Annotated in this window: 67 protein-coding genes (1 of these 67 running past the window's edge); 29 read left to right on the forward strand and 38 right to left on the reverse strand. The window is 74.9% G+C overall.

All coding sequences use genetic code 11. The annotated features are described in order from the left end of the window. From opcA to ACF061_RS20725, 4 genes are all read left to right on the forward strand, one after another. On the forward strand, positions 1-849 hold an 849-nt coding region (gene opcA / locus ACF061_RS20710; RefSeq protein ID WP_392268374.1), incomplete at its 5' end, for a glucose-6-phosphate dehydrogenase assembly protein OpcA. Beyond that, positions 842-2,512, forward strand: a complete 1,671-nt coding sequence (pgi, locus tag ACF061_RS20715; RefSeq protein WP_392268375.1) for a glucose-6-phosphate isomerase — start codon at positions 842-844, stop codon at positions 2,510-2,512. The genes opcA and pgi, both read left to right, overlap by 8 nt. A 32-nt stretch (positions 2,513-2,544) precedes the next feature. After that, positions 2,545-3,426, forward strand: coding sequence for a phosphogluconate dehydrogenase (NAD(+)-dependent, decarboxylating) (gnd, locus tag ACF061_RS20720; protein WP_392268376.1), 882 nt, complete (start codon positions 2,545-2,547; stop codon positions 3,424-3,426). Between the two features lie 37 nt (positions 3,427-3,463). Beyond that, complete coding sequence (locus tag ACF061_RS20725; RefSeq protein WP_392268377.1) at positions 3,464-4,111, forward strand: histidine phosphatase family protein; 648 nt, start codon at positions 3,464-3,466, stop codon at positions 4,109-4,111. A 34-nt stretch (positions 4,112-4,145) separates the two neighbouring features. Here the strand turns inward: ACF061_RS20725 and ACF061_RS20730 are convergent, their stop codons facing one another. The 3 genes from ACF061_RS20730 to ACF061_RS20740 all read right to left on the reverse strand — a co-directional run bounded on the left by ACF061_RS20730 (position 4,146) and on the right by ACF061_RS20740 (position 10,053). Then, complete coding sequence (locus ACF061_RS20730; RefSeq protein WP_392268378.1) at positions 4,146-4,889, reverse strand: hypothetical protein; 744 nt, start codon at positions 4,887-4,889, stop codon at positions 4,146-4,148. A 189-nt stretch (positions 4,890-5,078) separates the two neighbouring features. After that, a complete protein-coding gene (locus tag ACF061_RS20735; protein WP_392268379.1) occupies positions 5,079-6,659 on the reverse strand; it encodes a hypothetical protein in 1,581 nt (526 codons plus the stop codon). A 100-nt stretch (positions 6,660-6,759) separates the two neighbouring features. Continuing rightward, complete coding sequence (locus ACF061_RS20740) at positions 6,760-10,053, reverse strand: hypothetical protein (protein WP_392268380.1); 3,294 nt, start codon at positions 10,051-10,053, stop codon at positions 6,760-6,762. A gap of 581 nt (positions 10,054-10,634) precedes the next feature. Here ACF061_RS20740 and ACF061_RS20745 point away from each other — a divergent pair. Next, positions 10,635-11,816, forward strand: coding sequence for a S8 family serine peptidase (locus ACF061_RS20745; protein ID WP_392268381.1), 1,182 nt, complete (start codon positions 10,635-10,637; stop codon positions 11,814-11,816). Between the two features lie 125 nt (positions 11,817-11,941). Here ACF061_RS20745 and ACF061_RS20750 read toward each other — a convergent pair whose 3' ends face one another. Beyond that, positions 11,942-12,193 carry a Smr/MutS family protein gene (locus ACF061_RS20750; RefSeq protein ID WP_392268382.1) on the reverse strand — a complete coding sequence of 84 codons (252 nt, stop codon included), beginning with the start codon at positions 12,191-12,193 and terminating at the stop codon, positions 11,942-11,944. A 1,458-nt stretch (positions 12,194-13,651) separates the two neighbouring features. After that, positions 13,652-17,650 (reverse strand): type VII secretion protein EccCa, encoded by a 3,999-nt coding sequence (gene eccCa, locus ACF061_RS20755; RefSeq protein WP_392268568.1) that lies wholly within the window; start codon positions 17,648-17,650, stop codon positions 13,652-13,654. 348 nt (positions 17,651-17,998) lie between these two features. On the opposite strand from eccCa, the gene eccD reads away from it, so the two are divergent. The 10 genes from eccD to ACF061_RS20805 all read left to right on the forward strand — a co-directional run bounded on the left by eccD (position 17,999) and on the right by ACF061_RS20805 (position 57,889). Further along, positions 17,999-19,396: a type VII secretion integral membrane protein EccD gene (gene eccD / locus ACF061_RS20760; protein WP_392268383.1), complete on the forward strand. Its 1,398-nt coding sequence runs from the start codon at positions 17,999-18,001 to the stop codon at positions 19,394-19,396. A 22-nt stretch (positions 19,397-19,418) separates the two neighbouring features. Then, complete coding sequence (gene eccB / locus ACF061_RS20765; RefSeq protein WP_392268384.1) at positions 19,419-20,912, forward strand: type VII secretion protein EccB; 1,494 nt, start codon at positions 19,419-19,421, stop codon at positions 20,910-20,912. Between the two features lie 315 nt (positions 20,913-21,227). Continuing rightward, complete coding sequence (locus tag ACF061_RS20770; RefSeq protein WP_392268385.1) at positions 21,228-21,605, forward strand: hypothetical protein; 378 nt, start codon at positions 21,228-21,230, stop codon at positions 21,603-21,605. Between the two features lie 61 nt (positions 21,606-21,666). Beyond that, positions 21,667-21,981, forward strand: coding sequence for a WXG100 family type VII secretion target (locus tag ACF061_RS20775; RefSeq protein WP_392268386.1), 315 nt, complete (start codon positions 21,667-21,669; stop codon positions 21,979-21,981). A gap of 96 nt (positions 21,982-22,077) precedes the next feature. Then, positions 22,078-22,521 carry a type VII secretion system-associated protein gene (locus ACF061_RS20780; RefSeq protein ID WP_392268387.1) on the forward strand — a complete coding sequence of 148 codons (444 nt, stop codon included), beginning with the start codon at positions 22,078-22,080 and terminating at the stop codon, positions 22,519-22,521. 5 nt (positions 22,522-22,526) lie between these two features. After that, positions 22,527-25,811 (forward strand): AAWKG family protein, encoded by a 3,285-nt coding sequence (locus ACF061_RS20785; RefSeq protein WP_392268388.1) that lies wholly within the window; start codon positions 22,527-22,529, stop codon positions 25,809-25,811. Positions 25,812-25,929: 118 nt separating this feature from the next. Beyond that, positions 25,930-26,373: a YbaB/EbfC family nucleoid-associated protein gene (locus ACF061_RS20790; protein WP_392268389.1), complete on the forward strand. Its 444-nt coding sequence runs from the start codon at positions 25,930-25,932 to the stop codon at positions 26,371-26,373. Continuing rightward, positions 26,366-26,698: a hypothetical protein gene (locus ACF061_RS20795; RefSeq protein ID WP_392268390.1), complete on the forward strand. Its 333-nt coding sequence runs from the start codon at positions 26,366-26,368 to the stop codon at positions 26,696-26,698. Before ACF061_RS20790 ends, ACF061_RS20795 begins: the two co-directional genes overlap by 8 nt. A gap of 3 nt (positions 26,699-26,701) precedes the next feature. Next, entirely contained in the window at positions 26,702-57,130 is a 30,429-nt protein-coding gene (locus ACF061_RS20800; protein ID WP_392268391.1) for a hypothetical protein, read from the forward strand. A gap of 15 nt (positions 57,131-57,145) precedes the next feature. Further along, positions 57,146-57,889: a type VII secretion system-associated protein gene (locus tag ACF061_RS20805; protein ID WP_392268392.1), complete on the forward strand. Its 744-nt coding sequence runs from the start codon at positions 57,146-57,148 to the stop codon at positions 57,887-57,889. A gap of 337 nt (positions 57,890-58,226) precedes the next feature. Here the strand turns inward: ACF061_RS20805 and ACF061_RS20810 are convergent, their stop codons facing one another. Further along, complete coding sequence (locus ACF061_RS20810) at positions 58,227-59,411, reverse strand: pyridoxal phosphate-dependent aminotransferase (RefSeq protein WP_392268393.1); 1,185 nt, start codon at positions 59,409-59,411, stop codon at positions 58,227-58,229. Between the two features lie 461 nt (positions 59,412-59,872). Further along, positions 59,873-61,249, reverse strand: coding sequence for an FAD-dependent oxidoreductase (locus ACF061_RS20815; protein ID WP_392268394.1), 1,377 nt, complete (start codon positions 61,247-61,249; stop codon positions 59,873-59,875). 71 nt (positions 61,250-61,320) lie between these two features. Between ACF061_RS20815 and ACF061_RS20820 the strand changes: the two genes are divergently transcribed. Then, positions 61,321-62,298 (forward strand): AraC family transcriptional regulator, encoded by a 978-nt coding sequence (locus ACF061_RS20820; protein ID WP_392268395.1) that lies wholly within the window; start codon positions 61,321-61,323, stop codon positions 62,296-62,298. Between the two features lie 50 nt (positions 62,299-62,348). Here the strand turns inward: ACF061_RS20820 and ACF061_RS20825 are convergent, their stop codons facing one another. Further along, positions 62,349-62,588, reverse strand: coding sequence for a hypothetical protein (locus tag ACF061_RS20825; RefSeq protein WP_392268396.1), 240 nt, complete (start codon positions 62,586-62,588; stop codon positions 62,349-62,351). 550 nt (positions 62,589-63,138) lie between these two features. Here ACF061_RS20825 and ACF061_RS20830 point away from each other — a divergent pair. Continuing rightward, entirely contained in the window at positions 63,139-63,510 is a 372-nt protein-coding gene (locus tag ACF061_RS20830) for a hypothetical protein (protein ID WP_392268397.1), read from the forward strand. 108 nt (positions 63,511-63,618) lie between these two features. On the opposite strand, the gene ACF061_RS20835 is transcribed toward ACF061_RS20830, so the two are convergent. Continuing rightward, on the reverse strand, positions 63,619-65,133 hold the full coding sequence (locus ACF061_RS20835; RefSeq protein WP_392268398.1) for an FAD-dependent monooxygenase: 1,515 nt from the start codon (positions 65,131-65,133) through the stop codon (positions 63,619-63,621). A gap of 250 nt (positions 65,134-65,383) precedes the next feature. Between ACF061_RS20835 and ACF061_RS20840 the strand changes: the two genes are divergently transcribed. The 5 genes from ACF061_RS20840 (at position 65,384) to ACF061_RS20860 (ending at position 72,856) form a co-directional block, all read left to right on the forward strand. Next, positions 65,384-66,019 (forward strand): TetR family transcriptional regulator, encoded by a 636-nt coding sequence (locus ACF061_RS20840; protein ID WP_392268399.1) that lies wholly within the window; start codon positions 65,384-65,386, stop codon positions 66,017-66,019. A gap of 1,084 nt (positions 66,020-67,103) precedes the next feature. Further along, positions 67,104-67,664, forward strand: a complete 561-nt coding sequence (locus tag ACF061_RS20845) for a sigma-70 family RNA polymerase sigma factor (protein WP_392268400.1) — start codon at positions 67,104-67,106, stop codon at positions 67,662-67,664. Positions 67,665-68,096: 432 nt separating this feature from the next. Continuing rightward, on the forward strand, positions 68,097-68,633 hold the full coding sequence (locus ACF061_RS20850) for a helix-turn-helix domain-containing protein (RefSeq protein WP_392268401.1): 537 nt from the start codon (positions 68,097-68,099) through the stop codon (positions 68,631-68,633). Positions 68,634-68,723: 90 nt separating this feature from the next. Next, positions 68,724-69,299: a TetR/AcrR family transcriptional regulator gene (locus ACF061_RS20855; protein ID WP_392268402.1), complete on the forward strand. Its 576-nt coding sequence runs from the start codon at positions 68,724-68,726 to the stop codon at positions 69,297-69,299. Between the two features lie 449 nt (positions 69,300-69,748). Then, positions 69,749-72,856 carry a BTAD domain-containing putative transcriptional regulator gene (locus ACF061_RS20860; protein WP_392268403.1) on the forward strand — a complete coding sequence of 1,036 codons (3,108 nt, stop codon included), beginning with the start codon at positions 69,749-69,751 and terminating at the stop codon, positions 72,854-72,856. Between the two features lie 258 nt (positions 72,857-73,114). Here ACF061_RS20860 and ACF061_RS20865 read toward each other — a convergent pair whose 3' ends face one another. The 10 genes from ACF061_RS20865 to ACF061_RS20910 all read right to left on the reverse strand — a co-directional run bounded on the left by ACF061_RS20865 (position 73,115) and on the right by ACF061_RS20910 (position 82,149). Next, a complete protein-coding gene (locus tag ACF061_RS20865) occupies positions 73,115-73,669 on the reverse strand; it encodes a TetR/AcrR family transcriptional regulator (RefSeq protein ID WP_392268404.1) in 555 nt (184 codons plus the stop codon). A gap of 17 nt (positions 73,670-73,686) precedes the next feature. Continuing rightward, a complete protein-coding gene (locus ACF061_RS20870; protein WP_392268405.1) occupies positions 73,687-74,850 on the reverse strand; it encodes an MFS transporter in 1,164 nt (387 codons plus the stop codon). 303 nt (positions 74,851-75,153) lie between these two features. After that, a complete protein-coding gene (locus tag ACF061_RS20875) occupies positions 75,154-75,765 on the reverse strand; it encodes a flavodoxin family protein (protein WP_392268406.1) in 612 nt (203 codons plus the stop codon). Between the two features lie 195 nt (positions 75,766-75,960). Then, positions 75,961-76,812: an aldo/keto reductase gene (locus ACF061_RS20880; RefSeq protein WP_392268407.1), complete on the reverse strand. Its 852-nt coding sequence runs from the start codon at positions 76,810-76,812 to the stop codon at positions 75,961-75,963. Positions 76,813-77,014: 202 nt separating this feature from the next. Next, entirely contained in the window at positions 77,015-77,734 is a 720-nt protein-coding gene (locus tag ACF061_RS20885; protein WP_392268408.1) for a hypothetical protein, read from the reverse strand. A gap of 118 nt (positions 77,735-77,852) precedes the next feature. After that, the gene (locus tag ACF061_RS20890) at positions 77,853-78,695 is read right to left on the reverse strand and encodes an alpha/beta fold hydrolase (protein WP_392268409.1); all 843 of its coding nucleotides are present in this window, start codon (positions 78,693-78,695) and stop codon (positions 77,853-77,855) included. A 284-nt stretch (positions 78,696-78,979) separates the two neighbouring features. Further along, on the reverse strand, positions 78,980-79,813 hold the full coding sequence (locus ACF061_RS20895; RefSeq protein ID WP_392268410.1) for an alpha/beta fold hydrolase: 834 nt from the start codon (positions 79,811-79,813) through the stop codon (positions 78,980-78,982). Between the two features lie 53 nt (positions 79,814-79,866). Then, positions 79,867-80,730 (reverse strand): MBL fold metallo-hydrolase, encoded by an 864-nt coding sequence (locus tag ACF061_RS20900; RefSeq protein ID WP_392268411.1) that lies wholly within the window; start codon positions 80,728-80,730, stop codon positions 79,867-79,869. A gap of 335 nt (positions 80,731-81,065) precedes the next feature. Next, positions 81,066-81,695 (reverse strand): cysteine hydrolase, encoded by a 630-nt coding sequence (locus tag ACF061_RS20905; protein WP_392268412.1) that lies wholly within the window; start codon positions 81,693-81,695, stop codon positions 81,066-81,068. A gap of 277 nt (positions 81,696-81,972) precedes the next feature. Next, positions 81,973-82,149 carry a hypothetical protein gene (locus ACF061_RS20910; protein WP_392268413.1) on the reverse strand — a complete coding sequence of 59 codons (177 nt, stop codon included), beginning with the start codon at positions 82,147-82,149 and terminating at the stop codon, positions 81,973-81,975. Positions 82,150-82,613: 464 nt separating this feature from the next. Here ACF061_RS20910 and ACF061_RS20915 point away from each other — a divergent pair, with 464 nt between their 5' ends. Beyond that, a complete protein-coding gene (locus ACF061_RS20915; protein WP_392268414.1) occupies positions 82,614-83,627 on the forward strand; it encodes a LysR family transcriptional regulator in 1,014 nt (337 codons plus the stop codon). A 532-nt stretch (positions 83,628-84,159) separates the two neighbouring features. Here the strand turns inward: ACF061_RS20915 and ACF061_RS20920 are convergent. Beyond that, positions 84,160-84,621 (reverse strand): SsgA family sporulation/cell division regulator, encoded by a 462-nt coding sequence (locus tag ACF061_RS20920; RefSeq protein ID WP_392268415.1) that lies wholly within the window; start codon positions 84,619-84,621, stop codon positions 84,160-84,162. Between the two features lie 176 nt (positions 84,622-84,797). Between ACF061_RS20920 and ACF061_RS20925 the strand changes: the two genes are divergently transcribed. Continuing rightward, a complete protein-coding gene (locus ACF061_RS20925; RefSeq protein WP_392268416.1) occupies positions 84,798-86,690 on the forward strand; it encodes a Na+/H+ antiporter NhaA in 1,893 nt (630 codons plus the stop codon). 57 nt (positions 86,691-86,747) lie between these two features. Here the strand turns inward: ACF061_RS20925 and ACF061_RS20930 are convergent, their stop codons facing one another. Continuing rightward, positions 86,748-87,584: an alpha/beta fold hydrolase gene (locus ACF061_RS20930; protein WP_392268417.1), complete on the reverse strand. Its 837-nt coding sequence runs from the start codon at positions 87,582-87,584 to the stop codon at positions 86,748-86,750. A gap of 287 nt (positions 87,585-87,871) precedes the next feature. Further along, positions 87,872-88,402, reverse strand: coding sequence for a GNAT family N-acetyltransferase (locus ACF061_RS20935; RefSeq protein ID WP_392268418.1), 531 nt, complete (start codon positions 88,400-88,402; stop codon positions 87,872-87,874). 699 nt (positions 88,403-89,101) lie between these two features. On the opposite strand from ACF061_RS20935, the gene ACF061_RS20940 reads away from it, so the two are divergent. Together ACF061_RS20940 and ACF061_RS20945 are read left to right on the forward strand one after the other, a co-directional pair. Then, positions 89,102-89,635, forward strand: a complete 534-nt coding sequence (locus ACF061_RS20940; protein ID WP_392268419.1) for an endonuclease domain-containing protein — start codon at positions 89,102-89,104, stop codon at positions 89,633-89,635. After that, a complete protein-coding gene (locus ACF061_RS20945) occupies positions 89,632-90,405 on the forward strand; it encodes an SDR family oxidoreductase (RefSeq protein ID WP_392268420.1) in 774 nt (257 codons plus the stop codon). The genes ACF061_RS20940 and ACF061_RS20945 overlap by 4 nt, the downstream gene beginning before the upstream one ends. Positions 90,406-90,653: 248 nt before the next feature. Here the strand turns inward: ACF061_RS20945 and ACF061_RS20950 are convergent, their stop codons facing one another. From ACF061_RS20950 to ACF061_RS20965, 4 genes are all read right to left on the reverse strand, one after another. Then, positions 90,654-91,265: a TetR/AcrR family transcriptional regulator gene (locus tag ACF061_RS20950; protein ID WP_392268421.1), complete on the reverse strand. Its 612-nt coding sequence runs from the start codon at positions 91,263-91,265 to the stop codon at positions 90,654-90,656. Positions 91,266-91,549: 284 nt separating this feature from the next. Continuing rightward, the gene (locus ACF061_RS20955; protein ID WP_392268422.1) at positions 91,550-92,392 is read right to left on the reverse strand and encodes an SDR family oxidoreductase; all 843 of its coding nucleotides are present in this window, start codon (positions 92,390-92,392) and stop codon (positions 91,550-91,552) included. Between the two features lie 140 nt (positions 92,393-92,532). After that, positions 92,533-94,263 (reverse strand): AMP-binding protein, encoded by a 1,731-nt coding sequence (locus ACF061_RS20960; protein WP_392268423.1) that lies wholly within the window; start codon positions 94,261-94,263, stop codon positions 92,533-92,535. A 30-nt stretch (positions 94,264-94,293) separates the two neighbouring features. Then, a complete protein-coding gene (locus ACF061_RS20965) occupies positions 94,294-95,208 on the reverse strand; it encodes an NAD(P)-dependent oxidoreductase (RefSeq protein WP_392268424.1) in 915 nt (304 codons plus the stop codon). Between the two features lie 396 nt (positions 95,209-95,604). On the opposite strand from ACF061_RS20965, the gene rpmG reads away from it, so the two are divergent. The 3 genes from rpmG to ACF061_RS20980 all read left to right on the forward strand — a co-directional run bounded on the left by rpmG (position 95,605) and on the right by ACF061_RS20980 (position 97,991). After that, a complete protein-coding gene (gene rpmG, locus ACF061_RS20970; protein WP_392268425.1) occupies positions 95,605-95,769 on the forward strand; it encodes a 50S ribosomal protein L33 in 165 nt (54 codons plus the stop codon). Positions 95,770-95,850: 81 nt separating this feature from the next. Next, positions 95,851-96,120 carry a type B 50S ribosomal protein L31 gene (locus ACF061_RS20975; RefSeq protein ID WP_392268426.1) on the forward strand — a complete coding sequence of 90 codons (270 nt, stop codon included), beginning with the start codon at positions 95,851-95,853 and terminating at the stop codon, positions 96,118-96,120. A gap of 290 nt (positions 96,121-96,410) precedes the next feature. Beyond that, on the forward strand, positions 96,411-97,991 hold the full coding sequence (locus tag ACF061_RS20980; protein ID WP_392268427.1) for an ABC transporter substrate-binding protein: 1,581 nt from the start codon (positions 96,411-96,413) through the stop codon (positions 97,989-97,991). Positions 97,992-98,348: 357 nt separating this feature from the next. Here the strand turns inward: ACF061_RS20980 and ACF061_RS20985 are convergent, their stop codons facing one another. The 12 genes in view from ACF061_RS20985 to ACF061_RS21040 are tightly spaced (at most 57 nt apart) and all read right to left on the reverse strand, a layout consistent with a single transcriptional unit that may run on beyond the window. Then, complete coding sequence (locus ACF061_RS20985; RefSeq protein ID WP_392268428.1) at positions 98,349-99,293, reverse strand: aldo/keto reductase family oxidoreductase; 945 nt, start codon at positions 99,291-99,293, stop codon at positions 98,349-98,351. A 57-nt stretch (positions 99,294-99,350) separates the two neighbouring features. Beyond that, the gene (locus ACF061_RS20990; protein WP_392268429.1) at positions 99,351-100,859 is read right to left on the reverse strand and encodes a GMC family oxidoreductase; all 1,509 of its coding nucleotides are present in this window, start codon (positions 100,857-100,859) and stop codon (positions 99,351-99,353) included. 34 nt (positions 100,860-100,893) lie between these two features. Beyond that, entirely contained in the window at positions 100,894-101,835 is a 942-nt protein-coding gene (locus ACF061_RS20995) for a sugar nucleotide-binding protein (protein WP_392268430.1), read from the reverse strand. Next, on the reverse strand, positions 101,832-102,866 hold the full coding sequence (locus ACF061_RS21000; protein ID WP_392268431.1) for an ROK family protein: 1,035 nt from the start codon (positions 102,864-102,866) through the stop codon (positions 101,832-101,834). Before ACF061_RS21000 ends, ACF061_RS20995 begins: the two co-directional genes overlap by 4 nt. Then, complete coding sequence (locus ACF061_RS21005) at positions 102,856-103,401, reverse strand: cupin domain-containing protein (protein WP_392268432.1); 546 nt, start codon at positions 103,399-103,401, stop codon at positions 102,856-102,858. The genes ACF061_RS21000 and ACF061_RS21005 overlap by 11 nt, the downstream gene beginning before the upstream one ends. After that, on the reverse strand, positions 103,394-104,569 hold the full coding sequence (locus ACF061_RS21010; RefSeq protein ID WP_392268433.1) for a sedoheptulose 7-phosphate cyclase: 1,176 nt from the start codon (positions 104,567-104,569) through the stop codon (positions 103,394-103,396). The genes ACF061_RS21005 and ACF061_RS21010 overlap by 8 nt, the downstream gene beginning before the upstream one ends. Before the next feature lie 19 nt (positions 104,570-104,588). After that, positions 104,589-106,691 (reverse strand): 4-alpha-glucanotransferase, encoded by a 2,103-nt coding sequence (malQ, locus tag ACF061_RS21015; protein ID WP_392268434.1) that lies wholly within the window; start codon positions 106,689-106,691, stop codon positions 104,589-104,591. After that, positions 106,688-109,927: a Cof-type HAD-IIB family hydrolase gene (locus ACF061_RS21020; protein WP_392268435.1), complete on the reverse strand. Its 3,240-nt coding sequence runs from the start codon at positions 109,925-109,927 to the stop codon at positions 106,688-106,690. The genes malQ and ACF061_RS21020 overlap by 4 nt, the downstream gene beginning before the upstream one ends. Before the next feature lie 11 nt (positions 109,928-109,938). Beyond that, positions 109,939-110,889 carry a carbohydrate kinase family protein gene (locus ACF061_RS21025; RefSeq protein ID WP_392268436.1) on the reverse strand — a complete coding sequence of 317 codons (951 nt, stop codon included), beginning with the start codon at positions 110,887-110,889 and terminating at the stop codon, positions 109,939-109,941. Next, positions 110,886-112,028 (reverse strand): sugar phosphate nucleotidyltransferase, encoded by a 1,143-nt coding sequence (locus ACF061_RS21030; protein ID WP_392268437.1) that lies wholly within the window; start codon positions 112,026-112,028, stop codon positions 110,886-110,888. The genes ACF061_RS21025 and ACF061_RS21030 overlap by 4 nt, the downstream gene beginning before the upstream one ends. Beyond that, on the reverse strand, positions 112,021-114,132 hold the full coding sequence (locus ACF061_RS21035) for a glycogen/starch synthase (protein ID WP_392268438.1): 2,112 nt from the start codon (positions 114,130-114,132) through the stop codon (positions 112,021-112,023). The genes ACF061_RS21030 and ACF061_RS21035 overlap by 8 nt, the downstream gene beginning before the upstream one ends. Then, on the reverse strand, positions 114,129-115,343 hold the 3' portion of the coding sequence (locus ACF061_RS21040; protein WP_392268439.1) for a hypothetical protein. 288 nt of this gene lie beyond the right edge of the window; 1,215 of the gene's 1,503 nt are visible here — the last part of the coding sequence; its start codon lies off the right edge, out of view; the stop codon is at positions 114,129-114,131. Before ACF061_RS21040 ends, ACF061_RS21035 begins: the two co-directional genes overlap by 4 nt.

The following is a 115,343-nucleotide window of genomic DNA, read 5'->3' on the forward strand; positions in this document are numbered from 1 at the left end:
ACCCTCGTCATCGTCACCGACGAGGAGAACGCCTACGACGCCCTCAAGGCCGCCGGCGACGCCTCCCGCGAACACCCCTCCCGCACCCTCGTCGTGATCAAGCGGACCACCCGCACACCGCACGAGCGGACCACCTCACGGATCGACGCGGAGGTCCGGCTCGGCTCCGATGCCGGCGCCGGCGAGACGGTGCTGCTGCGCACCTACGGCGAGGTCTCCGACCACGCCGACTCCGTGGTCCTGCCCCTGCTGCTCCCGGACGCGCCGGTCGTCGTCTGGTGGCCGGTGGACGCGCCGGAGACCCCGGCCAGGGACCCGCTGGGCTCCCTCGGCCGGCGCAGGATCACCGACCTGTACGCGGCCGAGCACCCGATCGAGGTCCTCCGGACCCGCGCGCGCTCCTACGCGCCCGGCGACACCGACCTCGCCTGGACCCGGCTCACCCCGTGGCGCTCGACGCTCGCCGCCGCACTGGACCAGGCCCGGACGAAGGTGACCTCGGCGGCGGTGGAGGCCGAGGCGGACAACCCGAGCGCGGAACTGCTGGCCCGCTGGCTGGAGGCCCGGCTCGGCGTCGGGGTGGACCGGGTCGTCACCGCCGGGCCGGTGGTGACCGCCGTACGGCTGGGCACCGAGGCCGGCGAGATCGTCGTCGACCGGCCCGAGGGCCCGTCGGCCACGCTGACCCTGCCGGGCCAGCCGTCGCGCACCCTGGCGCTGAAGGTCCGCCCCACCTCGGAACTGATCGCCGAGGAACTGCGCCGCCTGGACGCCGACGAGATGTACGCCGTCGCCCTGCACACCCATCCCACCCCACCTGCCGTGAAGGAGCGGGACCATCGTGTCTGACACGTCCTCCCTCCAGCACTCCCCCGCCTGGCTCGCGCTGGCCGACCACCGCGAGGAGCACGCGAACGCACACCTGCGGGAGCTGTTCGTCGAGGACCCCTCCCGCGCGGAGCGGTACACGGTGCGCGTCGGCGATCTGCGCATCGACTACTCCAAGCACCTGATCACCGACGAGACCCTGGCGCTGCTGCGGGAACTGGCCGCCGCCACCGACGTCTTCGGACTGCGCGACGCCATGTTCCGCGGCGAGAGGATCAACCTCACCGAGCGGCGGGCCGTGCTGCACACCGCGCTGCGCGCCCCCAGGGACGCGGTGGTCGAGGTCGACGGCGAGAACGTCGTGCCGAAGGTGCACGCCGTGCTGGACAAGATGGCCGGCTTCGCCGACCGGGTCCGCTCCGGACAGTGGACCGGACACACCGGCAAGCGCATCCGCAACATCGTCAACATCGGCATCGGCGGCTCCGACCTCGGCCCCGCCATGGCCTACGAGGTCCTGCGCGCCTTCACCGACCGCGACCTCACCGTCCGGTTCGTCTCCAACGTCGACGGCGCCGACCTGCACGAGGCCACCCGTGACCTCGACCCGGCCGAGACCCTGTTCATCGTCGCCTCCAAGACGTTCACCACCATCGAGACGATCACCAACGCCACCTCCGCCCGGACCTGGCTGCTGAACGGACTCGACGGCGACGACAAGGCCGTCGCCAAGCACTTCGTGGCCCTGTCCACGAACAGCGAGAAGGTCACCGCGTTCGGCATCGACGTCGACAACATGTTCGAGTTCTGGGACTGGGTCGGCGGACGCTACTCCTACGACTCCGCGATCGGCCTGTCCCTGATGATCGCCATCGGCCCGGACCGCTTCCGCGAGATGCTCGACGGCTTCCGCATCGTCGACGACCACTTCCAAAACGCCCCCGCCGAGGCCAACGCCCCCCTCCTGCTCGGCCTGCTGGGCATCTGGTACGGCAACTTCTTCGACGCCCAGACCCACGCGGTCCTGCCCTACAGCCACTACCTGTCGAAGTTCACCGCCTACCTCCAGCAGCTCGACATGGAGTCCAACGGCAAGTCCGTGCAGCGCGACGGCGAACCCGTCCACTGGCAGACCGGCCCGGTCGTCTGGGGCACCCCCGGCACCAACGGCCAGCACGCCTACTACCAGCTCATCCACCAGGGCACCAAGCTCATCCCCGCCGACCTCATCGGCTTCGCCAACCCCGTCGCCGAACTCAGTGGCGAACTCAAGGCCCAGCACGACCTGCTCATGGCCAACCTCTTCGCCCAGGGCCAGGCCCTCGCCTTCGGCAAGAGCGCCGACGAGGTACGCGCCGAGGGCGTGCCCGAGGAACAGGTCGCCCACCGCACCTTCCACGGCAACCACCCCACCACCACCATCCTGGCGACCGAGCTGACCCCCTCCGTCCTCGGCCAGCTCATCGCCCTGTACGAACACAAGGTCTTCGTCCAGGGCGCGGTGTGGAACATCGACTCCTTCGACCAGTGGGGCGTCGAACTCGGCAAGGTCCTCGCCAAACGCGTCGAACCCGCCCTCACCGAACCGTACGCATCAGCCGCTGCCGCGGCGGGGTCCGTGCCCGGCCTCGACCCGTCCACCGCCGCCCTCGTGGCCGCCTACCGCGAACTGCGCGGCCGTTGAGCCGCACACACCTGATGGAGAAGGAAACGGTCATGGAACTGGGTCTCGTCGGCCTCGGCAGGATGGGCGGCAACATGCGCGAGCGGATCCGCCGCGCGGGCCACACCGTCATCGGATACGACCGCGATCCCGACCTCGCGGACGTCGACAGCCTCAAGGAGCTCGTGGGCAGGCTCCAGGCGCCCCGGGTGGTCTGGGTGATGGTCCCGGCCGGCGCCCCGACCCAGTCGACCATCGACGAACTCGCCGGGCTGCTCGAGCCCGGCGACGTGGTCGTGGACGGCGGCAACTCCCGCTGGACGGACGACGAGAAGCACGCCGAGGAGCTGGCCGCCAAGGGCGTGGGCTTCGTCGACTGCGGCGTCTCCGGAGGCGTCTGGGGCCTGGACAACGGGTACGCGCTGATGTACGGCGGCGACGCGGAGAACGTCGCCCGGGTACAGCCGGTCTTCGACGCGCTCAAGCCGGAGGGCGACTTCGGCTCGGTGCACGCCGGCAAGGTGGGCGCGGGCCACTTCGCGAAGATGGTCCACAACGGCATCGAGTACGCGATGATGCAGGCCTACGCCGAGGGCTGGGAGCTGCTGGAGAAGGCCGACTCCGTGGAGAACGTCCGCGAGGTCTTCCGCTCCTGGCAGGAGGGCACCGTCATCCGCTCCTGGCTGCTCGACCTCGCGGTCGACGCCCTCGACGACGACGAGCACCTCCAGGGACTGAAGGGGTTCGCGCAGGACTCCGGCGAGGGCCGGTGGACGGTGGAGGCGGCCATCGACAACGCCGTGCCGCTGCCCGCGATCACCGCCTCGCTGTTCGCCCGGTTCGCCTCCCGCCAGGAGGACTCGCCGCAGATGAAGATGATCGCCGCGCTGCGCAACCAGTTCGGCGGCCACGCCGTGGAGAAGGCCGGCCGCTGACCCGTACGTCGAACACCGAAAGCGAGGCCGTCCCGTCATGGGCGAACTCCTTCTCATCCGCCATGGCGAGACCGAATGGACCCGCACCCACCGGCACACCGGGCTCACCGACCTGCCGCTGACCCCGCACGGCGAGGAACAGGCGCGCCGGGTCGCCCCGTTGCTCGCGGGGCGCCGCATCGGCAGGACACTGGTCAGCCCCGCGCGACGCGCCGTACGCACGGCGGAGCTGGCCGGGCTGCGGGGGTGGGAGACCGTCCCCGACCTGCACGAGTGGGACTACGGGGCGTACGAGGGCGTCACCACGGCCGAGATCCACCGCACCCGTCCCAGCTGGGACCTGTGGACCGACGGCGTCCCGCCGGGCCGCGACGGGCGGCGGGGCGAGAGCCCCGAGCAGGTCGCGGCCCGGGCCGACCGGGTGCTGGCGGACGTGGAACCGCTGCTGGACGATCCGGACGCCGCCGATGTGGTGCTCGTCGCGCACGGGCACTTCCTGCGGGTCCTGGCCGCCCGGCGGCTCGGTCTGCCGCCCGCGGCGGGCGCGCTGTTCGTCCTGGACACCGCCTCGCTCGCCCGGCTGGGCGCCGAGCACGGCCGCCCCGCGATCACCGCCTGGAACGTCACCGTCCCGGAAGCCGCCCCCGTCGCGCGGAAGTTCGCACCGGTGCCCGCCGCACCCTGACGCGGGACGGCGGGGCCCGGCGGCCGGGGCGGGATCAGTGCACGCGGACGTCCTCCAGCCGGACCGACCCCACCAGGGGCGCCGGGATCCGGTGACCGCTCTCGTCGCGGCCGTAGATCATCCGGGTGGTGGGGACCACCAGGCCGGAGAATTCCTGGTGACCGGAGACGTAGTGGACCGCGGGCGTGCTCCCGGTGGCCCGCACCTCGTGGTCGCGCCGGCGGACGAGGCCGTCGGAGTCGACGTACAGGATCTGTTCGGGGCCGAGTGCGGCCATGTGGGCCGGGAAGAGCACACGCAGCCGACGGAACCTCTCCCCGTTCTCCGACCAGGGGCCGATCTCCTCGGTGCGCACGCCGGGGAAGGTGAGCGAGGCCGGTTCCGCCAGGCAGGTCCACATGGCACCGGCGCAGAAGTGCACCGGTTGGCGGCGGGCCCACGGAGTCGACGGGTCCTGGCCCGCGAGAGGGGCGCGTGGACCGGTCGGTTCCCCGGTCCCGGTCCCGGTCCCGGTCCCGGTCCTGGTGCCGTCCACGACTTCCAGCGCGACCCGGCCGACGGTGACCGGCGCGCGGTGGTCGGCGTTCGGGAACGGCTTCTGGGTGACGGACCGCCGTCGCAGGTCGACCGTGACCTCGGCGTCGTTGAGGACGCCCTGTCGCCCCCTCGGCCCCCACAGGGCGCCGCCGAGGAACTGGCGCGCGGTGATGCGCCGGACTTCCCTCCAGCGGGCGCGCCCGCCGTGGGCGTCGAGGACGGTGGTGAGCAGGTCGGGCACGGTGGTTCTCCTGGTGCTGGCCTCCGGCCCGTCGGCCGCGGCCGGGTCGGCTGGTCGGCGTCCTGTGTGGCGCACGACCAGCTTCCCCGGGGCGAGTGGACACTTTGTGGTCCGGTTTGTGGACCTCTTGTTGACCCGCCGGGATGGGTCGCCGGGTGTCCGGCCGGACACCCGGCGACCCGTTGCCGCTCAGTGCTGGGTGCCCGCCGCCCACAGCACGGCGCCGCCCGGGGAGAGGATGGTGACGTTGCCGTCGGCCTGGACCACCAGTCGCGCGCCCGGGTTCCCGGCCGTCCCGGACGACCACGCGGTCCGGTCGTCCCTGGTGTAGACGACGAAGTGGCCGTCGTCCTGGAAGACGGCCCGGTAGCCCCGGCCCTGGGTGTGCGAGGACCAGCGGACCGTGCCGTTCTCGTCGGTGATCACCAGGTCGCCGTCCGTGCGCATGGTGATGGTCATGCGGTCGGACGCCCAGTGCTCGCCGGGGCCGAGAACGCTGGTGGCGGTGACCACCCGGGTGCCCCACTGGCGCGGGGCGGCCCCCGGCCCGGCGGTCGGGGCCGCCTTCACGGGCGTGACCGCCTTGACGGGTGCGGCGGCGGCCTTGACCGGTGTGGCCGCCTTGACGGGGGTGGCCGCCTTGACCGGTGCGGTCCGCGTGCTCCTCGTCGTGGTGGCGGCCCCTGACGACCTGGCCGTCGAGGTCCCGTCCGCCGACGACCGGGCGGTCGAGGACCGGTCCGCCGACGGCTTCGCCGCGGCGGCCGCCGTCGACGCCTTGACGACCGCGGCGGGCTTCTCGGCCGAGGCCGCCCGGCCGGTCGCGTGTGCGCCGGTGGCGGCCGAGCCGACGGCGTGGCCGTGGTCCCCGGTGGCCAAAGCACCGACCCCGGCGCCCAGCACTCCGACGGGCCCCAGCACGGTCCGTCCGCTGCCGGCCGGCGGAGCGATCAGGGGGCTGCCGGTCCGGCCCGGGTACGGCCGCACGCCCTGGCCGGGCGGGGTGATCCCGGACGCGGCGACCCGCGGGCCGAGCACCGTGCCCTCGTCCTCCACCCCAGCCGTCGTGCCGGTCGTGCCGGTGCGCCGGGTCCCGGACGCCGTCGCCGGACCGGTCTGCGGCTGCGGGACGACCGGGGCGGCCGTGCCCTGCGCCGGGTCCTGCAACGGCACGACACTCGTCTGCCCGTCGGGACGGGAGGCCCCGTCCGCGCCCGGCGACTGAGAGGCGACCGGGACCTGCCGGCCGAGCCCCTCGTAGTCGGCCTTGCCGCCGCCGTGGTGGGCGACGAACGGTAGGGAGCTCAGCACCGCGCCCGCGAAGGCGGCGGCCACCAGCAGGGGCTTGCCCGCCCCGCGGCCGGTGCCGCCACCGCCGCGGCCGGCGGGCGTCGAGCCGGTACGGCCGTTGCCGGCGACCGCGCCCGGCAGACCCTGCTCCGTCGGCCCGTCGACGTCGGCCGCCGGGGACGGACCGCGGCCGGCCAGGTGCGGCCGGCGGCCGCCGGGACGGCCGGGCTCGGATGCCTGCCGCACCGCCGGGGAGGCGGCCGCGCCCGCGGCGGCGATCCTGGTGGACAGGGCGGCGCCGGAGACCGGGCGGGCGCCCTGGGCGACCGTGCCGCGCGCGGACTCCGCGGTGGGCGCGCCCGATCGGGGATCCTCCGCCGAGGGCAGCGCCACGGCGCGTCGGATCCTGCGTGGCTCGGCCGCCGGTGCGGCCGCCGTGTCCGGCGGCGCGCCGGAGGACGCCGAGTACCTCGATGACATCCGTGCTCCTTCACATGAACTTGTCGGGGGAACCGTCCTTCCCCCGGCGCACCGCGCGGGCGCGGTCCGGCGGAGGGGACGGGGGCTGGGTGAGCGCCGGTCACACGGGCGGCGCGCCGTGCGGGAGTTCGGCCAGCACGCCGAGCAGACCGCTGTGCCGGGCGGGCCGGACGCGGCGGTCGCCTGCGAGGGCGGGCGGTTCGTCGGCCAGGGCCGTCAGCCGCTCCAGGACCGGGACGTCGGAGGGGTCGAGCCGGCCCGGCACGGCCGGCGGCGCGCCCGGCGCGAGTTCGCGCAGCAGCACCACGGAGGCTCCCGCGCGTTCGCGCACCTCCAGCACCCGCAGTCGGGTGCCCGGGCCGAACACCACCTCGTCCGACTCTTCCGCGCCGGCGTCCGCCAGCGCCCCGGTCCTGCGGCCGGTCGCCGACCAGATCAGATAGTGGTCCTCCGGCACCGCGGGATACCCCTGGTCCAGGGCGCGGGCGCCGACCGGTGCGGCGGCGCCGAGCTCCTCGCCGGGCAGCAGCATCCTGGTTCCCTCGTCGAACACGTCCGCCGTCCGGACGGCCGCGCCCCGGAAGGACGGCAGCCTGCGCAGCCCCGAGGCGAGGCAGGCGAGGTAGGCCAGCGCGCCCGCGTCCCGGACCTCGAGGGCGGTCGTGAGGCCCCGCTCGGCCAACCCGCCGTCCCGCGCGCCCAGATAGGCGTACACGGCGGTGAGGTCGGCGGACAGCTCGTCGTCGCCCTGGCCGGCCGAGCGGAGCCCGGGGAGCCGGGTCAGCGCGCGCTGGACCTCACTGGCGTACCGCTCCCAGTCGGCGCCGAGGTGGGAGCGCAGGAGCTGCCGCTCCGGGCCGGTGCTGCGGTGGGAGGGCGGGACGGGGACGTAGGAGACCTCCTGGAGGACCGGCGCGGGGACGGCCCGTTGCGGGACGGGGGCCCGCGTCGCCGCCGGGCCGGCCGCACCCGGCTCCTCCTCGTCCTCCGCCGTGCGCGAGGCCGGGGCGCCGTCGGTGTCCGGTGTCGTCGCAGGTGACGGCTGGGAGGCACTGCCGAGGCCGGCGCCGAGGTCGGCGTCCGTCGAGGTGAACAGGGGCGCGAAGCGCTCCGGTTCGGTCACCGGCCCGGCCGGCTCGGGCAGCACCGGGGCGGGCGGCGGCCACTGTCCGGCGGGGGGCGCGGCGGCGGTTCCCGGCGCGTCGGGCGGCCAGGGTGCGGGCGCGGCCGGCGGGTGCGGCAGCGGTCCCCGCGCCGGGTGTTCCGGCAGTGCCGGCGGCTGCGGTGACGAGAGCCGGGTCCGCGGGGTGTGCTCCTCGGGCTCCTCGAACACGGTGGGCGCCGCCGGGGGAGCGGAGGGCGGTTCGGGCGTCGGAGCGGGCGCCTGCGAGGGAGGGCCGGACACGGGGGCGGGGGCGGGTTCGGTACCGGGTACGGGTTCGGGTAGCGGTTCGGGCACAGGCGCGGGTGCGGGTGCGGAACCGGCGGGTGCGGGGCCGGGTGCGGGTGCGGGCACCTGGGGCGCCGGGTGGCCCGCGTCCGGGTGTGACGCTGCCGCGTACGTCGCCGGGGCGGGTGGCTGCTGACCGTGAGTCTCGGGGGTGTGCGTCTCCGCGCCGTACGGCTCTTCCGGGTGGGTCGCTGCCGCGTGTGCCGTGCCCTCGGGGGCCCCGGAGTGCCCGGTGTGCGGGGCATGCCGGTGGTGCGTCAGCGCGTGGTCGCTCGGGCCGGCTCCGCCGGTCGTGGAGACGTACTGCACGGGCGGTGCGATCGGCGCGGGCGACACCGCGGGCCCGGTCGCCAGCGCGGCGGCCGGCGCCTGCGCGGCGGCCGGCGCCTGCGCGGCGGCCGGCGCCTGCGCGGCGGCCGGCGCCTGCGCGGCGGCCGGCGCCTGCGCGTGGCCGGTGTACGGCGCCCCGGCGTCCGGGACGCCGGCCTGCGGAGCCGCGCCGCCCGCCGCCGGCACGGCGAGGACATGGGCGGCCGAGGTCTCCTCCGCCGCGTCGGAGCGCCAGCCGTTGGGCGCCAGCACCATGCCGTGCCGTACCGCGAGCCGGCGCAGCGTCCGCATCCCGTTGGCGCCCGTGTTGCCGTGCACCTGGATCATGGCCCGTTCACGGACCTCGTCCTCCAGCGAACCGAACAGGCGCTCGAGGGCGGGCCACAGCGAGTCGTCGAGGGCCCGTCCAGGCACTCCGAGGCCGATCGCCACCACGTCGCCGTCGGCGGCCCGCGCGGTGGGCGGGGGCTGGTCCCCCCGGCGACCCACCCACAGACCCGTCCAGGTCAGGACGGTCTGCCAGCGGTCGTCCAGCAGGAAGACACCCGGCTCGGGTCCTTCCTCCAGGCCGGGGGCCGGGGCCCGCCAGGACCCCATGCGCAGCTCCCCGGGACCGCCGTCCCCGGCCGGCACGCAGGTGACGCTCTCCACGTACGGTTCCCAGGCCGGGGCGCCGTCGCGGCCCACGAGCAGGGTCCGGGCGGCCCCGGTCAGCGGGTCGTCCTCCAGCAGCACGGGCAGGCCGCCGGCGACCTCCACCTCCAGGCCCAGCGCGTCCGCCGTCTCCTGGCCCACCGTCAGCAGGTCGCGGCCGTCGGCCGGAAGCAGCCGCAGGGCCTCGCGGGCCCGGCCGGGCAGGGCCGCCAGCACGCTCGCCAAGGCGTCGGCGCCGACCGGAGGAGCGCCGGGCGCGCCCACCAGCAGCTGGGGCCTGGCGGGGTCCACGGGAACGGCGTAGCCGATGCCGTCCGGCGCCCCGGCGGGGACGCCGGCGGGCTGGACGAGCAGTCCGGCCGGGACCGCCTGGACCAGGTGGTCCTCGGCCACCTCGGCGTCCACCCGGGTCAGGTGGCCCTCCCAGTCGGGCACCGGGAAGCGGGCCCCGAGCCGCCGGGGCACCGCTCCCGGCGCGAAGTGCCACCAGCCGCCCGGCGTGGCCCGGCCGTCGGGCGAGAACAGGGTGCCGCCGGGCACGACGACGGCCGGCCCGCTCGCCGCCACGACCTCCAGCCCCCAGTCCTCGCACAGCCGGCGGGCGGGCGAGGGCGCGGACGCGCGGTCCACCGCGCCCTGGGACATCACCAGCCGCAGCAGGGGTACGCCCTTCGCCCGCAGTTCGCCCATGACGGGGGCGAGCCGCCGGGCGAACGCGTCGAGTTCGTCGTCCGTGGGCACCGCGGCGACCAGTACCGTGGCCTGCCCGTCGGGGCCCGCCGCCAGCGAGGAGGCTGCGTCGGCGAGCCGACCGGAGACACGTGCGTCACCCCGGTGCACCACGTGCACCCCGTCGACGTCCGTCACGGCGAAGGGCTCGGCGCCGAACGCGGCGTCGGGCGAGGCGGGACCGTGAGCGGGCGGACCGCCGGGCTGCCGGCGGCCGGTCCTGCGGCTCATCGGCCGGCCCGGGTCGGCCGGCCGGCGAGCGGCGTCCGACACGTGTGACCGGGACCGCCCGCACGGAACATGCGGCGCGTCCGCGCGTCAGGCCGCTCCGCGACGCGCGGACGCGCCCGGTGACCCGGACCGACAGGAACGATCATGGTCGGCTCAACTCGCCTTCATCTGCTGGTAATCCGGTCCGCGCCTGCACGGTTCGCGGACACCTCGGCCACCGACGACGGGCACGCGCCCGTCGCGGCGGGCCGACGGGGGGCCGGCCGTCCGGCCGGTTCGGTCGGGAGGGGCGGCCCCTTGACACATGTGCTCGGAGAAACGTTACAGGCCGTCGGAAGACAAGTGGTGCGCCCAGTCGAGGGATTTGCCGAACCGACACCCGGGACACCTCGAAACATGTGCCGGTACGGTGATGTGTGCACACCTGACGGGCGGTGCGCGACCGGCACGATACCGTGCGCGTCTACGATACGTGCACCTCGCGGCAGTTGACGGCGACAGACGACGGAGGCCCGGTGACTCCCAGGTATCTCAGACGGACCCGGAGACGTTCTCCGGGTCCGCGCGGTGGCGCCGGCGCGATGGCGTCGGCCGCCGCGCTGCTGCTGTGCGCGGCGGTGGCCCCGGCCGCCGCCGCGCCCGCCTCACCCGGTGCCTCGCCCGCTCCCTCGTCCTCGGCGGGTGCGCTGAGGCTTCCGGTCGTCCCCGCACGCCTCGGCGCCATGGCGACGGCGTGCACCGGGGGTTCCGGCACCGTCATGACCCAGGTCCCGTGGGCCCAGCGCCTGCTCGGCCTGGGCCGGGCCGGTCTGCTCACCGACGGCGCGGGCGTCACGGTCGGGGTCGTCGACACGGGCGTCTCGACCAAGGCGGCCGCGCTGTCCGGCCGCGTCACGGCCCGGCCGGACGCGGGCTCGGACTGCGTGGGGCACGGCACCTTCGTCGCCGGGCTGATCGCCGCCGCGCCGCGGTCGGGGGTGGGCTTCGCCGGTGTGGCGCCCGGCGCGCGGATCTTCGCCGCCCGCGGCACCGACGCGACCGGCACCGCCGACGCGTCGACGGTCGCGCGCGGGATCAGGGCGGCGGTGGACGCCGGCTGCCGGGTCGTCACGGTGTCGGCGGCACTGGCGGCGAACAGTTCCGCGCTGTCCTCCGCCGTGCGCTACGCCACCGCGCACGACGTGCTGCTGGTCGCCCCCGCCGTCCCGGACGACACCTCCGCCGGCCGGGACCGGACGTCCTCCGCCACGCCGTTCTGGCCGGCCGCCGCGCCGGGCGTGCTGTCGGTGGTCGACTTCGGCGTCGACGGCAAGCACCCCGACGGCGCGCTCCAGCCCCTGGAGCCGGACCTGGCGGCCCCGGGCGACCGGGTGAGCGGCATCGGACCGGCCGGCGACGGCCACTTCGTGGGCAGCGGGGCCTCCTTCGCGGCCGCCTACGTCGCCGGGGCCGCCGCCCTGGTCCGGGCCTACCGCCCCGGCCTGACCGCCGCGCAGACCGCCGACCGCCTGGAGCGCACCGGCTACCCCGCCGACGTGCCGCGCCTTGACGTCGACGGCGCGCTCACCGGCGTTCTCTCCCCGGCCCCCGCCACCGAGCCGCCGGCCGCCACCGCCTTCCACGCGATCGCGGCCGTCCACGACGGCGGCACGGTCCGCCGGGCCGGCGCGCTGACCGCCGGGTGCGCCGCCCTGGCACTGGCCCTGGCGGCGACGACGGCGCTGCGCCGCAGGGCCCGCGCCGGCACGGGCGAGCACGCCTGAGGGGCCGCCCACCCCACGGGCCCTCCTCGTCCCGGATCGGCGGACTCCCGCGGTAGCCGGAGGAGGTGCCGCGCGTCGTCCTCCTGCCGCGGCCCGGGCCGCCGTCCCGCGCAGGAGCGATCGGGTCAGCGTCGCGCGAAGTGAACGAGCACGCGGCCGGTGTTGCCGTCCTTGACCTCGACCCTTTCGTAGAGCCGCGCGATGTGCTTCTGCTCGAGGAAGGCCAGCACCCTGGCCCTGAGCTGCCCGGTCCCCTTGCCGGGGATGATCTCGGCGACCGGCTCGCCCGACTGGTGCGCGCGGAAGATGAACTGACGTAGCGCCAGCTCGATGTCCCGGTTGTTCCGGAACAGCGGGTGCAGGTCCAGGCTCAGCAACGTGTGGCTCCTCGGTCATGCGAAGGTGTGTACGTCCTGAGACACGTTAGCGGTCCTTTCGAACACCGTGACGGCCTCAGGGTCCCGACCGGCCCTCAGCATTCCGGCGACGGCGGGGTCATGAGCTGTCGGGCGTGCCGGCGAGAACCACCGGGCCCCGCACCGGGCGGTGGGCGCCACCACCGTGCTCGGCGCCGGCGGCCCCGTCCGTGGGCACCGAGGACGGTGCCGTGATCCGGGGCAGGGCCTCGCCGGAGCGGGCGGCGCCGCTCGGGGTGCGGCGGCGTCCGAGGCCGGCATGACCGCTCGGCAGCCGTTCACCGAGCGGCCGGGGACCACGAACCGGGGCGACCGGCCGGGTGTGGTTCGTCGTGGCCGGACGGAGCGCCCGCCCACGGCCTCCGTGGCGATGGGGCGTACGACGTCCGAGTCGTCCGGGGCGGGCGACGCCGGCCAGGCCGGTTCGGGCGGTACCGGAGGTGTGCGGCCGGCGACGGCCGGACGGCCGCGGGGCAGGCGTGCGGGACCGGCCGCGGTCCGGTGGGTACGGCGCGGCACGGTCCAGCCGAGTCCGGTCATCGATGCCTCCGCACGGACGGGTTGCCCACGGACGGGTTGCCGAGGTCATGTGTCATGTCGTCGCGGCAACCCTGCTCCGGCGGGTCCGCGCCGGGCATCGGTCAAGTGACTGCTCCCCGGCCGGTGGCCCCGACCGGGTGTGCGCCGCAGGGGTGCGGGGTGCGGGGGCCGAGGGTGCGGGGTTCCGGGGTGCGGGGACTCGGGGTGGGGTGGAGCGGCGTCCGGGGACGGCTCACGCTGACGGTTCGCTTACGGGGGGAGCGAACCGACCGACGGCGTACGGGAACGCCGTGCGTGAGCCGTCCCGGTGCCGGGCCCGCGGGGGTTCGGGCCGGACCGTGGAATGCGCGGGCCGCCACGGACGTACGGGTGGCTCCCGGCCGCGTCCCGCGCCGACCGGATGAAACCGGCCGGGTGCGAACGGGGCGCGTGTGTGTCATTGGACCAGACGTCCGTGTCCGTCGTCCAAGACGGTTCCGGCATCGCCCGATGCGGGAACGGCATCAGTGCCGGCCGCGTCCGTGCCGCCCCGGACCACCGGACGGCCGTTCCGTCCGATGGGCAGGGGCGGCGGCCGTGCCCTCGCGCGCCCGCCGGAACACCCGGCCACCGCGGGATCGGCACGGCGGCCCCGGGCGGTTGGAGAGGTGGCGGTCGGCCGCCTGGCGGGGGTGACTCCCAAGGTGTTGACCACGGCGTCGATCTCCTCGACGCCGGCGACGCCCAGGTGCTCTCCAGGCGGGCCGGGGCCTCGGGACGGACGCCCGGCGGCGCGGTCCCGTACCAGGACGGCCAGGCCCGGCGGCACGGGCTGGTATCGCGCGGCGCGGTCCCGTACCAGGGCGGCGCGGCCCCGTACCAGGGCGGCGCGGCGCGGTGTCAGGGTGTGTGCGGGTCCGTCTCCGCGTCGGGGCCCGTGACGAGTGCCGTCTGGATCTGGGTCGTGCGGCGGCGGGTGACGTACAGGCCCCGGCCCGGCGGCAGGGTGCGGGGCTTGACACCGAAGACGTGGCCCTCCGACGGCGGGCAGGACATCAGCAGTCCGGGTGAGTTGACCTCCAGCACGCGCCGCACCAGGGGATCGTTGGCGCCGCGCAGGGCACCGGCCGCCGCCCGGGCCAGGATCACGTGCACGCCGACCTCGTAGCCCAGCGGCAGGTGCTCCAGGAGCGGATCGAGCGGGGTCTGCATCGGCTGGGCGACCAGGTCGTAGTCGTCCACCAGGACGAACAGCCGGGGGCCCTGCCACCAGTCGGCCAGCCGCATCCGGGCGGGCGAGATGTCCGGTCCCGGGGTGCGCTCCCGCAGGGCCCGGCCCACGCCGGTGATCTGCTCGCGCAGTTGGTCCACCGAGACGGCGTGCCCCAGCCGGTACTCCTCCGGCACCGCTTCCACCAGTTGGCGCCGGTAGTCGACGACCAGGATGCGGGCCTCCTCGGGGGTGAAGGTCCGCACGATGTGCCGGGCCGTCAACCGCAGGAAGTTCGTCTTGCCGACCTCGCTGTCACCGAACAGCACCAGGTGCGGCGTCTCGGAGAAGTCGTGCCAGGCGGTGCCCAGTTCGGTCTCCTCCACGCCGAGCGGGAACCGGAAGCGGCGCTCGGGGGCGACGGGCGGCAGATCGCGCGCGTCCAGCCGGGTCGGCAGCATCCGCACCGCCGGAGCGCCCGGCCCCGGCCAGCTCTCGGCGACCGCCGCCACCAGGTCGCCCACCCCGTCGGCGAGGTCGTCGGCGCGTTCCACCCCGTCGATACGGGGCAGCGCCGCCAGGTAGTGCAGCTTGCTCTCCATGGTCAGACCGCGTCCCGGGGAGCGGGGCACGCTGCCCGCCTTGCGGATGTCGACGACCGAGTCCATGGCGTCGCCCATGCGCAGCTCGAGCTTGGTGCCGGCCTGGTCGCGGATCGCGGCGGTCAGCTCCACCCAGCGGGAGGCGGTGACCATCAGGTGGACGCCGTAGTTCAGCCCGCGCGCGGCGATCTGGCCCAGCGCGGCGACGTCGTCCTGGAAGTCCTGGCGGACGGTCGACCAGCCGTCGACGACGAGGAACACGTCCCCGTGCGCCTCCTCGGGGAACTCGCCGGCCGCCCGGCGGCGGCGCAGCGTGGCCATGGAGTCGAAGCCGTGCTCCAGGAACATCCGCTCGCGCCGGGCCAGCAGCGAGGTGATCTCGGCGAGGGTACGGGCCACCCGCTCGGTGTCCAGCCGGGTCGCGACCGAGCCCACGTGCGGCAGTCCGGCCAGCCCGGCCAGGGTGCCGCCGCCGAAGTCCAGGCAGTAGAACTGCACCTCGCGCGGCGTGTGGGTGAGCGCCAGCGCCGTGACGAGGGTGCGCACCAGGGTGGACTTCCCGCTCTGCGGACCGCCGGCGACGCCTATGTGCCCGCCCGCGCCGGACAGGTCCACCGTCAGCAGGTCGCGCTTCTGCTCGAAGGGCCGGTCGACGACCCCCACGGGCACCCGCAGCGCGCCGCGTCCCGCCCAGTCCGCGGTGGTCAGCCCGTACACCGGGTCCGGCGACAGCGGCGGCAGCAACCGGTCCAGGGTCGGCGACTGGGCCAGCGGCGGCAGCCACACCTGGTGCGCGGGCGGCCCGGAGTCCCGCAGCCGCTCCAGCGCGACCGACAGCAGCGACGGAGTGTCCTCCTCGCTCTCCGCCCCCTCGGCCGGCGGCTGCTCCCCGGCGCCCGGCGGCAACTCGCGCTCGGCCACCCGCTCCCCGGTGAAGGCCACCACCTGGCCGGCCACCCGCTCCTGCACGAGGGCGCCGGAGCGCTCGCGGTACCCGCCGGAGACGTAGGCGGCGCGGAACCGGGTCAGCGGCTCGGTGCCGCTCTTGAGGAACCCGGCGCCGGGCTGCGAGGGCAGCTCGTAGGCGTCCGGCACGCCGAGCACGCCCCGGCTCTCCATCGCCGAGAACGTGCGCAGCCCGATCCGGTACGACAGATGGCTCTCCAACTGGTGCATACGTCCCTCGTCCAGGCGCTGCGAGGCCAGCAGCAGGTGCACGCCCAGCGAGCGGCCGAGCCGGCCGATCATCACGAACAGCTCCATGAACTCGCGGTGCGCGGAGAGCAGTTCGCTGAACTCGTCGACCACCACGAACAGGCTGGGCAGCGGCGCCAGCGGAGCGCCGGCGGCACGCGCCCTCTCGTACTCCAGCGCGGAGGTGTAGTTGCCGGCCGCGCGCAGCAGCTCCTGACGGCGGATCAGCTCGCCGTGCAGGGCGTCCTGCATGCGGGAGACCAGCGCCGCCTCCTCCGCCAGGTTGGTGATGACCGCGGAGGTGTGCGGCAGCCGGTCCAGACCGAGGAAGGTCGCGCCGCCCTTGAAGTCGACCAGCACGAAGTTCAGGGACTCCGAGGAGTGGCCGAGCGCCAGCGCCAGCACCAGCGTGCGCAGCAGTTCGCTCTTGCCGGAGCCGGTCGCGCCGATCAGCATGCCGTGCGGCCCCATGCCGCCCTCCGCGGACTCCTTGATGTCCAGCTCGACGGGGCGTCCGTCGCCGCCGACCGCGATGGGCACGCGCAACCGGCGCCCCGCCGAGGCGCCGCGCCGCTCCCAGTACGTCTTCGGGTCGTGCCGGCGCAGGTCGGCGATGCCGAGCAGGGTGGTGAGCTCCACGTCGGTGGCGAGCGGCTGGGCCGCCTCCGAGGTGACGCCGGTGCGCATCGGGGCCAGCACCGCGGCCAGCGCCCGCGCGGAGACCGGTCCCAGCCGGTCGGCGCGGCCCAGCGCGGTCGTCGACTCCTTGCGGCTGCGGTCGGTGCGCACCAGCCGCACCTCGCCGTCCTCGACGTGCAGGCGCAGCGTGGTGCGGCCCGGCCGCCAGGGCAGCTCGCCCGACAGGTCCAGCGTGACGGTGTTGCGAAAGCCCGCACGGGCCAGGCGGTGGCCGGAGGGCAACCGGCCGCCGTCGACCACGATCACCGTGAACGGCTCCTCCCGGCTCGCGACGGCGCCGGCCTCGAACGGCGGCCGGTCGGCGAAGTCCTCGCCGAGCAGCGCCTCCAGTTCGCCGGCGGCGGAGGTGAACAGCCGTACCGGGCCCGCCCCGTCGGTCTCCACCGGGTGGTGGGCGTGCGGCAGCCACTTCGCCCAGTCCCACTCCCCGGCCCGCTCGGCGGAGACACAGAAGACGATCGACAGCTCCTGCGGGGAGTGCGCCACCGCGAGCTGGGCGATCAGGGCCCGCGCGGTGTCCAGCACCTCCGCCCGCCCGCCGCGCAGCAGCACCCGCGCCCACGCCGGGAGGAAGATCGCGATGGGCTGGTCGGGAACGGTGGAGTAGGCGTTGACGAAGGCGCGCAGGGCGTGTGCGCTCAGCGGGTCGAGGTCCTCCACCGGCTTGTTCGCATTGGTGGTCAGCCGCATGGCCAGGCGCTGTTCGCCGACCGCGAGCCGCACCTCGCCGAAGTCCTGGTCGGACGGGCGGCGCTCCCACAGCCGAGTGGTGCGCGCCAGCGCCCACAGGGCCGTGGGCCTCGGGTGCCGCCAGGCCAGCGCGCTCTGCTGCTCGACCACCGCCGCCCTGACCTTGCGGCGGGCCCCGCCGAGGTAGCGCAGGTAGTCCCGGCGGGCCCCCTTGAGCTTCCGCCGGCGTTCCGCGCCGCCGCGCATCGACTGCCCGAGCAGCATGGAGACCATCGCCAGCGCCATCACGCCGACCACCACGTACGTCATCGGGCTGGAGGACTGGCCGGGCCGCACGTACAGCAGCACCATGGCGCCCGACATCATGGCCATCGGCAGGTACGTCAGCATCCCGGCGCCGCCGTCCGGCGTCTGCTCGGACATCACCGGCGGCTCCTGGAGCACCATCTCGCCCTCGGGCATGTCGGGTCCCCGGCGCCGGGCCGGCCTGCGGAAGAAAACCACGCTCAACGGATGACGTCCTTCTCGAGGAGGTGCGAAGCCCCGCACGTCACATGCTCCGCCCGCGGGGTGTGCGTACGGGCGGGTGTGCGAACGGAGGGCGCGTGAACGGCGGGTGTGCCGGGCGACATGCGGGGCCCTGGCGCCGTACGGCGACACCTGTGAGACTATCGGGCACCACCAGGGTCGCCAACAGTGGTCCGTCGCACACCGGTTGGCCGCACACCGGCTTCCGGTTCCAGGACCCCGGGTTCCGGCGACCGGTTTTCCCCCGCTGACCGCCGACAGGCGCCGGTCCGGGGACCCTGTCGGCCCCGAGCAGCGTCAGCCGCCGAAGAGGTGTGAACACATATGAGTGAAGGATCCGTCGCGGGCGTGTGCCGGGTGACGATACGGGCCCCGGAGAAGATCCTCGACCTGGCCGTGCCCGCCGACATCCCGCTCGCCGACCTGCTCCCGGTCGTCGTCGTCCAGGCCGGCGAACAACTGGAGGAAGCCGGACTGGAGCACGGCGGCTGGGTGCTGCAACGCATCGGCGGCGAACCGCTGGACGGCGAACAGAGCCTGGACGCCCACGACGTGCGCGACGGCGAGGTGCTGCTGCTGCGCCCGGAGGCCGAGGCACTGCCCGCGGTGCGCCACGACGACCTGGTCGACGCCGTCGCCGGCACGGTCCGCGAACTGCCGCACGCCTGGACGCCCGCGACGGCCCGCTGGACACTCCGGCTGATGACCGCCGCCGCGCTGGTGGCCTGCCTCGTCGTGCTGGCGCTGCCGGGCGATGCGGTGTCCCGGGCCGCGCTGGCGGCCGGTGCGGCGCTGCTGGCCCTGGCCGGCGCGGGTGCGGCGGCCAGGGCCATGGACGACCCGCCCGGCGGGGTGGTGCTGGGCCTGGGCGCCGGTCTCCTGCTGGGGCTGGCCGGCGTCCTGCTGACCGGAGACCCCTGGACCTCCCCGGGCGATCCCGCCCTGGCCGGCGCGCATCTGCTGGCGGGCTCGGCGGCGGCCGGGATCGGCACCGCCCTTGCTCTGACCGTGGTCTCCGCCCACGTCGTCGTCTTCGCCTCCGCCACCGCGGTGTGCGTGGCCGGCGTCCTGGGCGGGGTGCTGATGGCCGCACTGGACGTGCCGTTCTCCGCCGCGGCCGGCGCCGTCGCGGTGGCCGCCGTCGTCTTCGGGGCGTTCGTGCCCCGCATCGCCTTCTCCCTGTCCGGTCTGCGGCTGCCGCCGCTGCCCACCACCCCCGAGCAGCTCCAGGAGGGCATCGAGCCGCACGAGGGCGAGGACATCGCGCGCCGGGCCGCGGCCACCGACCGCTGGATGACCGGCCTCTACCTGGCGGCGGGCGCCGTGTGCGCGCTCTGCATGGCCGGCCTGGCCCGCCGGCCCGAACCCCCGCAACTGGTCACCTGCGCCCTGCTGGCACTGCTGCTGTTCCTGCACGGGCGCAGCCTCGGCACGGCCTGGCAACGGCTGGCGCTGGCGGTGCCGGCCCTGCTCGGGCCCCTGCTCGCGGCCGTCTGGCTGGCCGCCCACCGGGACGGCGGCGCGCGCCCGGCGGTCGCGGCCGCCCTGCTGCTCGGCGCGGTGGGCCTGGCCGTCGCCTCCTGGACCGTGCCCGGCCGCCGCGTGCTGCCCCACTGGGGGCGCGCAGGCGACCTGCTCCAGTCCGTGACGGCCTTCGCGCTGCTGCCCGCCGTGCTGTGGAGCCTCGGCGTGTACCAGGTGCTGCGCTCGGCCAACGGCTGACCGGCGAACGGAGAGCTACGTCATGCAGAACCGACGCGACCAGGTCCAGGCACACCGCTTCGTCGTCTCCCGGCTGACCAGCGGCCTGCTGCGCGCCGACCCCGACCTGCCCGAACCGCCCACCCGCCGCACCGACCGGGGCGTCGCCTTCGGCGCCGTCCTCGCGGCCGTGCTCGCCGTCGGCTCCCTGGTCTACGGGCTCATCAGCCCCGGCGGCGCCACCGGCTGGCGCGACGGCCGGACCCTGGTCGTGGAGCGGGGCACCGGCACCCGCTACCTGTTCGACGGCGACCGGCTGCGCCCGGTGCGCAACTACGCCTCGGCCCGCCTGCTGGTCGGCGCGGACCTGACGACCGACACGGTCTCCGCCGCCTCCCTGCACGGCACCGCGCACGGCGACCCGGTCGGCATCGAGGGCGCCCCCGACGACCTGCCCCCCGCCGCCCCGTCCGGCTCCGGGGCCTGGCAGGTGTGCGCGGGGACGCGGCCCAGCGACTCCGGTGGCCGTACCGGCACCACCACCCTGCTCGTCGACTCCGGCCCGTCCGGCGACGCCGTGCCGGCCGGTGTGCTCGTACGCGAGACCGGGGGCGACCTGTTCCTGGCGTGGCACGGCGCCCGTTTCCGGCTGGCCGCCGGGCAGGCCACCGCCGCCGCCCTGGGCTACGGGGCGGCCGACCCGCTGCCGGTCTCCGCCGCCTTCCTCGACGCGGTGCCGGCGGGCGCCGACCTCGCCGCGCCCCGGGTCGAGGGCCAGGGCGCGGCGGGCCCGGACGTGGACGGCGCGGCCACCCGGATCGGCCAGGTCTTCGTCGTCCGCACACCCGGTTCAGCCCAGCAGTACTACCTGCTGCTGCGCTCGGGCCTGACCCCCGTCACCACCACCCAGGCGGCCCTGCTGCTCGGCGCGTCCGACACCCGGGCGAGGGCCTACGGCGGCAAGGCCCCGCAGGCCCTCGCCCTGTCCCCGAACACCCTCGAGGGCATGCCGGCGCCGAAGGGTCTCACCGACGAGGCGGCCGGTGTGGAGCGGTCCGGCACGGCGATGCCCGCCGCGCCGCCGGCCCTCGCGCAGCCGCGGAGCGACCAGGACCTGTGCGTGCGGCTCACGCCGAAGGGCGACGCGGGCACCGGCGTCGCCCTGGTCACCGAGGACTCCTCGGCCGTCGCGGCCGGGGCCACCGCCCCCGGCCGGGCCCTGGCCCCCGCCTGCCTGGCGGTGGACGCCGTCTCGGTGCCCGCCTCGGGCGGCGCCCTGGTACGGGCACTGGACAGCTCGGGCGCGAGCATGGGCGACACCACGTATCTGGTGACCGACACCGGCCGCAAGTACCGCATCGCCTCCGCGGACGCCGCGACGGCGCTCGGCTACGACCCGAAGCGGGCGCGGCAACTGCCCTTCCCGCTCCTCGACATGCTGCCCACCGGACCCGACCTGTCCCCGGAGGCGGCCCAGGAGGGGCGCAGCGAGGCCGCCGACGGGGGCCGGTGCGCCGGAGGGAACGGAGCGTCCTGACACATGTGTTGCCCCGCCGGTCCCGCCGGGGCAACACATCCGGCGCCCATGACCACTTGGCGGTTCACACCTGCATGCGCAGAGCGCATCGCCCCATGCGTCACACAGATGACCACGTATCACTTGTCGCCGCGGAGGTGGCATGATTAGCATCGCGACGAAACGACCGGATCGGTTCTGACAGGTCGTCCGATGCGCCGGCCCAAGCCGGGCACACGTACACACACGTATTCCGCACGTCTCACGGCGTACTCGGCCACGGCGACGGCGTGACCCCTCACTCGATTCGCCGACGGATCGGAAGGCAGCGACACGATGAGCACTCCCAGCAGCGGGCAGACGCAGCAGTCGTCCACCGCCACCTACAGCCAGGCCATCCAGAGCCTGGAGGGCGCCAGGAGCCAGATGACCCTGATCCAGGGGGACGTCCAGCAGGCGAAGGCGACCCTCCAGGCGCACTACCAGGGCGAGGACGGCCGCGCCTACGCGCGGGTCATGGACACCTGGCTGAGCGAGGTGGACCGCATCAAGCGCACCTGCGAGGCCATGGAGAACCAGCTCGGCAACAGCATGCAGTCCTCCAACAGCGCGCAGGCCGGCGCCGTCCAGGCCGTGGTCGACGGGGACGGACACCTGACGGCGTTCGGATCCGACGTCGAGAACGGCGCCTACACGGTCATGAAGGGCGCCTGACCCGCACGGCGCCCGACCCGCCACCCGCCCCTCGTTCCGCACCCCGACCAAGGAGACCACCATGGGCGCCGCAGAAGACGGCATCTACATCGACCACGGCCAGGCGATGACCTTCGCCGAGGAGATGATGCACCAGACCACGCGCATCAGCGGCGTGGTGAACCAGCTCGAGGGCGAACTCGCCGCGATCGTCGGCAACTGGCTGGGCCCCGACCGCGAGGTGTACTACAACAAGGTCCAGCCCACCTGGAACAGCGAGGTCACGGCCCTGTCGACCATCCTCCAGCGGCACGCGCAGACCCTGGACAACATCAGCGACATGTACGCGAAGACCGTGTACCGCAACGCGCAGGGCTTCGAGGAGATCAAGTTCTGACGCCGGCCGACAGCCCGTCACCCCGCCCCGCCGGGAGCCCGCGGCAGGGGCGTGCCACAGCACCGTGTGCCACCGTCGTAGTCGTAGGGGAAGGCAATGCCGGATCTGACCAAGCTGGACGCTTCCCGCCTCCGTACGTTCGCCGAAACGGACGTCCGTGAGGCGGGGGACGAAATCGCCAGGCTGCGCACCTCCGACCAGGAGGGGCAGTCCCTGTACGACATCTCCAACGCGCCGAGCGGACCGTTCGTCCTCGGCGCGATGGCGAGTGACTCCGACACCGCGGGCAAGACCCTGGTGAGCCACACCGTCCAGTCGGCGAAGGCGATCGACGGTGTGCTCAACCACCACCTCACCGCCTTCCGCGACCTGCGGCGGGAGCTCGACGACGTGGTCGACACCATGCTCAAGACGCAGGGGGAGACCCTGGAGCAGGTGGAGGGGGAGAAGTTCCTCTCGGCCATCAAGGGCTACGACGCGGACATGTCCGGCGGTTCGTACGGGTCGAGCAGTTCCACCACCTCAGGTACCCAGGGCTGATCGTCATGGCCGTCGACAACTGGGAACACATCATCAAGCTGCTCACGGGCTGGACGCTGCCCGAGCGCTCCGAGGTGACCGGCGTCAAGGGGGACAGCGGCACCCCCTGGATCAACGTCAAGATCAAGAAGGAGAAGCACCGGAGCAAGAGCCCGCAGGTCGATCTGAACCCCGGCTACGGGGCGACGTTCCAGTTCTTCGTCCAGCACGGCAAATCCGTGGACATGTACACGGCGAACATCGGCTATGTCGGCGATCTGGCGAAGGGGACGACGTACTGGCAGCGCGGCAAGGAGGCGCTGGACCGCATGGTCCACCAGTTCCAGTCGTCCGGGGACCCGTCCGTCCACGGCGGGGACCCCGGCCTCACGGACGGCGTCGACCTGCACTCGTTCAACAAGGCGGCGTACTCCTTCGACCGGGCCGGCTACTTCTTCCGCAACCGCACGGCCGTCCTGAAGAACTGGCTCGACGCGCTCGGCGCCGAGAACGCGGCGTGGAAGGGCACCGCCGCGGACGTGTTCCGCGACCTGATCACAGACCTGCACGACAAGTACGACCACTACACGACCCAGTTGAGGCCGCCCGGCTTCACCCCCGCGAACACGTCGGTGGTCACCGGCACCCAGGCCTGGACGCTGCACGGCGACAACCTGATCGGCGCCCAGAACGACCTGCACGCCGCTTACACCGACCTGGCCAGGCAGTTCGACGACTTCTACTGGCGCCGGGGCCGCGGCATCACCGTGACCTCGGCGGACGGCAACAGCCGCTCCCACGTCCCGCCGGCCGAGCCGACGAGCGTCCTCGACGAGCTCATGTGGGACATCCAGTGGTTCATCATGCAGTACAACCACCCGAACGTCGCCTACACCACGACGAGGTACAACTGGGGCATCTCGTCGGAGACGATCACCAGCTGGCATCCGAAGCCCGGCTTCTCCGCCAACACGGCCTGGGGAAACCTGAAGGACCAGAGCACCTGGTCGGGCCTCGCCAACGAGGCGATCAACCGGTGGACCAACAACCTCCAGGCGAACCTCGACGAACCGGCCCACCAGTCCGTCACCGACCTGGGCAACAAGTGGACCCAGGTCCTCGACTCCGGCCGCGACACCCGCTTCGCCTTCGAGGACATCCCCTCCGTCAGCCTCGCCGACAGACTGGCCAAGGAGCAGGCGGAGAAGGAGCAGGAGGACGCGCGGCGGCAGGCCGAGGAGGCCGCGAAGGAGGCGAAGCAGCAGCAGGAGGACGCGGCTCGGCAGGCCAAGGAACAGGCCGACGAGTTCGAGAAGGGCGTCTCCACCCTGACGAGCGGCGGCCCGGACCTGGGCGGCGCCTACCCGGCGGACGACGGCTTCCAGGTCACCTCCACCGACGCCGGCACACCGCGGTCGCTCACCTCCGCGGACGGCGGGCTCGCCGACGTGCCGACGCCGAGCCCGTCGACCCTCGCGAGCGGCCTGCCCACGGTCGGCGGTCCGGACGCCTTCACCACGGACACCTCCGTCGGCACCCCGGCCACGCTCGCCGCGACCGGGGCGGGCCTGAACTCCCTGCTCGACGGCGTCCCGGCGGCCGGCATCCCGTCGGCCACCGACCTCGCGGCGGGCACGCCCTCGGCCGGCGACCCGTCGGCGGGCACGCCCTCGGCCACCGACCTCGCGGCGGGCACGCCCTCGGCCACCGGCGTCCCGGTGGCCGGCGTCCCCACCGTGCCCGACCTGTCGACCCTGGTCTCCTCGCCGGACACGGCCGGCGCCGCGGGACCCACCGGTCCCGACGCGGCCGTCACGTCGACGAGCGAGAGCGGAACGCCCCTGTCGATCCCGTCCCTCACCGGCCTGATCCCGGGCGCCACCACGACCGGGCCGGTCAAGACCGGCCCCGACGGCAGCACCACCGCGGCCACCGCCGGCGGCGGCCTGGTCACACAGTTCCCGGACGGCGGCTCCGTACAGGTCGGCCCGGACGGGACGGTGACGACCACGTCGCAGGACGGCGTCACGACGACGAGCACCCTGGATCCCGGACAGGTGCTGACCAACCCGGACGGCTCGACTGTCTCACTGGACCCGGACGGCGGGGTGACCACGCACCTGGCGGACGGCTCGTCGTACACCTCCCACCCGGACGGCAGCGTCACGACCACCGATCCGGACGGCGCTTCGGTGACGCAGTTCCCCAACGGCGTGACCGAGACGGTCGGCCCGGACGGGCAGACCCACTTCACCAACCCCGACGGCAGCGTCACCACCCAGAACCCCGACGGCACGGTGAGCACCGTCTTCCCCGACGGCAGCACGGCGACGGTCGATCCCGACACGGGCACGGTCACCACCCTCACGCCGGACGGCCAGACCGTCTCCACCCATCTGGACCCCGGCCAGAGCCTGGTGAACCCCGACGGCTCCACCACGGCCATCGCCCCCGACGGCTCGATCACCACCACCCTGCCCGACGGCGGCACCTACACACTGCACCCGGACGGCACGGTCACCACGACCGGCCCGGACGGGACGACCACCACGACCGGCCCGGACGGGACGACCACCACGACCGGCCCGGCCGGCGCCCTCACCGAGCTCCCCGGCCCGGTGAACCCGCCCACCGCCTCCAGCGGCTTCGGCGGTCCCGGCACCCTGACCACCCTGACGCCGGACGGCGCCACGACCGTGCACTACCCCAGCGGCACCACCGCCACCACGGGCACGGACGGTTTCACCACCACCGCCTTCCCCGACGGCAGCAGCACCATCAGCGGTCCGGACGGGCAGTTCCAGACGCTGCCGAGCCCCGACACGGCCGGCCTCGGCGACGGGACGGACGCGCTCGGCGACGGATCGGCCGGCTCCGAACAGGCCCAGGCCCTCGGCGGGCCGGGAGCGGACGCCGGCCGGACCGCGACGGCCGCGGCCGGCCAGGGCGCCGACCCCGGCCTGGCGGGCCTGCTCTCGCCGATGATGATGATGTCGGGCATGGGCCGCATGGGCCAGGGCGGGCAGAACAAGGAACAGGAGCGGATCCGCGAGGTCTACGGCGACGACGAGTCCGACGGGGCCTTCTTCCACACCCAGCAGGTGGGCCGCCCGGGTGCCCAGCAGGAGCCGGAGCCCGACCTCTACGAGGAGGAGGAAGAGGATTCCGAGGAACTGCTCAGCCGGCCGAGACGGGATCAGGGAGCCGGCTACGCCCGCCCGTCCACACAGAGCGGGTCCGGCCGTCCGGACGACGGCGGCGACGTCTGGGGCACCGAGGAGGGCGGTCTGCCCGCCTCGATCGGACGGTGACCGCGACCGGCGCGCACCGGACGTCCCCGTGACCCCCGCTTCCCCCGTCGTCGTCCGCATCCCCCGCTTCCCCGTCGTCATCCGTATCCCGTCGTACACCCCCCTGTGAGGAGGGACCGTGAAAGAGACGTTCGAGCAGCACATCCAGCAGGCTCTGTCCGAGTTCACCCAGCACCGCGAGACCCTGGCCCGGGTGCGGGGCGAGATGGCGTCGCTGTCGGCGACGGTGCGGTCCAAGGACCGCGTGGTGGAGGTGACGGTCGGCGCCCAGGGCGAGGTCACGGCACTGCGCTTCCTCAACAACAAGCACCAGGCGATGTCCGGTCAGAAGCTGGCCGCCAGTGTGCTCGACGCCCTCATGCAAGCCCGTCAGGACGTGCTGTCGAGGGCGACGGCCCTGTTCGGCTCCGTCTCCGGGATCGGCTCCGGCATCGTGGGCGCCGACCCGGAGGAGTTCGACCTGGACCGGCTGCTGGACGCGGCCGGCGCGACCGCCCGCCCGGACGGGACCCGGGCCGCCGACGCGTCCGCCGCCCGCCGCACCGGAGGCTCCCGTGGCTGAGGACCAGGTGTTCGCCGCCCAGCCCGATTCGGTCGTGCACGGCGGCGACGTCACCGACCGGATCAGCGAGATCCTGCACCGCCTCTCCAACGACTTCGCCGACCGGACCTCGTGGGACGCCGGCAGGCCCCCGTGGGGCGTCGGGCAGCTCGGCACCGTCTTCGCCAAGCAGTACGTCCAGCCGCACAGCGAACTGCGGGACGCCGTCTCGGCGCTGGCGGCCGCCATGCTGGGCGCGGCGTCGAAGACCCTGACGTCGGGGCTGGACTTCTCCCGGTCCCAGAGCGACGCCGTTCACACGATCGAGAACAACGGGCGGCGGTAGCGCGTGGACCTGTCCCCGGGGTCGCCGCTGGGCAACCTGCTGAAGTTCCTCACCGGCATGGAGTGGCCCGACCTGGACCAGGCGGCGATGCACCAGCGCGTCGTGCAGCCCCACGTCGACCTGCAGCGGGACCTGCACGAGTTGCAGAGTCTGATCGCACAGGTCACGAAGTCGGTGGAGGGCGCGGTCGAGGGTGCCTGGAGTGACGCGTACTCCCAGGCGATGGCGACCTTCGGCGCGGGTGCGGGGGCGGACCAGATCAAGGCCCTGGTGGACACGGCGGACCAGCTCGCCCGGTACGGGCAGAAGACCCAGGCGGACGCCGAGTACTACAAGAACGTCATCATCATCCAGCTCAACCTGTTCCTGGTCGAGTGGTCGCTGATCATGGCGATGGCGGTGTGGAACCCGATCGGCGCGGCGATCGAGCAGGCGGTGCTGCGGGCCGCCTACCGGGCGATCCTGCGCAGCCTGCTGTTCCGGTTCCTGATCGCTCTGGCGGAGCAGGAGGTGCTGAACGTCGGGCTGGCCGCGGCCACGCACGAGTTCGCCAAGTGGCTGACCGAGCGGCACGGTTACACGCTGGAGGACTCCGACGAACTGCTGGCGCAGGCGGTCGGGTTCGGGGCGTTGCAGGGTGTGTTCGGCGCGTTCGTGCCGTTCGTGGGCGGGGCGCTGGGCGGGCTTCTGGGCAAGGCGTTCGGGCGGGACGCGGCCGGGGCGGTGCGCGGTGCGGTGGACGCGGCGCTGGCGCAGGCGGAGCGGGTCAGGGCGGCCGGGCGGGATCTGGCGGAGGAGGCGGCCGGTTCGGCGGTGAAGCCGGTGGCCACGGACTTCGGCCGGGATCTGGCGGGCCGGACGGCCGACCTGGCCCGAGCCCTGCGCGAGGGCCGGGTCGACGCGGCGGGTGAGGCGTGGTTCGCCGACCTCGGGGACATCTTCGCCCGGGGTCTGGGCGGGTTGATGGAGGCCGGTGCGGCGCGGCGGCTGGGCGAGGAGTGGGCGCGGGCGTTCGCGCGTTCCTTCGGCACCCGGGGCATGGAGGCGGCGCTGGCGGTGCCGTTGCGGGCGCTGCCGTGGAACGCGGGGGCGCTGCGGCGGGCGCTGTCGGAGGACGTGGCGCGGGCGTTCGCGCCGGACTTCGGGCGCAAGGTCGCCTCCCTGGCGGGTGAGGCGGCGCTGTGGGGCGGCGCGATGAACCTGGCGGAGGGCACCTACAACGCGATCACCCTGGGCGAGTTCACCACTTCGTCGGCCACGTTCACCTCCGGCGCCTTCGGCGCGCTGATCGGGCACGCGGGCGCGCACCTCGGGGCCAAGGCGGGCTGGAAGGTGCGTTCGGCGCTGGGGCTGGGCAGGACGCCGCCCGTGTCCGCCGCGGGCACGGGCGCCGGTGCGGGGCCGGGCGCGGGCAGTGGCGACGGTGCCGGTGTGGGAAGGGGCGGTGTGAACGCGCCGCCGGGGCCGGACCACCCGCTGATGCGGCCGGCCGCCGACCTGCGCTTCACCCCGCCCCGCACCACCTCCGACGGCCTGCCCTCGTACTACCGCCCCGCCCCGGACGCGCACCTCCCGGCCGCCACCGCACGGGCCACCGCGCACGGCGGCCCGTCCGCTCACGCGGGCGCCGACGCTCACGCGGGCGCCGGTGCGCATGCGGTCGCGCACCCGGACGCGGGCCTCCCGGCCCCCGCCGCGGCGGCCGGTCACGCGGTGGGCGGCGGCCGGGACGGCGTGGTCGCGACCGGGCCGTCGGCGCGTTGGGAGGAGTTCCAGCGGCAGCGGGACGCGGCGTACCACGACCGGCTGGCGGCGGCGGAGGCGACGCGGCGGGCGGCGGAGGGCCTGCCGGACGGCCGGCTCGACGCGGCGCGGGAGGAGTTCGCGCGTCAGGACCTGTTCGGCGGCAGGCATCTGCCGCAGGACGAGACGGCCCACGAGCAGGTGCTGGACGCCTATCGCACCCATGTCCGGGAAAGGTTCGAGGCCCTCGCCCGGCAGGCGGGCGGCTTCGACCGGGTCACGCCCGAGCAGCGGCAGCGGGTGCTGGAGCAGGCGGACGCGGACGTGCCGCGGATGTGGGAACAGGTGGCGCGGCGCCGGCGTCACGAGGAGTCTTTCCAGGAGCGGTTCGAGCAGGCGGTGGACGAGTACCGCCGTCAGGACCTGTACGGCGGCCGGTACCTGCCCGACGGTGGCCCGGCCCCCGCCGCGCACGGGAACCTGACCGTGCAGGAGCGGCGGATCCGGCAGCAGGAGGCACTTCAGGAGGCGTGGGAAGGACGCCCGCCGGTCTCGCTGGAGCAGTTGCGCACGCGGCTGGAGGCGGTGCACCGGCAGGCGGTCGACGAACTCCACCGGGCCTCCGGCGGCCCGGACACGGCCGCCGCGCGGCGGGAGCTGGAGGCGCGCATCGCCCGGATGCACGACGAACTGCCGCGGCGCGTCCACGAACTGGCCGACCGCGAGAGACACGTCCGACAGGGGCTGGACGCCTTCGACGACTTCGCCGGTCAGCTGGCGGGCATCGGCCGCGAGCCCGCCGATCCGGCCGTGCTCGAACAGGCCCGGGAGGGCCTGGCCGAGGATCTGCGCACCGCGCACACCACCCTGCGCGAACAGCACGGTGATCCGGGAGTCTTCGAGGCCCGCCGGCAGCAGCACCTGCGCGAGGCGAGCGGCGACCGCGCGCTGCTGCAGCGCCTGGAGTACACGCAGGTCCGGCACGAGCGGATGCGCCAGGCACGCGAGTTGCTGGACCGGGCGATGGACGCGTTCGAGGACGACCTCGCGGTCGGCACGCCGCTGGGCGAGGCCGGACGCGAGCGGCTGGCCCGGGCCTGGGACAAGGACGTCGAACAAGCCGTCGACGCCGACTGGTTCGGCCACCAGGACCACCACGACTTCCGCCGCCCCCCACGAGTGGAGACCCGGAGCACCGAAGACACCGGCACGCCCCTCCCGCCCCCCGCCGGTCGCACGACGGGGCAGGCCCGGTCCTTCCAGGAGGCGCTGGACGCCCTGCACTCCGCCCTGCCCCGGCGCATGGCCCACGAGGCGGAACGCCAGACGGTCATGGAGCGGGCCGGCCGCGACTTCCACGACCTCGCCGGGCACCCCGACAGCCTCGCCCACCACTACCAGGTCGACGACCACGCCCTCGAACAGCTCGGCGCGGACTTCCGCGAGGAGACCCTGCGCGTCCACGACAGGATCCAGTCCGAAGCGGACCCCGCCCTCCGACGCGCCGGCGAGGACGAGATCACCGCCTGGCTCCGCCACGAGGCCCGTCACGAGAACGCCTTCCACCAGGCCTTCACCACCGCACGCGACACCCCGCCGCCCCAGTCCCGCCCCGCTTCCGACACCGCCCCCGGCGCCGGCGGCCCGCGCCCCGTCACGCAGAGCGGCCCCGTCACGGAGACCGGCCCCGTGACGGAGACCGGCCCCGTCACGCAGAGCGGTGCCGCCACGCCCCCGTCCGGTACGCCCGCGCGTCCGGTGCCCACCGCCTCCGACCCCGCCGAGCTCGGCCCGACCACCCGGTCCGAGTCGCGGACCCAGGAACGGACCCGGGAAGGGTTCCCGACGGCGGACGCCCGCCGGGCCGGCCCGGCGGACCGTACGGTCGGGGACGTGGCGGACCGTACGGTCGGGGACGTGGCGGGGCAGCGGACGGTCTTGGTGGCCGAGGACCGGGCGGCCGGCCGCGCCGCCGCCGAGGACGCCTACTCCGTCCTGTCCGGCGCGCCCGTCAGGACCGAGTCGGCGGCCTCCCGCCTCACCGACGCCCCCGGCGCCACCCACGCGGCCGCGACCGACACCACCGGTGGCGGCAGCACGGTCGCCACCGCGACCGACACCACCACCGGTGGCGGCGGCGAGGCCACCACCACGGCCGGCGCGGTGCCCGGGGCGCGGGGCCGGTGGCAGGAGCTGACGGCGCGGGACGCCGCCGGGGCGAGCCTGGTGCAGGTGCACGTCCGCAGCGAGCTTCGGCGGCTGGGAGACGTGGCGGCCGGGCCCCTGTCCGCCACCGTGGCACAGGGCTACGACCGACTCGACCCGGCCTGGGACTCGCACCCCGTGCAGCGGCGGGCGGCCGCGATCGCACACTGGATCCGCACCGGTGAGCGCCTCTCCCCGCCCAGCCGGTGGCAGGAGCTGACCCGGAACGACCCGGACCAGGCGAGCCGGCTGTGGTCGCTGGCCGGGCTCGAACTCCAGCGCGCGCAGTTCCCGACGATGTCGCTGACGACCCGGGCCGTCGCACACGCCTACGACGGGCTGGACGACGCCTGGCACACCCGGCCCCTGGGGGACCGGGTCGCCGCCCTCGCGCACCGCATCCGCACCGGCGCCGATCCGTCCCCCTCCGCACCGACCCCGTCGATGCCGGGACGGCAGCGGGTGCGGCTGGACCGCGGCCGGGCACACCTGCTGGAACTGACCGTCCGGGCCGAACTCGCCGCCGCGGGCCACCCCGCCCAGGACCTGCCGCCCGGACGAGCGCTCGTGCGCCACTACCTCCTCGACCCCGCCTGGCACGCCACGTCACCCGGCCACCAGGCCGCCGCCGTCGCCCAGTGGCTCCGCACGGGAGTGCGCCCCGCCCCGCCCGCGACCGTGTCCGGCCCCGCGCTCCCCGCCACCGGGACGGCCGCGAGCGTGGCCGGCCCCGCGCCGCTCACCACCGAGGCGTCCGCCGCCGGCGCCCGCTCCACCCGCCCGGCCGGCGAGGACGACCGCTTCCTGGTCGAGGAGGTCCTGCGCGAGCACCGCCGTCTCGACCCCGACGGCGTCGTGCCCCTCCCCACCCCCGCCGACATCCGCGCCGCCGCCGGCCTCCTGCCCGAGGGACCCGGGCACGTCCCGCTGCGCCGACGGGGCGAGGAGATCGCGCAGTTCCTCCTCGGCGGTGAGGCGGTCAGGGTCCGCGGCGGCGCCAAGGGCGTCGAGAGCGAACTCCTGCGCCCGCTCATCGTGGCCCCCGGCCCCCTGGTCCCGTACGGCACGCCGCCGGCGACCCATCCGTCGGTCGCCTCGGTGGCGATGGAGACCAGCCTGGTCCAGGAGGACGCGGACCGGCGGTTGCACCTCTCCGACGGGACGGGCGGCGGCCAGGGGAGAACGGTCGACATCTGGATCCCCGAGGACGACCGGACGGGGACCGGCGACGTGGCCGTGCACACGGAGCCGGTGGCCGGCGGGTCCGGGAGCACCGGCCTCCCCGGCGACGAGCCGACGGCGGCGGCGTACCAGGCGGATCAGGCGGCCCGGGCGGAGCCGCGCGCCTTCGAGGCGGCGGTGCGGGAGGAGCCGCTGCTCGACGGGCTGGACCCCCGAACGGTGCGGCGCGCCCTGCGGGTGTACGAGCGGCACGTTCCCGGGCGGCTGCTCGTCGGGACGGACCCGGACACCGTCGCACAGCGCGAGAGGCGCACGCGCGACGTGCGTGACATCGCGCTCGCGCTGGTGAGCGGCGGCCTCCCGGCGGCCGAGGCGAAGGCGCTGGAACTGGCCCGGACCGGTGGCGACGCCGAGGACCCGGCCCTCCTCGACGCCGGAGCCGTCCGCCGGTTCGCGGGCCTGCCGGGCGGCGCCCTGGGCTGGGAGATCGAGGACCGGCACCTGCTCGCCTACGACGGCCCCCGCCTGAACAAGGGAACGGTCCTGGTCAAGGGGCACGGGCTGGAGATCCAGGTCGAGCAGCACCCGTTCCAGCGCCTGCACGACGGCCGGCTGGTCGCGAGCGCGAGCAGGGCACGGCGGGAGACCCCCCAGGGCGCCGCCGCCCCCGTGCTGGAGCCGTACGAGATCGCGGAGGTCGTGTCCCAGCCGCACCGGGTGCTGCCCGGCGAGGGACGCCCGCCGCTGGAAGACGGCATGTACTGGACGCACACGCTCCGGGCGCGGCTGACGCGCGCGGACGCCGAGCGCCGCCCCGTGCCCCTCGCTCGGCTCTTCCCCGAGTCCGAGGGGTGGGAGGTGACACCGCACGGCCGCCGGGTGTCGATCGCTCCGGTGGCCGACGGCGAGACGGACTCGGCCTACCCGCAGTACACCGCCGGAGTCCCGATCGACGGCGGCAACATCTTCCTGGACTTCGTCGAGGCGAACATCCGGCAGGACATGGGCTGGCAGAAGGACGTCGCCGCCGCGGGGAGGACGTTCGGCGCCCGGGTCGCGGCCCTCTTCGCCGGCCGGCTGAGCGGCACGCCGGCCGACGTCAGCCACCTGCCGTTCATGAAGTCGCTGCCGGGCGTCGAAGAGGTGTGGTTCTACTCGCGTCTGCTGTTCATGCACGCGGTGGCCATTCCGATGCAGCGGCGCTACGTGCCGAACATGCTGGTCAAGGGGATGCTCTGGGCCGCGCTGCGCACACCCTTCGCGGACCTGCGCGCGGGGCTGCGGCCGCGGACCCGCGCGTTCCTCGAACAGTCCGCCGAGGAGATCCGGGGGCTCCTGCTGCGCTCGATGCAGGAGGCCCTCGCCGGCCACGCCCGTCGCGGCGGATGGCCGCCGGCGGATCTGAGCGGGATCCTGCGCGACACGACGTGGAGCGGCCTGCCCGTCGACGAGTACGTGACCGCGGCGCTGCGGGGCGAGACGTCCAGGGGATCGCAGGTCAGCCAGAACGAGACCGTGGGCATGGACGACTACTACGGTCTGGACACCGACGACGGCCGACTGCCCGTGGGCCTCGCGCTGCTGGAGATACGTGCCTTCCGGAGCAGGGACGCCTCGGCCCGCCAGATACAGCAGGACATGCTGGACACACGCGCCGTGCTGGCGGGCGTGTACACCCGGGCGGTGCGAATGGCGGGTTCCGCGCCGGACGTGGGAGGGGCCATCGGCCGTATCGTCCGCAGTCCGCTGGGCCCGCGCTTGTCGGCCGTGGTGTCGGCGTTCGCGCAGACACCCGCCGGCCGCTCCGAACCGTTCATGGGCCCTTCCGCGCGCGCCCTGCTCCTGGAGGCCGCCGGAGCGTTCCTGGCGGGCGGCCGCCTCGCTCCCTTCGTGGTCACCGAACTCCGCGCCGCGGCCGCCGGACTGCAGGAGTACGCCGGCAGCGCACCGCAGGGCCAGCCGGTCCAGCAGATGTCCGTGGTGGCCTCCGCCGCGCTCGGCGTCGCGGCGGAACTGGAGGGGCTCTCGGCGAGCCGTGCCGGCGACCGCACCGCGCGGGGCGCGGGCGGTGCGACGCAGTGGCACGCGTACAACGGGGGCGCCGGACCGCTGTCGGCGGACACGGTCCCGGACCAGGAACCGGAACCGCGCACCGGGGAGTCGGCCCCTGCCGAACTGATCGAGGTGCCGAACCCGAGCACGGCGCTGAGCAGCCCGGAGACCCCCGTACCGCTCCGGCAGGAGGGGCGGTGGCTGTCCGGCACGCCGCTGCTCGCGGGACCCGGCCGGCTGCTGGGGCACGACTTCCGGACCGCGGGACCCGCCGTGGGACCGCTCGACGTCACCGGCTTCCACGTGGCCAGGCCGGCCGGCCCGCAGGGCGGGATGACCCAGGAACGGATGACCGCCCCCTGGCACGTCTCCACCTTCCTCCTCCCCTACGTCGTCCTGCTCGACAGCACGCAGGAGCGGCTGCGCGTGCGGACGGCCGGCGGCCCCGCCGATCTGGAACACGCGGAGTTCGCGCGGCTCTTCGCCGCGCACCTCGCCGCACACGCGCGGCAACTGCGCCCGGCCGCCCCGGTCGTGCTGCTGCTCGCGGGAGGCGGCGGCCCGGACCTGACGCTGCCCCGGCTGGTGGCCGCCTGGACGGGCCGCGAGGTGTGGACGCACTCCGGAGCCGTCGGCGTGCTGCCGGACCCGCGGGCCTCGCGCATCGTCGTCGTCGGCGGCGACGCCACACGGCCCGAGGGCCAGTGGATCCGGACCCTGCCCGAGGACCTGCGCCCGGTCGCGCGGCCCACGTACGACGGGCCGGCGCTGCCCGGCCCGGTCCCGGAGGAGTGGATCCCCGACCTGGGCGGGCAGCTGTTCGCCGGCGCCTCCGTCCAGCACCACACCGTGGTCGACCACCTGAACCGGCCCATCGGCCGGGCGTCCTTCAACGCGGTGGACTGGGCGAGCTGGGGAGGCGCCATGCGGCAGCGCCCCCTGCCCCTGGCGGAGCACTACCTCACCGGCCGCACGGCCGGTCCCCTCTTCTACCTGCGCACCGTGCCCCAGCGCCGACTTCCGTGGAAGACGGAGACGCCGGACGCGTCGCCCTACTACCTCATCGCGCACGGAACCGAGACCGATGTCAGGCTGCACCGCGGCCGCTCCGGCGACGCGTTCGTCAGCGGCACCACCATGGGGCGGTGGGTGAGGCGCCGGCCCAGCCTGGAACGGCGCCGTCCGACGGATCCGATCGTGCTGCTGTCGTGCTCCACCGGCGGTCCGACCACGGCGCCCCGGGGGAACGTCGCGCAGCAGGTGGCGGACGAGACCGGGCGCACCGTGTACGCGCCGACCGGCAAGGTCCGGGTCGACTTCAGCGTGGAGGACACCCGCGACGGCTACCTGGGCGAATGGCTGGTGTTCCACCCCGGCCGCCCGCGGGACTGGCAGCGGTACGCCGTCGGCCGCGTGGTCGCTCCCCCGTTCCCGGCGCGACCGGTTGTCGGTGGCACGGGGAATCCGGCCGCCTCCGGCGACCCCTCCGGTGCGGCGGAGGCGACCGGGGGCGGGCAGGCGGCCCGGGAGGAGACAGCCCTCGCAGGACCGTCCGGCACCGCACGGGAGGGCGCCGGAACCTCCCGGCAGCCGTCGACCGCCGACGCGTTCGCCGCTGCGGTGCGGGAGGAACCGCTGCTGGAGGGGCTGGATCCGGGTGAGGTGCGCCCGGCGATGGAGATCCAGCGGCTGCACGATCCCGCGCCCGTGCTGGTCGGTACGGATCCGGAGACGGCCGCGCTGCGGGAGCGGCGGGTGCGCGATCTGGGAGGGATCGCCCGGGCGCTGCGGGAGCACGGTGAGGACGAGGCGCACCGCACGGCGCGGCAACGGGCCGCGGAGGCGGATGTCGCCGGGGACGGCCGCGCCGGACTGCCCGGGGGCGCCCCGCCGCGAAGGCAGCAGTCCGCCGGGCCGGCGGGACAGGCCGGGCAGGCGGCGGTCCAGCAGAACCTCAAGGACCGCGTCGAGGACGCGCTGCGGGGTGTGGCCGGCGCGTCCGCCCGGGCGGGCCAGGTGCTCCGGGTGGTGGAGGCGGCCGCCCGGGCCGAGGGGTCCTGGCACGAGGAGTGGCCGGTCGAGCAGGTGGCCAAGGTGGTGGCGCTGCGGTCGTGGACGGTGCAGGGGCACGGGGCGACGATCGAGGCGCTGACCCGGCCGGGCCGTCTGCACGTGGCCGAGGCGGCCGCCGCCAGGCCGCCGCTGGCCGAGCTGCTGCACCGGCACCCGACGCTGCTGGAGGTGCTGACCGGGGCGGACACCATGCTGGAGTCGATCTCCGCCCAGCACGACAGCGTCCTCACCGCCTACTACAACCGGCCCTCGTTCGTCGAGGGCCTGCTGACGGAGCAGAACGGGCGGCGTCCCCTGGTCGAGGCGATCGACGGCCGCCACTACTCCGTCCGGTTCCTGCTCAGCACACCCGGTCTGACCGCGGTCCTGGAGAACCGGGTGCCGCTGATCATGTCCGTGGCCGGTGTGGGGCCCGCGGTGGCGTCCGTCATGCTGAACCCCCGGCTCGCCGCGGCCCTGGTGCAGACGCACAAGCAGCGCGGCGAGGCGTACACCAGGACCTTCGGCACGGAGTGGGCCCTGAACCAGGCCCTGCGCGACGCCCGCGACATCGACGACGGCGCACTGCTCGCACTGCTCGGCGACCTCGAACTGCGACGCGAGCTGCAGCAACACGCCGGCCTGGTCCATGTGCTGGTGAACGCCCCCCGGCTGTTGGCGGCGGCGATGGCCGACCTCGGGGTGATCGACGCCCTGGCGGCGGGCGGACCGGAGTTCGCCGACGTCCTGGAGGACGTCCCCGCCTTCGCCGACCGGCTGGCCGGCCGCACGGAGTGGCTGAGGGCGGCGGCGGAGAACCCGGCCGTGGCCGACGTCCTGTCCCTCGACCCCGGCCGCTTCGACGCGGTGGGCGACGACGAGCTGGAGCAGGCGCTGCGCCGGGCCGTGTCCCCCGTCCCGCCCGGGCCGGGCCAGGCCGTCCAGGCGTCCGCGCCGGACCCGGCAGCCACACCGCTGGAACAGGCCACGGCGGCCGACCCGGCCCTCGCCGCGCTCCTCGCGCACGAGCCGCACCTCACCGGCGTCCTGGAGGGCGACCCGGAGCTGACGGCGACCCTGGTCCGCCGTCCCGGCCTGCTGACCCGTCCCCACCACTTCCGGAGGCTGCTGACCGACCGCGGCGCGCAGCTGCGGCCGGCGGTGCGCGAGGGATCGCCGCTGCTGGCCCCGTACGTGCTGGCGGCCGCGCTGCGCCACACGGTCCTGCGGGAATGGCTGGTCGGCTCCGGCCCGCTGGTCACGGCGCCCGGGAGCGACCTGCGCCGGCGGACAGCGGTGGAGGCCGCGGCCGACGTCGACACGGCCCGGATGCTGTTCGAGACGCCCACCTACGGCCAGTTGCTGCGCTTCTCCCCGGTCATGGTCCGCGTCATCGTCCTGCGCAGGATCTGGCGCGAGCGGCCCACCGACGAGCGGGCCCTGCTGCACGCGTGGCGGTCGGGTTTCGGCATGGCCGCGTACGCCATGGAGGACCTGCCGCGGTTCCTCGAGGTGGTGCTGCGCGACGAGGCCGCGCTGCTGCGCCTCGCGGGCGAGCAGATGAACATGCTGACCAACCTCACCGACCAGTCGATGGCGAACCTGCTGCCGCACGCCGAGCTGGTCAGGGAGCTGGCGGCCAGGCCGTCCGTGGACATCTCCTACCAGCACTGGCGCGCACTGTTCGACAACAAGCCGTTGCTCGAGGCGCTGGGCCAGGACCTCGGTGTCCTGCGCCTGCTGGCGTCGGCGCCCGCGGCGTTCGCCGAGGCGATCGCGCGTCCCGGTTTCGTCGAAGCGCTGCGGAACCCGGAGTTCCGTGCCGCGATCGGCATCGCCGCGGACCGCAGGAAGAACAAGAAGTCCAACTGGGCCGCCCCGCTGATGGCCGCCCTGGTCGACGAGGAGTTCACCGGCAAGCCCACGCTGTCCTCCGAAGGCGTCACGCTGACACCCAGGCGTCTGGCCCTGGGCGGGCTGTGGGCTCTGAGCCCGGAAGCGGACCGGGAGAGGTTCCTCCAGGCCGCGGGCGGTTCCGAGGAGGCGCTGCGGGGGCTGCTGGCCGTCGACGCCGTGGTCCGCCCGAACCGGGACCTGTTCGACGCGGCCAGGAAGAGCACGGCGCTGGGCGCGGCCCTGCACTCCGACGGGGAACTGGTCCCCCTGCTGACGGAGCGCCCGGCACTCCTGCCGCGCCTGCTGGACCGCTCCTCCGGTCTCCTGCTCGCGCTCTCCATCACGCCGGCCGTCACCAGGGCGCTGCGCACCGACGACTCCCTCTACCGGCTGGTGACGGAGGGCGACGACATCGGTCAGCTGATGACCACCCGCCCCCAGTGGGCGGCGTCGCTCGCCGACAACCGCGAGCTGTCCCGGCTCTACCACCTGAACGGGCGCATGTGGGGCGTCGTCCAGTCCAGCACGCTCCTGGAACCGGTGGTGCGGCTCAACGAGTCCGCGGCGCGCGCGTTCGCCGACAACGATCCGGTGGCTCGGGAACTCACGGCCGCCGACGCGGCCCCGCTGCTGCTCGGCCTGGGCGCGCTGGGCGGGGTGCCCGGCGGGGCGGCGGTGGTGGACGCGGCGGTCGGCGGTGTCCGGCTGGTGCGTTGGTTCAAACGGCATCCGCAGGCGGTGGCGGTGTTGGCGGCGGTGCCGCGGGTGGCCGCGGGGATCGCGCAGCATGCCGCGGAGTTCGGTGACGACCGGCTGATCGAGCGGTTCGTGGGGGCCGGGCAGCTGCACGCGGAGCTGGAGGCCCACCCCGGTCAGGTGGGGGTGGTGCTGGGTGACGCCGAGCTGCTGGAGACGGCCCTGCGCGTTCCGGGGGTGGTGGCGGCACTGACCGCCGACCCGGCGGTGGCGCGGCTGTTCAAGCGGCGCCCGGAGGTGCACGGCCTGCTGCGGCAGTGGCCGGGAGGGGCGGACCTGCTGGCGCGGTCGCCGGAGGTGCGCCGGGCGCTGGGCGCGGTGCCGGATCTGGCCGCGGCGCTGGTGGACGAGCCCAACCTGCGGGTGGATCTGGTGCGGGCGCCGTGGACGGTGGGGGTGCTGGAGCGCGACCACCGGATGGTGCGGGACGCGCGCGAGGACAGCGTGCTGTGGCGTGCGGCGGTGGCGAGCCGGACGCTGGGCGAGGCGCTGACGCCGACGATGCGGCGGCGCAGGCTGGCGGGGCTGACCGCCCTGCTGGAGGAGCGGCCCGGGTTCGCGGAGCGCTTCCTCGCCGCGCCGCGGCTGCTGGAGCTGGCGGTGCGCGGCTCGCTCCTGGCGGACGGGCTGCGGCGGCTGATGCGGGAGCGTCCCGCCCTGTTCGAGGAGGGCGCCGAGCAGGAACTGCTCCAGGCGGTCGAAGAGGCCATGGCGCTGGCGTCCGCCACGACCGAGCAGACCGCGGACTTCGCCGCGGCCCGGGACGTGAAGGCCCCGGCTCCCGGCACGGCTGCCGTGAAGGGTGGCGGCGGCCGGGCGGAGACCGTGCGCGGGCCGGGTCCGGAGGCGGTGTGGGCACAGGCGCTGCGGTCGCGTCCGGAGGCGGTGGAACTGCTGCTGGACGTCCGCAACGCCGAGGCGTTGCGGGGCCTGGGGGAGCGGCCCGAGTTCCTGGCGCTGTTGTTGAACTCGGAGATCGCGGACAACGTGGCGGTGGATCCGGGACGGTGGCGCGAATACGCCTTCGGTGACTTCCTGGCCTCCGGCGGGGCGCGGCTGGAGGACTTCGAGGAGGACTTCCAGGCTCATCTGGACCAGGTGGCGGTGGTACTGGAGGGGGACCAGCGGTCGCGGGTGCGTGCGGAGTCGTTGCCGGTGTGGCAGGCGTCGCGCGAGGAGCGGGGCCGGCGGGCGGCGGAGGAGGCCGCGGTGGTCGCGGACCGGCTGGCCGGGCTGAAGGCGAACGAGCCCGGTTCGTGGGTGTTCAGCGGGCGGGTGGTCTTCGCGGAGAAGACCCTGGCGAAGGGCCTGGACGAGGCGGACTTCGAGGCGCTGCGGGGGGTGGCGTCGGCGGGTGCGCGGCCGCGGGAGGCGGTGCACGGGCTGCCGTACGCGCTGCACCAGGGGCTGCACATCCATCTGCGGCGCGGCAGCTGGGGCGCCTCGTTCGTGTTCGTGATCGGCGGGGACGGCCAGGTGGAGGTCCTGGTGACCGGGATCGCCGCCAAGCGGCGGGGCAACGCCTACGTGTGGGGCGGTGGCAACGCCACTCCCGGTGCGCTGGACGCGGGTGTGGTGCACAACCACGAGGCGATGCGGCTGTCCCGGGAGATGCTGGAGCGGGCGCAGGCCCGCCGGACCGCCGCCCCCGCCGCGTCCAGGGGCAAGGGGAAGGCCGGCAGGGGCAAGCGACCGGAGACGGCCGGCGCGGGCGCGGGCGCCGACCGGGCCGTGCCGCGGCCCGGTGGGGACGCGGGCCTGGCGACGCTGGCGACGCTGCTCGCGGAGTACCACGACGCGGCGGGCGCGCAGCATGCCGCGCGGGGTCAGGGTGGCCGCGCGGTGGCGCAGGCGCAGAACAGGCTGCGCCAGGCCGAGCGGGGGCTGCGGGAGCTGGGCCTGCCGGTCAGTGGCGGTTCCGCCCGGGTCATGATGGCCGGTGCCGGGGAATCGCTGGTCGACGGGCTGCGCAAGGCCCACGCGGACGCCCTCCGCGCGGGCCGGCCCGAGACCGCCCGGAAACTGGCCAGGGCGCTGGCGTTCCACGGGGCCGCGGTTCCGGCCGTGGAGCGGGAGGACACCGGTTCCGGCACCCGTGCGGACGGCCCGGCCGCCGACCGGACCGCGGAACACTCGGCCGGGGCCGCCCTCACGCCGCCGTCCGCCTCCGAGGAGGACCTGCGGGCCATCGACTACCTGGGAGCGTCCGAGGAGTTCGAGAGGCGGCTGGCGGACCACATCCTGACGGGCATGCCCGCCGTGGCCGACCACATCCGCGAGCTGACGCGGGCCGCATGGTCGTACGTGTGGCACAACAGCCCCGAACACCTGACGGCGTTCGGGCGCGACACCCGGACGACCCCGGGTGCGGTCGGCACCGACCTGACGGTGCTCGCCCACACGGTGCAGGAGGGCAACCTGCGCGAGCACGTGGCCATGCTGACCGCCCTCGTCGGCGGCACCGGCATCCTCAGCTTCGAACACCCCCCTGAGATCAAGGCGCAGCGGGACGAACGCACGCGGGGCGCCAAGCGCCGCACCGCACAGCGGCCCGAGGAGATACGGCCGCCGTTGAGCGCGGCCGAACGGGCCTTCGCGGTCCGCCGCGGCAAGGACGGCCGGGAGCGGCTGGGCTGGGCACGCGGCGAGGACTACGCCCAGCTGCCCTTCTCCGGACGACTGCACCAGGAGTCGAAGGAGACGGGCGGCCTGGTCAGCACCGGACTCTCCGGAAGCACCTGGAACCTGCTCGCCCTGGCCGAGTACATCGGGGAGCGGACGCAGGTCCCCGTCGACATGCGGCTGGTCCGGCTGGCCGCCGTCGGCGCCCTCGTCGGCGTCGGCCACCACACCATGCACGAGGTCATGCTCACCGCGCGGACGTGGGACCGGGCCCGGGACGGCGCGTACGCGCTGGACTACGACAACGACGTCCGGCGGTACCGGCGCATCCCGCCGCTGACCGAGGAGGAACTCCGCCGCCACGTGGCCGTGGACGGCCTGTTCCCCGACGAGCACGCGCACCCGGCCGACGACGCCGGCACCGCGACGACGGCCCCGGCCGGTCAGGACGGCGCGGCCGCGGAGCAAGCCGGGCAGACCGGTGCGGCGCGGCTCTGGAACGTGCTGCGCAATCCCTTCGTCGGCATGGCGAGCACCGAGAACGCCATGGTGAGCGGCCTGCTGGAGGCCCTGGAGCACGATCCGGGCAACCCGAGGCTGTCGCAGGCGCTGAGCACCTACACCGGCGTCCCGGCGGAGGCGGCCGTGGACCGGGCGGGGACGGCTCCGGTCGACGCCCCCGTCCCCGCCGACGCCCCCGCCCCCGCCGCCGTCCTCGGAACACAGGGGAGCGCCCCGGGGAAGACGCCGGCACGGACCGTCACCGCGCGGGAGACCGGCCGCGCCGGCGACACCGCCCAGGAGCAGGAGCAGGAGCAGGAGCAGGAGCAGGAGCAGGAGCAGGAGCAGGAGCAGGAGCAGGAGCGGGCGCGGTCGCAGGCACAGGCACAGGCACAGGAGCGGCCACAGGAACAGGGCGCACCGGCGGACGCGACGGCGCCGGAGCGCGCCGACGCCGCGCCGCGCGCCCCCTGGTACGCGCTGCACGGCATGCTCGGCGAGGGCGCGGTGCGCGGCGTGGCGACGTGGACCGCGGAGCGGGCCGACCGGGCGGCCGGCCAGGCGCTCGAGGGCCTCGGCGACCCGGCGCTGGCCGCGCACCTGCGGCCGGTGCTCGCCACCGCCCTGCGCACCACCGACCCGACCGCCTGGTCGGACCTGCTGCGCCGGGGCCTGTACCACGCCGTCCCCGCGGGCGGCGGGACACCTGCCCAACTCGTCTGGCTCAGGCCCGTGATCGAGAACATCAGGCCGACCCGCAGCGCCGTCGAGGACGGGGACGTGCGCACCTACGGCGTCCGGTTCGCCGCCAAGTCGGTGGCGACCGAACGGACCGAGTCCGTCGCCGACGCCGTAGCCTTCGGCGTGCTCACGGCCGTCGCCCTGACCTCCGCGGCCGCGTCCGCGGCCGTCCCCGGCGTTCCCGCGCTGCGGGGCGAGGCTGAGAACGCCGTCGTCGGGGGAGCGCACCAGACCGTGATCGCCGGACACGGCAGCATGGTCTCGGAGACCACCGGCTTCGACGCGGACGTCGTCTTCCGGGTGTACGTCGACGGACGGGAGCACGGCACGCTGCGCCCGGTCGACCGGGGCCTGGTGGCCGACTTCCCGGCGGCGCACTCCACGCCCGGCGAGCCCGTCCCCGCCCGAGCCGAACCGCCCGCCCACGACGCCGCCCGCACGACGCCGCCCCGCCTGCACCGCGCGGTCGTCCACGCCCTCGACATGACGCCCGTCGCCCTGTACGTGCAGAGGCGCCTGCTCGACGCCGGGCTGGGCCCGGTCCCGGCGCGGAAGATCATGCAGCGGCTGGAGATCCTGAGCGAGGAGGTCCGCAAACGCGGGCTCACCGCGCTGGGCGCCGGGTACTCCCACCGCGTCGTACGGATCGGAACCGTGCTGCCCGGCCTGGGCACGGACGTCCGGGTCGGCCTGCGGGTGACGGACGTCCGGCTGGAGTACCTCGGCCGGACGCCGCCGGTGAAGATCCGCGAGGACCTGGGCGTGGGGTCGGCGTTCGTCAGCGGCCGGAGCGGCGAGAGCTCCGTCTCGCTCACCGCGGGCGCGAACGTCATGGGTCTGGCGGCCCCCTCGACGCACCTCCCCGGGCACCACGCGGCCGTCGGCGGGCAGTTCCCCATGGCCCTGGTCACCCTCGGTTCGAAGAGCTCCTGGAGCCACAAGGAGACCGTCGGCGTCGGACGGCACACCGTCCTGACCACCACCGAGGACGAGGCCCGCTACCTGGCCGCCCTCGGCGTGCTCGTCGAGCTGTCGTCCCGCTCCCACCCCGGCCTGGCCGACGCCCCCGCCACCGTGGAGCTGACCGCCGACCTCAGCGTCCCCTGGCGCGCGGGGCAGGGCGCGGCCGACTTCGAGGAAGAGGCCCAGGGGCGGGTGCGCAGCCCGGAGGTGCTGTGGACGCTGAACGCCGCCCGGAGCGCCGCGGACCCGATCGCGGGCGGGCCGCACGTACGGCGGCTGCTGGGCATCGCCGAGGTCGCGCCGGACCGCCGGCAGACGCCTCCCGACCGGCTCCCCCCGGCGCCGCGTCCCGAGGAGCCCCTGTACCTGGCCGGCCGGCGCGGACTGCCGCCGCTCGCCGTGGCCGCCGCCCTGCCGGGCTCCGAACGCGTCGTGGACTGCCTGCGCGCCGCCGCCCGCGACCTCGCCCGCCGCACCGGGCTGAGCCGTGCACGCCTGGACGCGCTCGTCGAGCGAATGGAGATGTACGCGGGCCCGGACGCGCTGCTCGGCGACCTGACCGACGCGATCGCCGGCATCAGCCACACCGTGGGCGACGTCGCGTTCGGCGTACGCGTCCGGCTGCTGGACACCGTGCGGGTCACCGCGCACCCCACGACCCTCAACACCCGGGTGTCCACGAGCCGCACGGTGACCGGCGGCACCGGCCGCAGCCTGATCGTGCGCGGCTCCGTGGGCGGCGTCGCCCGCGTGTCCGTGGGCGGCGGGGTGCGCGTCCAGGCGGGCGTCGGCAGGCTCGAGGGCGGCGGCACGTTCCGCTCCGGCACCGGTTTCAGCAACGTCGCGGGCTCGTACGAGCGCGTCGAGACCGAGGGACTGGTCGACCGGCACGTCATCCGGGTCGCCTACGAGGTGTTCCTCGACGCCAAGGGGCACAAGAGGGAGCGGTGGTGGCTGCACCGGCCGGAGCTGACCGCCCACGTCCTCGTGCCGCACCAGGTCGTGCCCCGCAGCCCCGTCAGCGAGGCCGACGCGCAGGCCGCGGGCACGCTGCGCCGCGCCGGCCGCGCCGCGCCGCGAAGCCGTCCGGAGGACGCCCTCGACCTGTCGCTGGGCACGTCCGGCGTCTACCCGACGTTCCTCGACGCGCCGGTGCTGCGCGAGACGGTCGCCGGTCTGTACGCCCGCCTGACCCACGGCGCCGCCCTGCCGCCCGCCGTGGCCGCGCGGCTGACCCCGCGCGCCCTGGCCGCCGACCTGAACGAACTCACCCGCCCCGGCGGGCTGGAGATCGTCCACCGGCTGCCCGGCGGCGAGCACGTCGCCGTGCGACTGGAGCTGACCCCGCTCCGCCCGCGCGTGGAGGAGCCCGCGGGCGCGGTGGAGATCGAGCACTACGCCAAGTCCGCCGTACGGCACACCACGCTGCGGGGCGTCGACCGCGCCGCGCAGATCCTCGGCGGCCCCCAGTTCCAGTTCCGGTACGGCTCCGACTCGGGCGGCGACGTCGAGATCAGCGACGGCCGCACCACGGGCGCCGAGCAGGGACACCACAGCGGTGTGCCCGGCGGCCGCCTCACCGTGGCGGCCTACGCCTCCGCCGAGGTGCACCGGGGCGTCCGCCGCACGACGGACGACGGCGTCATCCACATCACCCGGACCACCGACTCCGGCCCCAAGCGGCTGATCACCGCCGACGGCGGCTGGCGGATCGAACTGGTCAGGTCCCGGGGGAGCGAGAGCCGCGGCAGGGTCCTCGACAGCGTGGAGCGGCACATCACCGTCACGGACCACGTGACCCTGCTCGTCCCCGAACGCCGGATCGACGACGTCCGGCCGGCGGCGGCCGCGGACCGGACGGCGGCCGGGGCGGCCCCCGTCACCCGCCAGTACCTGGGCGGCCTGCTGCCGCGCAACGCCGTGCACGCCGAGGTGCTGCGGGCCGACCGGGTGGCGCGGACGATCGTGGACCGGCTGCGCGCGCACGGTCTGCTGGCCGCCCCGGCCCACGGCGGGCCGCTGCCCGTCGAGCCGCTGCGCCACTGGGCGGAGCGGACGTTCGGCTCACCGGCGCTGGCCGCCGGGTTCGGCGCCACGCTCGGCAACGGGCTCACCGCGTCGTTCGTCCTCCCGGGCTTCGCCGGCGCGCGGCGCGTGGTGTGGGCGCGGGTGCGGGTGGAGGAGGTGGCCCCGGCCCGGTCCGGCGCCCACCGCCCGGAGATCACCCACACCCTGCGCAACGAGGGCGTGCGTGAGGAGAGGACCAGCGAGCGCGGCGGTCACGCGTCCGGTTTCGGCGGCGTGCTCACCGGCCGCGGCGGCATCCATGACGCGCACTCGGGCGAGCAGGGCCATGCCGGTGCCGACCTCTCGGCAGGCTACGCGGTGGGCCGCACGGTGGAGCGGACCCGGTCGGAGAAGGTCCTCGACATCCACCGCACCAGCCCCCGGGACAAGGGAGCCGCACCCGAGGCCAGGGGCGCGCAGGAGATGACGCACCCGTTGCGGTACCTGGTCGAGGTGGGCGTCACCCACCAGTCCGCCGAGGCCGTCCGCCTGCTCTCCGAGGGCGCCTCGCTCGTGGCCGGCGCCGTCGCCCGGACGGTGGGCCTGCGTCCCGCGGCGCTGCCGTGGCCGCGGCCGTTCGACTGGACGGAGTCGGATGTCGTCGACGGCGCCGTCCGGCTGCTCGTCCCCCGTTACCTGACCGAGGAGACGGCCCCCGGGACGTCACCGCGTGCGCCGTTCCGCCGCGCCGTGGGGACCGGTCCGCGCTGGAGCCGGCCGGGCGCCGCCGTTTCGGGGCCGGTCGCCCGACTGGCCGAGAACCTGCACGTCTGGGACGTGCCGGCCGCCGACGCGGTCAGACGCTGGGCCGCCGTCGCCGCCCGGCGTCCCGACACCTACCCGGACCGGGTCCTGCGGGCCGCGGCGGACGGTCCGCGCTCCTCGCGGGAGCGGCCGCGGGAGTGGGACGGGGAACACCTCGCGCCGCCCGTCCGCGCGCTGTACGACCTGCACACCAGCCCCGAGGCGCTGGCCGTCCGCGGTGCCGCGCTGTTCGGGGAGGACGGCCACGCCGTCGCGGTGGACGGCGGTACGGTCCGCGTCCGCCTGGTGGCGACCCGGGTGGAGTTCGGCCCCGAGAGGCAGCAGAAGGCCCGCGTCTACAGGCAGGAGGACGAGGAGCACGAGAGCGCGCAGGAGAGCTTCCGGGGCGTCCACCGCGGCGGCGGCCCGGAGGCCGGCGGCGGTTCGGACGACGTTGCGCTGCTGAACCGCGACCCCTACGAGCGCGGCGTCGCCGGCGAGGACAAGCTCGCCTCGGGCGCGGCCGAGACCGACGAGCACAACAGGGAGGGCGTCAGCCCCTACCGCCACGTCACCCTCGACGTGGACGTCCACCTGCGCGGCCCCCGGGGCACCCTGGTCGTCTCCGTGCCCCGCGGCGTCACCGGCGTGATCCGGATGAAGGACGGCAGGCTGGTGGGCGACCTGGACCGGCTGCTCGCCCCGCTGCTCGCCGCGCGGGACGGCGCCGACGCCGACGCACCCGGGCCCGGGCCCGTGAGGACGGGCGCGACCGGCGTCGCAGCCGCGTCCGCCGGTGCCGGTGCCGGTGCCGTTCCCGCGTCCGCCGCGGCCGGTGCCGTTCCCGTGTCCGCCGCGGCCGGTGCCGTTCCCGTGTCCGCCGCGGCCGGTGCCGTTCCCGTGTCCGCCGCGGCCGGTGCCGTTCCCGTGTCCGCCACCGTGCCCGGCGTGCGCGCCGTGACCGACGCGGCCGGGACCGGGAGCGCGGCCGACGCGGCCCCTGTGCCCGCGTCCGCCGACGCCGTGCCCGGGGCCGACGACACCGTGTCCGCGTCCGATGCCGGCGTGCCCGCCGTCCCCGTGTCCGATGCCGGAGCGTCCGCCGCCCCCGCGGTAGCCGGGTCCGCCACCGTGACCGAAGCCGCGGCGGCCGGGATCGGGGCGCCGGTACCTCTCCCGACCGGTACCGGGACCGGTACCGAGACGGGGACCGAGATCGCGGAGCCGCAGACGTCCGCCGCGGCCGGTTCCGCGGAGCAGGTCGGGGAGGACCTCGCCCCCGTGACGGCGCGGGAACCGCGGCCGGCGGAGGCGCCCCCGGCGTCCCGGGCCGGGTCTCCCGAGTCGTCGGGGTCCGGGTACGAGGAGGCCGCCGGCACACCGCAGGACGGGCCGCTCGTTCCGTCGGCGAAGGCCCTCGGCAAGCGGAACGCGGTCGAGGACGAGGCGTCCGGGCAACAGCACGGGAAGCCGCTCGGACAGGAGCGGGCTTCGGGGGGCGCCGCCGGCCGGCGGCCCGTGGCGATCGGGGGACCGGGCCCCTCCGGGCAGGCGGAGGGCTCCGGTTCCGCTCCGGAGCAGGCCGTGGCCGCCCCGGAGCGTGCCATGACGCCGGGCCGGCCGGTCACCGGGTCCGGTGGAACGGTCGCCGGGTCCGATGGGACGGTCGCGGAGGCCAGCGGGGCGGCCGCCGCCGTGCAGGAGCGCGCCGTGGCGCCGTCGCGCGCGGCCGGCCAGGAGCCCGGCGGACCCGGCGACCCGGTCGCCCCGCTGCCGGTCCGGCGGATCCGCGACCTGGACCCGCAGGCGCTGACCCTCGCCGTCCCCCGGTCGGGGCTGCCCGCCATGCCCGAGGTCGTGCGCACGGTCGAGCGGCTGGCCGCCGGCCTGGGACACCGGCTGTCCCCGAACACCCTGGACGGGCTGCCCGGGACCCTGCTGCTCAACTACCGCTACCTCAGGGACGGGTTCATCCTCCGCCTGGAGGGCGTCGAGCTGCGGATCCGGCTGGGGACGGAGGACCCGCTGCTGGTGCCCCGGGCGGCCGGCGCCTACGACGGCCGGGCCCTGGCGTCCGTACCCGAGGAGGACGGACCGGACGACGCCTCGGCGGCCACCCGCGAGGCGGCGACCACGCCGGACGGCACGGCGGCGGCCGAGGACGCCCCGGGCAGGCCCCTGGGCCGTTTCCCCGAGCCCGGGGAGGCGAAGCCGTTCCACGCCAACGAGGCGGTCAACGCCCTGGTCAATCCCGGCGCCGTGGTGAAGACGTACTCGGCTCCCACGGAGGCGTTCCGCGTCCAGGGCGCCGCCTCGTTCGGCATCGGCGTCGGCCGGGTCGGCCTGGGTCTCGCCCAGACCTACTCCACGGGCCGCAGCACGACCACGGTCTCCGACGCCGAGCGGGGCCGCGTCGCGGTGGCCAAGACGGACTCGGAGACGGTGGCCCTCAAGGCAGTCTGGCGGATCTCCGTGCGCACCGGCACGGAGCGCTCCGGGACCGCCGGCGACCCGGTCACCGTGCGGGCGGCCGCGGACGACCGGCTCCTGGTCCAGGTGCCGGCGTACTACCTCGAACCCGCCCCGGCGAGGCAGGTCGTCGCCGAGGGCGAGCAGGTGGCGAGAGTGCGCGGGCAGGTGCCGCCGGTGCACTTCGCCGCCGGGCTGACCGAGCTGCCCGAACTGTTCGACGCCGTCGTCGGCCTGCTGGGGAAGCAGGGCCTGCCCGTGCCGGTGGGCAGCGTCACGCGCGACGAACTGGTGCAGAAGCTCTGGGACCTGGAGGCCCACCTCGAGGAGGCGGTGGACTCCGGCTACCTGATCACGCTCCACGACCGGTACGGACAGCCCCGGGCGACCGTCCTGGTGCGCAGCGAACGGGACGGGAGCGTGCCGCCCGTCCAGGTGGGCGCGACCGGCGACAAGGCGGCGGTGGAGGACGTCAGGACGGCGATCGAGGGCGTCGGCAGCGGCGACACGAAGACCAGCTCGACCCGCGTCGCGCTGTCGGGTGGTGCGACGCCGCTCCCAGTGGGCCCCAGCCTCTCCCTCGAACTCGCCCGCGCGTACTCCACCGGCGTCGGCCTCGGCGTCGGCCGCACCGGCCTGAGCGTGGAGGTGCTGCGGGTGATGGAGACCGCCGGCTACCGGCTGGGCTGGATCCACACCGCGGTGGTGTCGGTGGCCGGCCGGGACAAGCAGTCGACGAAGCCCGTGCGCGGCGAGGGCCACCTGCGCACACCGGTGCCCGACGCCTTCCGCTACGGCCTGCCGGTCGGCGAGGACGCCCTGGCCACCGAGGACCCTGCGACCACGACGGCCATTGAGGGCCCTGCGCTGACGACGGCCACCGGGGGCTCTGCGATCGCGAGGGCCACCGAGGACGCTGCGCCTACGACGGCCACCGAGGGCCCTGCGACCACGACGGCCACCGAGGGCCCTGCGACCACGACGGCCACCGAGAACGCTCCCGCCGCGCAGGCCATCCGGACCGTTCCCGCCGTACCGGCCACCGAGGCGGGCCCCGTGGCGCCTGCGTCGGCGCCGACGGCCACCGGGGCGGAGGCGGCCGAGGCCTCCGCGGCGGCGGCAACGCGCGCCGCCCCCCGCGTCGTACCGGAGACCACCCCGCTGCGCCGCAAGGAGGGCGCGGACGGCGCCGGCCTGGAGGTGCTGCCGGCGCACGCGGCCTTGGGCCGCGGTTTCGGCACGGGCGTGCTCACGGTCGGCAAGGAGACCGCCCGCGCACTGCACCGCCTCGTCTACGAGACGGCGCGCAAGGGCGGTTACGTCCCCGAGGACCCCCAGGCCCCGCTGCGCCGCAAGTCGCTGGGCGACACGCTGCTCCGGCACCAGCTCGAGAACCAGCGGATACTCGCCAAGTTCCTCGACGAGCGGGCGCTGGGCGTCCACGAGTCGGTGATCAGGCAGGACGGCCTGCTCCTGGAGCTGGTGGTGCCGACCAGCACCCTCGGCGTCATCACGGGGACGAGGACGCTGTCCGTCCTCGTCAAGGCCCGGCCCACCGCCGGCAGGCAGCCGGAGTTCCTGGGCACGACCGGCGCGTACACGCTCGTCCACCTCGACATCGGCATGGACACCGCCCGGTTCTCGGAGAGCAGCAGCAAGCGGACCAGTCTCTCCGGGGGCGTCCGGGGCGCGCACGGGGTCCTGCGCGGCGGAGGGTTCGGCGCGAGCGCCGCGGCCCAGTCCGCCGTGGCCCAGTCCCGCAACCGCCTCACCAGCATGCCCACGCTCCAGGAGTACGGCGGCGCGGACAACCGGGAGTTCGCGCTCCACGAGGACTACGAGGCCCGCTTCCGCGAGACCCGGACCGGGCTGAACCGTCTGGAGTGGCCGGTCCCCGCGGCGTACGCCAACTGGCGCCCGCCACAGCGAGTCCTGCTTCCCCGCCAGGAGGGCAGGGTCCTGCTGTACCCCGTCGGCACGCCGCAGGGCGCGGCGGCGGACGTCTCGACGCCGCCGGGGCTGCTGGAGCACGGCGCGGTGCACTACGTGGACACCAGCGGCCTGTACGACGCGGCGGTCGAGGCCGTGCCCGGTCTCGCCGGACGCCCGGGCGGCCCCGCCGAGAAGTTCCTGCGCACCCTGCTGGGCCCGATCGCCATCCGCACGCACCTGCCCGAGGTGCTGGCGGGCGGCATCTCCACCGACCAGGTCTTCGAGGCCGGGTTCGTCCGCAACGAGCACGCCGCCGTGCACGTGTCGGCCGGCCTGGGCCCCTCGACCTTCGTGGGCGCCACCTCGGAGCCGTTCGTGTCGGGCAACATCGCGCTGGGGCTGACCCAGGCCAACAGCGAGCAGCGCGACTCCCGCGCCGTCCAGCTCACCCTGCCCAGCGTCACCCTCGGCGGGGCGACGAGCGACAGCGGATCCCTGCAAGGGGGCCTGGACGTCACCTGGGGACGGCAGTGGAACAGCGCCACCGTCACGGAGACGACCGGCGCCACCGAGGAGATCAGGCTCCCGAGCCTGGCGCACCGGCCGATGTACTTCTACCGCGCCTCGGCCACCTACGAGGTCACCGTCCTGCGGCAGGAGTCGGCCAAGCTGCTGCCCACCCGGTCCCGGCCCGGGGCGAGGACGGTGCCCGACCGCGAGGTGGTCTACGGGGTGCCCGAGTGGGTGGCGCTGCGTGCCTACGGGCGCGGCGAGGTGCCCGTGCCCGACCGGCGGCTCGTCGACGTGATGAACGCCTGGAGCCGGGGAGAGGTCCGGCTCGGCGGCGACACCGTCGCCGCCCTCCTGGTCCGCTGGACGCACACCACACCGGACCCGGCGGACACCGCGCCCGCCGGCCCGGGCTCCGCCTCCGCGGGCTCGGACATCGCGTCTGCCGGCCCGGACACCGCGCCCGCCGGTCCGGGCTCCGCCTCCGCCGGTTCGGCGCGCGGTGGAGAGGCGGCCGACGCCCTGGCCGGGCTCGGCGCGTCCCGCGCCGCACTGGCCGACCTGCTGTGGGACATGCACCGCGGCGGCGAGCTGCCCATCCAGGACGACGGGACCCTGCGCGCCTTCGCGGACCGGTTCGGCAAGGCCGCTCCCGACGGGACCGTCCCGGCCCCGTCGGCACCCGTGCCCGACGAGCCGGTGACCGGGCTGCCCGACTACCTCACCCGCGAGGGCAGCCGCCTCCTCGGGCACGGCGCGGTCCACGAGGTGGTCTACGCCGAACCCGGCAGGACGCCGATGGCCGTGGTGACGGAGCTGGTCAACAGGGTGGCTCCCGGCGTCCTGACCGCGAACCCCGAGGTGTGGGACGCCGGGGGACGGCGCATCGGCACCCTCCAGGGCCTGCGCTCCGCACTGGAGGGCATGCTCGGCGGCAAGCGGCCGTGGGCGTTCGCCGAGGAACTGTTCTCCCCGGACGGGCTGACGCTGTACTTCCCCAGCACCGGTCTCGCCCGGGCCGGACTGGGCGTGGAGATCGTCGGCCTGACGCTGCGCGCCACCACCGGCGCCTTCACGGTGGGCGAGTTCCTGCCGAACACCGGTCTGGAGCACTACCGGCACGGCGGCGCGACGACGTCCCGCACCACCTCCCGGGACAACACGGTGGCGATGGGCGCCAGGTTCGGCGGCGGCGACGGCGACGGCTCGTTCGCCCTGACGAGCAGCGCGGGCACGGCAGCGGCCACCCACAGCGCGCTGAGCCGCACCACCACGGAGACCAACGAGCAGACCGCGTACACCTACGACCAGGGCACCTGGCGGGCCGACGCCCCCTTCGAACTGCACCTGACGGCGGACGTGCTGAAGGTCCGGCCGGGCTGGTCGCTGAACCACCTCGTCGCGTCCACCGCCCGCCGGCTGGGCACCGGCGCCCGCTCCGCGTCCCACGTCGTCCGCGGCACCATCGCCCTTCAGCTGCCCAACGCCGTGGCCACGTTCCGGCCGCGGTTCGGGCCGTTCCCCGCGCCGGACCCGCGGCCGCTGCCGCCGCTGCCCGGCGACGCCTACGTGACCGGCGTCTCGCTGGAGGAGATCCGCCCGGCGGCCAACGCCCTGTGGAAGCGGCTGTTCGACGTCGATCCGCAGGCCGACCGGGTGCCGGTCAACAGCGTCGTCCTCCAACTGTCGAACCCCACCCAGCTCGCGGCCATCCTGCCGCAGGCGCAGCGGGGCCCGGTGGTGCTGGGCAAGGCGCTGTTCGTTCCCGGCCGGTCCGGCGAGCGGGCCGAACTGTCCCTGCGGCTGCACGGGTTCTCCCAGCTCAAGGTCCTCGGACGGTTCGAGGGGGAGATCGGCACCGGGCGCTACGGGAAGTCCCAGAGCGCGACCACGGCGAGCGCCGGAATCGACGACTGGCGGCCGTCGGCGGGCTTCAGCGGCTCGGGGACCGGTGTGATCCACACCCACGACCACGCGCCCCGCAGCGGCGGCGGCGAGGCCCCCGTCAGCCGGGCCGCCGGCGCGACCACGACCGACGCGGTCGGCGAGAGCCACCGGCGCGAGCAGCACCTCAAGCAGCTCGGTCCGGCGACCTGGCGGGTGGAGGTGACGGTCCAGCTCTCCCTGAGGGCCCAGAAGCGCCACGAGGGACTGGGCCCCACGTACTGGGACCTGCCCGTGGAGAGCAATCCCGTCACCGGCCGGGTGGAACTCCAACTGCACGAGGGCGAGCTGGAGCAACTGCTCAGCCGCGGGCAGGAGAGCCCCCTGCCCGCACCCCTGCGCCCGGGGCGCTGGGCGGCCCTCGACGCGGTCCGCGAGCCCCTCGACCTGGTCCCCCTGCTCCGGGCCGCCGCCACGGCCCGCGGCGGCACCCCGGACCGGCTGCCCGAGTCGGTGGCCCGCGCCGTCCACGACACCCCGGGAGGCCGTGGCCTCGACGCCGTCGCGCTCACCCTGGACCGCGCCGACCTGCTCCGCATGGCCCGCACCGAGGCACTGGACTGGGCCGCCGCCACCGTGGAAGCGGACCTGGCGGCGCGGGAGACGGACCCGGCCGGGGCCGGGGCGGGCCCGGAGGCCGACCGGGCCCGCGAGATCCTCGCCGGGTACCGGCGGGCCCGGCGGGGCGCCGGCGCCGCCTACGTCACCGAGGACGACCTGTACGCGCTGGTCCGCGAGGTCAACGAGGTCCACGACTCGCTGCGCCGGGACACCGGCCCGGTGCCGCCGGTCGGTCTGCCCGACGCGCTGCGGTACGTGGTACTGAACTGGGACCACTGGCTGCGCGCCTTCGCCCACGAGGTCGGCGTCCCCGTACGCCTGGAGCTGACCGGACCCGACGGCGCCGTCCACCGCTGGGCGGAGCCCTCCGGCCGGGTGCACGCCTTCGACCCGCGGCAGCGCGACGGCTCGGCGCCGGGCGTGCGGGAGCTGACCGTGGACCAGGCCCGGCAGGCCGGGCTGCTGACGGCCGGGCAGGCGACGGCCGTCCGGGACGCCGGGCTGACCCCGGCCGAGCTGGCCACCGCCTACCGCACCTCCTGGGAGGGCGGCAGGACCTTCGCGGAGGCGGTGTCGCGGCAGGCCGACGAGCGGCTCCGCGAGCGCGTCCGCCTGGCCCTGCGCCCGCTGCCCGGCACGGGCGCCGCCGCGCTGCGGGCCCTGCGGACGGTGCTGCTGGAGGGCGGCCCGGGCGCCCGGGCGCTGGTGGAGGCCGGCGGCCGTCACCTGTACGCCGTCAACGTCCGCGGCGCCGTCCGGTTCTCCGACTTCGACGGCGCCCCGCTGCCGGCGGTCACGGCGCACGGGACCGTCCGCTCCTTCGAGATCGACGCGGAGGGCACGCTGCTCGACCGGTCGCCGCGGGTGCGGGAGGCCGACGGCGGGGTCCTCCGCTTCCCCCAGCTGCGCCTCGGCGCGGACCCGCTGGACTTCCTGCGGCGCTACGGTCCGGAGCGCAGCGGAGCGTCCGGCGAGCGGGACGGGGGCGCCGACGGCGAGCCCGGCACCGCCCGCGAGGAACGCACGCGCACCCTGGAACCGATCACCGAGGAGCGGGAGGAGGAGCAGGAGCAGGAAGAGCAGGCGCGGGAGCCGCGGGCGGAGCCGGGAGCACAGCCGGAACGCGCCCAGGACGACGCCCGCTCCCACGACACCCGCTCCGACCAGAGCCGCTCTCACGACACCCGTTCTGACGACGCCCGCTCCGACGTGGGCCGCGCCGATGACGGCGAGCCCGGCCGACCGCGGACGGACGACGGCGACCCGCCCGAGGACGACGCCCCGGACGGCGGCGGGCCCGGAGACGAGGGCCCGCACGGCGGCGGCCCGCGGGGCGGGAACCCGAGGGACGGCGGACCGCACGACGGCGCGGCCCCGAGCGGCGTGCTCGGCCCGGTCGTGGTCCCGGCCTACCCGGACGCCGGGACGGCCGGGGGCACGCGGGCCACCGGTTCGACGGACCAGATGTCACCCGGCACCCGCCGGCCGGAGCATGCCCCCGGGGGCGGGGGCGACCAGGCACGGGGCGACCAGGCACGGGGCGACCAGACAGGCGGAGACCGGCCAGGGGCGCGCGCGGCGGAGGGGAGCACGCCGGTCCTGGACACGGCAGAGGAGGGCACGCCGGTCCTGGACACGGCAGAGGAGGGCACGCCGGTCCTGGACACGGCAGAGGAGGGCACGCCCGTCCTGGACACGGCAGAGGAGGGCACGGACGGTCCGCGCTCGTCCGGTGGACGCACGGAGGGCGAGGGCGCGCTCGGCGTGCGTCCGACCGAGGGGTGGGCGAGCGAGGGCGCGCTCGGCGTGCCTCCGGCCGAGGAGCGGCCGGCGAGCGGCCGGCCCGAGTCCGTGCCCGAGTCCGCGTCCGGCACCGCGCCGGCTCCCGTCGCGACGCAGGCGGTGGCCGCCGGGGAGCGCGCCGCTGAGCAGGTCGCGCAGCGGGCCGAGGACCGTACGGCGACGCCCGCCGGCGTACGGACCGCCGACGACCCGGCCCCGCGTCCGGCGCCGGGGCCGGCCGCCGACGCGGCTCCGTCCCCGAGCGCGCCCGCGGAGGCCGGCGCGTCCGGAGGGCACCCGGCGTTGTCGGTGGAGGACGAGATCATGGCGGTGATGAGGGGGACGAGCACCCCCGCGCAGAGCGGTCGCGGCCGGGCGGCGGCCCCGGTGCGCGTCGAGACGGCCGGGATCGGCGGCGCCGGCCCGACGTGGACGACCCCGGGCATGGGCCGGGTCCCTCAGGGCATGCCCATCCGGTCGGCCGTCTTCACCGACCGGGTGCTCGGGCACGACTACACCGGCGCCCGTCCGCCCGGCGGAGTGCCGCCGCTGAAGACCTGGGAGACCAACGTGGTACGGCGGGACGCCGCCACCGGGGCCGAGACCGTGGAGATCTCGGAGGCGCCCTGGTACGCGCGGGCCGACTTCGTGCTGGACCCCTACTTCGCCGTGCTCAGCGGCACGGAGGAACTGCTCCAGGTGCGTACCGCCGACGGCACGGTGCCCATGGCCGGGTATGTGTTCGCGGACCACCTGGCCACCGTCCCCGAACTGCGTGCGCTCCCGGCCAACGTGCCGGTCGTCCTGCTGATGTCCGGCGGCGCGGCGGGCGAATTGAACCTGCCCCGGCTCGTGGCGGCCCGCACGGGACGGGAGGTGTGGGCGTACACCGGGCTGCTGCGGCTCGGTTCCGCGCCGGACGGCCGGACCACGGTGATCGGCGAGGTGTCCCTCGGGCACCCGTCGGTGCCGGACGGCCAGTGGGTACGCAGTCTCCCGGACGACCTGGGCACGTCCTCGGCGCGCGAGCGCGCGAACGTGACCCCGCCGTGGCCGCAGTTCCTGACGGATCTGAACGGAAGACGGTTCTCCACGGCGGAGGTCCTCCAGTACACCGTCGTCGACCAGCACGGCAGGCCGCTGGGGCGGGCCTCCCACAGCTTCCAGGACTGGACGCGGCGTGTGCCCTGGCTGCGCGCCGATCCGCTGGACACCTTCGGATACTTCGCCCTGGCGGACGATCACCCTCCGTACATCGAGACCCGGCCGGGTACCGAGCAGCCGCTGCCGTGGAAGGCGGCCCGCGCCTACCCCGTCGTGGCGCACGGCGATTCCGGTCATGTGGACCTGAGCCTGACTTCCGCGGGCACCGCCCGGGTGGACGGCCGGCAGCTCGGCCGGTTCCTCCGCCGCCGGCCGAGTCTGTCGAGGCGTCCGGCGAGCGATCCCGTCGTCCTGGTGATCTGTTGCGCCGGGGACGAGGCCACGGTGCCGGAGGCCGCCGTGGCGCAGTTGGTCGCGGACGAGACCGGCCGCGACGTGTACGCGCCGACCGGCAGGACCAACATCCGCTACGAGCTGGCGGACAACCCGGACGGCACCCCGGGCCGTTGGCTGGTCTTCCACCCCCGCCGGGCCGGCGCACGCCGACCGTCGGCGGGCACGGCACCGGGAACCGGGCGGAACGACGGCCACCATCGAGGACGTTGACGAAGGAGCATGGGTATGAACGGCGACAGCGACGTGGCGCCCGCGGTGGCGGGCACCGATTCCGCGGCGGCCCCCGCTGCGAGCGAGCGCGGACCGGAGGACGGAGCGGCCGCACGCCCCGGACCGGAGGGCGCCCCCGGGATACCCCAGCGGCTACGGGAGGCCGCCCGGCTGGCCCCCGAGCACTGGCTCGCCATGACCGACCCCGGCTGGTCGGGGGAGGGGCCCCCGCCGTCGTGGGCGGTGAGGGGACAGGTACGGTCCGGCACCGACGGTGAGATCGAGGAGTGGCGGGCCAACGAGGAGCACCGGCCCTCGCCGGTGGCCCGCGGCTGGCCGGCGCCCACCGACGAGATCGACGAGGCGATCCAGCTCGCGGTCACCGGATACGGACCCGGCGAGGACGTGGTCCGGCTGCTCGCCGCCGCCGAGGTGGCCTTCCCCCTCGACCCGGCCGGACGTCCGCTGGTGGCGTCGACCCCGGACGGCATCCCGGCCGTACCGGTCTACACCTCGGCCGGTCAGCTCTCCGCCCTGGGCAGGCTGGCCCACGAGGCCCTGCCGGTGACCGAGTTGCTGTCCCTGCTCGCGCCGGGGCAGCGGCTGCTGGTCAATCCGGAGGGCGCCGCCTGCCTGCTGATGGAGAGTGAGCCGCTGCTGGCGGCGGTGGCCGAGGCGCCGGGGACCGAGCAGGCGGCCGGGACCGGGGAACGGGCGCCCGCCGGAGCGGGGGAGCCCGCGGGGCGGCCGGCCGGATGAGGGCGGGCACCGGCTGGATGCCGCCGGGACCGGAACGGCGCCGGGAGCATCCACCCGTGAGGGACCGGGCTGCTTCCGCGGCAGCCGCGTCGGCAGGGAGTACGGCCGGGTGCCCCGGGTGGCGCTGCCGCTGTCGCCGCTGACCGGCGTCGTGCGCGTCCGAACCGGCCGGAGGGCCCGGGGACCTCCTCTGTCCGCCGGTCGGCCTCCCTGGGTACTGGCGGATGGCCGGTGCGAGACACATGTGTCGACGACGTGTTCCCGTGTGCGTACACGCCCTCGTGCCCGGTCGGGGCCGCGGACGGGAGGCGTGCGGAGCGCCGCCGGCCCACCGGTGTCATCCGAGCGTGGCCACGAACTCGCCGAGGCGGGCGATCCCTTCGTGCAGTTCGTCCGCGGACGCCGCGCAGGAGAGCCGGACATGGGTGTCCGCCGTGCGGTCGCCGAAGTCCCTGCCGGGGGTGAGGGCGACGTGTGCCTGGTGCAGGGCCCGCTCGCAGAACTGCCAGGAGGTGAGACCGGTGCCGCTGACGTCGAAGTACACGTAGAACGCACCGTCCGGGCGGACGGGCACCGGCAGGCCCAGTCGGCGCAGGCCGTCGACGGCGATGGCGCGGCGCCGGGCGAACTCCACCCGGCGTGTCTCGCAGACCGCGAGCGACTCGGGGGAGAAGCAGGCCAGCGCGGCGTGCTGGGCGGGGGCCGAGGCGCACAGGAAGTAGTTCTGGGCGAGACGCTCCATCACGGGGACGCAGGACTCGGGGACGACGCACCAGCCGAGCCGCCAGCCGGTCATGCCGAAGTACTTCGAGAAGCTGTTGACGACCACGGCGTCGGGATCGAGCGACAACACGCTGGCCGGCGGGCGGCCGTGCGCGTCGTGGTCGCTCAGGTCGAGGTAGATCTCGTCCACCAGGCGCCAGGCGCCGCGTTCGCGGGCGGTGGCGCAGATCGCGGTCAGCTCGGCGGCCGGGACGGAGGTGCCGGTCGGGTTCGACGGTGTGGCGATCATGACTCCGCGGGTCCGGTCCGTCCAGTGCGACCGGACCGAGGCGGCGTCCAACTGGAAGCGGCCGGCCGCGGTGGTGGGCACCAGGGTGGCCCGGGCGCCGAAGCTCTCCATGATCTGGCGGTTGCACGGGTAGGACGGGTCCGCGATGAGGACTTCGTCCCCGGGGTCGACGAACGCGGCGGCGGCGAGCACCAGGGCGGCCGAGGCGCCGGCGGTCACCACGACCCGGCCGGGATCGACCCGCACACCGTGCGCGTCCTGGTAGAACCGGGCGATCGCCTCCCGCAGCGCGGGCAGGCCGAGGGCCGGTGTGTAGGGCAGTGGCCGTCCGTCCATGGCCTCGCGCATGGCGTCCAGGACGGCCGGCGGCGCGCCGAAGTCGGGTTCGCCGAGGCTGAGTTTGACGACGTGGTGCCCTTGGACCTCGAGCGCGGCGGCGTGCTTGCCGAACTCCATGGCGTAGAACGGGACGACGGCCCGGGCGCGTTGCGAGATGCGCACGGTGTTCATACTGCGGCCTCCGGCGTGAGAGCGGGCGCCCGTGCCCCGGCGGACCGGACGGCCGGAAACCGGGTGCCGTGGTGCCCGGCGGCGTGGAACCCGGCTGCGGTGGGGAGCGGCGCCGGCCGCCCCCGGATCCGGCCCGGCGGGTCCAAGCATAGGCGCGGACCCGGAAAGCCGTGCACGTGAACCTTCGCCTGGTCGCGTCGCGTGTTTCTGTCAGGGGCGCCGGCGGCCTTCCCTCCCCGGGGCAGGTGATCGTGGCCGCCGACGGTCGGCCACACCCGGTGGTGTGCGGCCCGTCACCGTGCCGACGGCCCTCGGGCGGTCCCCGCTCCGTCCCGTTGTGTCCCGCGACGGAGCGGGGACCGCCCCTCCGGGACCACCTCGTCCGCTGGTCCCGGAGGGTGCCTGATCGTCGGAGGGGACGGCTTCCCGGAAGGGGGAACTTCCCGGCGGGCAGTGGAGCGCTATCGGCGCGCGGCGCCGAGGACTTCGTTGAACGCCTCGGTCGAGCTGGGGTGGGTGTAGATGGTGTCGCGGAGTTCGCCCGCCGTCACGCCGTGACGCATCGCCAGGGCGACCGTGTTGATCAACTCCTGCGAGTCCACGCTCAGCAGGGCGGCGCCGAGGATCCGGTCGGTGGCGGCGTCGATCACGAACTTCATCAGGCCGCGGGTCTCACCGACGATCTTCGCCCGGGGCATGGCGGCGATCCGCGCCACCGGCTTGGCCGCGACCAGCACCTCGTGGCCGGCTTCGCGCGCCTCGCGTTCGGTCATGCCCACCCGGGACAGCGGCGGCGTGGTGAACAGGGTGTACGGGACCGCCTCGCGGTCGGCCGTCGTACGCGTCCCGGAGCCGAGGAGCTGGTCGGCGACGACGCGGCTGTCGTCGAGCGAGATGTAGGTGAACTGCGGGCCGCCGTTGACGTCCCCGACCGCGAAGATGTGCGGCCGGCTGGTGCGCAGGTGTTCGTCCACCTCGATCGCGCCCGTCGCCGTGGTCCTGACTCCCGCGGCCGCCAGGTCCAGCCCCGCCGTGGCGGGCCTGCGGCCCGTGGCGACCAGCACGGCGTCGGCGTCGACGACGTGCTCCCGCGCCCCGACCCGGTAGTGCACGACGGCGTGCCCGTCCTCGTCGGTGACCCGTACGACCCGGGCGTCCGTCACGAAGACGACGCCCTCGTCGCGGAGCGTGCCGGCGGTGGCCTCCGCCACGTCGGCGTCCTCGCGGGGCAGCAGTCGCGGCCCGGCCTCCAGCACCGTCACCCGCGACCCGAACCGCGCGTACATGCCGGCGAACTCCAGGCCCAGGTAACCCCCTCCGACCACGATCAGGCGGGCGGGGAGCTCGGTGGCCCGGATCAGGTCGGTGCTGGTGCGGGTGTGGGCACTGGAGCGCAGGCCGGGAACGTCCGGGACGACGGGCTCCGCGCCGGTGTTGATCACGATCGTCGGCGCGGTGACGACCAGCCGGTCGGAGCCGGCGCTCACCTCGACCGACTTCTCGTCGAGGAAGCGCGCCCGGCCGGTGATCACCGTCACCGAGTCGATCTCGTCGAGCATGGCGAAGTTGCGGTCCCGCAGCGCCTCGGTCAGGGTCGCGGTCGCGCCGACGGCCGTGCGCAGGCCGTCCCGCGCCTCCTCGCCGGGGCGGCGGGACTGCGCATGGTGGATGAGGGCCTTGGTCGGCACGCACCCGATGTTGATGCAGGTGCCGCCGTACATCTGCGACGACTGCTCGACCAGGGCGACCCGGTGCCCGGCGGCGCCCATCCGCGCGGCCAGCGTCTTGCCGCCCTTGCCGAAACCGATGACGAGGAGATCTACGTGCAGGGAGTCCATGCCCATGACCTTGCCCCGCGAGTGGCGCGATGACAAGCTCAGAAAGTCGCAGATTCTATCGAGGAAGTATCATGGACGCTCTGAGTCGCCTCATCCGCCTCGCCCGGCTGCGCGGCAGTGTCGACGTCCGCTGCCTCGTCGCCGGCCGCCACACCCTGGACAACCCCGAGGCCGGGACGGGGCAGGCGCCGTTCCACCTGCTGCTCAGCGGCGCGTGCGTCCTGGAACTGCCGGGGCGGCGCATCGAGGTGGCGGCGGGCGACATGGTGCTGCTCCCCCGGGGCGTGGCGCACCGGATGCACGTCCGCGGCCGGCGGGCGGCCTCGGGCGTCGAGCGCCGCGACGCCGGCCCGTACGCGCTCATCACCGACGCGACGTCGGTGGAGGACGCGCGCGGGCGCGACGAGGAGGAGAACGGTGGGCAGGACGCCCCCGTCGACCTCTTCTGCGGTCACTACACCTGGGAGGCCGGCCCGGGCCAGGTCCTGATGGACATGCTTCCCGACGTCGTCCATGTTTCCCTGGAGAGCGGCACGGACGCCGAACTCCCCTGCGCGGGGGGCCTGGAGACACTCGGACCGCTCAGCGGCCTGATGCGGGGGGAGGCCCGCCGTGCCGCCCCGGGCGCCGAGGCGGTCCTCGACGCGCTCTGCGACGTCCTGCTGACGCTGGCCCTGCGCGGTACACCCGGGCTGGGGCGGACGCTGTGGCTGGCCTCGGCGCAGGACGTGGTGCGCACCGTGACCGAGGCGGTGCTCGGCGACCCCGCCCACGACTGGCGCATCGAGGAGTTCGCCCGACTCAACTCCATGTCCCGGGCGACCTTCATCCGCCACTTCGCCCGCGAGACCGGTATGAACCCGGGTGACTTCCTGACCCGGCTGCGCATGCTTCTCGCGGCCGACATGCTCACGCGCACCGACGATCCGGTCGCCGTCGTCGCCGCCGCCGTCGGGTACGCCTCGGAGTCCGCCTTCGGCCGAGCCTTCCGGCTGACCACCGGTGACACTCCGGCCCGGCTGCGCCGTGCGGCCCGGGCCCCGCGGTGAGCGGCGGGCCCGCGCCGCGCCGGACGGTGTCCGTCCTGCGCGCACCGTGCTCAGCGGCGAGCGGAGACCTCCGCCCGCCTCGGCGGCGACGCCAGGAAGGAGTCCAGCGTCCGCCGGAGGCTCATCAGGAACCGGTGGCCGGCCCGCAGGTCCGCCAACTCCGCGCCGTCCGGGGCTTGCTGTCCCCGGACGCGGGCCTGCTCCCGTAGGTTGTGCTCCAGGTCGCGCGCGATCTGCTCGCTGTAGCGGCGCGCGAGTCCGGAGCGGTCGTCGGGCTTCGATGTGGTCATGGTTCCCTCCTGCTCTTTCCGCGACTGGTACCAGGTACGGCACGTCGGTGGCGGGCGGCCGCCACCGACCGCCGAGGGTCGCGATGGACCGGGGCGGTTCCGGGTTCACGGGAAGACTCCGGTCCCAGCTCGATGACCGAGTGGTCACCGCGTCTGCGGCCGCCTGCCGTCCGGCTCTCCCCCACAGAGAGCGAGGACGGACAGACGACCCGGGGCCGGGGCCACGGTGACCGGGACCGCCCCGCACCAGTGCCATTCGTACGCATGGCAACGGGCGGCATCATCCACTACACGTGATCGGGTACCGCGGTGGTTCGATCCGGGCCGGAGATCGCCGGGGAACGTCCCGACGGTGTCAAGAGACGGCACGAACGGCATGTCGCACATATGTGACTCGATAACCTCTGTGCGCTGCTATGTGAAAACGCAACAATCATCAGCGCGGGCGGAACCGGCCAGGGCGGTCAGTCGCACCGGCCGACGAGCCCGCCACCAGCGACATACGTGGTGGCCCGTGGCACACCCTGCGAATCGGCGAGGTGGTTCTCACATGTTCAGTCGGCGCACCGGACGTCTTCTCACCGGCACCGCGGCGGTCGGGGCCGTCCTGCTGGGCGTCGCCGCCGCGGCCCAGCCCGCCGCGGCCGCGTCGTACCCGTGGGGCATCTCCCTCTGCACGGGCTCCGGTGGGACCGGCACCCGGACCGAGGTCGATCTGAACGACACCTCCTGCCACGACCTGTCCGAGCCGGCGCTGTCGGCCGTGGACGTCTCGGACTCGGATCTCTACGCCTACTTCAACGCCGACTGCCGGACCGGACTCCCGGGGAAGAGCGGTGACGCGTACTTCATCGTCGGCAGCCTGCACTCGGCGGAGTTCCCCCTTCCGGTCGTCAGCTACCGAGTGGTGCACAACAACTGACAGCGGCGCGGGGCGGCCGGCCCGGGGTCCGCGGCGGGTGGTGAACCGGCCTCCGTCAAGGCCGGTTCACCACCCGCCGCGCACCCCGGGTGCGCGGCGCGGCGTTCCTCAGAAGACCGCCGGGACGCCGTCCAGCGCCTTGGCGACCTCGGACGTGAACTCCTCGCCGGAGCGGGGGGCCTCGGTCGCCCACCACACGCGTCCGTCCGGCCGGACGAGCGCGGCCGTGACGCCGGACCAGGCGTCGCCGCCGGTCTCGGCGAGCCGGCTGGCGTGGACGGCGATGCCGGCGGCCGCGGCCCGTTCGGTCACCTCCGCGTCCACCTCTGCCTCACCCATGACCAGGAGCACCGCGCGGCCGTCGTGCAGCAGCGGGAACACACCCTCGCCCTCCGGGTCGTGGGCGCGGGCGCCGGTCAGCGGGTGGGCGCCAGGGTCGTCGGAGCGGTACACGACGTCGAGACCGGAGAGCTTGCCGGCCAGCAGGGCGGCGAAGCCGGGCTCCTCGGCGATCGCCTCGTCGAGCAGGGCGCGCAGCGCGGTGACCTCCGGGGTCAGCGAGGCGATCAGGCCGCCCTGGGCGAGGGTGTGCTCGGCCAGTTCGGCGCCCACCGGGTGGCGTTCGGCGTGGTACGTGTCGAGCAGGGTCTCCTCGGCGCGGCCCTGGACCACCGCGGCCAGCTTCCAGCCGAGGTTCATGGCGTCCTGGAGGCCGACGTTCAGGCCCACGCCGCCGGCCGGCCAGTGGATGTGCGCCGCGTCGCCGGCCAGCAGCACCCGGCCCGAGCGGTAGGAGGCGGCCAGCTTCGTGGCGTTGCCGAACCGGGTGAGCCAGGAGGCGTCGCGCATGCCGAAGTCGGTGCCGGCGATGCGCACGGCGGCGTCGCGCAGTTCCGGGAGCGTCATCGGCTCGCGGTGCTGGTTGGCCGGGTCGTACCCGGTGACGCGGAACCTGCCGCCGCCCAGCGGGACGACCAGGAGCCGGCCGGCCTCGGAGAGTGCGGCGAAGCCGGGCTCGCTCGGCGGCTCGTCCAGGATCACCTCGCCGAGGAAGCCGTAGGCCGTGGTGTCGGTGCCGGGGAAGTCGATGCCGGCCTCGCGGCGCACGGTGCTGCGGGCGCCGTCGGTGCCGACCACGTACGGCGCGCTCACCTCGTACGGGCCCTCGGGTCCGGTCACCTTGACGGTGACCGAGGTGTCGTCCTGGGTCAGCGAGGTGACCTCGTGACCGCGCCGGACGACGGCGCCGAGCCGGGTGGCGTACTGCTCCAGGACCTTCTCGGTGACCGACTGGGGGTGGGCCAGCAGGAAGGGGAAGGGGGTGGGCAGGGAACGGAAGTCCACGCGGGATTTCAGCATGCCGAAGTGCCAGTTCGGCACGGGCCGGCCGATCGCGAGGAGGTCCTTGTGCCGGTCGCGCAGGGCCAGCACCTCGACCGTGCGCGGCTGGATGCCCAGCGCCTTGGAGTGCGGGCCGCGCTCCTCGTTCCGTTCCAGGACGAGGACGGGGACGCCGGCGAGGGCGAGTTCGTGGGCGAGCCAGAGGCCGACCGGCCCGGCTCCCACGATCACGACCTGCCGGCCGGAGGATTCCCGGGAGGGCGCCTGACGAGGTGCGGACATGAGGGTTCATCTCCTGTGGAGAGGTTCGCGGGTCACTAATGACCATGCGGTCATTAAGGAGGATAACCCCGGCCGCGCTCATGACCAAACGGTCACCAGGGGCCGCCCGATCGGCACGGCATCGCCCCGGCCCCGGTGTCGCCCCGGCCCCGGCCCGCATGCGGTCCGGTGTCGGCCGGCCCCGGCCGGGGTGCGGCGCGGTGTCGGCCCGGCTCCGGTGCGGCATGGGGCCGGCCGATAGGCTCGCCGCATGTCAGCAGCTCAGAGCCCGCCGCCCGACCGACCGCGCCGCGTCCGCGACCCGGAGCTGCACCGCCGCGCCATCCTCGACGCGGCATCCCGCGCCTTCGCCGAGCGCGGCTACAACCGGGCCACCCTGCGGGACATCGCCCGCCGCGCCGGAGTCACCCACGGGCTGGTGCTGCGTCACTTCGGCAGCAAGGAGAACCTGTTCCTCGCCGCGGTACCCGGCACCCGCTCCATCGACGAGCTCACCGAGGACACCGCCGAGCCGCTGCCCGCCCGCATCGCGCGGGAGTTCGTACGCCGCCTGGAGGATCCCGAGAGCACCGACACCTTCGTCACCCTCGTGCGCAGTGCCGGGGACGACGAGGGCGCCGCCGCCGAGCTGTACCTGGCCATGCAGGAGCGGACCGACGAGACGTACCGCAGACTGCTGGGCGAGCACGCGCTCGAACACCGGGTGCCCTTCCTCGCCTCGCTCCTCATCGGCGTCACCTTCAGCCGGTACGTCATCCGGGCCGGCGCCCTGGCCGAGATGAGCGCGGAGCGCTTCACGGACGACCTCACCTCCGCCGTCCGGGCGCTGCTGTACGGGGACGCCGCCACGGACGGGCCGTCAGCGGAGGCCGACGCTCGCCTCTGACGGGCGGCGCGGGTCCCGCGCGCCGACGGCGCGGGGCACGCCGACGGTGCGGGGCGCCGCGGTGCACGGCGGGAGCCCCGGTAGCCGGAGCGGAGACGCGACGCGCGGGCGGCGCCCGGCCGCTGCCACCCGAGTACGACGCGGCCCGGCCCGGCGGGCGCCGCGCGGTGGTGCGGGGCGGGTGGGGTGAAGCAGGTGTGCGGTGGCGGGGGTTCGCGCGCCCTTGCGGGGGTGTGGTGCGTCGACGATGCGTGCGGTGAGAGGGCGGGCGGGCCCGGCGGACGACAGCGACCGGCCACCGCGCCAACGCCCGACGGTGCCGGGCGTGTCCCCACGTGAGGGCGCCGGGCGTCTGCGCGCGGGCCGGTGGTGCCGGGCGGTCCCGTGGGTGTCGGCGGCGGGTGTTTTCGCGTGTGATGGTGTGGGCGTGCCCGTGCCTGTCGGCGCCGGGCGTCTGCGCGCGGGCCGGTGGTGCCGGGCGGTCCCGTGGGTGAGGGCGGCGGACGTTTCCGCGCGTGACGCTACCGGGCGTTTTCGTACAGCGTACTCGGACGTTCCCGCATGGCGTCCCCGGGCGTTCCTAGGTGGCGTCCCCGGGCGTTTTCGCGTGGCGTCCCCGGGTGTTCCCGCCCCTGACGGCGCAGGGCGCCGCGTGCGCCGGTGTTCCGCCGGTGCGTGACGTGCCGAGGAGGTCTGGTCGTGCCGCCGGTCCCGCGGACCGCCGTTCGTCCGGCCGATGCCGGAACCGCATCGCGCGATGCGTGATCGGTCTTGGACGGCGGCGACCGTCGCTGGTGAGATGAGCGCGAGCAGGCGAACGACACACGCCGGTTCCCCGGGTCCCGACCCCCGGGAGTCCGGCGCCCGTCCCGGGTCCTCCGCCACGGACCCGGTCCGGCCGGTCGCGCCCCGCCCCGCCCCGGCTCGTCGATGAGCCGGGCCGGCCACCCGCCGCACACCGCCACCACGATCCGGACCGCTGCCGCTCGCGGCGTCCGCCGTGGCAGACCCGGACCCGACACGGCCGTCGAGTCCGCGACCGGACCGGGTGCGGTTCCACCCACGAACGCAGAGACACACCACCATGAAGACAGTCGCGCGCCGGGAGACCCGGCCGTCGCCCGGGCCGCATGCCTATGTGCACACCCTGACCGTCCAGCACCGTTCCGCGCTCGTCGCCTACGCCGAGAGACTGCTCACCGACCGGCACCTCGCGGAGGACGTGGTCCAGGAGGCGCTCATCCGTGCCTGGCACCACTGCGAGAAGCTCCGCTCGGGGGAGGGATCGGTGCGCGGCTGGCTGCTGAAGGTGACCCGGAACCTGGTCACCGACCGGGCGCGCAGCGCCTACGTGCGGCACGAGACCGTGACCGACGAGACCTGGGACGTCCACCAACCCGACCACGCGGAGGCGGTACTGACCTCGATGGAGGCCAACGCCCTGCTCGACGGCCTCAGTCACGAGCACCGGGAGGTGCTCGCCCACACCTACCTGTACGGGCACACCATCCGGGAGACCGCCCAACTGCTCGGCATACCCGCCGGAACCGTGAAGTCCCGCCAGCACTACGCGCTGCACGCCCTGCGCCGCCGTGCCGGCGTCCCGGCCACGGGCCGCCCGGCCTCAGGGAAGTCCCGTCGCTGACAGCCCCGTTGGGCGGGCGCACGCCGGGGCGCGCGCTCCGGGCGGCGGCGCCCGCCCGTCCGCCGAGGCCGCTGACCGACCCGATCCGGGCTCCCCGACGTCCGATACACGAGGGCGGTGCCGGTCCCGGTTCGACGGCCGAGGAAAAACATGTGTTCCACCGGGTGCTGCGAATCCTTCACTCCTGAGCAGCGGAGGGATAGGCTGACGAATCACTGACCTGTGCCGTGGAAAGCCATGCCGCTGGCGCCCGAACGTGCAGAGACAGTGCACGTTTGTACTTTTCCCGCCCTCCTTCCGCTGTGGGCCGGTCGAAGCGGTCGTGCCCCCGGCCGATCGACGTGTCCGCGGTGGGAGGAGGCCGTCGAGTCCGCCGGCGTGTGAGCGGTGGGGCGACGGGTGACACTCAGCGACGAGACACGATGGATGGCGATGATCGGCAGTCGACTTCGGGACATGCGCATCGCACGGGGCCTCAGTCTCCGTGCTCTGGCCGCTGCGATCGGGGCTTCTCCCACCCTCCTGAGCCAGGTGGAGCGTGGAGTGACCGAGCCCAGCCTGTCGACCCTGCGCAGGCTCGCCGAGGTGCACGAGGTGCCCATCGCCGAACTGTTCGCATCGGGCGAGAGCGCGTCGGCGGAGGTGAGCCGGCCCGGTGAGCGCCTGGTCATCTGCTCACCGCGCGGGAACGTCCGCTACGAGCGGCTCACCCCCAGCAACGTACGGCTGGAGGTCCTGCGGGCCGTCCTCGGACCGGGTGACGCGACCAGCGACCAGCCCCGGAGCCACCCGTCCGTGGAGTGCGCCTACGTCGTCACCGGCACGCTCAGCACGGACGTGGCCGGCGTGATCCGCACCGTGCGGGCCGGTGAGGCGGTCACGTTCGCCTCCGGGCTCGCGCACCGCTACCTCAACGAGACCGACACGACGGTGGAGTTCCTGCTCTCGACGAGCCCGCCCGCCCCGTGATCCGCCGCCCGTCCTGCGAGCCGTCCCCGGCCCCGTGATCCGTTCCCGGTGGCTTTTGACAGCGTTAAGCAGACCGGTCATATTGGAGGCATGCCTCAAGTCAGCGTCAAGGGAAAACTCGTCGAGCACGCGGAGGGCGTGTTCCGGCGCAAAGGCTTCAACGGCGCCAGCGTGCAGGACATCACCAACGCCGCGGGGGTCCCCAAGGGGTCCTTCTACAACCACTTCAAGAGCAAGCAGGAGCTCGCCGCCGAGATCGTGCGCCGCTACAGCGACGCCACCGACATCGGCATGCTCACCGGCGCCGGTGACGGTCCGGCGCTGGAGCGCCTGCGGACACACTTCGCCACCCAGGCCGACCGCACCCGCTCCACGGGCGTCGAGTTCGGGTGTCTGCTGGTGACCATGGCGAGCGACACCCCCACGGCCGGCGAGGAGGTGGGCTCCGCCGTGCGCCACAGCATCGCGGGGTGGACCGACCTCCTGGCGGCGGTGATCGAGGAGGGCAGGCGGACGGGCGAGATCCGCCCGGGCCCGCCCGCGCGGGACGTCGCGGCCTTCCTCATCGACGCGTTCGAGGGCGGCGCCCTGCGCGGCAAGGCGACCGGGGACGAGGCGGCGTCGATGCGCTCGCTGGACATCGCCCTGAACTCGTTGCGCGCCTGAGGCACGAGACGCCGGGCCCTTCCGGCGCGCCCGGCCACGCGACCGCGCCGCTCGCCTCGCCCACCGGCGACCACACCGAACACACCGAAGTCGGCCATTCGACGGATGCCCGAACCATCCGATTCCCCTGACGATGGTGCCGCCCGCCGCCCGCCGCCCGCCGCGCATCGCAGTCGCGGCCCGGAGCGGGCGGAAGCCGGGCCCGGCCCGTCGGCCGAACCGGAGCGACCGTGCGGAACGGCCTGGTCGGAGCGGTCGTGCGGAACGACCGGTGGGTTCAACCGGCGGCCGGGGCGCCCGGCCGACTGCCGCGCCCCGGGGCACCCGAGTGTGCCCCCCCGCAGTGCCCGCCCCGTCCGCCGGCCGACGCGCCCACGGCGGGGCGGCGCGCTCAGCGGTGGCCGGAGCACCGCGCACAGCACGACGCATGTGACCAAGTGGAGGTCCTGATGACCGCGCCTTCCCCACCCGTCGTGGGCGAACCGCCCGAGGACGAGGTGCTCTTCGACAGCGCGGCCGCGTCCGGTGACGTCCGGGACACGCACCGCACGGACCTCGCCCGGCGTCCGCACGGCCGGGAGGAGCACGCCGCGGTGCCGGAGGCGGCGTCCGGCGCCCCCGGCGGCACCGTCCGCTTCTCCGTGCTCGGGCCCGTGCGGGCCTGGCGCGACGGCGCCGAGCTGTCCCTCGGGCCCAAGCAGCGGCGACTCGTCCTCGCCGTGCTGCTGGCCAGGGCGGGACGGCCGGTCTCCCTGGAGGAGCTGGTCGGTCTGCTCTGGGACGGCACACCGCCGGCCAGCGCGGTCAACGCGGTGCACCGCAACGTCGGGGTGCTGCGCCGGCTCCTCCAGCCGGAGCTGCCTGCCCGGGCGGCGGGACGGTGGCTCGTGCGGCAGTCCGGCGGCTACCTCCTGCGCGTCGACGCCGGCACCCTGGACCTGCTCACGTTCCGCGAGCTGATGGAGCAGGGCCGGGACATGGTCCGGGCGGGCCGTCGGGCGGCGGCGGTGGATCTGTTCACCCACGCGCTGGGACTGTGGCAGGGACGGGCCGCCGCCGATCTGGAACCGGTGGCCGACACCCACCCCGCCTTCGTGGTGCTCGAACATGAATACGTGTCGGCGGTGCGGGAGGCGGCCGGGGCGGCCCTGGACGACGACCGCGCGGGGGCCGTGCTGCCGTTCCTGCGCCAGGCGGCCGAGCGCAACCCCCTGGACGAGGCCCTCCAGGCACACCTGCTGATGGCGCTGGCCGCCGACGGCAAGCAGGCCGAGGCGATGACGCTGTACCAGGAGATACGGCTGCGACTGGCCGACGAACTGGGCGTCGACCCCGGCGTCGAACTGCGCACCGCCTACGACCGCATCCTGCGCCAGCAGCCGGCCGCGGACCATCGGGCGCCACGCCCCGACGACTCCGTGCTCCCGGCGCCGGCCGCCGCCCCGGCCGCCCCCGGCGCCCGATCCGGTCCCGAGGCCCGGCCCGGTCCCGAGGCCCGGCCCGGTCCCGAGGCCCGGCCCGGTCCCGAGGACGAGTCCGCCGCCGCGCTGCTCCGGCCCGCTCAACTGCCCGCCGACCTCATGGGCTTCACCGGCCGGCAGGAGGCCCTGGAGCGGGCCGCGGCCCTGGCCCGGCAGACCGCGGGCGCGGGCCTGCGCATCCTGGCGATCGACGGCATACCGGGCATCGGCAAGACCGCGCTGGCCGTCCACCTGGCCCACCGGCTGGCCGCCCGGTTCCCCGACGGCCAGCTCTACGCCGACCTGCGCGGCTTCGCACCCGACGGCCACCCCACCGATCCGAACGAGGTGCTCCAGGGCTTCCTGGACGGGCTCGGCGTGGCCCAGCAGCGCATCCCGGTCTCCAGGGACACGCGTTCCGCCCTGTACCGCAGCACCCTGTCCGGGCGGCGGATGCTGGTCATCCTCGACAACGCCCGCGACGTGGAACAGGTACGGCCGCTGCTGCCCGGCACCTCCGAGTGCATGGTGGTGGTGACCAGCCGCAGCCGGCTGACCGGCCTGGCCGCCGCGCACGGCGCACAGTTGCTCACCCTGGACGTGCCCCCGCTGCGGGAGGCCGCGGAGTCCTTCCTCGCCCGTATCGACCGGTCCCGGACCGACGCCGACACCGGTGTCGTCGAGCGCATCGCCGAGCACTGCGGCCGGCTGCCGCTGGCCCTCGCCCTCGTGGCCGCCCGGGCCGCGAGCCACCCCGACCATCCGCTGACGCACCTGGAGGCCGAGCTCACCGGTGCCGGACGCGGCCTCGACGGCTTCAGCGACGACGACTCCGACAATGGCGTACGCGGGGTCTTCTCCTGGTCCTACCGCACACTCGGCCCGCGGGCGGCGCGCACGTTCCGGCTGCTGCCCCTGCACCCGGGGCCCGACGTCAAGACCCCGGCGGTGGCCAGCCTGACCGGGATGCCGCCGAGCGAGGCCGCCGCCGCGGTGGGGGAGTTGGTCCGCACCCGGCTGCTGACCGCGCAACGCCCCGACCGTTACTGGTCCCACGACCTGATCCTGGCCTACGCCGCCGAACTCGGCGACGACGGCGAGGCGGAGCGGGCGGCGGCGAAGTCGCGTCTGTACGACCACTACCGGCAGACCGCGCACCTCGCGAACCTCGCGCTGCGTCCGCCGGCTGTCCCGGTGCTTCCTCCGGCGCCGCTGGAAGGGGTGACTCCGGAGCCGATCGCCGACAGCACGGCCGCGATGGCGTGGTTCACCGAGGAGAGCTTCGCCCTGCGCGCGATGGTCGAGGACGCCGCGGCGCGCGAGGACGCGCGGACGGCCTGGGAGCTGGCCCTGTCCATGCAGCTGTTCCACCAGCGCAACAACTGGTGGCACGACTGGGCGGGGACCATGCGCACCGCCCTGGAGGCGTCCCGGCGCGCGGACGACGTGGAGGGCATGGCCCGCACGCACCACGGCCTCGCCGGCGCACAGCACTACCTCGGGAACAACGAGGACGCCCTGACCCAGCTGGAGTGCGCCCGCGCCCACTTCGAGCGGCTGGGGCTGGTCGACGACCTCGCGCACGTCCTCAAGAACCTGGGCACCGTCCGGACGGCCCGGGGCGATCACGCCACCGCGTGCCGTCAGCACGATCAGGCACTGGAGCTACTGAGGTCCTCCGGGCCCAGTGAGCTGAAGGCCAACACCGAGCTGACCGCCGGGTTCGCCCGGCTCCGGCTGGGGGACGCGGCGGAGGCGGTGCGACTGGCCGAGAGCGCCGCGGCGATGTTCCGGGACCTGGGGAACCTGCACGGCGAGGCGGGCTGTGCCAGCCTGCTGGGCGAGGTCCACCGGGCCGGCGGCGACCACGTCCGTGCCATCCGCTCCTACGAACGGAGCGTCGAACTGGTGCGGCGGATCGGTGGCTGGGCCGATGTGGTCGAGGATCTCCTCACGCTCGGCGACATCCGCCTGGACGCGGGGGACCGGGCCGGGGCCCGCCGGGCCTGGACGGAGGCCCTGGCCCATGCCGACGAACCGGCGCTGCTGCCGCGCATCCGGCAGGCGCGGGCCCGGCTGGCGGCGACGGAGTCATGAGGCCGGCGCCGTACGGGGCGGACCGCACCCCGTACGGCGGACGGACGCGGGACCGGTCCGTTCCGGCCCTTCCCGCCGTTCCGTTCCGGCCCTTCCCGCCGTTCCGTTCCGGCCCTTCCCGCCGTTCCGGCCCCTGCCGCCGCGTCGACGCCTCGTCCGCCGTGCGGCATGGCTGCCATGTGGCGCGGTTCCCGTACGGCATGGCTCCCGTACGGCGTGGGCTCCGGTGCGGCGCGCGCCACGCGTCCACGGGAGCGGTCACGTACGCAGTGCGTCCAGTGCGATGTCGATCTCCTCGGCCAGAGAGGACTGGTCGCCCCGGGCCTTGGCGCGCAGGGTCGCTCCCTCCAGCACGTCGATCAGGAAGGCGGCGAGCGCCGCGGCGGGCCGTCGCCCGGTGACCTCACCGGCCGCCTGCCCCGCCTCGATCGCCGCCGCCAGGGCACCGGTGCGGACGGCCAGCGCCTCGCGGACGGCTTCGCGCACCCGCTCGCCGGCCGCGGTGCCGTCGTCGGCGAAGGTCCCGAGCAGGCACCCGAACTCCACTCCGGTGGCGGCGATCCGCTCGTTCTGCCGGTTCAGGTGCCGGCGCAGGCGCTCCAGGACGGGACCGTCCCCGTCGAGGTCCGACACGTCGGTGGCCCCGACGTAGCGGTGGACGACCTCGACGGCGAGGTCCTGCTTGTGGGCGAAGTGGTTGTAGAAGGACCCCTTCGGCACGCCGGCGGCCCGGGTGAGGTCCTGCACGCTCGCCGCGTGGAACCCCTTGCGCCGGAAGACGTCCTCGGCGTGCTCGACCAGCCGGTCACGCACACTCGGCCGGGGCACCCTCACCACCCCGCCGGTGAGGCCGCCGCCCGGCGGCCCCGCAGCGTCAGGGAGACGGCCGCGATCGCGGCGAGGACGGCGACCAGGGTGCCGTAGGCGACGACCGTGGCGGACAGCCCGAGGTGGTCGGCGGCGATGCCCGCCGCCAGGACCGGCACACCGTAGGCGGTGTACGCGACCAGGTAGACGGCGGCGAAGAGCGCGCCGCGGCGGGCGTTGTCGGCGAGCGGGCCCAGGATGCGCAGGGTGGAGCCGAAGGCCGCGCCCTGTCCGGTGCCGCCGGCGAGCGCCCCGGCGATCACCACGGGAAGGGTCGCCGTCCCGACGCCGATCACCGCGAGCACCGCGCCGGCCAGGACGAGCAGGGCGCCCAGCCGGGTGGCGCGCTCCGCGCCCATCCGGCCGAAGGCCACGCCCGCGATCGCCGCCGAGACAGGCTGGAGGGCGACGATCGCCCCGTTCACCGCTCCGCCGTGGATGCCGAACACGGTGCTGTCGAAGGAGGGCGCCAGCCCCAGGAACAGACCGGAGAACATCCATCCGGCGGCCACCAGCGGAGCCAACGACCAGAACCACGTGCGGGCGGCCGGGACGACCGTCAGCCGGGGGCGCAGCGTGGCGAGTACGCCCGGACGGCGGCCGGCGGTCTCCGGGGCGGCCAGGACCGAGGCGATGCCGTAGGCCAGGACCGCGGCCAGGGAGAGGAAGACCACCGCGGTCGGGTGCGCGGTGAACTGCACGGCCACGCCGGCGAAGAAGGCCCCGAGGGCGAGGCCGCCCACGGGCGCCGCGCTGGTGAGCACCGTCATCAGCCGCCGGCGCCGCGGACTGGCCAGTTCGATGATCGCCGCGGTGAAGGTGCTCGTCGCCGCTCCGGTGGCCATGCCCTGCACGGCGCGTGCCGCGATGATCCACCCGATGCCGTCCGCGGCCAGGAACAGGGCGCTGCTCAGGAGCAGCAGCGTCAGCGCTGTGACGAGGACCGGCCGGCGCCCGATGTGGTCCGAGACCGATCCGGCCACCAGGAGGGTGGCCAGGAGGGTGACCGCGTAGACGGTGAAGGCCGTGGTGAGCTGCCAGTCGGGGAACCCCCACTCACGCTGGTAGAGCACGAACAGGGGGCTGCCCGCCCCGGCGGCGAACGCGACCGCGACGGACGCGATCACCACGCCGAGCGTGGCCGGGGTCCGGCCCGGAGCGGACTGCTCACGCGGGGCGGCGGGACCGGCAGGGGCGGACCGGCCGCCAGGGGCTGCCGGGACGGCGGTTGCGGCCTGGGCCGACAGTCCGGCCGGATCGGCGTCCCGTCCGGCCGGGCCGGGGCCGGCGTCGTGCCGCCGGGCAGGGGGTTGCGGCTGGGAGAGTTTCACGGCGTCTCCAGAAAATCGCCGGTCATCTCGACGAGGTGATCGGAGGGCGAAGGGTGCGGGTGGAGCGGCGTGGGAGCCGCTCACCCGGAGGGCTGGACGTCAGGCGGTGACGGACAGGGCCGCGCGTCCGGCGGCCATCAGCGCCGCCTGCCGGGCCACACGGGCTCCGAGGTGCTCGGCGGTGGCGATGTCCGCGCTGTGCACGGTGTCGGTGCCGCCGTCCATCGGCGTCTGGGCGCCCGCGCCGCCCCAGTAACCCAGGCGGTTGAGGTCGTTCTCCGTCGCGGTGGTGGAGTTCCAGCCCGGCTTCAGGCCCAGGCTGACCCAGAGCATGCGGTGCTGGGCCGCGAGGGCGGCGAAGTAGGCGAGGGTGTTGGACTTGTCGCCGCTCTTGGACGCGGAGTTGGTGAAGCCGGCGGCCAGCTTGTCCGCCCAGCGCGCCTCACTCCACCGCGCGCTGGTGGCCTCCGCGAAGGTGTGGAACCCGGCGGACGCGCCGCCCATGTAGGTCGGCGAGCCGAAGACGATCGCGTCGGCCTCGTCCAGCCGCTGCCACTGCTCGTCGGTGATCTCGTCGACCTTGACGAAGACCACGTCGGCGCCGGCCTCGGCGGCTCCCTTGCGGACCGCCTCGGCGAGGACGGCGGTGTGTCCGTAACCGGAGTGGTAGGCGACGGCGACCGAGGGACGGGGAGAAGTGAACTCGGACATGTGGGACTCCTTGAGGGTGCCGGGCTGTCAGCCCGATGAATATGACCGATCGTCTCTGGAGAATATGACCGGTCGTCTTGAATCTGTCAACCGGTAAGGACCCGGTGCGGTCGGTCGACCCGCCCCGGGACGGCCCGGGGCGGTCGCGGGCGCCCGGTGACGCCCGTTCCCCGGCCCCGCGGGCCGGAGGGGGACTCAGCTCAGCTCGTCCCGGTCGGCCTGGCGCAGTTCGAGCCCGGCCGCGGCGACGTTGTCCTCCAGGTGCTCCACCGACGACGTGCCCGGAATCGGCAGGATCACCGGCGAGCGCCCGAGCAGCCAGGCCAGGGCCACCTGGGACGGCGTGGCGCCGAGCCCCCGCGCGCTGCGGTCGAGCGGCCCGCCGGCCCGGGCGAGTTGGCCGGTGGCCAGCGGGAACCAGGGCAGGAAGGCGATGCCGTTGGCCTCGGCGTACTCCAGGACGTCCTCGGAGTCGCGCTGGGCGATGTTGTAGAGGTTCTGCACGGAGGCGATGGGCGCGATGCGGCCGGCCTGGCGCAGTTGCTCGACGCTCACCTCCGACAGCCCGATGTGGCCGATCTTGCCCTCGTCCTGGAGCTCCTTGAGCGTGCCGATCTGGTCGGCGAGGGGAACGGCGGGGTCGACGCGGTGCAGCTGGTAGAGGGGTATCCGGTCCAGGCCCAGGTTGCGCAGGCTGGACTCGGCCTGGCGGCGCAGGTGTTCGGGGCGGCCGTTGGGCGCCCACTGGCCCGGGCCGGGCCGGGTCAACCCGGCCTTGGTGGCGATCACCACGTCCTCGGCATAAGGGTGCAGCGCCTTGCGCAGCAACTGCTCGGCCGTGTCCGGGCCGTAGGAGTCGGCGGTGTCGAACAGGTTCACGCCCAGCTCGACGGCCCGGCGCAGCAGGCGCACGGCGCCGTCCTGGTCCGGGTAGGGGCCCCAGACGCCGGGCCCCGTGAGCTGCATGGTCCCGTAGCCGAGGCGGTTGACCGTCAGCTCGCCGCCGATGGTGAAGGTGCCGGAGGACGCTGCGGAGATGGTGCTCATCACTTGCCTTTCTCGTTCGTCCACGGACGGGCGCCCTCTGGAGAACACGTGCTGTCGGTGGGCACATGTGTGCAGGGAGCCCGTACGTGTGGGGGGCCGTCCGTGTCCGGGGGCGTACGCCCGCGCGTCGCCGGCCCGGACGGCCGGGGAGCCGGGGCCGCCGGGGCCGCCGGGGCGCGCGGCGGCGCGCGGCGGCGCGCGGTCAGGAGACGGCGACGTCCTTGAGCTGGACGGAGACGACGAGAGGGTCGGAGACCTTGTGACCGGACTCGTCGCGGGCGTAGATCATCCGGGTGGTGGGGATGATCAGGCCCGACACCTCCTGGTGGCCGGAGACGTAGTGGGCCGCCGGGGTGTTCCCGGCGATCTCCACGCTGTAGTCGCGGCGGTGGATCAGCCCGTCGTCACCGATGTACAGGACCTGTTCGGTGCTCAGGGTGGCGAGGGTGGACGGGAACGTCACCCGCAGCCGGCGGAACTCGCGCCCGCCCTCCGTCCAGGGGTCGATCTCCTCCGTCCGGACTCCCGGGAAGGTCAGGGAGAGCGGCTCGGCGAGGTAGGTCCACATGGCGCTGCCGGAGAAGTAGGCGAGCTGGAGCCGGTTCCACGGCGTCATCAGGTCGTGGCCGGCGAACGAGGCGCGCGGGTCGGTCAGTTCCTCGACCACGGTGCCGTCGGAGGTCTCCACGGCGACCCGGTCCGCGGTGAAGGCGGTGCGGTGGCCGGGCTCGAAGAACGGCGTCTGGGAGACGTACTCCCGGTCGAGGGCGACGGTGACCTCGACGTCGTTCAGGGCGCCGGGGTGGCCCTTCATGCCCCACAGGGCGCCGCCGAAGAACTGGCGGGCGGTGATCCGGCGCGCCTCTCGCCAGCGGGCGAGGCCGCCGTGGGCGTCGAGGACGGTGCTGAGCAGTTCGGACACGGGATATCTCCTGATCGACGGCCGGTCGGGGCCGGCCGGTGGTGGTGCGGTCGGTGGTGGTGCGGTCGGTGTGGACCGGCGGTGCGGGTGGTGTGGACCGGTGGTGGCGGGGGCGCTGTCAGCCGAGGAACTCGTTGACGTCCTTGGCGACTTCGGCGGGATACTGGAAGAGGAACGCGTGGGCGGCGTCGGGGTAGATGCGGATCCGCGCGTCCGGGATCAGCCCGGCCATGAGGTGGCTGCCCCTGGTCGGGATCATCAGGTCGTCGTCGCCCTGGATGACCAGCGTCGGGCACTGGATGCCGGTGAGCCGCTGGAGGGCCGAGTGATCGGGGATCCCCCACTCCAGCACGGCGTCGTACTGGGCGTCGCGGGACTCCAGGCTGCTGGGCACGTCCCGGTCCTCGGTGCGTTCCATGAACCGGCCCAGGAACTCCACGCCCTTGGCCTGGCTGGTCTCGGTGTGCGCGAAGAAGATGTACAGCAGGTCCTCGCCGGTGGGCGCCTCGGCGCGGGCGTGCGTCTCGATGTCCTCGCGCCAGCCGTGCATGCCGGGGGCGCCCTTGGGGCCGGTGCCGGCCAGCACCAGACGGCGGATCAGGCGCGGCCGGATCAGGGCCATGTCCTGGGCCACGAAACCGCCGATGGAGAAGCCGAGCACGTCGACGCGGTCCAGGCCGAGTGCCGTGGTGAACGCGATCATCTGGTGGGCCATCGTGGCGACGGTGCGCGCGGGTGTGCCGGTGGAGGAGGAGACGCCCGGGTAGTCGACGAGGATGACCTCGCGGTCCGCGGCCAGGGCGTCGACCAGGGCCGGGTCCCAGTTGTCGAGGTTGCCGGTGAAGTGCTGGAGCAGCACCAGGGGGACCTCGCCCCCGGACCCCAGACGTCGGTAGGCGTAGCGGACGCCGTCGGCCTCGGCGAACCGGGTCGGTGCGGTGCGGTGTGTGACGGAGGGCATGCGGTCTCCCGGAAGGGCGTGGATGGTGGTGACGGACGTGGGCGGGCGGCCGGGCAGCGGGCGGCCGGTACGTCCGGCGTCGTGCCGCCCGGCCGGCGTCGCTGCTCGGTGCGGACGCTGCGTGGTCCGCCTGTCGGCCCGCGGAGCGGCCGACCGCGCCACCGGAGGACGCCGGCGGCGGTACCGGCCGTGTGCCGGGTCCTCGGCAGGACCGGCCGGGCGGCCCGCGCAGCCCGCGCGGCAGGCGGCGGAGCTGGCCGGCGGAGCGGACCGCCGGGCGACGGTCAGGACAGGAAGCGGTTCACCTCGTGTGCGAAGTCCTCGGGGTGCTGGAAGAGGAAGCCGTGGCCGGCGTCGCTGTACAGGATCACCTTGGCGTCCGGCAGGCGCTGCGACATGGCGTAGGTGGCGTAGGCGTGGATCATCACGTCGTGGGCTCCGTTGGCGACCAGCACCGGGAGGGTGAGCTCCTCCTGGCGGTCCCAGTAGCCGCCGAACGTGCTGATCGCCGTGAGCTGGGCCTTCACCGCCTCCGGCCCGACGACGGCCCCGGACTGAGCCAGCCGGTGGTCCAGGCGGCGCAGCGAGGCGAGGCCGGCCTTGCGGGCCCGCTCGGTCTCGGGGAAGAAGAGGTAGAGGAAGTCCTCGTCGCCGTTGGCGGCCTTGGTCACCACCTGCCGGGTGCGCTCCGGCTGCGGCGGCAGGTCGGGGACGCCCCCGGCGGAGCTGCCGGCCACCACCAGCCGGCGCACCAGGCCGGGCGCGGAGAGCGCGACGCCCTGGGCGACGATGCCGCCCATCGACCATCCGAACACGTCGATCTCGGTCAGCCCGAGGGCGCGGACGAAGGCCAGCGATCCCTCGACCATGCCCTCGATCGTGTCCGGCGGGGTGCCGGTGGAGGCGTTGGTGCCGCGGTTGTCGAAGACGATGACCTCGCGCTCGGCGGCCAGCAGATCCAGGAACTCGGGGTCCCAGTGGTCGATGGTGCCCCGCAGCCGCAGGTGCATCACGAGCGGCGGTCCGCCGGCCCGGCCGAACCTGCGGTAGGCGAAGCGCTCCCCCTCGGGGCCGTCGACGTAACGGGTCTCGGCCGAGTCGGCCAGGTATGCGGACATGGTTCTCTCTCTGTCGGGGCGGGTGCTGGAAGGTGTGCTCGGGAGGGGGGCGCTCACCGCTCGGCGTCGGGCTCCTGGTCCGGGAACTGGGCGGTCGCCGAGGCGAAGAGCGTGTAGGGGTTGCCCCGTTCACCGTGTGCGGTGGTCATCGCCCGGATCACCTCCCCGGCGTCGGAGGCGGCGGCGACCGAGGTGTCGAAGTCGTGGAGGTAGCGGCGGGAGGCCGCGATCACGGCGGCCGCGTCGTCGCCCGGCGCCGCGGGGTCCCGGTGGCCGGGCACCACGATCCGCGGGCGCAGCGCCTCCACCGTGTCCAGCGCAGCCAGCCATCGCATGCGCGCCTCGTGGTCGGTCTGCGCCAGCCACATGTGGATGCCGTCGTAGGCGACGTCGCCGCCGACGACCGCGTCGAGTTCCGGCACGTGCAGGACGCTGGAGGGGTGGGTGTCGCTCTGGCCGACCGGCACCGGGCGCAGCTCGTGCCCCTCGACGGTGATGACCTCCCCGGTCAGCGGCCGCGGCGCGACCGTGCGGGCCGGAAGCCGCCCCGGGAAGAGCGACTCCCAGTAGGCGAGGACCGGGGCGCTCAGCTGCTCCTCCGCGTACGGGACCACCTCGGGCAGAGCCACCGCCACGGCGTCGGGGAAGGCGTCCAGTACGACCGACAGGCCGAGGAAGTGGTCGGCGTGACCGTGGGTCACGTACACCGTGGTGACGGTCCTGTCCTTGGCGCGGATCCACTCGGTGAGACGCTGCGCCTCCTCCAGGGTGATGAGCGCGTCGACGAGGGCGGCCTCGTGGCGGCCGTGGATCAGGGTCGCCGTGCTGGCCGGCCAGGTGGCCTGTCGCCCGCCCCAGCCGGGCGGGGTGGCGGCGATGGGTTTGTAGTCGCTGGTGTAGACGTCGATCGACAACATCGGGGGTTGCTCCGTTCCGGGCGCGGGCAGGGGGTCGGTGACCTGCGAACCGGTCGTGGTCCGCGTCCGCCCGCGGGACCAACGTATGCGGCGGCAGTGGTGCGTTTGTGGAGCCGTACTGTGCGCCCGGGCCGTTCGGCGAGCGCGGCGGTGGGATGTTCCGGGTGTGCGCCGGGCGCCCGCGGCGCGGGGAGGGATCGGTCCCGCGGGCGCCCGGCCGTGCGACGGCGCGGCCGGGAGGGCGGGCTGCCGTGCCGCCGTGCCGCCGTGCCGCCGGAACGGAGGGTCGTCCGTCCACGGCGGCCGTGGCGGCGCCCGCCCGCCGACCGGTGCCGCTACCGCCCGGAGAAGGGCCCGGTCGCCAGGACCTCGTCGGTGCTCAGCACGTGGTGGGCGATCAGTTCGTAACGGCGCAGCATCTCCTCGTAGGCGTCCGGACCGCCCTCCGGGGCCGTGGCGTCCTTGACCAGGGTGACCTCGTAGCCGCGCTCCATGGCGCTGCGGGCGGTGGACTCCACACACATGGTCCCGATCATGCCGGCGACGGCCACGTGTTCCACCCCGCGCCGCTTGAGCTGGATGTCGAGGTCGGTGGTCGCGAAGACGTCGAGGTTCTTGTGCGGGGCGATCGCCACCTCGTCGGCGTTGGGCGCGAGGTCGGGGTGGAACTCGGCGTTCCAGCTTCCCTCCTCGAACATCCGGTTGTCGAACATCATCCGGTGGATGCCCGACGGGTGCCGCCAGTTCGCGTACTCCTCGTCGTTGAAGGTCATCGGGGAGAAGAAGGCCGGATACCCCTGCGCACGGAACCCGGCGAGCAGCCGCTTGAGGTTCTCGAACGTGCCGATCCGGTCGTACTCCTCCTTGAATCCCGGGTAGCCCTTGCCCTTGTCCGAGAACATCTCGTTGACGGTGTCGATCAGGATCAGACCGACAGGTGCCGAGACACCGGAAGTGTGCGCCATCGCCGTTTTCCCATCATTCGCCGCACCGCCCGCGGGGTGCGTGTCCAGCGGTCCGGAACGGGGAGATCCGTCCCCGTTCCGGGCAGAGGGGGAAATCCCCCATCCGCAGGCTTCCACCGGGCGCCGGGCACGGCATCGGCAACTTGACTGAGAGCGTTCGCGTACACCGAGCGGCCCGCCGGGGGGACGCCGGCTCCGCGGGGCGTCGGAGGCGGCGACCGCGGGAGGTGACGCAGCGCCCCCGGACGGTGGCGGCGCACACCGCGCCGCCGACGGGTCACAGCGCGCGCGTGCCCGCCACGGACCGCGCCTGCCGGGCGAGGTTGTTGTGCAGTCGGCGGAGGTGTTCGGCCGCGGTGCACGGCACGCCGTCGGCACGGCACTGGCGGCAGGTCTGGAGGTGTGACTCATGCTCCGCGCGTGCTTGCTGGAGAAGGTCCTGCGAGGGTTGCATACGTGTTCCTGAAGGCATACGGTGCCGCGGATGGCGGGCACATGGGAAGCGAACGGGAGCGATCCGGGCCCGGTCGCCCGGGATTCACACCTGAACTGTGTTCTCGTTATCCGGAGTACGGCAAGATCGGCAGGTCACGGGCCGGGTGTGCGGACATGACCGCAGGGCGGAACATGTGTGTGCGGTGGCCGGTGACGGGTGCCGGTGGCGGGTGCCGGCGGCGGACGGGGCCGGGTCCGGCAGGTGTGGCGCGGTCAAGAACGCCGCCACAAGGAGTCCACAACGGCCGGGCAGACTGGGCCCGCGCGACCGGAGGAGCGGCTCCCTCTTCCGACCCCCTGAGCTCCGCACGGGTGTCCTCCCCACAGGCGTGCGGCGGCTCAGCGGCCCGACCCCCCACCCGCGGTGCTCCCGGCGGCCTTCGGAGGCCCACCGGGCCCGCTCCCACGACAGGCGAATCGCAGGTGTACGACGACTTCACCGACCGCGCCGAACAGCGGCTCGGCGCGGACTTGGACCCCCGCTGGCTGCGGGCCTTCCTGGCCGTGGCGCAGGAGCGCCACTTCGGCCGCGCGGCGGCCCGGCTGACGATCGGCCAGCCCTCACTGAGCCGTCAGGTGCAGCAACTGGAACGCGCCCTGGGCGTGACCCTGTTCCACCGCACCCCGCACGGCGTGACCCTGACCGAGGCGGGACACGCCCTGGTGCCGGAGACCGAGGAGTTGCTGGCGCTCAACGCGCGTGTGCTGCGGACCGCGCGGGCGTACCGGGGCTCCTCCCACCCGGCCACGGTGACCGTCGCCGCGCCGCTGCCCAGCCCGGCCGGCGGACTGCTCGCGGAGGCCATCCGCCGGTTCCGCGGTGACGCCCGGTCCGTGCGGACCGCGGTACTGGACCTCTTCGACGAGGAACAGGCCGGCGCCCTGGCACAGCGTCAGGCCGACGCCGTCCTCACCTGGGAACGGCCCGCGCTCGCCGGTCTCGCCGGTGCGGCGCTGGTGGAGGAGGCGCAGTACGCGGTGGTGGCCGCCGGGCACCCTCTGGCCGGGGCGGACCACATGCCCTGGCCGGCCCTGGCCGGGGAGCCGCTGCTCTTCCCCGTGCGGGAACGACGGCACTGCTGGACCCGGCTGCGCCACGCGGCGGCGGCCGCCGGCACCGAGCTGACCCCGGTGCCCACGGCGCCCGCGGCCGTGCTGGACCTGGTGGCCGGCGGGCTCGGCTGCTCGGTGGTGCCCGCCCACTTCCGGCTCGGCTCCTGTCCCGGGCTGGCCTTCGTGCCGCTGCCGGGGACGCGGGTCCGGCTGAGTGTCATGTGGCGCCGGGCCGACCGCTCCCCGGCCGTGGCCGCGTTCGTCGCCGCCTGCCGCTCCGCCGCCGCGGCGCTCATCGCCGCCCGCCCCGACATCTGGTCCGTCCCCGGGTCCGTCCCCGGGTCCGTCCCCCGGCCCGCGCCGCCGGGAGATCCCGAGGGGTGACGCGCTCCGGCCGGTTCGGCGCGACGGCCCCGGACGGGCGGGGCGCCGGCGAGGCGCCACGGGTGGGCGAGCAGTCCTTTGACGGATGCCCGGCACGGCGGCGCCGGGTGAACCTGGATGCGGCGGGGCCGCCGGGACGCGTGGAGGCGCGGACCACCGTTGCCCGCGGGCCGGGTCCTCGCGGACCCTCCCACGCCGTCCGCCGCGCTCGGTGGCGCGGTACGGCGGGGGAAGAAAACGCGGACGGCGGCCGTTCGCCGGGTGGGGGGACGCAGCGCCGGCCCCGCCGAGGTGGCCCGGCCCCTGGCCATGAGCGGAGCCGGGCCACCGGTCCAACGGCGCCCGCCCCGACGGGCCACCGGACCCGCGGCGCCGACCCCGACGGGCCGCCGCGAAGCGCGGCCCGCACACCACCGTGGCACCGGCGACAGGCCGGTGAGGAAGGAGCGGACATGTCGCACCGGGCAGAGCCCGCCGAGAACGCCGCGGACCAGTGCCGTCCCGGAGCGGCCCGATGACGGCGTACGCCACCTCAGTCCATCCCCAGCAGAGCCGCCTCCAGGACATCCCAGTCGAGCAGCTCGCACTCGCTGCCCGCGGGAACCAACTCGTAAGTGGCGTCGAGCCACTGCCGTACCCCGGCCAGGTCCGCCTCGAAGGTCACATGCCCCTCGGGCCGGTCCAGGCTGAAGTACAGGCTCCGTCCGGCCTCCTCCCGCACGCCCGACGGCCAGGCCCGGAAGTCGCCCTCGCCGCTGGGCCGCCGCGTGCCCGCCGCCAGCAGGTCCCGTGCCACCACCCAGGTCACCGTCACCCCCGAGGGCAGCACCAGATCGATGCCCACGGCGAACGGATCAGCCGCGCTGTAACGGAAACGGCACGCCAGCGAGTTGGGTGCGAGCGTCGTGAACAGGCGACGCAGGGTGGTGTGGAACACGGAACGGCAGCCCTCGTCCGGGCTCTCCCGGTCGAAGTCCGGCTTCTGGTCGTTCATCTGGACACTCCCCTTCTCATCGCATTCGTCGCGCGCTGTCGCATGCCATGGTGCGGCGCGTGGACCGGGCCATGCATCGGTAGAACGACTGCGCGCGCGTGGCCGGGAACGACCGCCCGCGCGTGGCCGGGAGCGGGTGCGTCCCGGCGCGGACCGCGGTCGCGGCGGAGGGCGGCATGAGCACTTCCGTCGAAGAGGCGGCCGACTACACCGGCCGCACCTCGTGCGGCGCCGACTCCCCCTCCCCGCTGCGCCGCTTCCTGCGCACCGAGACCGGCAGCGCCGCCGTGCTGGTGGCCGGGGCGCTCGCCGCGCTCCTGTGGTCCAACACCGCCCCGGCGTCCTACGAGTCCTTCTGGGAGACGCACCTGTCCGTGCGGGCCGGCGCCCACGGCGTCTCCCTGACCCTGCGCGAGTGGGTCGACAGCGGGCTGATGACGGTGTTCTTCTTCGTCGTCGGCCTGGAGGCGCGCCGGGAGTTCGACATGGGGGAGCTGCGCGAGCGCAAGCGGCTCGCCCTGCCGCTGGCGGCGGGCGCCGCCGGGATGGCCGTGCCGGTCGGCATCTACCTCGCGGTCAACGCCGGGCACGGCACGGTCCACGGCTGGGGTGCGGCGATGTCCACCGACACCGCCTTCGCGCTGGGCGCGCTGGCCCTCGTCGGACGGCGGATGCCGGCCGGGCTGAGGGTCCTCATCCTCACGGTGACCGTCGTCGACGACTTCCTCGCCCTCGGCGTCATCACCGTCGCCTACAGCGAGCACGTGACCCTGCCGCCCCTGCTGGCGGCCCTCGCCGCGTTCGCCGCGGTCCTGGTACTGCGCCGCCTCGGGGTGCGCCGGGGCGCGCTCTACGCGGTGCTGGCCGTCGCCGGCTGGCTGGCGCTGCTGAAGTCGGGCGTCGACCCGGTCGTGTTCGGCCTCGGCATGGGCCTGGTGACCTACGCCCGCCCCGCCGCGCGCAGCGACCTGGAACGCGCCAGCGGCCTGTTCCGGCTGTTCCGGGAGCAGCCCACGCCGGAGCTGGAACGCAGCGCCCGGCTCGGCCTCGCCTGGGCCGTCTCCCCCAACGAGCGCCTCCAGCGGATGTACCACCCCTGGGCCGGATACGTCGTGGTCCCGCTGTTCGCCCTGGCCAACGCGGGCATCGAGATCAGCGCCGACCAGCTCGGCCGGGCGTTCTCCTCGCCCGTCACCCTGGGCGTCCTCTTCGGCTACGTGCTGGGCAAGCCGGTCGGCATCGCCGGGGCGTCGCTGCTGTGCGCGGTGCTCAGCCGCGGCCGCGTCCGGCTGCCGGTCGGCTGGGGCGCCCTGGGCGCCGGCGGCACCCTCGCCGGCGTCGGATTCACCGTCTCCCTGCTGATCGCGACGCTCGCCTTCGACGGCCCGCGACTGGAGGAGGCGAAGATCGGCGTCCTGAGCGCCGTGCTCTGCTCCGTGGTCCTCACCTGGGGCGTCAACGGCCTGCTCGGACTGCTGCCCCGGCACACGCGGCTGCGCGCCCTGATCGGGAAGGCGGAGACGATCACCGACCTGGCGGTGCCGGTCGACCCCGGACGCGACCGCGCCCGGGGGCCGCAGCGGGCCTTGGTGACCGTGGTCGAGTACGGCGACTACGAGTGCCCCTACTGCGGGCAGGCGGAGCCGGTCGTCCGCGAACTGCTGGAGGACTTCGGCGACGTGCGCTACGTGTGGCGGCACCTGCCGCTGACCGACGTCCACCCGCACGCCCAACTGGCCGCGGAGGCCGCGGAGGCGGCCGCGCTCCAGGGCCGCTACTGGCAGATGCACGACCTGCTCCTCGAGCACCAGGGCGCGCTGCGCCGGGAGGACCTGCGCCGCTACGCCACCGAGATCGGGCTGGAGCTGGAGCGCTTCGCGCGGGACATGCGCGCGGGGGCGGGTGCCGCGCGCATCGCGGAGGACGTGGAGTCGGCCGACCTCAGCGGCGTGGCCGGCACCCCCACGTTCTTCGTCAACGGACGCCGGCACGAGGGCGCGTACGACGTCGCGAGCCTGTCGGCGGCGGTGCGGGCCGCCCGGGAGCGGGCCGCGGTGCGGGCCTCGTAGGGGCGGACGACGGCGGCCTCCGGGGGAGGAGTCCCCCGGAGGCCGCCGTCGTCGGGGCTACTTGGCGAGGAAGGCGAGCAGCGCCTCGTTGACCTCCTCGGCGTGGGTCCACAGCAGGCCGTGCGGGGCGCCCTCGACCTCGACGTAGTCGGCGGAGGGCAGCAGCTCGTGGAACGGCCGCGCGGTGGAGTCGATGGGCAGGATGTTGTCGGCGGTGCCGTGCAGGATCAGGGTCGGCACGTCGATCTTCGGGATGTCGGCGCGGAAGTCGGTGAACCAGGTCAGCGGCGCGGCGGCAGCGGCGTGGGAACCACCGGCGGCGGCGACGTTCCAGCTGTTGCGGACGGCCTCCTCGCTGATGCGGGCGCCGAGGTTCTCGTCGAGGTTGTAGAAGTCCTGGTAGAACGCCGTGTAGTAGGCGTACCGGTCGGCCTTCACGGCGTCGGAGACGCCCTGGAAGAACTCGATCGGGGCGGCGCCCTGCGGGTTGTCGTCCGTCTTGAGCATGAACGGCTCCAGGGAGGCCAGGAAGGCGGCCTTGGCGATCCGGGCGGAGCCGTAGGCGCCCAGGTAGCGGCCCACCTCGCCGGTGCCCATCGAGAAGCCGACGAGCACGACGTCGTTCAGGTCCAGGGTCTCCAGCACGGTGTTCAGGTCCGCGGCGAAGGTGTCGTAGTCGTAGCCGGTGGTGGGCTGGCTCGACTGGCCGAAACCGCGGCGGTCGTAGGTGATGACGCGGTAGCCGGCCTCCAGCAGGGCCGCGGACTGCTTCTCCCAGGAGTGACCGCTGAGCGGGAAGCCGTGGATGAGGACGACCGGCTGACCGGCGCCGTGGTCCTCGTAGTACACGTTGATGTCGGTGGAGTTCTCCTGGCCGACCTTGATGAACGGCATCGTTTTCCCTTTCGGAGGTGGAACGCTGGTGCTGACCGGGCCGGGCCGCCGGAGCGCCGCGGGCTGTGCACGGACGCGGCGCACCGGCCGCGGCCGTACCGCATACGGGATCGTCGGTCCCGCGTCAGCGGCGCCGAGCCATGGAACGAGTCTCACCCGGACGCGCCGGTGGCTTGATCCGTCTAACGACTTACGCGTTTCGTCATGGCGGTTCGCACGCCCCGGGGGACCGTGCCGTACGACGGCTCCTTCCTCCGCGAGCCTCGGCGCCGGGGCGCCGGCCCGCCTCAGGCCGGCCGGCGGAGACCGTCGCCGCGGCCCGCGTCCCGGCCCCGGACGCCGTGCGGCGGGGTGCAGGGGCGGCCGGGCACGGGCAGGGCCAGGTCCAGGGTGGCGCCGTCCACGTTCAGGGTGCGGGCGCCGAGCGCGCGGCAGATCGAGAGCATCCTGCGGTTGGCGCGGTCGGTCATCACGGTGACGACGCGCAGGCCGAGGGAGCGTGCCTCACCCAGGGCGTGGCGGACCAGACCGGAGCCGAGACCGGCGTCCTGCCAGGCGTCCTCCACCAGGATGCCGAGTTCGCCGGCGTGCCCGGTGCGGGCGCGCACGAGGTGGGTGGCCGCGACGACCAGCTCCGGGTCGCCGACGGGATGGGTGACCCAGCCCAGGCCGCGGCCCGGGCGGATCAGCGCGGCCCACTCGGTGGGGCTGATCTCCCGTCGGGCGCCCTGGTACCGGCTGTGACGCGACTGCCGACTGGAGCGCGCGTGCATGGCGTTGACCGCGTCGAGATCGGCGTCGGTGGCCGGTCGGGTCACGGTGGCCCGCCCGTCCCGTGTCCCGATCGGACGCACGGCGGGCCGGGGCGGGGAGGCGCAGCGGAATGCCGGGCCGGAGGTCGACATGTGTGTGGTTCCTGTCGCTATGTCGGTGCGCGGACGGGTGGGCGGCCGCCGTCGGCGGCGGGTACCGACACGTGACGCGCCGACCGGTGCCGGATGAGGACGAGGGGCCGCGACGTGCTGTTCCCGTGGCGAGAGCCGGTCGGGGAGGAACCGCCGGGTTTCACTGCGCACGGGAGCACTTGGCGCGCGTGCGGCGCGGTGAAGCCGGAACGCGGCTTCGCGGGCCAGCGTAACGCCTCCGCCTGTGATCCGGTCCCGGGCCGGACACCTCCGGCTGTCCGGGGAGGAGCGGGGCGGAAAGTCCGGGCCGCACCGGCCGCGTGACGGCACGGCACGTCGCCGGACGGTGAGCGGCCCCGCTCCGGCCGCCGTGCCCCCCGGCCCCGGCCGCCGTGCCCCCCGCCCCGTTCCAGCGAACACACGTGTTTTGCGGCGGCTCCGCACATGTGAGTATGGGGACACGGTGGAGGCGGGAACACCCGGCCGGGGACGCCCGATCCACGAACGATCCACAGTCCCGAGGGATGCTGCCGATGCGACGCGGACGGCATCGGCGGCATGTCCGGGGCGCCACGGTGACACGCGGCAGCGCGAGGAGAGCGATCCGAGCCGATGAGCGACGTACAACGCTGCGGGATGTGCAAACAGGAGCGTCCCCTTGACGAGTTCTCACCCTCCTACCGCGGCAGGACCGGCACCTGGTGCAGACCCTGCAACGCCGCCTACGCCCGCGGCGAGCGCCCCGAGGTCGCGCACCAGAGCCGTGACTGCGACAACTGCGGGGAGCCGTACGTACCGCGGCGGCTGAAGGTCACCTCCGCGTACTGCTCCAAGCGGTGCCGGGACGAGCGCCGGCGCGTCTCCGGCCGGACACGGGACGCCTACCTGCGGCGCAAGTACGGCATCGGCCTGGCGGACTACGAGCGGATGCTCGCCGGACAAGGGGGCGGCTGCGCGGTGTGCGGGGCCGGGCCCGGGGAGGGGGTGCCGGGGAACGTCCGGCACCTGCACGTCGACCGGTGTGAACGCACCGGCCGCGTCCGCGGCCTGCTCTGCGCGGAACACGGTCGACTGGTCGCACAGTTCGGCACCTCTCCCGAACTGCTCCGCCGCGCCGCCGCCTATGTGGAGGCGGCCTCCCGATGAACGGCCCGCGGCAGGACCCGCCGTTGTCCGGACGGACCTTCCTGGTGGCGGGAACGGCCGGCGGCGTGGGGGAGGCGGTCGCCCGAGTGCTGCTCGGCGAGGGCGCGACCGTCGTGGTGACCGACGGCGGCCCGGAGGAGCTGGCCCGGCTCGCGGTGTACGCGGTGAGGACGGGGGCCGGGCGGCTGGTCGTCGAACCGGTCGTGGTCGGCGACCCGGACCGGGCGTTCGTCGCCGCGCTGCTCACCCGGTACGCGCCACTCGACGGGGCCGTCCTGTGCCCCGGCGACCCCGCGCCGCCCGAGCGGCCGGGATTCCCCGGCGCCTCGGGCACGCGGTGCGAGGACCGGCGGGACGCCGTCCAGTGGGAGCTGGCCGGTCACTTCCACGCGCTGCTCACCCTCACCGCGCTGCTGTCCCGGTCCGGGGCGCTGGTGTACCTGAGCGTCCCCGGCACCGGTGAACCCCCGGCGTTCCCCGGCCTCCCCGAAGCGGTGAGCGCGGCCAAGTCGGCGCTGGTGCGGTCTCTCGCGGCGGGACTGGAGGGAGCGGGTCCGCGCGTGTGCGAACTCGCCGTGACGTCCCGCACCCCTTCGTCACCGTCGCCGTCGCCCGGCCCGCACGGTCCCGGCCGGCCCGGTCTCCACGACCTGGCGCGGCACGCGGCCCGTGTGGTCGCCCGCACCGCCGCGCACCGCGCCGCCGCCGTGGGCACGGACGGCCCGCAGGACGGCTTCCCGCCACGTGAACTGCCCGTGAGGCGGGGGTGAGGCCCGTGCCGGGACGGGCGGGCGTGCGGGAACGGCGGGCGGCGGCGCGGCGGGCGGCGGCGTGTCCGTCCGTGGCGGGTCGTCAGGCCCCGGAGGGGCACGTCCCGCGGCGTCTCCCGCGCGGCACGCGGTCGGCCCCCGAGCTCAGTCGCCGGCTCCCCGGCCGGTCGGCCCCCGAGCTCAGTCGCCGGCTCCCGGCCGGTCCGCCCCGCGCTCAGTCGCCGGCTCCCGGCCGGTCCGCCCCGCGCTCAGCCGCCGGCTCCCCGGTCGGCCCCGCCCCCGCCGAAGGACGGGCCCGCCAGCAGGGCGACCGCCTTCGAGACCTCCTCGCGCAGCGCCTCCGGCTGGTTCGGCGCGTCCGGGTCGAGCGTGGGTCCGAAGGGGCTCGCGGCCGACCACGCCGTGGCGATGGCCATGATCGCCGTGAGCAGGAACGCGCCGCGGAAGGCCGGCGCGTGCGGTGTCCCGCCGGAAGCCGGTGCCATCGCCCGGATCTTGTCGGAGTGCGCGTCCGCGCGCGCCTCGAGGCGGTCGGCGCCCTGTTCCAGGCTCGACCAGAGCATGAGCCGCATCAGGTCCGGGTGCGCCATGGCGAAGTCGAAGACGGCGGTCGCATACCGGGGAAGGTCGTCGGGAGTGAACTCGATCTCCTCGTAGACCTTCTTCAGGTTGCGCTCCAGGACCGTCGTGAAGAGCGTCTCCTTGTTGCCGAAGTAGACGTACAGCAGGTTCTTGTTGCAACCCACCCGGCGGGCGATGCGGTCGACCCGCGCGCCGGCGATGCCGTACGCCGAGAACTCCTCCATGGCCGCATCGAGGATGAGGGCCTTGGTCTGCTCGGCGTTCCCCGCGGCGGTCATGCGGCACCCCTTCTTCTCGCCGGACGGCCGAGCGGACGCGGTGATCGTCCGGCCGGCTGTCCGTCCCACTGTCTAACCGGTTAGTCAGTCTACGGCCCGCTCACCCTCCCGGGCGGGCGGGCCCGGTTTCGGGGCCGGGCGCCCGGGAGGGTCCGGCGGGAGGCCGGTGCCGACCGGCGGCGTGCGGGGGCGGAGGCGTGCCACGAGTCCCGGTTCCGGCACGGGGCGGCGGGACCGATCCCGTCCCGTACCCGGCCGGAGCGGGACGGGATCGCGGGGCGTGGTCAGCCGGCGGGGATGAGGTCGGTGGAGAAGGCCGTCTCCTTGCCGTTCTCCAGTTCGGCCACGCGGGACGTGAGGGCGTCGTGCATGTAGCGGTAGGAGTCGCTGCCCAGGGCGAGCCGGCGGGGCGCGTCCGGCCGGTCGACACTGGCGATCATGGCGGCGACCATCTTGTCCACGTCCCCGACGGAGGGCAGGGACGGGTCCTTGATGCGGCGGACCATGGCGGCGGGAGTGCCGTCGTAGGCGGCCAGCGGCTCGGCGAGGCGGGCGCCGCCGGTACGGAAACCGGTGCCGGCGCTGCCGGGCTCGACGATGGTGACGCCGATGCCGAAGGGGGCGACGTCGAGGGCGGTGGCCTCCATGAAGCCCTCGACGCCCCACTTGGCGGCGTTGTAGACGCCGGCGCCGGGGTTGGTGGCCTGGCCGCCGTAGGTGGAGATCTGGAGGATGCGGCCGGCGCCCTGGGCCCGCAGGTGGGGCAGCGCCGCGCGGACGACCCGGATGGAACCGAGCAGATTGGTGTCGATCTGGTGCACGATCTGCTCGTCGGTCAGTTCCTCGGCCGCGCCGAAGAGTCCGTAACCGGCGTTGTTGACGACCACGTCCACGCGGCCGGCCGCGTGGAAGGCGGCGTCGACCACCGCGGTGATCGCCTCCGCCCCGTCCGTGAGGTCCAGCCGGTGCACCGCGAGGCGGTCGCCGTGCCGGTCCCGGAGGTCCTTGACGGAGCCGACGTCACGGACCGTGCCGGTCACCCGGTCGCCGCCGTCCAGGAGCCGTTCGGCCATCCTGCGTCCGAAACCGCTGCTGATGCCGGTGATGAACCACGTGCGCTGGGACATGGGCTGCTCTTTCCATGCATTGACTAACTGGTTAGCCAAAAGATAGATCTGACTAACCGGTTAGTCAATTCCCGGCCGAAGCGGCCGCCAGGGATCCGCGGGCGAGCCGGCGAGGGCGGTACGGCTCGCCCGCGGGCGCGTCACACGGAGGACGGGCCGTCCCCGGGGAGCTCACCCCGCACCCGGGCCCGGAGCACGTCCCTGCGGACCTTGCCGGTCTCGTTGCGGGGCAGCTCCGCCACCAGCTCCAGCCGGCTGGGCAGGTACCACTGGGTCATTCCCCGGGCGGACAGGTACTCCCGCAGGCCGGCCAGTGTGGGAGCGGCCTCACCGGGGACGACCACCGCGCAGGCCAGCTCACCCCCCTGGCCGTCCGGGTAACCGACGAGGGCGACGTCCGCCACCTCGGGATGCGTCAGCAGTTCGCTCTCGACGTCCCGGACCGGGATCATGAACGATCCGCCGATGCGGTCCGCGGTCCGGCCGACGAGGCGCAGGCCGCCCCGCCCGTCCGGAACAGCCAGGTCGCCGGTGTCGTACCAGCCGTCGTCCACGCGGGACGTCACCCGCAGACGGCCGCTGTCACGGCCGAAGGTCGCCAGGCACACGCCGCCCCCGCGCACGAAGAGGCGCGCCGGCTGCTCCGGGGTGGGCGGCGCCTCGGTGTCGGCCCGGAAGTCGATTTCGATCCCGGAGCCCGGCCGCCCGTCGCTGCGCAGGGCCCACAAGGGCGGATCGTCCCGGCGGGTCCAGGCGTGCCCGGGCACCTCGGTCATCCCCCAGAAACTGCGCAGCGGCACTCCCCACACCTGCGGGACGGAGGCGACCAGCCGACCGGGGATCGTGGTCGAGCCGCAGAGCACCATGCGCAGCGCGGGCAGCCGCCGCCCGCCCGCCCTGGTCGCGTCGGCCAGCGCGGTGAGGTACGGCGGCGCGCCCCCGAGAACGGTGGTCCCGGTCTCGGACACGATGTCCAGAGCCCTCCCGGGGTCCCAGGTGTCCAGCAGCACCGTGGCGCCGCCGGCCAGCAGGGGAACCATGATGTTGTACATCACCCCGAACATGTGCGTGAGCGCCTGGGTGGTGAAGAAGCGGTCCCGGCACCCCAGTTCCTCCGCCGAGACGACGGGCCGGGCTCCCGCGTACAGGGTGTTGAAGGTGTGCAGCGCTCCCTTCGGCTCGCCGGTCGTCCCCGAGGTGAACAGGACCACGGCCACCCGGTCCGGATCGCCGGCGGTCACCTCCCGGGGTGCTCCCCGCTTCTCCTCCCACGCGGTCAGCTCGAAGTGGCGGCCGAAGTGCACCGCGCCTTCCGGGGCGTCGCCGTCGGTGAGCACCACCCGGTGCCGCAACCGGGGGAGGCGGGAGGCCATGTCGGCCACCGGCCGCGCGTAGTCGGTGCCCTTCCACCGGTCGGCGGTGACGCAGACGACGACGTCGAGCCGTCTGAGCACCCGTTCCAGCTCACGGGGGCCGACGGTCGGCATGACGGGCGCGAAGACGGCTTCGACCCTCGCGCAGGCCAGCAGCAGCGCGCTCACCTGCCACCAGTTCGGCAACTGCACGGCGACGGTGTCCCCGGGGCCCACTCCGAGAGCGCGCAGAGCGCCGGCGAAGCGTTCCACGTACTCGCCGAACTCCCGGTAGGTGAGGTGCCGGGGGTCCGCCCCCTCCCGGTAGGCGATCACCGCGGTGGCCTCCGGGGTCGTCTCGCACCACTTCCGCAGGTCGGCCGGCGGTCCCTCGCTCCGCCAGACGCCCGACGCGCGGTGAGCCCGGACCAGGTCCGGTTCCGGGCGCAGGCCGGACCAGTCCGCGCCGTCGATGTCCGCCCCAGCGGCCTCGTTCCTCGACGGATGCGCCGATCGCATGGTCAATTCCGCTCCCCTCGAAGTATTCGCTCAACAGGTGGACGAGTCGAAGGCGACCGCTGAGGCGGGCACCACTCGGTCCGTGCGGGCCTCGATCGCGCGGAGGACCGCCATCACGTCATCGGCGCCGTGCCCCAGGGCCACCGTCTCCTCGAACAACGCGTGACATGTGTCGAGCAGTGGGGAGGCGATACCGGACGAGCGAGCGGCCCGGGCGATGAGCCGGTTGTTCTTCAGCACGTCCAGGACCGCCGCCTGCACGTCGAAGTCCTCGGCGAGGAGCTTGGGCGCCTTCATGAGGGAGACCGGGCTCGCCATCGGGCTCGCGGCCAGGACGTCGAAGAACAGCGTCCGGTCGACTCCCAGCCGGTCGGCGAAGTGGTGCGCCTCGGCCAGCCCCGTCACCAGAGCGATCAGGAACAGGTTCACCGACAGCTTCATCAGCAGCGCGCCGGGTGCGTCACCGCAGACGAACGTCTCCTGGCACAGGGGCGCGAGCAGCGGCCGTACGGTGTCCACCGCCCGCTCGTCGCCGGCCAGCATCGCGACCAGCGTGCCGTTCTCCGCCGGCACGCGGGATCCCGAGACGGGGGCCTCCACGTAACGTCCGCCCGCCGCGCGGACGTCGGCCTCCAGGGCGCGGGAGTGCGCGGGTGAGGTCGTGCCCATGTGCACCACCGTCCGGCCTGCGACACGGGCGGTGAAGTGCGGGCCGCCGCGCCCCAGAACCGTGTCGACGGCGTGTTCGTCGGCCAGCATCAGCAGGACCACGTCCGCACGGGCGAACACCTCGCCGGGATCCGCCGCCGCGTCGGCGCCGGCTTCATACAGGGGGGCGGTTCGGGCGGCCGTGCGATTCCATACCACCAAGGGTGTGCCGGAGCGGACGAGGCGCAGCGCCATTGGCTGTCCCATGACTCCCAGGCCGATGAAGCCGACATTCATGAACGGGCGGCGCCTTCCTGTGGCAACTAACACCTACATGTGGATCATGCGTCGAGCGATGATAGCCGAGGTGTGAGTAGCTCACGGGAAACCCCGGTGGTCGGGCGGGGGTGGCGAGGTGTGTTCGTGCGGCCCGGCGGAAGACGGCAGGTGTGTCGGCAGGTGTGTCGGTGGGTGTGCCCGGCCGCAGGGCGTCGCCGTCGGTCCGGTGCGGGGCCCGCGCAGGCGCCGGACACGGTGATGCCGCCGTGTTCCCGTCGTGGTCCGGCCGGTGCGCGGCGAGGCCCGGCCGGCGGCGGCAGGCCCGGGAATGTTCGGCCCCCCACCGTGGTTGAGCCAGTCAGCTGACATGCTCGGGTCACAGACTCGGGCGGTGAGCGGGAAGGAGAACCTCTCATGGCACGCAGTACCGTGCGCCCCGTCGTCCGGCTGAGGTCGACGGCCGGGACCGGCGTCACCTACGTGACACGCAAGAACCGTCTCAACGACCCCGACCGGCTCGTGCTGCGCAAGTACGACCCGGTGGCCGGAGGGCACGTCGCGTTCCGCGAGGAACGCTGAACCGGCCGACACCCCCAGCACGCCGAACACCGAGCAACTCCCGTCCGCCGCGACGCGGACGGCCATGAGGAGGAGAACCCGATGAGGAACGGCATCCACCCCGCGTCCCGGCCGGTCGTCTTCCGCGACCGGGCCGCCGACGCCCTGTTCCTGACCCGTTCGACCGCGGACAGCGACAAGACCATCGTCTGGGAGGACGGCGTCGCCTACCCGCTGATCGACGTGGAGATCTCGTCGGCAAGTCACCCGTTCTACACCGGCACTTCCCGGGTGATGGACACGGCCGGCCGCGTCGAGCGCTTCGAGCGCCGCTACGGCCGGCCGGCGGCGACCGGCTCCCGCCGGAGCTGACGGACCGGCGGACACGAGCCAGGGCCCGGCCCCGCACACCACGCGGGGCCGGGCCCTCTTCTTCGGCCGGCCCACGGCGTCGCCGCGGCCCGCGGCGAGCGAGGACCGCTTGGGTGTGAACCGGACACCTGCCTCTTGGGTGTGAACAGAACACACACCCCCTGTCGTGTGTGAGGTGCGCCCCCGGTTCGCGCCGCCCGTCCTCGGTGAGGTTCGGGCCGCTCCCACCGGGAGGCCGTCGGGAACCTCGACCCCTCGCACACCCGAGAACCGAAGACGAGGCACGTGCAGTGAACATGCGTAATCAGTGGCCGGTGCTGCCCGTGGTCGCGGGACTCCTCGCCACGCTGCTGACCGGTTGCGGATCCGGGGCCGCCGACTGGGGCAGCGACGGACCGCACATGGTTGTCGGGATGTCCGACGACGTCCTGGCGACGGACCCCGCCTCGGGCTACGACCCGGGGTCGTGGCTGCTGTTCGACAATGTCTTCCAGTCCCTGCTGCGCTTCCCCGACGGCGGCACGGTGCCGGAGCCGGAGGCGGCCAGGAGGTGCGCCTTCACGGACACGCGTGCCCGCGTCTACCAGTGCGTCCTCAGGGACGGCCTGAAGTTCGGCAACGGCGACCGGCTCACCGCCGAGGACGTGAAGTTCTCCTTCGAACGCGTGCTGAGGATCGACGACGCCGCGGGTCCGGCGGTCCTGTTCCAGTCGCTGGACACGATCGAGACACCGGACGACAGGACCGTCGTCTTCCGGCTCAAGGCGCCCGACGCCACCTTCCCCAGCAAGATCGCCTCCGGCGCCGGCTCCATCGTCGACCACCGCCAGTACAGCACGCACGCGCTGCGCACGGACGGCCGGGCCGTCGGCTCCGGACCCTACGAGCTGGTCTCCTTCGGCAAGGACGAGGCCGTCTTCTCGGTCAACCCGAACTACCGGGGGACCGTGAAGGTGAAGAACTCCGGCGTGACGCTGAAGCTGTTCCACGGCGACCGCGACGCCCTGCGCAAGGCCGTGACCGACGGCGGGGTCGACATCGCCTACCGGGGCCTGAGCACCCGGGACATCACCGACATCGACCGGCAGGGCGACAGGAAGGGCGTCGACATCGTCGAGGGCAGCAGCGCGGAGGTCCAGCACCTGGTCTTCAACATGGCCGACCCGGTGGCCGGCCGGCTCGGCGTGCGCAGGGCCGTCGCCCACCTGATCGACCGCGAGGCCCTGGTCAAGGAGGTCTACCAGGACACCGCGATCCCGCTGTACTCGATCATCCCGGCCGGCATCAGCGGCCACGACACCGCCTTCTTCGACGCCTACGGCGCCGCCCCGTCCAAGGCCGAGGCCGCCGCGGCGCTGCGCGCCGAGGGCATCACGGACAAGGTCCGGCTGACCCTCTGGTCGACCCCGACCCGCTACGGTCCGGCCACCGACGAGGAACTGAGGGTGATCGCCGCCCAGCTCAACGCCAGCGGGCTCTTCACGGCCGACGTGCGGTCCGTGCCCTTCGACCGGTACGAGAAGGACATCTCCGCGGGCCGGTACGGCGTCTACGTCAAGGGCTGGGTGCCGGACTACCCGGACCCCGACAACTTCACGGCCCCCTTCTTCGGCAAGGGCAACGTGCTGGACAACAACTACGCCAACCGCACCATCACCGACACTCTGATCCCCTCCACCGCCGCCCGCGGCGAGCGCACCGCCGCCACCGACGAGTTCGGCCGGATCCAGGACATCGTGGCCCGGGAGGTGCCGGTCCTGCCGGTCTGGCAGGGCAAGCAGTACGCGGTCGTCCGCGACGACGTCCACGGCGTCGAGTACTGCCTGGACCCCTCCACCGTGTTCCGCTTCTGGGAGCTCGGCAAGAGCTGAGCCGCCGACACGTGGCTGAGCGGGCACGCCCCGGCGGCCGAGCGCGAGCGGGGTGAGGCCGCTGCCCGGCACCGTCCCCGCGCCGGCGCGCGCACCTGCCCCGTCCCCCTCGATCCGTCCCCCTCGGCCTGGCCACCTGGGCCTGGCCACCTCGGCCTCGCAGTGGCCCGGCGCCTCCGCGACCCGAACGTCCCCGGGCGCCGGTGGTTCCGTTCCGCGACCGCGTGGCGGCGGCGGTCCTGGAACCGTCCGGGAAGGGCGACGACGACCCGCGGGGGAGCGGGACGCCCCGGGCGCCGGGGCCGGCCCGCGAACGGGCGCCGGCCGGTCCGCCCGCGGCCCGCGAACGGGCGCCGGTCAGGGCAGCGGGGCGCCCCGGGCGGCCACCCACAGCTCGTACCACTCCTCGTGGGAGAGGCCCGGCTCCCGGGCCACCGCGTCGGCGCAGGCGCGGATCCGCTCGGGGCGGGTGGTCCCGACGACCGGGGCGATGCCGGCCGGGTGCTTGCGGAGCCACCACAGCAGGACGGTCTCCGGAGTCGTCCCGTGGCGCCGGGCGAGGTCGGCGACCAGCCGGTTCACCGGAGTGTCGGCGCCGTCGGCGAACCGGCCGCGGGCCAGGGCGCCCCAGGCCTGGAGCCGGACGCCGTTCGCGTGGCAGTGCTCGACCGTTCCCGGCGGGCAGCCCACCCCCGCGGCGGCGGGTGTGTTGAACAGGACTCCGGCCTCGACCCAGTCACGGCGCGCCAGGCTCATCTCCAACTGGTCGACGACCAGCGGGACGTCGAGGTGGGCCTGGAGGGCCGAGAGCTGCGCACCGCTCATGTTCGACACACCGAACTGCCGTACCAGGCCCTGCGAGTGCAGCGAGGCGACCGCCCCGGCGATCTCCTCGGGACCGGTCAGCGGATCGGGCCGGTGCAGGAGCAGCACGTCCAGGACGTCCGTGCGCAGCCTGGTGAGGCTCTCCTCCACCCGCCGCACGATGCTCGCCGCACGCAGGTCGTAGTGGCCCGGCCGGTCGCCGTCGGGCAGCCGGATCCCGCACTTGGACTGCAGGACGATGCGCTGCCGCAGCCCCGGCGCCCTGGCGAGCACCTCGCCGAAGACGGCCTCCGACTTGCCGTGCCGGTAGATGTCGGCGTGGTCGAAGGCGCTGATCCCGGCGGCCAGGGCCGCTTCGATCGCGGCCTCGGCGTGCCGGACGTCCTCGGCCGTCCAGGGCGCGGTGTCCCAGCCGCCGCCGAGTCCCATGCACCCGTACAGCAGTGGGTGGGTGCGGATGTCGGTGTGCGCCGTCATGACGGCCTCCTCGGTGTGCGGTCGCGGCCGGCCGGCCGCGACGGGTGGCGTGGCCGGTCAGTGGCTCAGGGCGTCGGCGAGCATCTCGGCGAGGGCGAGCACCGGAAGCTGGGTGTTGGCGGCGGGCACCGTCGGCAGGATCGAGGCGTCCACCACCCGCAGGTCCGACACGCCCCGCACCCGGCCCTCGCCGTCGACCACGGCGTACGGGTCCTCCATCGGGCCCATCGCACAGGTGCCGACGGGATGCCAGTAGGTGCCCACCCGGTCGCGCAGGGCGGAGTCCGGAAGGTCCTGGACCGGCTCGCCCGCGCCGGGACCGGCCAGCGACTGAAGGGCGCCGGCCAGTTCCCGCGCCTTGTCCAGGCCGGAGCGCAGGACGGCGAGGTCGCGGCCGTCGGGGTCGGTCAGGAAGGCGGGGTCGATCTCCGGGGGCTCGGCGGGATCGGCCGACCGCAGCCGGACCCGGCCGCGCGAGGCCGGCTTCATCAGGAAGGCGGAGACGCCGGCCTCGTACCGGCCGGGCGGCAGCTTGCCGAACAGCGGCGGTCCCGCGGTGGGCAGCAGATGCAGGTCCCACGCGCCGTCGGGACAGTACTCGCTGGCGGCCCTGACCAGCATCCGGCTGACGTACAGTTCCCCGCTCGCCTCCTTGGCGGCCAGCGCGGCGTTCAGCTCGTCGGTCGGGGCCAGCGGCAGGAACACACCGGGCTGGTCGGACAGGTTCGCGCCGACCCCCGGCAGGTCGGCCTCGCACCGGATGCCGTGCTCCGCCAGGTGCGCGGCGGGCCCGACGCCGCTGCGCATCAGCACGGCGGGCGAGCCGAACGTGCCGGACGCCAGCACGTAGGTGTCGGCCACCAGGGTCGTCCGAACGCCGTCGACGACGATGTGCACGCCGCGCACCCGGCCGTCGCGCACCGTGAGCCGGTCCACCAGGGCGCCGCTGAGCACCGTCAGGTTCGGCCGGGCCCGGGTCGCCGGATCCAGATAGGCGAAGGCCGCGTTCCAGCGCAGTCCGTCGACGGCGTTGAGCAGCGGCCGGCCGCGGCCGGGACCGCCCGGCACGGCCATGTCCACCTCGGAGTAACCGAGTTCACCGGCCGCGGCGAGCGCGGCCGTGCTCCAGGCGGACAGTTCGCCGTCCGGCACCGTGCGCAGCCCCATCCCGTCCACGGCTCCGCGCCGGTACGGCTCCATCGCCCCGGCCGACCACCGCTCGCCGCCCGCCCGCACCCACTCGGCGTGGTCGGCGTGCGAACCCCAGGTGTTCCAGCAGCCGTTGACGCACGAGGACCCGCCGAGGAGGCGTGCGCGGACGCGGTGCGGCGCGGTGTGCCGCTCCCACACGTCGTCGCGCGGCAGGGCACGCGCGTTGCGCACCTTCTCCGGCCAGTCCCGCTGCCGGGGCCCGTAGTCCGGACCCGCCTCCACCAGGCAGACGGTCCGCCCGGGGTCCGCGCTGAGCCGGGCAGCCAGGACGCACCCGGCGACCCCGCCGCCGAGGACGACGACGTCGTGACCGGAGGGGCCGGGCGAACCGGGCGAGGTCGGTGAACTTCCCATGTGTGCTCCCACGATGTGTTGTCGTTCGGTGGCCCTACGGCGTGCCGGTGAAGGCGGGCGCCACCAGCCGGGCCCCCTCGCGCACCCCGCGCACCGCGATCGACCGCGTGGCCGGCAGGGTGGGCAGGATCTCCCCGGCGAGGCAGGCGTTCACGGGGCGGGACGCGTAGCGCGTACGGGCCCGGGGGACCGGCACCACCAGCTCGGCGGGCGCCCCCAGGATCCGGGCGATCTCCGCGGCCCACTCGGCGCGCGTCACCCGGTCCGGGCCGCCCAGGTGCAGGACCGGCGGCAGCGGACCGTCGGCGTCCAGCAGCGCCGCGGTCACCTCTGCCACGTCGGCCAGGACCACCGGCGTGGTCCAGTGGTCGTCGGGGGCCTCGACCCGCTCGCCGCGCAGCAGCCGGTGGGCGCAGGCGGCGAAGAAGTTCAGCCACTTGCCCGCGTCGGCGGGCTCGTGGCCGTAGACGAGGCTGACGCGCAGCGCCACGGCCCGGGCGGCCCCCGCGAGCAGCGCCTCCTCGGCCAGCAGCTTGGCCCGGCCGTAGGCGTTGGCCGGCGAGACGGGGGTGCTCTCGGTGTTGTGCGCCGCGTGGCCGTCGAAGACGTTGTCGGTGGAGATCATGACGATCCGCGCGTCCGGGGCCAGGGCGGCGAAGTTCTCCGCCACGGCCACGTGCGCCGCCCTGGCCCGTTCCGGATGGTCCTCGCACCAGGTGACGTCGGAGGGTCCGTGCACCAGGACGACGCGTGCGGGACGCACCCGGGCGAGGAGGCGGGCGCACGCCGCCGCGTCGGTCGCGTCCAGCGCCTCCCAGCCCGCTCCGTACGCCTCCGGCGGCGTGGCCGGCCGGCGGCGGGAGGCGAGCGTCACCGACGCCTGCGGCGACTGCGCGCCGCCGGCCGTGGCGATCCGCCGGGCGATGCCGGAGCCCACCAGTCCGCTGCCCACGACGAGCGTGTTCTCCCCGGTCACGGCGCCCCCTGGGAGGAGGGGGCGGGCATGCGCTCGGCCAGCAGCCGTCCCACGCCGATCAGACCGTGGTCGTCGTCGGCCACGCCCAGCGACACCATCGCGTCGACCTGCCCGGCGTCCAGGCCGAAGCAGCCCAGGCGCACCAGCTCGGCCACCAGAAGACGCCGGTAGGGCTCCCCGACGGCCAGGGCGAAACCGCCCATCACGATGTAGCGGCACACCCCGATCGAGGTGAACACCGCCGTGATCGCCTGGGCGAGCCGGGCGAGCGTGCCGCGCAGCACCTCGGTGGCGAAGGCGTCGCCCTCGCGCACCGCCCGGGCGATCGCCCGGTTGCCGATCTCCTCGGCCCGTCCGGAGCACAGCGCGCCGAGCCGGGAACGGCGGAATCCCGCCGGGTCGGCCAGAGCGGCCCGGCGGGTCGCGGCCAGCACGCCCCGCCCCGAGGCGACGGCGCCCAGGTGGCCGCGTCCGCCGCAGTCGCACAGCGGCGCGTCGGGGGAGACGTCGCACACCCAGTGCCCCAGCTCCCCGCCGTGGCCGTCGGCGTCGATCAGGACCTCGCCGCCGCGGAACACCTTGTTGCCGATGCCGGAACTCACCGTCAGCAGACAGAAGTCGCCCGGCTCGGTGGCGGCGTACCGCCAGGCCGCCGCCGTCAGGTCGTTGACGACGACGGCCGGCGCGCCGGTCCGCCCGGTCAGCAACTCGCCCAGCGGCAGCGGTTCCCCGCGCCGTCCCCACACGGTGGGCGCGGCCAGGACGAGACCGCCGGCCGTGATCGGACCGGCGAAGGCCACCCCCAGGGCGCGCGGGGCCCGGCCGCCGGTGTGCTCGCCGACCTCGCGGACGATCTGGTCCACCACCCGCCGCTGGAGCACCGGCACGGGGGCGCCGGGGTCGCGGTGCATGCCGTCGACCGGCACCCGGCGCACTCCGGACAGCGTGCCCGTCGCGGGGTCGTAGCCGCCCACCCGGAGCGTGGTGCCGCCCACGTCGAGCACGGTGAACACCTCCTCCTCACTCGCCACGCCGGCCACCCGCTCCCTCCGCGGAGGCGTCCCCGCCACCCGGTCCCTCGCCACCCCGTCCCTCGCCACCCCGTCCCTCGGCCTCCCGCCCCTCGCCACCCCGTCCCCCGGCATCCGATCCCGCTGCGGACGCGCCCGCGCCGGACGGCCCCTGCTCGCCGGAGTCCCCGTGCGGCGCCGCGGGCCGCTCCTCCTCGAAGACGAGCAGCCGCAGCTCCCGCTCCGAGTCGTTGAGCAGACCGTGCTCCCCGTACGGGTCGTTGACGACGACGTCGCCCGGGCCCACCCGGAACCGCGCGCCGTCCCGGAACATCAGCCCGCTGCCGTCGAGCACCACGTACGTCTCGCGGTCGGCGCCGTGCCGGTGCCGGCCGATCGACGTGCCCGCCGGCAGCACCGCGAGGTCGATGAACCGCGCTCCCGGGGAATCGGCCGGACAGGCGTAGAGGCGGTGGGCGAGGATCGTGCCCAGGCCGCCGTGGTCGTGCTCCTTGCCCGCCAGCAGCTCCCGCAGGTTGACCACGGGCTCAGGCATCGCCGCGCCCCCCGTCCGCCGCCAGCGCCTCGATGGCCGCCACCAGCACCTCCTGCGGCAGGTCCGCCAGCTCCTCCACGAAGGCCGACTTGCCGATCCCGGTCGGCACGACCAGATGGAGCTTGCGGCCCCGGCGCTGCCAGGAGGCCCGCAGCGCCTGCGTCATCAGATCGGGCGTGCAGGTGCCGGGGTCGAACACCGGAAGCCCGATGCGGCGCAGCAGCGCCACGATCCGCTCGCAGGTCTCCTCGTCGGCGAGCCCGAGCAGCCGGGCCAGGTGCGCGGAGAGCGCCATGTCGACGGCGACGGCCTCGCCGTGTTCCAGGCGGTGTTCGCCGGCCGTCTCCACGACGGGACTGAAGGTGTGCCCGAAGTCGACCAGCCGGGCCAGGTCGTGCTCGCGCAGATTGGGGCAGAGCTCCTCCATCATCAGCCGCATCGAGGTGCGCAGCACGTACTGCTCCAGCTCCCCGTGCGGGTGCTCCCGCTCCGCCCCGCCCTCGTCGTCCGGCCGCCGGAAGACGTCCGGATGCCGCTCCAGCGCCCCGAACAGGTCCCCGTCCAGGATCACGGCCATCTTCACGATCTCGGCCAGGCCGCACCGGATCTCCCGGTGCGGGAGCGTCGCGAGGAACGCCGGGTCGTTCAGCGAGGCGTGCGCCGGGTGGTAGGCGCCGAACATGTTCTTGGTGTGCAGGGCGTTGACGCCGGTCTTCACCCCCACGCCGACGTCGACCTGGCCGACCAGCGTGGTGTTGACCTTGATGTAGCGGATGCCCCGGGCGTAGATGGACGCGGCGAAGCCCACGACGTCCGCGACGATGCCGCCGCCGACGGCCAGCATCACCCCGTGCCGGTCCAGCCCGTCCGCCTTGGCGAGGGCGCACACCCGCTCCACGGACGCGAGCGTCTTGCGGTGCTCGCCGGTGGGTATGACGTGCACGCTCCACTGGCCCGGCGCCAGGGCGCCGGTCAGGTACGCCCGCAGCCGCTCGCCGTAGAGCCGGTCGACGGTCGGGCTGACGAAGGCCACCACCCGGCGGCCCGCCACGTACCCGGCGAGCAGCCCGTTGCCGGGATCCAGCACCCCGGTGGTGAGGTCGACCCGGTACCGGGTGCCGTCCGGCGCCCTCAGGTCGAAGCCGCCGGCGTCTTCGCGGACCCCCACGGGCGGATGCGCAACCCGTTCAAGAACCTGGCCTGACATCTCTCTCCTCAGTCTTCTCACGTTGCCGCCGAAGGTCCGCGAACACACCGGCAAGGACCGGCACGAGGGGCCGGCCGGCGAGTTCCTCCAGCGGGACGGGGCGGCCCTGGCCGTCGCTCACGGGCAGCCGCCAGTTGGGATGCACCGACGACGTGCCGGGGATGTTCTGCGGTCTGCGGTCCCCCGCGGCGTCCGGCAGCCACACCCCCAGCAGGCGCGCCGGGGTGCGGCACAGGAACCGGTGGAGCGCCACGACGTCGCCGTCCGGATCGGGCAGCAGCCCGAGCCGCTCCAGCTCCGCCAGCCAGCCGTCGCGCTCGGCGGCGGCCTCGGCCTTCTCCGTCTCCTCCGGCCGGGTCAACAGACCCAGCCGGGAGCGCAGTTCGACGTGCTCGCCGCTGAGCCAGGCGGCGGTCGTCGGCAGATCGTGGGTGGTCAGCGTCGCCAGGCAGTCGGCGCGCCACTGGTCGGGCGGCAGCGGCCCGTGCCGGCCCTCGGAGCCCCCCAGGTACTCGAACCGCTGCACCGACGTGCCCAGGATCCCACTCGCGTCCAGCGAACGGCGCACCCCGGACTCCACGGTGCCCAGGTCCTCGCCGATCACGAACGCGCCCGCGCGGTGCGCCTCCAGCATCACCGTGCCCAGCATCGCCTCGGCGTCGTAGCGGACGTACGTGCCCTCGGACGGCGGCCGTCCCTCGGGCACCCACCAGAGCCGGAACAGGCCCATCACATGGTCGATCCGCAGCGCGCCCGCGTGCCGCAGTCCCGCGCGCAGCAGCCGGGCGAGCGGCCGGTAACCGGAGGCCGCGAGCCCGTCCGGACGCCACGGCGGCTGGCCCCAGTCCTGGCCGCGCGGGTTGAAGTCGTCCGGGGGCGCGCCGACGCTCATCCCGGCGGCCAGGCAGTCCTGGAGCGCCCAGGCGTCCGCGCCCTCGGGGGCGACGCCCACCGCCAGGTCGTGGATCAGACCGATGCCCATGCCCGCCCCGGCGGCCGCCGCCCGGGCGGCCGCGAGCTGCTCGTCGGTGACCCAGGCGAGCCAGCGGTGGAAGTCGACCCGGCCGGCCAGCTCGTGGCGGGCCCGGGCCACGGCCGCCGAGCGCGGGTCGCGCAGCGCGGCCGGCCACGAGCGCCAGGCGCCGCCGTGCACCTCCGCCAGCGCGCACCAGGTGGCGAAGTCCGTCAGGTCCTCGCCCTCGCGCGCGACGAACCCGGCGAACGCGGCGGCCCGGCCGGGCGGCAGCGGCACCCCGTACACCGCGTGCAGCGCCTCGTGCTTGAGCGCCCGCACGGCCTCCCGGTCGATGAGCGCGTCGCCGCGCAGCACCGCCTCGTTCAGGGCCCGCGCCCGTGCGGCGCACTCCTCGGCGGTGCGGCGCGCCGCACCGGTGAGCCGCGCGTACTCCGGGATCGCCGCCACCCGTACGTGCATCGGGTCCGGATAGCGGCGGGTGCTGGGCCGGTACGGCGACGGGTCGGGCAGCGGCCCGGGCTCGACCGCGTGCAGCGGCCCGAGCTGGACGAAGTCCGCCCCCAGCGCCCGGCCCGACCACGAGGCCAGCTCCGCGAGGTCGCCGAGGTCGCCCATGCCCCACGAACGGCGCGAGAGCACGGAGTAGAGCTGGACCAGGAACCCCCAGTGGCGGCCCTCGGGCACCGACAGCCGCTCCGGTACGACGAGCAGGGGCGCGGACTCCTCGCGCCCCGGCGCCGTCACACGCAGGGTGTGCCGGCCGGGCGGGAGCGGACCGGACGGCGCGACGGTGCCGCCGTCCTCCAGCTCCACCACGGCCGTGGCGTTCGCGGGCAGACCGGGGAGACCGGGCAGGCCGGGAGCACGGGGGAGGCGTTCGCCCGCGCCGCGGAGCACGACGCACTCCGGCAGCAGCCGGGCCCCGGCGCGGGCGCGACGGTCCGCCAGCGCGGCCCGGGCCGCCGCGTCGCCGGAGGCGTCCACGCCGCACGCGGCGAGCACGGCGACGAGGGTGTCGGGCGAGACCTCGATCCGTTCGCCCCGGTCGGTGGTGTACGCGGTGGCGATCCCGTGCTCCCGGGCCAGTTCGCGCAGCACGCCGCTCATGAGTCGCCTCCCGCGCCGAAGAGACGTTCCAGGACCACGGCCACCCCGTCCTCGTCGTTGCCGGGCGCGACCTCGTCGGCCATCGCCCGCAGCGCCGGATGGGCGTTGGCCACCGCCACCCCGTGCCCGGCCCAGGCCAGCAGCGGGATGTCGTTGGGCATGTCGCCGAAGGCGACCGTCCCGGCCGCGTCCAGGCCCAGGAGCCGCGCGGCCCGCTCCACCCCGGCCGCCTTGGTGGTGCCGGGCGGCAGCACCTCCACCATGCCCTGCACCGAGTGCACCACCGTGACCTCGTCGCCGCACAACCGGCGTGCCTCGGCCTCCAGTTCGTCCTCCGGGACGCCCGGGTGGTGCAGGACCAGTTTGTCGATGGGGTCCGACCAGAGCAGCCGGCGGTCCGCCGTCACGTCCCAGCCGTGCCGGACGCGTTCGCCGAACCGGGGGGTGACCTTGAAACGGCTCTCCGGCGGGGCCGTCACCACGCCCAGTTCCAGGGGGCCGAGCGCCGCCTCGACCCGTTCGACCACGCTGCGTGCCAGGTCGAGGTCGAGCGAGGCCGATGTGAGCAGCCGGTCGGCGCCCGCGTCGTAGAGCTGCGCGCCCTGCCCGCAGACCGCGAGCCCCCGGTAGCCGAGTGCGGCCAGGTACTGCTTGCAGGCGGTGGCCGGTCTGCCGGTGACCACCAGATGGTGCGCTCCCGCCCCGGCCGCCCGGGCCAGCGCGCGCAGCGTGCGCTCGGAGACGCTCTGGTCGCTGCGCAGCAGGGTGCCGTCGAGATCGGTGGCCACCAGCCGGAAGGGCGGCGGCCCGGCCACCGGGGCGCCGGCGGCGAGAGCGGCCGGCACAGCGGGAGCGCCCACTGCCGCGACTCCTGACGGAGAGCCGGACGCGACGCCGGCCGGTGCGCCGGACGCGCCCCTCGCCGGTGCGCCGGACGCGCCCGCTGCCGGTGAGCCGGCCAGGGGGACGGCCGGGGCTTCGGGTGAGAGGTCCGCCGGGACGCCTGCCGAGAGGTCCGGGACATCCGGGACACCCGCCGGGGCGGTGGCCGGGATTGAGTCCCAGGCGACCCGGCCCGAGGCGAGGGTGAGCATGACCAGCAGCCGGCCGCCGACCGGCGGGCCGTCCAGAGTGCCGCGGAAGACGCCGTCGGCCGCCCGGGCCAGCGGCGCGAGGACGATGCCGCTGCCCGCGGGCACGGCCTCGTCGGAGGCGACGGCCTCGGCCCGGGACTCCAGGTCCGACGGGGCGCGCACCGCACCGGGGACCGCGACCTCCACGTGCGCCGCCCCGGGGTGCGTGTACTCGACGTGCCAGTGGCCCCGCGCGTCCCGGCGCACCCGGCACCGCTCGCGCAGCCGCCGTGCCCAGTCCTCCCGGCCCGCCGCCCGCGCGGTCTCCGCGCACCGGGCGAAGTCCGCCCGCGCGTACCCGGCCTCGAAGAGCCGTTCGTACGCCGCCTCGTCCAGCGGCGCGCACCGGCCGTAGGCCCGTACGTCCCCCAGCTCCCCGGCGGACCGCTCGATCAGCGCGCGGTGCCGGACCCAGGCCGTCGGGTCCAGCGTGTCGAACCAGCCGTACCGGACGGCGTCCCGCACCGGGAACGGCCTCGGGCGTCCGCGCAGCAGGTCCTCGAAGGCCGCCAGCCGCTGATCGGCGCTGCGCGCCCAGGTGAAGGAGCGCGCGGTGTCCCGGGCGTTGGCCGACAGGCGGGCGTACTCCTCGGGGGCCGTCCGCCGCAGCGCGGCGGCCTGGCGTATCCGCTCGGCGAGCGCGGCGGTCAGGGACGGGTCGTCGTCCCGGAACGAGCCGGGCAGCGCGAACCCGGTCGCCCGCGGGTCCTCGGGCGGCAGGGCGTGCCCGAAGTGGGCCGTGACGGTCTGCGCGGTGGCTATCGGCACGGCGCCGCACGCCATCGCCTCGGCCTGGGCGATGAGGAACCCGTCGAGTTCGAACTTCGAGGGGAACAGGCAGAAGTCGGCGCCGGCCGCCTGCTCGAACAGGGTGTCCTCGTCGGCCAGCCGCCAGTCCAGGTGGATCCGGCCGGGGTGGCGGTCGGCGACGTTCTGGAAGTGGGCGTTGCCCACGGGGGCCTCGCCCCCGCCGCCTCCGCTGGTGGCGAAGCGCAGGACGAAGGAGATGTCCGGATCGGTCGCCAGGACCTCCTCGATCGCCCGGACGAGCTCCAGTTGCCCCTTGTGGTGCACCGCGTAGCGGGCGGCGTGGTAGAAGACCGGCAGGGCGGGGTCCAGGCCCAGGGACCGCAGGACCGCCGCGCGGTCGACGTCAGCCGGGTCGCGCGCCAGCCAGCTGTCGGATATCCCGCAGCCGCCCATCAGCAGCCGGTCCGCCCGCTCGCGCACCATCCCGGACAGCGGCAGCGTCTCGAAGAGGGCTTCGAACGGGGTGTCGCGGAAGGTGGCGCAGTGGTCGAGCTGGCCGGGCGAGACGAAGTCGACGAGATCGGCGTGGGCCACGATCAGCGGCAGGAAGGGCACGTGGTCCGGGCCGTACTCGAGGTGCATCCGGGTTCCCGCCAGGGCCCGCGCCATGACGGACTCGGGGCTGTCCTCGGCGGGCAGCGGGCCGTCCAGCGCGTCCAGGTCCGCGCTCACCCCGAACAGGTCCAGCAGCCGCTCCACCTGCGGGCGGTACACCTTCTGCGTGACCGGGGCGTTGGCCGCGACCGTGCTCACGGTGCGCAGGTCCGGGTCCCCGGCGAACAGCGGCGGCAGCAGGTAGTGGTAGTAGGGCTCGAAGCCGTGCACCACCGCCGGGCCGTCGGCGAGGTACCGCTTCACGAAGTGGGCGCCGGCCACCTGGAAGACCAGCGGCTTGAAGTACGCCAGGTCCCTGCCCTCCATGCCGGGCGGCGGGTAGAGCCGGTCGGGCAGCAGGTCCAGGAAGGCGTCGGACAGGAAGTAGACGTCCACGCCGTCCAGCCGCAGCAGGTGTGCCCGGGTGGTCAGCTCCAGGGTGATCTCGCCCGGGTGGTCCGGCCACACCTTGGGGTCCGGCACCAGCGGCACCCGGTGTTCGTGGACGTAGCCGAGCTCCTGGACCGGATGGTCGCGGCGCAGCGCGTCGAGGAGTCCGTGCGCGGGGGTGACCAGCGAGACCCGGTGGCCGCGCGCCGCGTACTCCCGCGACAGGTTCCACACCAGCGGCGACAGCCCGCCGCGCATGAGACGGTTGTCGAACCCGCCGCACTCGAAGGCGAAGTGGACGATGTGCATCGCGGGCCGCCTCACCGCACGGCCGCGGCGCGGGCGGTGGCCGCGCGCAGGCCGGGCAGGTCGATGAACTCGGTGTGGGTGCCCACGCTGCCGCAGACGAACGCCCCGGCCACCGAGCCGGCCAGCACGCACTCCTCCAGCGCGCGCCCCTCGAACAGGGCGTGCAGGAACGCGGTGACGAACGCGTCCCCGGCGCCGTTGCTGTCCACCACCGGCCGCTCCGGGCGCACCGCCGGGAAGTGCCGCACCCGGTCCTCGCCGCGCACCAGCAGGTGGCAGCCCGCGGCGCCGTCGGTGGCGACCACGAAACGCGCCCGGCCCCCGTCGAGGACGGACCGCAGCACCGTCTCCAGCCGGTCGTGGATCGCCGCCGCGCTCAGGAAGACGTAGTCGGAGGCGAGGGCGTAGGTCCGGTGGTGCGGGTTGCGCCCGTCCCAGTCGTGCAGGTCGGTCGAACTGGTCGCGCCCAGACGGTGGATGTCCTCGTACATGTCCTGGTTGTGGCCGATGATCGACAGGTGGACGTGGGCGGCACGCTCCAGGAAGGGCAGGTAGAAGTCGCGGGGCAGCCTGAGGTCGGCGGGGTGCCGGCCGTCGTAGAAGGAGAAGCGGCGGCCCTCGGGATCGACCAGGTTCGCCGAGCGCGGCGTGCCGTGCGGCGAGAGGAGGTGGCTGAAGTCCAGGCCCTGGCGGGCGTAGTGGTCCAGCACCATGCGGCCCTGCGGGTCGTCGCCGAGGAAGTCGATGAACTTCGTCCGCAGACCGAGCGCGTGCCAGCCCAGCGCCACCCCGTTGCCGGTGTGGCCCACGTAGTCCCGCAGGGGTTCGACGAACACCGAGTCGCCGGGCGGCACCCGCAGTTCGTCCACGCGCACGATGGTGTCCACACCCACCCCGCCGACCACCAGGACGTCGTAGTCGTCCCCGGCCCGCCCGTCGTGCCGCTGCTCGGTCCCGGTCATGCGCTCACTCCTTCGGCAACCTGCTGAATGTGTCCGTCCTCCAGGACCACGGCCCCGTCGATGTCGGCGTCCGGCGCCACCGCCGCGCCGGGCAGCACCACGCTGCGCCGCACCCGCGCCCCGGCGCCGATCCGCACCCCCGGGAAGAGCACGCTGTCCTCCACCAGCCCGGCGTTGACCAGGTCCGCCGGGATCACCGAGGCGCGCACCCCGGGCGCCTCGGCGACCCAGCCGCGCTCCACCCCCGGCCGGAGCGTTGCGGGCATCCGCTCCACCGGCAGCGGCGCCCGCGGGCCGGCGGCCAGCGCCAGGTGCGCGCGGTGGTAGCGCTCGACGGTGCCGATGTCCTCCCAGTGGCCGCGCACCTCGTGCCCGCGGATGTGCTCACCGGCCGCGAGCATCGCCGGGATCACGTCCCGGCTGATGTCGTGCTGCCAGCCGGTGCCGTCCAGCGCGTCCAGGTAGCGGCGCAGCACGGCCGCGTCGAAGACGCAGAACGCCGCGAAGACCAGGTCGGAGGTGGGGTTCTCGGGCTTCTCCACGAACTCGGTCAGACGTCCGCGGCCGTCGAAGCGGACCATGCCGAACAGGTGCACCCAGCGCGGGTCGATGCGCTGGTAGGCGACGGTCAGCGCGGCGCCCGAGGCCCGGTGCTCCGCGACGAGCGGCCCGTAGTCGTAGCGGTACACGTGGTCGGCGTGCAGCACCAGCACGTGTTCGGTGTCGTCGGTGAACACGTACCGCGCCTTGCGGATCAGCGCGTCGGCGGTCCCGCGCTCCAGCGGCCAGGTGCGCGCGGGAAGCTCCGCGGGCAGAGCGGGGCCGCGGTAGGCGGAGTCGTACGGCCCGAAGCGCACCCGGAAGCCCGGCCGGGTGTTCCACACCTGGTGCAGGTCGTCCATGAGCTGCCGCTCCTCGTACTGGGAGAGCAGCAGCACCTCAGCGAGGCCCGAGGCGCGGGCGTTGGCCAGGCTGAAGTCGATGAGCCGGCAGGAGCCCCCGTAGGGGACCAGCGGCTTGAGACGTCCGGTGCCCAGCGATCCCATGCGCCGTCCCTCACCGCCCGCGAGCAGCACCGCGCGCACGCCGCGCAGGCCGGCCGGGACACCGGTGCCGTTCGCTGCGCGCGGGTCAGCCATGACGCACCTCGTCCCAGGTCACGCGGCCGGAGGACAGGGTGAGCAGGAGCTGCGCACCGTCGGCCGGGACCGCGCCGGCGAAGACTCCCGGCTCCGTGCGTTCCAGGGTGCTCACCTCGGGCAGGGCCCTGGCCGAGCCCCGCCGGGCGAGGACGACTTCCACCCGTTCGGCGTGCGGCAGCCGGTACTCCAGCCTTCCGCCGGCCACCACGCGGCAGCGCTCGCGCAGCCGGACGCTCTCCTCGGGCGGCACCGCGTCGGGCAGCCGCTGAAGGACCCGCTCGCAGGTGGCGAAGTCCGCCCGCCGCCACGCGGCCCGGAAGATCCGCCGGGCGGCGTCGTCGTCCAGCGGCGCGTGGCGCTCGTAGACGTCGATGTCGCCGTGCGCCACGGCGGCCGCCGCCACGTCCTCGGCCGCGATCTCCTCACGGGTGTCGGCGAGCCGGTCGAACCAGCCGTGACGCAGGGCCAGTTCGGCGGAGAGTTCGGCCGGCCGGCCCTCCCACAGCCGGGCGAACGCCGTGAGGTGCAGCTCCGCGCAGTGGTCCCAGGTGAAGGCCCGGGCGACGGCCGAGGCCCGCCGGGACAGCTCCCGGTAGCGGGCGGGCTCCCGCGACCACAGCGCCGCTGCCTGCCGGACGCGGTCGGCGAGGGCGGCGGTCAGCAGCTCGTCGTCCTCGGCGAAGGACCGGTTCACCGCGAAACCGGTCGCCGACTCCGGGCCGTCGGCGTGCCGGAAGTGCGCCATGCCCCGCTGGTCGGTGGCGATCGGCACCGCGCCCACGGCCATCGCCTCGCCCTGGGCGATGAGGAAGGTGTCCATCTCGAACTTGGACGGGAACAGCGCGAAGTCGCTCGCGGCCGCGTACGCGAAGACCCGGGCCTCCTCGACCCGTTCCCACTCGAAGTGCAGCCGCCTGGGGTGGCGGGCGGCGATCTCGTGGAAGAAGGGGTCGTCGATGCCGTTGCCGGAGATGCACCGGATGACGAAGTTGGCCTGGAGCCCCTCGCTCAGCACCCGGTCCACGGCCCGCATCAGCTCGACCTGGCCCTTGTGGTGGACGGCGTAGCGGGCGTTGTGGAAGAAGGTCGGCAGCGCCGGGTCGAGCCCCAGGGCGCCCAGCACCTCGGCCCGGTCGACTCCGGCCGGGTCCCAGGCCAGCCACTGGTCGGAGATGGCGCAGCCGCCGACGAACATCTTGTGGGCGTTGCGCCGCACCACGTCGGCGATCGGCAGCCGCTGGAAGAGCCGTTCGAAGGGGGTGTCGCGGAAGGAGGCGTAGAAGTCGAGCTGTCCGGGCGACAGGAAGTCGATCAGGTCGGCGTGCTCGGCGGTCAGCTCGTAGATCGCCACGTGCTCCGGCGGGTAGGTGTAGTGCAGATGGGTGAGCTGCTGGTACTGGACGACCGCCTCCGGCACCTCGGGCCCGGAGTCCGGGCCGGGCAGCTTCACGTCCACGTCGAGCAGCCGGAACAGGCGCTCCGTCTCGGGCGCGTACACCTTCTTGGCGATGGGCATGTTGCTCTGCACGTTGCTGACGACCAGCTTGGAGGGGTCCTCGCGCAGGGCGGCCGGCAGCAGGTGGTGGTAGTACGGCTCGTGCGCGTGCACCACGGCCTTCTCGTCGGCGAACCAGCTCCGCAGGAACCGCACGCTGTCCACCTGGAAGACCAGTGGCTTGAAGAACACAAGGTCCCGGCCCTTGGCCGAGTACGGCGGGTAGAAGGTCTCCGGCAGCCGGTTCAGGTAGTCGTTGGCGAGGAAGTACAGGTCCACGCCCTCCAGGCGGATGCGGTGCGCGGTGGTGCGCAGCGCGAGCTCCGCCTCGGGCCCGAAGCCCTGCCACACCCGCGGGTCGAGGACCACGGGCAGGGTGTAGGCGTCCTCGTAGGGCAGGTCCTCGACGTCGTAGCGGGCGCGCAGGTCGTCGAGCCGGCCGTGCGCGGGCGTGACGATGGAGACCCGGTGGCCGCGGGCGGCGAAGGCCTTGGAGAGGTTCCACAGGTACACGGACGTGCCGCCCTGCAGGAAGGTGTGGTCGAAGCCGCAGCACTCGAAGTACGTCTCGATGATGTGCATCCGGGGCGCGTTCACGGCGGTCATGTCCTCGCGTGGGTCGTCGGGGCGGGGGAGGCCAGCGCGAGCGCGTGGCGCAGGTCGATCGCGGCGTGGTAGGGGCGGGCGTGGTCGTGGTTGTAGCCCAGCTCGTGCAGGAGCCGGCGCACGTACAGCAGGCGCCGCAGCGGACTGTCGGAGGCGGGGCCGAGCAGCAGGCGCACGACGTGTTCGCGCCAGGCGTCGGCGGTGCGGAAGACGCCGGCCAGCACGGTCCGCCGCGCGGGCGGCCAGCCGGGGGCGCCGTCCAGGGAGCCGTTCATGGTCTCGCTGGCGTCGACGCCCAGCCGGCGGGCGCTCTCGAAGGCGGCCTCGTCGGCGGTGAAGTACTCCAGGGCGCGCTGCACCGCGACGAGGTCCTGGAGCGGCGACTGGGCGGCGTAGCCGGGCTCGCCGGGCGTGAGCGCCGGCGTGGACAGGTCGATGACGCGCAGCGACCAGTGGCCGTGGGGCGCGTCGGCCGGGCCGGCGCCGCACAGCAGGTGCGACAGGTGCAGGTCGCCGTGGCAGGGACCGGCGCCGGGCGCCGTCGCCCGGTCGCCGAACACGGACCGCAGCGCGGCGAGTTCGGCCTCCAGGGCGGCGAAGGCCGCGTTCCGCGGGGCCCGGGGGAGCGGCGCGTCGGCGCGGGCCAGTTCGGCCAGCCGCGCCGCGGCGCGGGGCAGGGCGCCGCCGACCGGGTAGCCGGTGGCCGGAGCGCCCAGGCGGGCAGACAGGTCCCGGTGGAAGGCGCGCAGGAAGGCCCCGGCGGCCCGCAGCTTCTCCTCCAGCGGACGCAGGTGCGAGCGGACGAGCCGGTCCGGGGCGGCCTGGTCCGCGGCCGTGAGCCTCGGCCACAGCGAACGCAGGTTCTCCCGCAGCGGCACGTCGAGGCCGTGGCCGGGCGCGTAGCGGTAGACGACGCCCAGGGGGTGCCGGGTTCCGTGCACGGGATCGGTGTAGGTGTAGTCGCCGGCCCACTGGGGGGTGTGGCCGGTGCCGCTCATCAGCCGCAGCAGCTCCGGCTCGCGGATCGTTTCGTCCAGGTGCCGGTAGGTCTTGTGGATGTGCGGTACGCCGCCGATCTCCACGAGCGAGAGCGCGTTGGAGGACCAGCCCTGTTCGAAGGGCAGCCGGCGCACCTCGCCGGCCGGGGCCGGGTCGGCCGAGCGGAAGGCGACGACCCCGCCGCGCGCCGTGCGCAGCCGGGCGCCGGACGG

Origin of the sequence: Streptomyces sp. NPDC015220 (assembly GCF_043079345.1) — a bacterium.
In the GTDB taxonomy this organism is placed as follows: domain Bacteria; phylum Actinomycetota; class Actinomycetes; order Streptomycetales; family Streptomycetaceae; genus Streptomyces.

Bases quoted from the DNA above. Each gene is read 5' to 3' on its own strand.
- ACF061_RS20850 (WP_392268401.1), top strand. From the start codon at position 68,097: ATGATCGGCAGTCGACTTCGGGACATGCGCATCGCACGGGGCCTCAGT.
- ACF061_RS21030 (WP_392268437.1), bottom strand. From the start codon at position 112,028: ATGGCTGACCCGCGCGCAGCGAACGGCACCGGTGTCCCGGCCGGCCTG.
- ACF061_RS20955 (WP_392268422.1), bottom strand. From the start codon at position 92,392: ATGTCCCAGCGCACGTGGTTCATCACCGGCATCAGCAGCGGTTTCGGA.
- ACF061_RS20925 (WP_392268416.1), top strand. From the start codon at position 84,798: ATGAGCACTTCCGTCGAAGAGGCGGCCGACTACACCGGCCGCACCTCG.
- ACF061_RS20975 (WP_392268426.1), top strand. From the start codon at position 95,851: ATGAGGAACGGCATCCACCCCGCGTCCCGGCCGGTCGTCTTCCGCGAC.
- ACF061_RS20820 (WP_392268395.1), top strand. From the start codon at position 61,321: ATGGACGCTCTGAGTCGCCTCATCCGCCTCGCCCGGCTGCGCGGCAGT.
- ACF061_RS20770 (WP_392268385.1), top strand. From the start codon at position 21,228: ATGAGCACTCCCAGCAGCGGGCAGACGCAGCAGTCGTCCACCGCCACC.
- ACF061_RS21025 (WP_392268436.1), bottom strand. From the start codon at position 110,889: ATGACCGGGACCGAGCAGCGGCACGACGGGCGGGCCGGGGACGACTAC.
- ACF061_RS20990 (WP_392268429.1), bottom strand. From the start codon at position 100,859: ATGGGAAGTTCACCGACCTCGCCCGGTTCGCCCGGCCCCTCCGGTCAC.
- ACF061_RS20775 (WP_392268386.1), top strand. From the start codon at position 21,667: ATGGGCGCCGCAGAAGACGGCATCTACATCGACCACGGCCAGGCGATG.
- ACF061_RS21005 (WP_392268432.1), bottom strand. From the start codon at position 103,401: ATGCCTGAGCCCGTGGTCAACCTGCGGGAGCTGCTGGCGGGCAAGGAG.
- ACF061_RS20835 (WP_392268398.1), bottom strand. From the start codon at position 65,133: ATGTCCGCACCTCGTCAGGCGCCCTCCCGGGAATCCTCCGGCCGGCAG.
- ACF061_RS20905 (WP_392268412.1), bottom strand. From the start codon at position 81,695: ATGGCGCACACTTCCGGTGTCTCGGCACCTGTCGGTCTGATCCTGATC.
- ACF061_RS20780 (WP_392268387.1), top strand. From the start codon at position 22,078: ATGCCGGATCTGACCAAGCTGGACGCTTCCCGCCTCCGTACGTTCGCC.
- ACF061_RS21020 (WP_392268435.1), bottom strand. From the start codon at position 109,927: ATGCACATCGTCCACTTCGCCTTCGAGTGCGGCGGGTTCGACAACCGT.
- rpmG (WP_392268425.1), top strand. From the start codon at position 95,605: ATGGCACGCAGTACCGTGCGCCCCGTCGTCCGGCTGAGGTCGACGGCC.
- gnd (WP_392268376.1), top strand. From the start codon at position 2,545: ATGGAACTGGGTCTCGTCGGCCTCGGCAGGATGGGCGGCAACATGCGC.
- ACF061_RS20940 (WP_392268419.1), top strand. From the start codon at position 89,102: ATGAGCGACGTACAACGCTGCGGGATGTGCAAACAGGAGCGTCCCCTT.
- ACF061_RS20930 (WP_392268417.1), bottom strand. From the start codon at position 87,584: ATGCCGTTCATCAAGGTCGGCCAGGAGAACTCCACCGACATCAACGTG.
- ACF061_RS20895 (WP_392268410.1), bottom strand. From the start codon at position 79,813: ATGTCCGCATACCTGGCCGACTCGGCCGAGACCCGTTACGTCGACGGC.
- ACF061_RS20860 (WP_392268403.1), top strand. From the start codon at position 69,749: ATGACCGCGCCTTCCCCACCCGTCGTGGGCGAACCGCCCGAGGACGAG.
- ACF061_RS20740 (WP_392268380.1), bottom strand. From the start codon at position 10,053: ATGAGCCGCAGGACCGGCCGCCGGCAGCCCGGCGGTCCGCCCGCTCAC.
- ACF061_RS20845 (WP_392268400.1), top strand. From the start codon at position 67,104: ATGAAGACAGTCGCGCGCCGGGAGACCCGGCCGTCGCCCGGGCCGCAT.
- ACF061_RS20815 (WP_392268394.1), bottom strand. From the start codon at position 61,249: ATGGACTCCCTGCACGTAGATCTCCTCGTCATCGGTTTCGGCAAGGGC.
- ACF061_RS20830 (WP_392268397.1), top strand. From the start codon at position 63,139: ATGTTCAGTCGGCGCACCGGACGTCTTCTCACCGGCACCGCGGCGGTC.
- ACF061_RS20875 (WP_392268406.1), bottom strand. From the start codon at position 75,765: ATGTCCGAGTTCACTTCTCCCCGTCCCTCGGTCGCCGTCGCCTACCAC.
- ACF061_RS20950 (WP_392268421.1), bottom strand. From the start codon at position 91,265: ATGACCGCCGCGGGGAACGCCGAGCAGACCAAGGCCCTCATCCTCGAT.
- ACF061_RS20900 (WP_392268411.1), bottom strand. From the start codon at position 80,730: ATGTTGTCGATCGACGTCTACACCAGCGACTACAAACCCATCGCCGCC.
- ACF061_RS20805 (WP_392268392.1), top strand. From the start codon at position 57,146: ATGAACGGCGACAGCGACGTGGCGCCCGCGGTGGCGGGCACCGATTCC.
- malQ (WP_392268434.1), bottom strand. From the start codon at position 106,691: ATGAGCGGCGTGCTGCGCGAACTGGCCCGGGAGCACGGGATCGCCACC.
- ACF061_RS21035 (WP_392268438.1), bottom strand. From the start codon at position 114,132: ATGACCGCCGTGAACGCGCCCCGGATGCACATCATCGAGACGTACTTC.
- ACF061_RS20890 (WP_392268409.1), bottom strand. From the start codon at position 78,695: ATGCCCTCCGTCACACACCGCACCGCACCGACCCGGTTCGCCGAGGCC.
- ACF061_RS20965 (WP_392268424.1), bottom strand. From the start codon at position 95,208: ATGAATGTCGGCTTCATCGGCCTGGGAGTCATGGGACAGCCAATGGCG.
- eccB (WP_392268384.1), top strand. From the start codon at position 19,419: ATGCAGAACCGACGCGACCAGGTCCAGGCACACCGCTTCGTCGTCTCC.
- ACF061_RS20745 (WP_392268381.1), top strand. From the start codon at position 10,635: ATGGCGTCGGCCGCCGCGCTGCTGCTGTGCGCGGCGGTGGCCCCGGCC.
- ACF061_RS20825 (WP_392268396.1), bottom strand. From the start codon at position 62,588: ATGACCACATCGAAGCCCGACGACCGCTCCGGACTCGCGCGCCGCTAC.
- eccD (WP_392268383.1), top strand. From the start codon at position 17,999: ATGAGTGAAGGATCCGTCGCGGGCGTGTGCCGGGTGACGATACGGGCC.
- ACF061_RS20985 (WP_392268428.1), bottom strand. From the start codon at position 99,293: ATGACGGCGCACACCGACATCCGCACCCACCCACTGCTGTACGGGTGC.
- ACF061_RS20735 (WP_392268379.1), bottom strand. From the start codon at position 6,659: ATGTCATCGAGGTACTCGGCGTCCTCCGGCGCGCCGCCGGACACGGCG.
- ACF061_RS20880 (WP_392268407.1), bottom strand. From the start codon at position 76,812: ATGAGCACCATCTCCGCAGCGTCCTCCGGCACCTTCACCATCGGCGGC.
- ACF061_RS20840 (WP_392268399.1), top strand. From the start codon at position 65,384: ATGTCAGCAGCTCAGAGCCCGCCGCCCGACCGACCGCGCCGCGTCCGC.
- ACF061_RS20810 (WP_392268393.1), bottom strand. From the start codon at position 59,411: ATGAACACCGTGCGCATCTCGCAACGCGCCCGGGCCGTCGTCCCGTTC.
- ACF061_RS20910 (WP_392268413.1), bottom strand. From the start codon at position 82,149: ATGCAACCCTCGCAGGACCTTCTCCAGCAAGCACGCGCGGAGCATGAG.
- ACF061_RS20785 (WP_392268388.1), top strand. From the start codon at position 22,527: ATGGCCGTCGACAACTGGGAACACATCATCAAGCTGCTCACGGGCTGG.
- ACF061_RS20725 (WP_392268377.1), top strand. From the start codon at position 3,464: ATGGGCGAACTCCTTCTCATCCGCCATGGCGAGACCGAATGGACCCGC.
- ACF061_RS20855 (WP_392268402.1), top strand. From the start codon at position 68,724: ATGCCTCAAGTCAGCGTCAAGGGAAAACTCGTCGAGCACGCGGAGGGC.
- ACF061_RS20920 (WP_392268415.1), bottom strand. From the start codon at position 84,621: ATGAACGACCAGAAGCCGGACTTCGACCGGGAGAGCCCGGACGAGGGC.
- ACF061_RS20960 (WP_392268423.1), bottom strand. From the start codon at position 94,263: ATGCGATCGGCGCATCCGTCGAGGAACGAGGCCGCTGGGGCGGACATC.
- ACF061_RS20945 (WP_392268420.1), top strand. From the start codon at position 89,632: ATGAACGGCCCGCGGCAGGACCCGCCGTTGTCCGGACGGACCTTCCTG.